Genomic DNA, 115343 nt, shown 5'->3' with positions numbered 1-115343 from the left:
GTGGAGGCCTTGCCGGAGCGTTCACCGGCCCGTACCGCCCCGATGGCCGCGGCGGACCGGCTGCGCGCCGGGTACGGCCTTCCCGGCGGCTCCCCCGGCACACCGCTCACCGCGCGCGTCGCAACGTTCACGCAACCTCCCCGGTCATAGCCTGCGCACAACGCCCGTCGCACGGGAGTGGCGGGCACCGCGCCGAGAGCGATTGGGAGGCCGCCCCATGGCCCGTTACGCCAGCCCGGGTTCCGCCGATGCCGTCATGAGCTATCTGCCCCGCTACGACCACTGGATCGGCGGCGAGTTCGTGGCGCCCGTACTGGGCCGGTACTTCGAGAATCCGACCCCGGTCAACGGGCAGCCGTTCACCGAGGTCGCCCGCGGCACCGCCGAGGACGTCGAGCGCGCGCTGGACGCGGCGCATGCGGCCGCGCCCGGCTGGGCCCGTACGCCCGCCGCCGAACGCGCCGCCGTGCTGAACAGGATCGCCGACCGGATGGAGGCGAACCTGGAGGCGCTGGCGGTCGCCGAGAGCTGGGAGAACGGCAAGCCCGTACGGGAGTCCCTGGCGGCCGACATCCCGCTGGCCATCGACCACTTCCGCTACTTCGCGGGCGCCATCCGCGCCCAGGAGGGCTCCCTCTCGGAGATCGACGAGGACACGATCGCCTACCACTTCCACGAGCCGCTCGGGGTGGTCGCCCAGATCATCCCTTGGAACTTCCCCATCCTGATGGCGACCTGGAAGCTCGCCCCGGCGCTGGCCGCCGGCAACGCCGTGGTCCTCAAGCCGGCCGAACAGACCCCCGCCTCGGTGCACTTCTGGATGAGCCTGATCGCGGATCTGCTGCCGCCCGGCGTGGTCAACATCGTCAACGGCTTCGGCGTCGAGGCCGGCAAACCGCTCGCCTCCAGCCCGCGCGTCGCCAAGGTCGCCTTCACCGGTGAGACCACGACCGGCCGCCTGATCATGCAGTACGCGTCCGAGCACCTGCGGCCGGTGACGCTCGAACTGGGCGGCAAGAGCCCCAACATCTTCTTCGACGATGTCTCGTCCCTGGCGGACGACTTCCAGGACAAGGCGCTGGAAGGCTTCACCATGTTCGCCCTCAACCAGGGCGAGGTGTGCACCTGCCCGTCCCGTGCGCTGATCCAGCGCGGGCACTACCAGGACTTCCTGGCGGCCGGGGTGGCCCGCACCGAGAAGATCGTCCAGGGGCATCCGCTGGACACCGACACCATGATCGGCGCACAGGCCTCCAACGACCAGCTGGAGAAGATCCTCTCCTACCTGGACATCGGCCAGAAGGAGGGCGCCCGCGTCCTGACCGGTGGCTCCCGGGCCGAACTGGGCGGCGAACTGGAGGGCGGCTACTACGTCCGTCCGACGATCTTCGAGGGCAACAACGACATGCGGGTCTTCCAGGAGGAGATCTTCGGCCCGGTGGTCGCCGTGGCACCGTTCAGCGACTTCGACGACGCGATCGGCATCGCCAACGACACCCTGTACGGACTGGGCGCGGGCGTCTGGACCCGCGACGGCTCCACCGCCTACCGCGCGGGCCGCGCCATCCAGGCCGGGCGGGTATGGACCAACTGCTACCACGCCTACCCCGCCCATGCGGCGTTCGGCGGCTACAAGCAGTCCGGGATCGGCCGGGAGACCCACAAGATGATGCTGGACCATTACCAGCAGACGAAGAATCTGCTGGTGTCGTACTCGCCGAAGAAGCTGGGCTTCTTCTAGGTCCACGAAAAAAGGCGCCTGACCTGGGATTTTGCCCGTCAGGCGCCTTTCGCTCGGCCCGCTCGGAGCAGGGACCGGCTTGCGTGGTAACTCCCAGTTTCTCCCACAGCTATCCCGCTCCTGACCGGCGTGCGCCGATGACCGCAGGAGGGCCTACGAGCTGGGGGGCGCGATCCGGCAGGTCGAGCAGCGCGTCGACGGTTGCGTCGAGTGCCGTGTTCAGCTGGGCCAGGTTGCGCAACCGGAACCCCGCGAACCGGGAGTGGGCCGATCTTCGTCCAGACCTCCGCCACCACCGACCAGAACGTCCGGTTCGGCGACACGGTCCACCTCTGGGACCTGACGGCGGCCGAACCTGGATCGTCGAATACATCCACGAGCCGCTGGTGCAAGAGCCGTTGCATCATCAGGGGTACATCAACTTGCTCACCGATCCGGAGTGCGGCCTGCCGATCACAGGCACCAGTCTGCACTGTTCCTGCGATCGGCTACCCGAGTCCTATTCGGAGTGCAGGTTCAACGCCCACAGCACCAACGGAAGGTTGGGCAGACTTCAAGTGCGCTTCACGCGCCGCACCGGAAAGAGGCTCGACTGCTACAAGGAAGATCCGGACGACTACGCGGCGCGACGAAAACTGTATCGCCGAATTCCGGCCCATCTGACAGGCGGTTCCTCCGGGACGAGTCTCTCGCAGTAGCGGCTATACCGTGCCGCGTCCTTATAGCACTGGATCCCCGGTTAGCGAAACCGGGGATCCGCCGCATCATTGGAGATCCACCGCCATTCCCTAACCGTCACGTCGAAAGGCAGCAGCACAACGCGCCAGCCCACAAGTTCACATGCCCTTGCCCATGCCAACACTCGACACGGCACGTGGGGACGGCCCTCAGCTACGCCACGGCATAGCTGAGGCGGAACAGGTCCTGGGCCCGCGCCAGGTCCCGCTCCGTACGAAGCTGCACCTCCAAGTCACCCGTGCCGTGGTGGCCGAGCCCCGTCACGTCCCGGGTGAACCCAGGAACAAGGTCGAGGCCCTTCGGGTCAACCTTGAGGTAGACGAGGAGCTTGGTCTGCTGTGGAGGACAGACGCAGGCGAAGTTCCGCAGTCGCTGGTAGGCCGCGTACTGCTTGCGCTGGACCCGGGTGACGCCGTCCCCCAGGCCGAGCAGCACCTCGTCGACCGCCTCCGCCAGCTGCGCCCTCGCGCCGTCCGGCCTTCGGGCCGGCGGCAGCCCGGCCGTGCGCCGGCGGCCCCGCTTGGTGGCGGCCGACTGGCCGGTGACAGAAGCCACAGTTTCCAGGCCGATGTGCGCGCTACCGAAGTACCGGTAGCGGACCAGGTCGATGCTGCGCCGGTGCTCACGTACAGCGTGCACGTCGTAGCGGGTGAAGTCTCCGGCGACACAAATCAGACGGGGCGCGCTCCACAACACCTGAGCTGCAGCCGAGGCCCCGAGCCGGTCGCGGACGAGGTATCGGAAGGCGTCCTTGTGAGCCATGAGCCACGACATGTAGTAGAGGCCCTGATTGATCACACCGGCATCGGTTCCGCGCTTGTATTCGACGATCACGGGCGCGAAGTTCTCGTCGAGCCCCAGCGAGTCGATCCGCCCACCCTCGACGCAGTCGATGGCGTACTCGCTTGCCAGGAACTTGACCCCCAGCATCGTCTCCATGTGCGACTCGATGAGGTCCTGTACATCCGCCTCGACCTCAGCAAGACGGGCCATGACCTCGGCCACGCCGCCTGTCGTGTTGAACAACTTCAGGCCCACCGCCCCCTCCACGATCACGATGCCGCAGGAGAACGTCGCGGAACTCGGGGATATTTCCGCTATCGAAGCCCTCCAGAAAGGGAAGAAAGAGCAAGAAATTCGCATACAGAACGATGCGATGCAGAGCGCTCAGCACAGCCCCATGCACATCCGCGCCACTGGGGCGGAACGGGAAGCGTGGAGGACGCGTCCAGGGCATTCGGCTTCTCTCGGGCGAAGGGCTACGAGCTGGTTCGCCGCGGCGAGTTCCCGTGCCGAGTGCTGCGCATCGGACGTAGCACACGTGTCGTCACCGCATCCTTGCTCCGTGTCCTCGAAAGCGGAGAGCCGGAGTACAACGGTGCCCACGCCGGATGCTGCACCCCGTCGTAACCCGTCACATACAGAACCCCCGCCGGAGCGAACCGGCGGGGTTTCGCCTTCTCGTGATCAGGGCCGGGGCGTCTTCTGGCCCATCAATGCGATGCTGCAAGGTGCGCGTCGGCGTCTCACTCACGCCCGACACGGTCTCACATCTCACCTCCACACCCTCATCCAGATCTGCCAGTGGTCGAAGCACGCGTCCACCTACGCTCGGATGATCCGCGCCGGATCACGCCCCGCCGAACGCCTGGCCCAGACCTTGACCGATCCGACGCTGCCCAATCCGACCGCCACCACCCTCACCCAAGCCGACACGCTCGGACGGCTCCTGGAGGAACTTCCCAGCCAGTTCACCCCACACCCCGGTTAGCTGCCCCGCACCATGCCACCCGAGGCACCCTCGCGGGACACCCCAAGCCGGTGCAGAACCCCTGACCACTGCCCCAATGGCTCATGTCTCGGTCAGGGCCGACCGCCTTGCTCCGCGCTCGATCGGCGACGTGACCGTGCGGCCCTTACCGGTGACCGGAGATCACGGGTCAGTGCTTCGGAGGGTCCGCACGGGAAGGGCGGGGCCACCAGAGCCCGCCATGGCACACCCTGTCCACATCTGTCCCTAGCGTCCGGCAGACGCGGGTCGCCGGTGTGCCGCCGGGAAGATCTGATTCGGCCGCGGCGCGTGTGGCGAGAGGGTGCTCAACCATGCGCCGGATGGGGGGTGCCAGTTGGTGCGTTCGACGCTGCGCATCTTTCGCACAGGAGCTGGCGGACGGCGTGATTCTTCGTCGCGACGCCCGTTCCGTTCAGACGATGCAGCATCTGCGACCTGGCGTGTGTGTGCTGGGCGCAGATGCCCGCGCCGCAGGCGCGGCACGTGGCGACTGCGGGCGTGGGCTGGTCCAGGGTCTGGCAGTCGTAGCAGTTCATCGCTGGTCTCCGTTCGCGTGAGGGGTTGGTTTCGCCGATCACGTGTGTGGGGCCGGTTTACGTGGATGCGTGGCGTAGCCGGGCCATCGCGACGACTGCTTCGTTGAAACGGGTGCATACCGTCGTGTATTTGGCAGCGTTGGCCTGGTTGGGTTCGTATCGCTCCTTGGCGACGTGTGGCCGTTCGGCTTCATCAAAGCTTGGCCACACACCTGCACCGACGAGGGCTGTGGCTGCCGCACCGAGCGCGGCGGCCTGCTGGTCCACCTTGGTTCTCAGCAGGGGAACGTCGAAAACGTCGGCGTAGATCTGGTTCCAGCCCGGATGGCGGCTTCCGCCGCCGGAGATGAGAACCGCGGAGTCGTCCGTCGCGAACTCTCCGATGATGTCGAGCCCGCGCCGCAACGATGCGGCAATGCCTTCCAGCGCTGCCCTGGTGATGTGCGGTCGGCGGTGCGAGAGGTCCATGCCGTGGAGCACGCCCCTGGCTTCCGTACCTCCTTCCAATGGCGTTCCGCCGCTGAGCATGGGCAGGAACAACAGACCGTCAGCGCCCAGCGGTGCCGTACAGGCTTCGGTGACGAAGTCACTCATGGCCATGCCGGGAGCCAGCAGATCGCGCAGCCACGTCATGGTGGTTCCACTGCTGAAGGTGGACAACGCACTGACGTACAGCCCGGGTACGACGTGCGCGAACACGAAGGGACGGGAGTGCGCGTCCAGGACGGGGGCGCCTGAGGTGACCGTGATCCAGCTCGACGAGCCGAGCGAGGCATACATGCGCCCCGATGTGACCCCACGGGATCCGAGGGCCATGCACGCGTTGTCCACTCCCCCGGCGAACACGGGAGTCGAGCGAGGCAGGCCCAGCTGGTCGGCTGCCTCCGTGGTGAGGGCACCCACCTGGTCCGTGGACTCCACGATGGGTGGCAGCAGTGAGACCTCCAGGCCGGCCGCTGCCAGCAGGGTTTCGTCGTAACGCCGTTCGCGCAGGTCGTAGCAACCACTCCCCGATGCGTAGGAGTGGTCGGTCACCAGGGCGCCGGTCAGTCGCAGGTTGACGTAGTCCTTCGAGCCGACCAGGTGACGTGTCGCGGACCAGTCCGAGGTTCGGTGACGCCGGAACCACATTGCCTTGAAGATGGGGTACAGGGCGGGGGTGAAGCCGTTCCCCGTGGTCGTGTACCACGACTCCTCGTCGACGCGAGCGAAGTACTCGGCCGCCTCCTCGGTTGCCCGCGTGTCCGACCAGATGGGCGTGGTCTCCCCCAGCGGGCGGTGGTGTGTGTCCAGCATGACCGCGCCGAGGCTGTGACCGGACACGGCGATGCCCACGATGCGCTGCTTCCACTCGGGGGATGTCGCCATCAGGGTCCGGGTCGCCCCGACGACGGCGTCCCACCAGTCGTCGGGGCGTTGCTCGTTCCATCCGGCTCTGGGGTGCAGCGTCGGATAGTCGACGACCGACTCGGCGAGGCACTCGCCTTCGGCGCTCCACACGGACGTCTTGCATCCTCCGGTGCCGAGGTCCAGGGCGAGGACGAGCTCAGACACCCTCGGCCTCCGCTGCTTGCTGTGCCAGCTCCTTCGCGACAGTGGCGTTCATTCCGAAGCGGGTGACTCCGAGGTCCGCCATGGCCTGGACCGTCTTGAGGTCGCGGATGCCGCCGGCCGCCTTCATCCGGGCGCGGCCGGCCAGTTGGTCGGCGATGATGCGAATGTGCTCGACCGTGCTGGGCACGCCGGACCAGCCGGTGGCCGTCTTCACCCAGTCGATCCCGGCTTCGACGGCGCAGTCGCACCCAAGGCGGATCTCCTCCTCGGTGAGGTGTCCGACTTCGAGGATGGCCCGGAGCGGTACCGCGCCGTCGACCACGGCGGCGATCTGTGCGAGTTCCGAGGTGACGTAGCCGGTGTCCGCGGAGCGCAGTCGGCCGATGTTGACGACGACGTCCAGTTCCTGGGCTCCGGCGTCCAGCAGTTGCTGGGCTTCGAAGACCTTGGTGGCGGTGGTGGCTCCCCCGGAAGGGAAGCCGACGGGCGAGCCGACAAGTGTCTGTGAGCCTTCGAGGCGATCGCGGAGGTAGGGGACCCAGTTCGGCAGTACGTGGGCGCTGACGAAGTTCGACTCGCGGGCCCGACGGGCCAGTTCGTCGATGTCGGCACGGTTGTGGGATGCCTGCACGCAGCTGATGTCGACGAAGCGCGGGAGTTGGGTAATCGAGAAGGTGGGCTGCTCAGGCACGGTAGCCTCCGTGGCCCGGGTTGGGACGGGTCGTCCAGCGGCCGGCTTCGTCGACGACGAGTTCCTTCATTCCCCCGGCTCGCTCAATGATCTGGTAGTCCTGGCCGGCGTCGGAGGCGTAGCAGAAGAGAGTGACCAACCGCTCGGAGCCGACGTTGACGCTGCGATGGACCCAATGTCCGGGAACGTAGACGGCCTCGCCGGGCTTGATCTCGATGGCCTTGCTCTGGCCGTCGAGTGTCTCCAGCAGCATGACGCCGTGGCCGGCCAGTCCCACGTACAGCTCGGATCGATCGGCCTGGGCATGCAGATGGCCGCGGGTCATGAAGTACTCGTCGCCCACCTTGCCGGGTTCCAGGACGCTGACCCCGGTGATGAGACCGCCCGGGCCGTCCTCGGTCCGGCTGCTCTCCACCCAGTAGACCGGCTTGCCGTCGTCGTCGGCCAGGAGTGCCTCGAACGCTTCGGTGTCGCGGTAGAGGCCCTTGAGGTCGGGCAGGTACTTCTCGTAGCGGCCGTTGTTGCCGGTCAGCGCCCCGTTCTCGGGCACCAGCGTCAGCTTCACCGGCGGTACGGGGACGGGTACGGGCATGACGTCCTGTGTCGACACTGCTGTTCCTTCGCTTTCCTTCGCTCGTGATTGCTCTGTGGGGGTGCCGGCACTGCTGCTACCAGATGGTGTAACCGCCGTCGGCGACGACCGTCGCCCCGGTCATGAAGGACGCGGCATCGGATGCGAGGAACGCCACCACGGACGCCACCTCGTCCGGGGAGCCCATCCGCCCGGTGGGCGTGTGCGCCTTCCACTCGGTGAGCCACTCCTCGGGCACGCCCTCCTTGGTGAGGTCGGTGAGGATGTAGCCGGGTGCGATGGCGTTGATGCGGATGCCGTCGGTGGCGTACTCGGCGGCCAGGCTTGCGGTGAGCGAGTGCACGGCGGCCTTGGAGGCGTTGTACGCCGACTGCATCTGGGGGTGGTTGACGATGAGGCCGGACATGGAGCCGATGGTGACGATCGAGCCACGCGTTCCCTTGGCCTGCATCTGGCGTACGGCCTCTCGCGTGCACCAGAACGACCCGTCGAGGTTGGTGTCCAGGACGTACCGCCAGTCGCTCTCGCTGATGTCGGCGGAGGGTGTGTGGACCACGACACCGGCGGAGGTCACCAGGATGTCGATCCTGCCGTGCTGCTCCGCGATCGAGGCGAACGTCGACGCGACAGTGCCGGCCTCCCTGACGTCGCAGTGGATGTAGTCGACTTCCCGGCCGGTCTTCGAGTGCTCCTCGGCCGTCGCCCGTCCCAGGTCGTCAAGGATGTCGATGATGATGCATCGCGCTCCCATCTCCTGAAGGGCTCCGACGATCGCGCGCCCGATGCCGCGGGCCCCGCCGGTGACGACGGCCACGCGACCGCCGAGTTCGAGCTTTTCCCTGTACATGATGTTCCCTTTCATCAGCCGACCGGGGTGTCGGCTGTGTCGATACGGCCCAGCAGGCGCGCGGGGTTGGTGACCAGCGCGATTTCGGCGAGCTTGTCGTTTCCGCTCCGCACGAGGCGCGGCACGATGCGCTCGCCCAGGTAGGCCAGTCCCGGCATGCCGCCATAGGCGGCGTATCGGGTGCGGCGCGCGACGTCACCACCGAGCAGGAGGCGGCCGGCCGCGCCGAGTTCCGCCGCTCGGACGAAGCAGTCGAGCAGTGCCGAGTCGGGCCAGGTGCGGGTGCGGGCGAACCCGTCGTAACCCAGGTAGGCGCCCGCGTCCGCGAGTTCGGCGTGCAGCACGGGGTCGGGGTTGCGGTCGATGTGCGCCAGGACGACGGCGTCGGGCCTCACCCCATAGGTGGCGAGGAGGTGGAGCAGCTCGAACGTTGCGCTCCCGTGCTCGAGGTGCACCATGACGGGGGCACCGGTCCGGGCGTGGGCCTGGGCGACGGCGGCCAGGACGCGCTGTTCGAAGCGCGAGATGCCCCAGTAGCCGATGCCTGCCTTGAGCACGCCCGCGCGGACCGGTTCAGCGTTCGTCGCCAGCGCGACCGTGCTGTGATCCGGTGTGTCGGCCTCCGGCATCCCCGCCTCGACGTCCGATGTGAACCGCTCGGTGAGCTGCTGCTCGGTGAGGTCGAGCAGCCAGTGCCCGGACCCGTAGTGCGCTTCGCGGTGGGCGCCCGTCGTGGCGACGATGTGGAGCCCGCGGTCGGCGCTGATCCGGGCCAGGGCGGCGGGGTCGCGCCCGAGTCCGGTCGGAGTGGCGTCGACCATCGCGGCGATTCCCGAGTTCCGGAGCAGTCCGGCCTCGGCACCGCTGCGCTGCTCGTCGTCGAGTTCGTCGCCGGGGAGCAGCGGAGTGTCCTGGAAGAGGTGCTCGTGGTAGTCGGTGCGGCCGAGGCCGGCCGGCGCGATGTCACCGAGAACGGTGCGGACCATGGCCATCAGCGCACGCCGGCGGCGACTCGGGCCAGTTCGTCCACGGTCTCCCGCGGCATCGGAATGTCGAAGACATCGGCGATGACCTGGGTCCATCCATGGACGAAGTACCGCCATCCATCCTCGATGAACAGACCGCGCTCGTCCTGCTGGGCACGGGCCTGGTGCAGGAACTCCAGCGTGCCGCGGTAGTTGAACTCCCACACCACGCCCTTGTCGGGGAACCGTCCGGCGTTGCCCACCGGGGAGCCGGGCCGGTCCTTGCCCATGCCGGTCGCGTTGACCACGAGGCTGCTCGGGGGGAGGGAGGCCAGGAGCGCGTCGACGTCGTCGGGGCCGGTGGTCACGACGTACTGCATGAGGGCCGGGTCGATGCCGGCCCGCTCGTGCAGCTGGCGCTGGTGGGTCAGCCGTTCCTGGGACCGCGCGGTGCAGATCACGCGGGAAGGCCGGTCGCCGCGTACGCCGAGCTGGTGGCTCAGCGCGCAGCCGGAGCCGCCGGAGCCGAGGACCACGGCCGCGGCCCCGGTCGTGGTGAAGTGGGCGGCCGGAAGGAAGTCCTCCAGGGCAAGTCGTACGGTCACGGGGTCCTTCGCCGCGCCCGTCAGGCGGGTGCCGCGCTTGGCGATGGATGAGATCTCCCCGAAGGTCCGGGCGAGGTCGTCCAGGTCGTCGAAGAGGTCACGGGCCGCCTCGAACACCGCGATCTTGTGGCTGGTGACAAGCGCTCCGCGGTGGCCGGGATCGTCCGTGATGGAGCCGACCACATCGCGGTAAGTCTCTCGTGGCGCCCCGAGCCCGATGTCGTGCCCGAGCAGGGTGCGCGTGGGGAGTCCGAGCACCTCGGCCCACTTGGGGAACACCTTCATGATCGACGAGCTGCCGGTCGTGACACCGACGAAGCCCATGTGCGTGTCGTGTTCCGTCGTCATCGCCGACCCTCCGTGATGGCCTGGGTGAATGCGTCGGCGAACTGCCGCGCGGCGTACTCGATCTCGTCCCAGCGACCGGCGGCCATCGCGGATGCGGAGCACAGCTCGCTCCCGGCGCCGACCGCGACGGCTCCGGAGCGCAGCCAGTGGCCGATGTTGTCGGCGCGTACGCCCCCGGTGGGCATGAACGGCACGTCCGGGAAGGGACCTCGCAGCGACGCCAGGTATCCGGGTCCGCCCAGGGAAGCCGGGAACACCTTGACGGCGTGTGCGCCGAGCCGCACGGCGGTGATGACCTCGCTGGGCGTCAGTGCGCCGAAGAAGGCGGCGGCTCCCGTGTCAAGCATGGCCTCGGCCAGGGAGGGGTCCGTACCGGGGCTGACCAGGAATCGAGCTCCAGCGGCGACGGCTTCCTTGGCCTGGGACGCGGTGCGGACGGTTCCGGCCCCCAGCTGTACGCCCGCGCCGTACCGTCGGTCGATCTCGCGGATCGCGTCGGCCGCGTCCGGGGTGCTGTAGGTGATCTCGATGCCGGTGATCCCCCCGGCGACGAGGGCGTCGACGGCGCGTACGGCCCGGTCGGCCGAGGGAGCCCGCAGAACGGCGACGACTCCCGCGGCGCGCAAGGCGGCAAGCGCTGATGTCCGGTTCACTCAGATCTTCTCCTTGGTGGCGTCCTCGGTGGCTGCCTTGCTGGAGGGGAGAGGGACGATGTTCGCCGGGGCATCTCCGCGCAGGACGGCGAGCACTGCGCTCACCGTGCCGAGGCTCATGCTGTCGACGGCTTCGACGGTCTGTGCCGCGGAGTGCGGGGTGAAGATCGTCCGGTCGGCCAGGGCCTCGGTGAGCAGGGGGCTGGTCGCCTCGCCGGCTTCCGAGGAGAGCGTGTCCGAGGCGTAGACCCGAACCTTTCCCTCGTCCAGCGCCTTCGCCAGGGCCGCTTCGTCGACGAGGCCGGCGCGTGCCGTGTTCACGAGGATCAGCCCCGGCCGGGCGGCCGCCAGCCAAGCCGCGTCGATCAGAGGCTGCTCGCCGGGGGCGTGCAACGAGACGATGTCGCAGCGGTCCGCTATCCCGTTCAACGACGCGGGCTCGATGCCGGCGGCCCGCAGGTCGGAGTCCAAAACCCAGGGATCGTGCCCGAGGACGGTGCTTCCGAAGCCCGCCAGCCTCGCGGCCACTCCGCGCCCGATGCGGCCTGCTCCGATGATGCCGACCGTGAGGCGACCGAGCTCGCGGGCTCTGTTCACGCTCCAGTCGCCGGCTCGGACCCTCTGATCGCCGCGGGTGACGTTGCGCAGCGCGGCGAGCATCAACGCGAGCGCATGGTCGGCGACGGCACCGCTGTTGGCCCCGGGGGTGTTGGTCACCAAGATGCTGCGTCGGGCCGCCGCGGCAAAGTCGACGGCGTCGACTCCTACGCCGTATCGCGCGATCAGGCGCAGGTGGGGCGCGGCGTCCAGATGGTCGGCGGTAATCGGGCCCGTTCCCGCGATCCACGCCGTGGCGTGCGCCAACAAGGGGCGGAGGGCGTCAACGGCATGGTGGGCGGGGCCGGTTATGACACGGGCTCCGGCCGACTCGAGCGCTCCGCGTGCGTCCAGATCGCCGGAGGAGAAGGAACGGCTCGTCACCAGCACGGTGGGGGGCGGTGTCATGAGCGGCCGCCGTGCTGCCGGTGTCCCGTGACCGCGCCGCCGTCTTCCTCCGCGACAACCAGGATCTTGACCTCGGCGCCGGACCCGATCGCCTCGAACGCCTCGGCCGCGCGGGTCAGCGGGAAGGTGGCGGTGATGAAGTCCGCGGCGTCGATCTCGCCGCTCGCGATGATGTCGATCGCGTCCCGGAAGTCCTCGGCGCGATAGGTGGTCGCGCCCTGGATCCGGACCTGGTACTCCTGCACGACGGGGAGCTCGATGGTGATCGGCCTCCGGGCGCCTCCTACGACGACCACGGTGCCGCCCTTCAGGACCATCTGGATCGCCGACTCGACGGTGGGCTGGATGGACACGCAGTCGAAGACGACGTCCGCGCTCTCTCCCAGTTCCGTTCGGACGGCCTGGGCGAGGTCGGTGCGCGTGGCGTCGACGACCGCGTCGGCACCCAGCCGGAGGGCGAGCTCACGCTTGCCGGCGAGGGTGTCCGTCATCACGATCTTGCGTGCGCCCTGGTGCCGGGCCGCGGCCATGACGAGCAGGCCGATGGTTCCCGCACCGAGGACGGCCACCGCCTTGTCCCGGAGGTCGCCGGCCAGGCGCACGGCATGCACCGGTGTGGCGAGCGGCTCGATGAGGGCGGCCTGGTGGTCGGTGAAGTCTTCGGGGACGACGTGGAGTCGGGTGGCTGGGATGGTGAACACGTCGGCCATACCGCCCTCGCGGTACCCGCACCCGAAGAACTGCAGGTTCTCGCAGAGGTTTTCCCGCTCCGTCGTACACGGTTTGCAGTGCCCGCATACGAGGGTCGGCTCGGCCGTGACCCGGTCGCCGACGCTGACGTTGTCGACGCCTTCGCCGGTCTGTACGACCTCGCCGACGACCTCGTGGCCGGGGTAGTACGGAGGCTTGAAGAAGGCGTGCTCGCCGTGGGCGCCGGCCTTGTCGGAGCCGCAGACGCCGGAGACGTGGAGCTTGACGAGCGCTTCTCCGGGCTCAGGCGTGGGGACGGCTTCGGTGTGGATCTCGATGGTGTCGGGCGCGGTGCAAACCACTCGGCGCCGCGTACGTGCCGCGTACATCAGAGCTTCGTTCCGTTCGGGGGATTCGGAGAGGGGTGGTGGGGCGCGTGAGCGCCGTGCGCGCTAGTTGACGAGGGTGTAGGGCGCGATGTACTTGTCGACGTTCTCCGGTGTGATGAGCTTGCAGTTGAACAGCTGCTTCTCGGTGTCCACCCCGGTCTTGCCGGTCTTGAGAAATCGGTCGGCCTCGACGACTGCCTTCGCGGAGAACCACACCACCGGCTGCAGGACGGTGTAGGACATGTGACCTGCCTTGACCGCCTTCACCGCGTCGGGCGAGCCGTCGAAGCCACCGACCTTGATCTTGCCCGCCTTGCCGGCCTGTTCGAGGGCGGAGGCGGCGCCGACGGCGAAGCCGTCACCGCTTGCCAGGACCGCGTCCACGTCGGGGTGGGCCTGAAGCATCGACTGGGTGGTGTTGCGTCCGACCGCGGTGTCCCACGCGATCGACTGGGTCTGGAGGTTCTTCAACCCCGGGTACTGCGACAGAACACTCTTGTAGCCGTTGGCGCGAGCGACGGCGTTGTTGTCCGACGACGGGCCGTTCAGCTGGACGTAGGTGCCCTTGCCTCCCAGGACCTTGGCGAACCGCTGCGCGCCGAGGGCCGCACCCTGGGCGTTGTCGGAGATCAGCTGGGCCTTGGCCAGACCCTCCTGGTTGATCTCGGCATTGACGATGAAGACCGGTATCTCGGCCTTGACCAGCTTTCGAACGGCGCCGATGGAGCCATCGGCGTTCGCGGGGTCGAGGAGAACGGCGGCCGGCTTGGTGGCGATGGCCGCGTCGACGAGCTCGCTCTCCTTCTTGTTCTCACCATTGTGGCTGGTGACCTTGACGGTGTATCCGAGCTTCTTGGCCTGGGTCTTGACAGCCTTGGCCGAGGCGGCCCAGTACTCCTCACCAAGGTTGTTGGTAATGAGTTCGATCGTCTTGTTGCCCGCCGAGGTTCCGGCCGCCTTGGGGTGTCCGTCGGCGGAGTTACTGCTACATGCGGCCAGGGGAAGCAGCGCTGCCGCGAGAAGGGTGACCACGATCTTTCGACGCATCTCACTGTTCCTTTTGCTGGTATATAGCGAATATGTCGGTTTGTGAATCGGTCGTGCTACCGCGGTGCCGTGGAAGCGGCCGGCTGCCGTTCCGGCGCGGCGCCCTACCGGGCCTGGAAGGTGCGGCCTCCCTTGGCTCGGGGCTTTCTTGCGCGGTACTGGATCGCGTTCAGCACGACGGCGAGGACGATGACTGCGCCCTTGAAGACCATCTGCCAGTACTCGGAGACGCCGACGATGATCAGCCCGTCGGCCAGGAACCCGATCACGAAGGCCCCGAGCAGCGTTCCGCGGATGTTTCCGCGCCCGCCCATGAGACTGGCGCCGCCGATGACGACCGCGGCGATCGCGGTCAGCTCGTAGGAGTTCCCGCTGGTCGGATTCGCGGAGGTCAGCTCCGAGGTGAGGATCAGGCCGACGAGGGACGCGCACAGACCCGAGAACACATAGACCCGGACCTTGACCTGCTTGACCGGGATGCCCGAGAGCTCGGCGGCCCGCTCGTTGCCGCCCGCGGCGTAGAGCCGACGGCCGAAGACGGTCTTGTTGAGGACGAGACTGGCCACCGCGGCCAGCACCACCATCACGAAGACGCCGGTCGGAACACCGAGGATGCCGTCGAATCCGACCCGACTGAAGCCGGTGTTGCCGAACTGCGCGGATCCCTGGAGGTCGGGATAGGTCGAGCCGTTGGTGATGAGCAGCGCCACACCGCGCGCCGCGTAGAGCATGCCCAAGGTGGCCACGAAGGGCGCGACCTTGTACTTCGCGATCAAGAGGCCGTTGATGAGCCCGACGAGGGATCCGACGGCAAGCGTGCAGACAACGATCACCCAGACCGAGGGGTACGCGCGACCGACGCCCGGGAGGTCGACGCCTTGCAGGAGGAATCCCGCGATCACGCCGCTGAGGCCGACGGTGGAGCCGACGGACAGGTCGATGCCGCCGTTGAGGACGACGTAGAGCATCCCGATCGCAAGGATCGCGTAGAGCGCCACGTGCTGCGACATCATCAGGAGGTTGCCGGCCGTGAAGTAGTTCGGCGACAGAAGCGAGAAGAAGACCGTGATGGCGATGAGTGCGAAGAATGCGCGGCCCTCAAGCAGTAGCGCTCTGAGGTCGAGGCCCCCGGACAGCCACGCGGGCTTACGTACAAGTGCAGTGGATGAACTCATTGGACACCTTCCACCGATACCGGCGGCATTTCCTTTTCACCGGATGCGGCCATGATTCTTTCCTTGGTGGCATCGGCGGCATCGAATTCCGCCGCGATCTTTCCCTTGCTCATCACGACGACCCGGTTCGCCACGCCCAGGCACTCAAGGACCTCGGATGTCGAATAGACGACGGCGAGCCCCTGTTTCGCGAGCTCTGCGAGCAGGTGGAAGATCTCGGTCTTCGCGCCGATGTCGATACCGCGACTTGGCTCATCGAGCAGGAGCACCTTCGGGTCGGTGAGCAGCATCTTGCCGATGACGACCTTCTGCTGATTGCCGCCGCTCAGTGATCCGATCGGCGCCCCCGGGCCGGCGGTCTTGACCCGGATGTCGCGGATGCCTCGGGCGATCCGCTGCCGTTCGGCCTGTTTGTTGATCAACAGGCGCTTGACGCAGGAGGACAGGCTGGACAGCGACAGGTTCTGCCCGACGGACAGGGACTGGACCAAGCCGTCCCGCTGACGGTCCTCCGGGACCAGGGCGAGACCCAGTTCGATGCGCTCGTCGATCGGCAAGCCCCTGAGGTCCTGGCCGGACAGCAGGACCCTGCCCCGCGCGAGCGGCGTTCTCCCGGCGAGCGCTTCCAGCAGTTCGGTCCGGCCGGCACCCATCAGCCCGTAGAGACAGACGATCTCGCCGGCGCGCACCTTCAGGGTCAATCCGTCGACGCAGAGGCGCTCGGGGCTGGCAGTGTCCAGAACGCCGACGTCCTCGATGCTCAGCACGGTCTCGGCGAAGTCCTCGTACGCAGGAGGCTCCCCCAGGTCGAAGCTGCGGCCGACCATCCGTGAAACGACCCAGGCCAGGTCGACATCGGCCGCGTCGGCCCGGTCCACGATCTCGCCGTCGCGCAGGACCACGACGCGGTCGGAGACCTGGAGCGCCTCCTCCAGATGGTGCGAGATGTAGACGATCGACACCCCTGCGGCCGTGAGGTCCTCGATCACCCCGAATAGCACCTCGACTTCGGAGGCGCTCAGCGCGGAGGTGGGCTCGTCCATGATGAGCACCCGCGCGTCGAGCGAGAGCGCCCGGGCGATCTCCACGATCTGCTGCTGTCCGACCCGCAGATCGCCGACCAGCGTGTCAGGGGAGATCTCCTCCTGCAGCCGCTCCATGAGAGCGCGCACGACGCGGCTCTCGGCGCCGTAGTCCACGAGGTTCCCGAAGCGGACGGCCTCGCGCCCCATGAACAGGTTGTCGCGCACGCTCAGGTTCGGGCACAGGCTCAGCTCCTGGTGGATGATGCAGATCCCGAGATCCCGCGCGTGTGCCGCCGATTCGAGTTCCAGCGGCTGCCCGTCCATGAGCAGTGATCCCGCGGTCGGCTTCTGGATGCCTGCAAGGATCTTCATCAGGGTGGATTTGCCGGCGCCGTTCTCACCGAACAGCGTCGTCACCTTCCCCCGGGCAACACCGAAGTTCACTCCTTTGAGGGCATAGGTGCCGTCGTACCGCTTCTCGATGTCACGCGCCTCGAGTATGAATTTCCCGTCGGCCATTTCGACGTTCGCGTCGTCCATCACTTCTCCTCCGAGATCTTGACCGGAGTGACGATGAAGGCCGTCGGATTGACGTATTCGAAGACACCCGTGACCGCGACGGTGTGAGCATTCAGGGACGCCCTATCCACCTTGCCGAGTACGATCTTTTTGACCTGCTCATTGAGCTCGGCGCCGACGTTCTGGTACTCGACCTGGTTCTTGAAGTCGCCGAATTTCACCTGCTTGGTGGCATCACGGACAGCCGTGCCATTGATCGCCGGCCCTGTCTGGACGAACACCTTGGTGCCGGGCGGGAGACCTTGCACGGTCACCGGCATCAGACCGGTGTCATCGGCCTTGCCGGCCGTACCGCTGAACGTCACCGAGAAGACCAGGGCCGAGGCGCTCCGCGCGGCCCCATAATTCTTCGCCGCAGCCGATGGCTCCGCCGCGATTGCCTTTGCAACGTCAGCCAGGGGTGCGGCCTTGCGGTCGATTTCCGGAACGACCTTCGAAGCGAAGCGCTGCTCGGCGAATGCGGCAGGGCTGAACGCGCCAGGGGTCGCCTCATGCGCCGCCGAGTCACTGATCACCGTGGTGTTCAGAACCATGCCGACCAGCAGGACTCCACCGGCTGCCGCCTTGAGAGCCCGGCGCCGGGTGAACGCCGTTGCCTTGATGGTGGTCATCTCTCCGTCCCCCACCGAGCTGCCCCGAACCCGAGCGATCCACAGGACATGTGGCGCTCCTTCCTGAAACGAGGCCGTGGCCTTCCGTTAACGAGGTCCTCACAAAGTAATCCTGTACGTACAGGATGGCAAGATCCTGTCTCTACCTTTTGAGGAGTGGATTGACGGGAACCGTCGAGCGCCAGCGGCGGGGACATAGCCGTGCGGGACATCTACGCAGGTCAAGGCAGCCATCGGTGGGTGTGCGCGGGTGCGCTGCAGGCGCTGTTCCACGCATCTCGGCTGTCGGACAGTCCGGCCGGAATCAGACCGGAACAGACGGGCGGCGGCTACGTGGGAATTGCGTACATTCCCGGAGCGAACGTCGCATGGAAGGGATGCGGGGCGCGACTGTCGCACGCCGCTTGGCCTTCGGCGCTACCGCCTCGCGTCGGCTTTGATGCGCCCGTCGGGCTCGGGAGAGCCGCCCGACGACAGCAGCGAGAACGGCTCACCAATGGCGGCGTTCGCCCCACCGTCAGGCTGGACGGACGTGGAAATCGACAGCGTCCCGGCTACGGGATGAACACGCAGCTCGGAGTGGCGAGAGGGCGGCCAAGCCGACGAGAGCAGACACCACACCTACTCCCCTGGAGCGGGCAAGGGGCCAGCCCAACAGCACGGCCCTCCGATTCCGCCGCGGGGTGCGGCCGACAGGGACGGGCCGCGCCGCGCGACGTCGAGGGCACGGAATACACGCGGGACGCATCGCTCGCCCCATACCCGGGGCGAGTCGAGGCGGGGACACCTCAGTCCGTAACGATGACCAGGGGATGCGCGGGGCCTTCGCCGCGTCGAGCCAACTCCACCTCGAAGCGGCTGCGGTCGCCACGATGAAACGCCACGAAACTCTCGACAGGACGCCCGTCCGCCCCGAAGCTCACATTCCGCAGGACGAGTACCGGGGCACCCTGACCGACGCCGAGGCTACGCGCGAGCTCAGCGCTCGCGGTCGCCGCCTCCACCGACCGGCGCCCCTTGACCAACTGCACGCCGTACTTGTCTTCCAGCAGCGCATAGAGGGACTGCCGGGTCAGGTCCTCGTCCAACAGACCGGGCGCGACCTCCTGCGGCACATGGGTCGTAGTCAGAACCCACGGCTCCTCGTTCACAAAGCGCAGTCGCTCAATCACGATGACCGGATGCCCGGGCTCCCGCTGGAGCTCGGCCGCTACCTGTGCATCCGCCGGCACGACTTCGAGCCTGCGCACGTCACTGCGCAGCTCACCTCCACGGGCAGCCACATCTTCATAGAGCCCAGTCAGCGACTGGACGAGCCCCTCGGCCGTCTTCGGCGAGGAGATGAAGGTGCCTCGGCCCTTGATCCGCTCAATGACGCCTTCAGATTCGAGCTCGTTGAGCGCCTGGCGTACGACCGTACGAGAGACCTCGTATGTCCGGCACAGCTCGTGATCGCCGGGCAGCCGGTCGCCCGGCTGAAGCTTCCGCCGCTCGATCTCGCCGAGAAGGATCTGCTTGAGCTGGTGATAAAAGGGCAACAGTGACGAGCGATCAATACTTGTCTGCATGTCATGAGAGGATAACAAAATTCGGCCCCGTCGAGGGCACACCACCCAACCTGGAGCGGGAGCGTCAGCCATCGGCCCGACCCGCTCACAGTGGGCCGCCCAGCCGGCCGCGGGGGAAGACCTATACGACACAGGTTCCAGAACGGTGCAATTTTGACGACCTAGGCTCTTGACATCCTGTAAGTACAGGATGACATTGGCCATGTAACCCGAAGGGGCTGATCAAAATGCTCGTTCTCGCGGATCCGCCACCCGCCACCGTTAGCCCTTCGGCACCGCCGCTGGACAGCCTTCGGAGCACTCCTCATCAGACGCTTATCGCCCTCCCCTCAGAGGACGCCCGCGTGAGCTCGGCACGCCGCTTCACTGCCGACATGCTCCGCCGCTGGGGAATCGCCGAGGACACACGCGACTCCGCAGTACTCATCGTGAGCGAGCTCGTCTCCAACGCCGCCAGACATGGCCACGCCGACACCACACTGTTCCTGACCCTCAACGACTGCATGCTTCAGATCGCGGTAGCCGACTCCGGAGCTCCCGTGGCTCACCAGCACGCCCACGCCGACTCCGACCCCGACGAGCACGGTCGCGGCACGGGAATCGTTGAGTTTCTCGCACAATGGATCGAGATCCACCACAGCGAGTCCGGCCGCCAGGTTCACGTGGGGCTTCGGGTCGCGGATCCGCAGCCCTGTTAGGACTTGTCCGGGTGATCATGTGCGGAGCCAGACTGCACAGACGGACGGCACGGGGAGCGTGGGGAGGCTTCCAGGACGCTCTCGTTCTCGCGGGCGACGGATTACGGCCTGGTTCGTCGCGGGGAGTTCCCGGGCCGGGCGCTACGCATAGGCGTACGACACGTGTCATCACCACGTCCTCGCTCCGCGTATTCGAAAGCGGAGAGGCGGAGTACAACGCCGAACTCTGCGCGCCGCCGCGTCGAACACCACGCACCAGGCCCATCCCCGAACGCAGGCCCCCCCGCCGGAGCCGGCCGACGGGGGCTCCTCACCTCTCACCTGCTATCACACGCGTCTCACCAACAGCGTCGACGCACCTGGACCACAAGGATCTGACCTGCGAAAACGCTGCTGATCTAGACTACCTGGACGGTACAAGACGCCCTTCCGACAACCTGTGCCAGGTGGTTCCCACCATCGACGGCGACGTCGCACCGAGGCACCCGCTGGAGACAGTGCCCGCCCATCCGTTGGCCTGCCAGAACCTTACGGCTTGCGTACGAGTGCTGGGCATGAGCCGGGCACAGGTGGCGGTCGCGTGATGGTGCGCCTTCGAGTCGCACTTCGAGTTCGAGAGCCGGCGCGGAGAGTCATCCCAGGCTCCTCGTGTCCAGCACGCCAGCCTTCCCGACTTCCGGTGGTTGACGGCAAGATCCGGACCACACACGGACCAATGCGCCGCCGACGGCAGTCCTGTCTACCGTTTCAGCAGGTCAGCGCTACCTTGAGCGCTGTACCACCAGCAGACGAAGAATCTGCTGGTGTCGTACTCGCCGAAGAAGCTCGGCTTCTTCTAGACGCAAAAAAGGGCGCCTGACCAGGGCAGATGCCCGGCAGGCGCCCTTGTCGGGATGCGCCTAGGGCGCGAGACGAAAATCGACCCGCCCGGCTCTCCGCGCGCACTCGGCCGGGTCGGCCCCGGAGGCCGGCCAAAAGGAGATGCCCGCATGGCGCAGGTCGTAAGGCCGCTGCGCCGGTTCAAGGGCAAGCTCATCGAGGGTGGGGGCGGCCTCACGTGCTCGGCGCCACGTTATGCCGAGGCATCGATGTACTGAACTTGATTGGGTGATGTCGGGACTGCAGCTCCTGCCGTTGTCCGTGTCCCACTCGAACTCGAACCTCGCCCGTACGGTGATCCCTCGCCGCCACAGCAACCACCGCGTATCCAGCTCGGCCATGCGCACCCACACGTACAAGAAGCTGACGCTCAGCGGCAGCGACGGCCAGGCGATGAGACCCAGGAAGCGGGGCTCCACCGGCAGCCACACAGCCAAGGAAACCCCAGGACGAAATACCAGAGGGCACGCCGCCACCAAGGGCTGCCATGCGGCACCCGATCACGCAGACCCGCCAGCATCCGCAGGGGCCATGAGCGCACCGACTCCCGCCGGGTTGGCTATCGATACCCCGCGGATTCCGCGTCGCTCATGATCGCTTCAATCTCGGTGCGGAGCGCGCGGACCATCGCCGTATTGCGATGCCGGACCGTCATGGCAGTGCCGGGTACGGCCCTTGGTCGGGACAACTCCTGCGGCGGGCTCACTGTTTGATTCGCCCATGGCAGCGCATCCTAGACATATCAAGGAGCAAATACGCCTCCCCCGACAGGAGCGCACTTCACACCGCCGGTGAGGAATCGCGGTAACCCCGGCCCAAGACCACGACCGGGGTTACCGATCATGCCGACCGGCTCAGTACTTCTCGAACAGGTACAAGTCCCAGTGGTAGGGGCTGTTGCCGTAGTACCGCTTGCAGTCCCACGGCACATCGGAGGTCTTGCCTGCTGCCTTGCACTCCGTAAAGGTCTTGTACTTGCCGGCCCAGTGCCATTCGCCCGTCCCGCTGGTTCGCACCTTCGACGCCGTGGTCGCGGCGGCGGCCGTACCCGCCGCCGTGACCACGCCACCGAACAGCAGCGCGGTGGTTATGCCCACGGCGGCGAACTTTTGTTTGACCCGAGACACGAATTCCCCCTGTCGAATAAAGGAAAGCAGTCGGTGGATGCGCTCGTATGCACGAGCGCTGCATCACATCCTCGTAGAGCGGAAACCGATGTGGAAGAGATCACTGATGCGGATGACGACGCGATTGATGCCCTTCCCTACATGGAACTGGAGTAGCCCTACGAGCATCCGCGCCACCTGGGACGGAACGGGGAGCGTGGAGGACGCTTCCAGGGCGTCGGGGTTTCGCGGGCGAAGGGGTACGACCTGGTTCGTCGCGGGGAGTTCCCGCCAGGTCCTGGATCTGCCCGGTCAGCTGCTCGACCCGCGAACCATGCGGTCGGGCGGCGAGGTCCAGAAGCTGTTTGGGGTCATGGCCCGCCACCGTAGCGGCGCGTCCACCGACGGAAATGGGAACACGAAGAGGATCGCCGAAGTTTTGGGCAAGGTCCTGGAGGCCACTGTCGTCGACCCCGAACAGGTCGATATGGCGGAGCTTTCCACCTGCGACCTCGTGGGGTTCGCCTCGGGGATCTTCTCTGGGAAGTTCCATCCACGGCTGCGCCAGTTCGTCCGGTCGCTTCCGAAGGGGGAACGACGCAAGGCGTTTGTGTCCGCCACCAGCGGACTGCCCGAACCGCGTTTTCGGCCCGTCACCCTCCCCTTGTGCGGCTTCTTGAGCAGGGGGGCTTCGAGGTGGGCGACACATTCTCGTGTCGCGGGTTCGACACCTGGCTTCCGTTCAAGTTCGTCGGCGGAATCAACAAGGAACGGCCCAACGCCACCGATCTGGAGGCGGCGCGCGCGTTTGCCGAAGGGCTACGAGCTCAGATCGGTGCGGAGTCCTGAGCGGTCCGGCAGGACCACCGCATGCTCCGATTCACAGATCACGAGTCGCCGGCCGGTCGCACCGGCTCCACCTCGGCCGCAGCCCGCCGGTCATAGGCCCGGCGGGCGGCCAGTACCTCGTCCTGGTGCTCCTCGGACCAGTCCTGGATCGCCGTCAGCAGGCCAGTGAGGCTGTGACCGAGCTCGGTCCGTTCGTAGACGACCTTTGGCGGGATCGTGGGGTAGACGGTGCGGGTTGACCAGGCCGTCGCGTTCCAGGGTGTGGCTTTATCGAGCAGTAGGTGACGTCGCTTGTCGATGAGTTTGGGAGGCGCCCCGTTCCACGGATGGGTGGTGTTGATGAGTTTGGGAGGCACCGGGTCTCTTGCCAGGGCAGCATCGGGATGCTCCTGGTGAAAGGTGCTGGTCATGCCGCAGATGTCGAAGGTCGAGCTGTATGCAGCGATCCGGCGTGACCACCGCGGCGGCATGTCGATGCGGGAACTTGAGCGCAAGCACGGAGTGACGTGGCGGACGGTTCGCAAGGCACTGGATTCGGCCTGGCCTGAACCACGCAAGAGGCTGCCGCCGCGGGCGCCCGCTCTGGATCCGTACAAGCCGGTGATTGACGAGATCCTCCGGGCGGACCTTGATGCTCCACGCAAGCAGCGGCACACCGTCACCCGGATCTTCCATCGGCTGGTCGAGGAACACGGGGCGGACGTCTCCTACGGGATGGTCCGCTACTACGTCGCTGGCCGGAAGCCGGAGATCCTCGTGGAGTCTGGCAAGGCCCCGCTGGAGGCGTTCGTCCCACAGACTCATCAACCCGGGTATGAGGCGGAAGTCGACTTCGGCGACGTGACCGTGCGGCTCGGCGGTGAGCTAGTGACCTGCTACTTGTTCTCCTTCCGGCTCTCGTATTCGGGCAAGGCTGTCCATCGGGTGTTCGCCTCCTGCGGCCAGGAAGCTTTCTTCGAAGGCCATGTCCACGCGCTGCGAACGCTGGGCGGTGTCCCGCGGAGCAAGGTGCGCTATGACAACCCCAAGGCCGCCGTCGCCCGGGTGCTGGGGCTGAGCCGGGCGAGGGTGGAGGCCGACCGGTGGATCGCGTTCAGATCGCACTTCGGCATCGAGAGCTTCTACTGCAGACCCGGCATCGAAGGCGCCCACGAGAAGGGCGGGGTCGAGGGGCAGATCGGTTACTTCCGCCGCAACCACTTCGTTCCCGTCCCCGAGGTCTCCTCTCTCACCGAGCTGAACGAGATGGTCGAGCAGTGGGACCGCCAGGACGACGCGCGCCGCATCGGTGCCCGACCCAAGACCGTCGCCGAGTACTTCGCACTCGAACAGCCGCTGCTGATGCCACTGCCCGAGGAGCCGTTCGAGACGGGACGGTTGTTCACGCCCGGGTCGATCGCTACGGCCAGATCCCGGTCCGCACCAACCGCTACTCGGTGCCGATCCGGCTGATCGGCAAGCGGGTGCGAGTCGTCCTGCGCGCTTCTCACCTGGTGGTTTACGACCAGAACGTGGAAGTGGCACGGCACGAGAGGCTGATCGCCAAGGGTGCCGTTCGCTTGGAGCTGGACCATTACCTGGAGGTCCTGGTCCGCAAGCCCGGCGCCTTTCCCGGGTCCACCGCCCTCGAACAGGCCCGCTCAGCAGGGAAGTTCACCCCTGTCCACGACGCCTGGTGGGCTCAGGCCCAGAAGGTCCACGGCGAACGGGACGGCGCCCGGGCCCTGATCGAGGTCCTGCTGCTTGGCCGGCACCTGCCGCACGAGCACATTGTCGCTGGGCTGGCCACAGCCCTGCGGGCTGGGGCGATGACCGCTGACGCAGCCGCGCTTGAGGCACGCAAGGCTGCCCAGGCCGAGACTGAACCCGCCCCGACGGGCCGGCCGTCGCCCGGCAAGTCGCCGGCGAACGTGACGTCCCTGCACGAGTGGAAGCTGTCTCATCTCCCGCCGGACACCAGGCCGCTGCCTTCGGTGACTCCTTATGACCAGTTGCTCCGACGTCGTCGCCCCAGCGGCGGTGACCACCGAGAGGGAGAAGCACAGTGACTCTGCCCCGCCAGCGAGGCTTGACCGAGCAGGCCGCCGACGCCGCCATCGACACCGCCTGCCGCCTGCTGCGGCTGCCGTCGATCCGCAACGAGTTCACGGAGATCGCCGACCGGGCGATGAAGGACCAGATGACCTACCGCGGCTTCCTCGCCGAGCTGCTGATGGCCGAGTGCGACGACCGGGCCCGACGCCGCTCGGAACGACGGATCAAGGCAGCAGGCTTCCCGCGGGAGAAGTCCCTGCGGGCGTTCGACTTCGAGGCCAACCCGAACATCGACCCGGCCACCATCCACACGCTCGCCAGCTGCGAGTGGATCAAGAAGAGCCAGCCGCTCTGTCTGATCGGCGACTCCGGCACCGGGAAGTCCCACATGCTGATCGCCCTGGGCACCGAGGCCGCTATGAAGGGCTACCGCGTCCGCTACACGCTGGCCACGAAACTGGTGAACGAACTGGTCGAGGCTGCGGACGAGAAGCAGTTGAACAAGACCACCGCCCGCTACGGCCGCGTTGATCTTTTGTGCATCGATGAGCTGGGCTACATGGAACTCGACCGCCACGGCACCGAGCTCCTCTTCCAGGTCCTGACCGAACGTGAGGAGAAGAACAGCGTCGCCATCGCCTCCAACGAGTCCTTCGGCGGCTGGACCAAGACGTTCACCGATCCCCGGCTCTGCGCGGCCATCGTCGACCGCCTCACCTTCAACGGCACCATCATCGAGACCGGCACCGACTCCTACCGCCTCGCCAGCACCCGAGCACGAGCCGAGGAGCCCGCCAAGGTCGGCTGAGTTTGCCGCTACCTGCCGCGACCGCCAGCCGCCCGAACGGGCGGCTGGCGGTCGCGCATTCGGTCGCCGCGGTGTGTCAATGGGCCTCAAGAGTCGAGCACGGCGGCTACGGCCTCGATCTCGACGAGCTGGTCCTTATAGCCGAGCACGGTGACGCCCATCAAGGTGCTGGGGACGTCATGGTCAGCGAACGAGTCCCGGACTACCTCCCAGGCAGCCACCAAATCCTCCCGCCGGGCCGATGCGACGAGAACCCTGGTACTGATGACGTCCTGGAGTGACGCGCCGGAGGCGGTGAGAGCAGCCTGCATGTTCTCGACTGCTTTCAATGCCTGACCCGCGTAGTCCCCGATCGCTGCCGTCGAGCCGTCGTCGTTGAGGGGACACGCCCCTGCGAGGAAGATCAGGCGGGAGTCGGCGGGAGCCGTGGCTGCATAGGCATACTCGGCGATGTCGGACAGGGAGGCGGAGCGGATCAGCGTGATGGCACGAGCCACGGTCGTCGGGTCCTTTCCCATCGGGAGTTGAGCGCGGACATCCTGTCAACAACCCGTTGGCACCCGCCTTCCATTTTTCTCGCCACCCCCTCGGCAATGCCGTCGTTTCTGGTCGACACTCGTGGACCGGGTGATCACCAAATGACTCCGGAACCCGTCGAGAAACGCTGTTGCTAAGGGCTGTCCCGTAATCCCTGGTGGATCAGCGCACGGCGTCAGATGCACTGCGTTCGCTGCGCTCACTCCGTCTCGGCTCTTCATTCGCTGTACGGATGCCGAGCTGCATCGCAAGGCGGAGGGACGTCCGGATACTGGGTGTATCCGGATGTTCCGACAACGCGGCGAGGTGCCGTAGCTGTCGTCGTGCGCCCGCCAGGGATTACGGGACAGCCCTTAGTGATCAACGAAGCCAAGGGTGCGCAGTGCCTGAGTGAGCATCTTTTGCGTCACGCCGTCCAGGCTGCGGCGCAGTGCGTTGAAGCGCAGCGGCCCCTGTTGGAGGGCGCCGACCGTCAGCAGGGCCCACTTGCTGGTGAGCAGTGACAGCACCGGAGGGGACGGGCAGGTCTGCAAGTAGGCGTGGGCGCCGCCGTATTGCCGCAGGTCGTTCAAGGTGTCCATGGGGAACCTGGATGTCAGGAGGGTGCCTTCTTCTCAAGTGTCAGTGCCTGGCACAAGCTGGTGTGCGCCGCGCGGCGATCGTGAGAGATCAGCGAGACGATCAGCAAGATCAGCAAGTGAGGTACGTCACGGGTGTGCGTATGCGCGCCGTCGGTCAGCTTGCCTTCGGCGGCCCCGAGGAGCTGTACGTGTCGGAGGTGGAGCGTCCGGAGCCGGTGGCCGCCGAGGTGCTGGTGCGGGTCAAAGCGGCCGCCGTGAACCCGGTGGACGTGAAGTTCCGGGCAGGCGTGGTCCCTTGGGGGACGCTGCCGTTCATCCCCGGCTGGGATGTCTCGGGGTGGTCGAGGCGGTCGCTCCCGGCGTCACCCGCTTCGCGCCGGGCGACGAGGTGTGCGGGCTGGTGCACTTCCCGTGGCGCGGCGGCGGCTACGCCGAGTACGTCACCGCCCCGCCCCGCCATCTGGCCCACAAGCCCGCCGCCCTCACACACACCGAGGCCGCGGCGCTGCCCATGGCGGCGCTCACAGCCTGGCAGGGAATGGTGGACACGGCGCGGGTGTCGAGCGGGCAGCGGGTGCTGATTCTCGGGGCGGCCGGCGGGACGGGCCACCTGGCCGTACAGGTCGCCAAGGCGCTCGGGGCGTACGTCATCGGCACGGCGCGGGCGGAGAAGCACGCGTTCGTGCGCGGCTTCGGCGCGGACGAGATCGTCAACTACACCACGACCGACGTCGGTGCGGCGGTGCGGGACGTCGACGTGCTCTTCGACTTGGTCGCAGGTGACGACGCGGCGCGGGCGGTGGAGGTGCTGCGGCCCGGCGGGATTCTGGTGAGCGCCACCCGTGCGGCGACCGTGCCGGGCTTGGCCGAGCGGGGGGGGTGCGCTTCGCCAGTCTGGGCGTCGAGCCTGACTACGCCTCGTTGGAGAAGCTCAACGCGCTCATCGAGCAGGGGCGGCTGCGGGTACACGTCGAACGCAGCCTGCCGCTGACGGAGGTGGCCGAGGCTCACCGCCTGATCGAGAGCGGGCGAGTGAAGGGCAAGATCGTCCTCGTTCCTTGACGAGCTCGCGCACGGCGGCCGCACGGCGCTCTCGGGCAGGATCGCCCAGCGGCAGCGCGCGGGCACCCAAATGTGCCCAGGAAGGTGCACAGCTGCGTACCCAGCCTCCGCGCGGGCCCGCGCCCGTGTGTTGACTCATGCTCGCACGGCAGCTGCACCACCTTGCCCGCCCTGGACCGTCCCAGCCATCAGCTGCCCTGCCGCTGAGTCAGGGACGCGTGGCGCGTGGACCTTTGCGGTGGCTCAGACGGTTGCCGAGGAGCCAGCGTGAGACAGAACGTCGGATTGGCGGCACCGCTGGCGGCTCTGGCGCTGCTGACCGCGTGCGGGGGTTCCGCGGGAGACACCCATCCCTGCACCCTGATGGACGCGCCCGCCGGGATCCGGGTAGAGGTCCACCCGCAACTGGCGAACAGAGTGGCCGACGCGACGCTTACGGCCTGCTGGGACGGCACATGCCAAAAGCGCACGCTGCGGCTGCGGGAGACCCGGCCGGAAGAACCGGCGACCCCCGGGAACCCCGTGATGACCACGGAATCCGCTACCGTCGCGGAAAGCCCGGCAGCGAGGACCGCCCAAACCCCCGAGCCCTCTACCTGGCCTGGCTTCGCGGTCGTACGTGACCTCCCAAGAAGGCCGATACGCGTCACGCTGATGTTCAGGAACCAGCGGGGCGCCACCGTGCTCGACCGACAGATCAGTCTCACCCCGCAGCCCACCTATCCCAACGGCCGCAACTGCTCGCCGGGCGGCCGTCAGGCGCGCCTGACGGTCACGGGAGAGGGCTCGCTGATCCCACGCTGACCATGCACTCCACAACGGATTGGGCTGGCGAGGTGCTGGGGCCACCCGCGTCTCCAGGATGTGGGACAAGCAGCCGCTGTCCCGGGGCGGGCTGCCTACGGGCGGGTTCGTTGACCGCGCGGGTCGGGATCATCACCAAGCCGACTGTGTCGCGCATCACATCGACCTCATGTCACGGACGGGGCTGCAACTTCCATCTGGTGGTCGTCAACAGCGACTGGAAGAAGGCGGAGCGATGAGCGCACAGCACGAAGCCGGCAGGTCGACCACCCACCGGGTTCTGATCCTGGGGGCGGGGTACGCGGGTATGTCCGCGGCAATCCAGCTCGCGTCCCGGGCCAAGCGGCGCGAGGACGTGCAGGTGACCCTGGTGAATGCACAGGAGCGGTTCACCGAGCGGCTGCGGCTGCACATGACAGCGACCGGGCAGCAGCTCGCCGAGCTGAGCATCCCGGAACTGCTGGAGGGGACGGGTGCGCAGTTCGTGCGCGGCTGGGTGACGGCGGTGGACGCGGACGCGAAGACGGTGCGGATCGATGACGACCGGGTCCTGCGCTACGACACGCTGGTGTACGGGTTGGGCAGCGTGGCCGACACGGCGGCGGTACCAGGAGCCGAGGGCCACGCGTACTCCCTGAACAGCGCCCAGGACGCCGAGGTGCTGGCCGACCGGCTGACGCGGCTCGGCAGCGGTACGGTGGTGGTCGGTGGCAGCGGGCTGACCGGCGTCGAGTCGGCCGCGGAGATCGCCGAGCGGCACCCCGAGCTGAACGTCGTCCTGCTGGGCCGGGCCGAGCCCGGCGCGGCCATGAATGCGAAGGCCAAGGCGTATCTGCAGGCTGCGCTCGACCGGCTGGGTGTCCAGGTGCGCAGCGGGGTCGAGGTGGCGAAGGTGCTGCCCGATGCGGTCGAGCTGGTGGGTGGGGCGAGCATCGCCGCCGATGCGGTCGTGTGGACCAGCGGTACGCGGGTATCGCCGCTGGCGGCCGCCGCCGGGCTGACCGTCGATGAGCGCGGCCGCATCGTCACCGACGCCGCGCTGCGATCGGTGTCGCACCCGGAGGTGTACGCGGTGGGCGACGCGGCCGCGATCCGCCAGGGCTACGGCGTCATGCACGGCACCTGCCAAGGTGGCATGCCGACCGGTGTGCACGCCGCGGTGTCGGTCGTCCGCGCGCTGAAGGGCAAGCAGCCCAAGCCGTTCCGCTTCGGTTACTACCACACGCCGGTGAGCCTGGGACGGCACGACGCAGTGGTGCAGTTCACCCGCCCCGACGACAGCCCGCGACGAATTCATCTGACCGGACCTATAGCGGCCCGGTATAAGGAGACCGTGACTGCCTCACCCTGGCCGACCTACGGCCGCATGAAGAAGATGCCCGCCTCGGGCGCGCTCTGGCCCCGCGGCGGCCGCTTCACCCGGATCATCCGGGAGGCCCGGTGACCCACCTGTCTGCGGACGCCGGCCAGCAGGTGTTCCACCAGCATCGGAACCTGCTGTTCTCGGTGGCGTACCGCGTCCTCGGCAGCGCGGCCGATGCCGAGGACGCGGTCCAGGACACCTGGATCAAATGGTCGGCCGCCGACCGCTCGCAGGTGACCGACCCCAAGGCGTACCTGACGCGGATCGTGTCGAATCTCGCGCTGGAACGGCTGCGCTCCACCCGGCACAAGCGTGAGACCTATGTGGGGCCGTGGCTTCCGGAGCCCATCCTCACCGGCGGGGATGCCGCCGAGGCCGTCACGGACGCCGAGTCGGTGTCAATGGCGATGCTGGTGGTACTGGAGACGCTGAGCCCGCTCGAGCGCGCCGTGTTCGTACTGAGGGAGGTCTTCGACTTCAGCCATGCCGAAATCGCGGAGGCGGTGGAACGTTCGGAAGCCGCGGTGCGGCAGGCCGCGCACCGTGCTCGCGAGCATGTGCGGGCCCGGCGGCCACGCTTCACCGCGGACCGGTCGCGGCAGCGGGACGTCACCGAGCGGTTCTTCGCCGCCGCGACCGGTGGTGACGTCAACGCCCTGATGGAGCTGCTGTCCCCGGACGTCACCCTGTGGACCGACGGTGGCGGCAAGGTCCGTCAGGCTCTGCGTCCGGTCGTGGGCGCACAAACGGTCGCCGCCTGGTTCGCAGCCATCGGCACCGTCACCTACCAGGGCGTCGAACCCTCCGATATGAACGCCGAACTCGTCGAGATCAACGGCGGGCCGGGGATGGTGTTCAGCGGTCCGGGCCGCGTGATCGCCACCGTCACCTTCGACTTCGACGCCGACGGCCGCATCACCGCCATCCACAACGTGGCCAACCCGGACAAACTCCAGGCCGTCGCCGACGGCACCGCTCACGACATGGGGACTCAGTGAGCACCGAGCGAACCCCGCCCTCGACCAGCAGCGGAAGGGGCGACCCGCGAGGGTCCGCCCGCGAGCGACGCTCGAAGATCGCCCTTGACCGGCTGTGGTGCTCTCACATCCTGGGAACCTGAACGGAGGTTCCACCGCCGACGGCCACGTCGTGCAGAGGCACCTGCTGGAGGCAACTCGCGTTGCCCGTATGGCCTGGCAGGCCATACGGCTCGCGCACGGGGATCGCAGCTGATCGTCGCCGAGTCAACCGAGGGTCACCGCCCCGCCCTTCCTCCACGCCGGAGTCTGCCGCGGGTCGCCCTACCGAGCGGCACCGACAGACCTATCCCAGGCATTCGGATAGCTCACGGCAAGATCCGGACCATGCACGGACCAAAGCTCTCCCGGCGGCAGCAACAGCCACCGTTGTAGCAGGTCAGCACCACTACGAGCGGATACCACCAACAGACGAAGAACTTGTTGGTGTCGTACTCGCCGAAGCCGCTCGGCTTCTTCTAGAAGCACGAAAAAAGGCGCCTGAACTGGTCTTTTACCCGTCAGGCGCCTTTCACTCGACCCGCTCACGGCGAGAGTCGGTTTGCGCCGCACGTCCCGGTTCGGCCCTCTGCTGTCCCACTCCTGGCCAGTGCATCCGGACCAGGCACGGACCAGATCCCCCACTTACCCGGCAGGTCAGGCCGTCAGGGGATCGAGCTCCCGGCGCCGGCGGCTGATCGAATCGGGGTCCCAGCCCGGCCGGGGAACGGATGCCAGCAGCAGCCGGGTATAGGGATGTCCGGGTGCCGTGAGCAGGTCCGCGACGGGCCGGTGTTCCATGGTCCGGCCCCGGTACAGGACGAGCGCCTCGTCGCAGACGTACCGGACGACGGCCAGGTCGTGGCTGACGAACACCAGGCCGATGCCGGTGTCGCGGCGGATGTCCGACAGCAGGTTGAGCACCTGGGCCTGCACCGACACGTCCAGGGCGGACACCGCCTCGTCGAGCACGAGCACGGCGGGTTCGACGGCCAACGCCCGTGCGATGGCCGCACGTTGACGCTGCCCGCCGGAGAGCCTGCGGGGCAGCGCGGCCGCCTCGCGGTCGCCGAGGCCGACCTGGGCCAGCAGCTCCCTGGTGCGGGCCGCCCGGGCCGCTCGGTCGTGGAGCCCGTGCAGGCGCAGCACCCCGTCGAGGGTCGCGCCGATGCTGATCCGCGCGTCCAGCGAGAGGTAGGGGTCCTGGAAGACGATCTGGACCGCCTTGGCCCGGGCCAGCCGGGCCTCCTTCCCGCGTACGGTCGCGGCCAGCGGCTCGCCCTGGACCAGGATCCGTCCCGCGTCCGGGCGTTCGAGGCCGATCAGCATCCGGGCCGTGGTGGTCTTGCCGGAACCCGACTCCCCGACGATGCCGAGCGCCCCGCCGGCCCGTACGGAGAACGACAGGTCGTCGACCGCGACGACCTCCGCCGCTCCCGTCCGGTAGATCTTGCGCAGTCCGCTCACCTGGAGCAGCGGGCGCGCTGCGGGCGTGGGATCGGTGGTCAACTGTCCTCCTTGCTCGGCGAGAGGGAGCCGGCTGCCGCCACGGCGACCGCGCCAGGCATCTCGGTGAGTTCGTCGGTGCGGTGGCAGGCGACCAGGGCCGGACCCTGCCGTTCCAGTGGCGGCGGTGACTGGTCGCAGTGTCCGGGCCGGGCGAAGCGGCAGCGGGCCGCGAAGGAGCAGCCGGGCGCGGAGTCCAGCAGGCCCATCGGAGCCCCGGGGATCGGGGTGAGGCGGGCGACCGGTCCGTCCGGCGCCGACAGGGGTGGGGACGAGCCGAGCAGGCCGGCGGTGTACGGGTGGCGGGGTGCGGCGAAGAGTTCGGCCGTGGTCGCCGTTTCGACGATCCGCCCGGCGTACATCACGTAGATCCGGTCGCAGGCGGCGGCTGCGAGTTCGATGTCGTGGGTGATGAGGAGCAGGCCCAGGTCGCGTTCGCGTTGCAGCCTTCCCAGGATGGCCATGATCTCGGCCTGGGTGCTGACGTCGAGGGCGGTGGTCGGTTCGTCGCACAGCAGCAGCCGGGGTTCGGCGGTGAGCGCGGCGGCGATCATGACACGCTGGAGCATTCCGCCGGAGAGTTCGTGCGGGTACTGGTTCAGGTGCCGGACGGGGTCCGGCAGGCCGACCGCGGTGAGCAGTTCGACGGCCCGGGCGTTCGCGCGGTCCTTGGACCAGCCGCGGCCCAGGCGCAGCGACTCGGTGAGGAAGTCCCCGATGCGGCGCACCGGGTTGATGCCGGCCCGGGGGTCCTGGAAGATCATCGACGCCTTGGTCGTGCGCACTGCGCGCAGACTCGCGGCGTCGGCGCCGACCAGGTCGGTCCCGTCGACACGGACCCGGCCGTCGATCCCGGCGCCGGCCGGGAACAGACCGAGGGCGGCCCGGGCGGTGACCGACTTCCCGGAGCCGGATTCACCGACCAGGGCGACGACCTCACCTGCGGAGACGCTCAGGCTGATGCCGTCCAGCACCGGGCGGGCCATCCCTGGCAGGGCGATGCTCAGGGACTCGTACTCGAGCAATGTCATCAGGAGTCCCTCCCTGCGAGCCGATCGCCGAGGCTCTCCCCGACGACATTGAAGGCGACGACGACCAGGACGACCGCGACAGCCGGCACGATCGCGGACAGCGGCTCGCCCTGCAGAACGGCGGACTGACCCTGGTTGATCATCGCGCCCCAGTCGGGTGTCGGCGGCTGTACGCCAAAGCCCAGGAACGACAGGGCGGCGAGGTCCAGCAGCGCGTATCCGAAGTTCACCGTCGACTGCGCGAGCACGGTCGGGCCGATGTTCGGCAGCAGTCTGCGGACCGCGACGAACATCGCGGAGTGCCCCTGCACGCGGTAGGCGGCTATATAGGGCCGGGCCTTCTCCTGCGCGGCCAGGCCGCGCACCAGGCGGGCGGTGTACGGCATGTAGGCGATCGCCATGGCGAGCACCGGCGCCGTCATCCCCTTGCCGAAGAGGGCCACCGCGAGGATCGCGAGGAGCAGTGCAGGGAAAGCGAACACGATGTCGAGCATCCGGCCGACCACGGTGTCGATCCACCCGCCCCGCCAGGCGGTGAACAGGCCGACGGCGATGCCCGTCACGGTGGAGAACAGCACCACCGCGAGCGGCCCGGCGAGGCTGGTACGAGTTCCCTCGATCAAGGCCGAGAAGGTGTCGTGCCCGCCCTGGTCGGTCCCCAGCCAGTGGTCGGCGCTGGGGCCCGCGAGGCCGGCGCCCAGACCGCCGAAGGTCGGATCCTGGGGCGCCAGCCAGGGGGCGAACAGCGAGACCAGGACGAACAGGACCAGGAGGAGCAGGCACAGGCGCTGGAGCCAACCGCCGCCCAGGGCCCGGAGCCGGGTGAGCGGGCCGCGCACCACACCTGCGATCTGTGCGCTCATCGTGCACTCCCCGCTGCCGCCACACGCGGATCGATCAGCGGATGCACCAGGTCCACCAGGGCGTTGACCACGACGAACGCGGCCACCACGAGCAGGACGATCGCCTGCACCACCTGGAAGTCCAGCTGGTTCACCGACTGCACCAGCAGGGACCCCACGCCCGACATGCCGAACGCGGTCTCCACGATCGCGGTGCTCACCAGCATCCCCGAGACCAGCAGTGCGGAGACCGTGACGATCGGTCCGAGCGCGTTGCGCAGTACATGACGCCGGATCACGGTCCGGCGCGGTGTGCCCCGGCTCAGCGCGACCTCGACGTGCTCGCGGCGCAGCTCGTCCAGCATCGCCGAGCGGGTCACGCGGGTCACCAGCGCCATGAAGGTCACGGACAGGGCCACCGCGGGAAGTACGACATGGTGCAGTCTGTCGAGTACGCCGCTGCCGTTCCCGATGGTGGGGAACCAGCCAAGCCGTACCCCGAACACCGACCTCAGCAGCAGTGCGGCGACGAAGGCGGGGGCGGCGGCCCCCACCGTCACCAGCAGCATCAGCGTCGCGTCGGTACGCGTGCCCCGTCGCAGCGCCCCGACCATGCCGGCCGCGACGCCCACCACGGCGATCATCAGCGCCGACACCCCGACCAGCAGCAGGGAGGCCGGCAGGCGCGACCAGATGACCGAGCTGACGTCCTGGTGGAAGAGGTAGGACCGGCCGAAGTCGCCGTGGAGCACGCCCTCCAGCCACTGCCCGTAGCGGACCAGGAACGGCTCGTCGAACCCGTACTGCCGCCGGATTTCGGCGAGTTCCTGCGGGCTCGCGCTGCGTCCCCGCACCAGGAAGCTCGCCGGGTCGCCCGGCGCCAGGTACAGCGAGGAGAACACCAGGAACGAGGTGACCAGGAGGGTCGCGGCCATCCCGGCCAGTCTGCGCAGGACCCGTAGCGCCCGCGTCATCGCGCCTCTCATCTCTTCGCCCCGATCTCGGCCGCCCACGGGTAGTACAGGTAGGCGATCGACGGCTGGACGCCGGTGATCCGCTTGCCGAGGAAGACGCTCACGGGCTGTGTGTACAGGGGCAGCCAGGGCAGTTCCTTCATGGCGATCTGCTGGGCCTCCGCGCTGGCGGCGGCGTGCGCGGCCGGGTCGTAGGTGCCGACGGCCCGGTCGACGGCCGCGTCGAAGCGGGGGTCGGACCAGCTGCCGTAGTTGGTGAACGCGCCGGTCTGCAGGGAGCCGTACATGTCCAGGGGGTCGGTGATCGACGTGTACCAGAAGGTGAGGAAGAGGTCGATGCCCTTGCGGGCGGCCGGGTCGGTGAAGAGCGTCGAGTACTTCTCCGCGGAGATGGTGTCGATCCGGGGCTTCAGCCCGATGGCCGTGGCCGCCTGGGCGACGGCCTGGGTGATGATCGTCGTCTGGGAGTCCAGCGGACTGGTCGCGATCACGATCTGCTGGCCGTTCACTCCGGCCTTCGCGGCGAGCTTCTTGGCCTTGGCCGGGTCGTACGGGTAGCTCGGCAGGTCCTTCAGGAGGCCCTTGCGGGTCGCGGCGGGCGCGTCGCTCCAGAGGTTCTCGGTGACCAGCGAGTCGGCGACCTCGCCGACCCCGCCGGCTCCGGCCTTGATGATGCCCTTGCGGTCGATGGCCATGAGCAGGGCCTGGCGCACCTTGGCGTCGCCCAGCGGGCTCTTGAGGTTGCTGACCACCTCGTCGGCGACGGTGGTGTTCCGGCCGAAGTAGAGCGTTCCGGCCTGGGACGACCGCAGTTGGGCGTACGCGCCGGGCGGGACCATCCAGCCGCCGTCGACCTCACCGCTCTGGAAGGCGTTGACACGGGTCGTCGGGTCGCCCAGGAACACGAACTTCGCCTGGCGCGCCTTGGCCTTGAGCTTGGGGTTCCAGTAGCCGTCGAACCTCTTGAGCACGAGCGACTGGCCCGGGGTCCAGGAGGAGAACGAGAAGGGGCCGGTGCAGTTCACGCCGCCCTTGGGGCTGCCGTAGTCCTTGCCGGCCTTGGCCAGGGTGGCGGCGGACTCGACCGTGCCGGGACTGGCGGCCAGGTACTTGTTGAAGGTGGAGTCCGGCTTCGCCAGCGTGACGGTGACCTCCAGCGGGCCGCTCTTGGCGACCGACTTCACGTTCCGGAACGGATAGGCCCAGACGCTGGCCGTGGCGGGGTCGAGGTTGCGGCGCAGCGAGGCGACGACGTCGTCCGCGGTGAGCACCGTCCCGTCGTGGAAGCGCACGCCGGGCCTGATCTTGTAGACCCAGGTGGTGGGCGTCGGATTGGCGTACGAGGCCGCCAGGTTCGGCGAGGTCGTCAGGTCGGGGTTCCAACGGAGCAGGCTCTCACAGACGTTGGCGAGAATCTGGTTGGGCGGGTAGTCGAACGCGTAGGCGTAGTCGATCGAGGTCGGCTCGGCGAAGAGCGACCAGGTGAAGGAGTCCAGCTCGCCGGTGGCGGCGGGCGTACGGTCCGTGAGCCGGTACGCGGCGGTTCCGCCGTCGCCCTGGTCGGGGTGCGCGGTGCCGCTGCAGGCGCTCGTGATGAGCACCGCGGCCGCCGCGAGGAAGGTCCGTACGGTGTGACGGAACGGTCGTGGCTGTCGCCGCGAACTCGCTCTGGCTGAGGGCATCGTCTACCTCCGTCTGGGGTGGGCTTGGTGAAGTGCGTGGTCACTCGGTCGCGGCGAAGACGAGCTGCCCGTCGATGTAGGTACGGCTCACCCGGGTGTCGGCGATCTCCAGAGAGGGGTGCGCGAAGGGGTCGCGGTCGAGGACGACGAGATCCGCGTACTTGCCCGCCTCGACGGTGCCGGTCACCTCGTCGAGGTGGTTCACCCAGGCGCTGCCCGCGGTGTAGGCGGTCAGCGCCTGGGCCAGGGTCAGGGCCTGCTCGGGGAAGAACGGGGCACAGGGCTCCGGTGTCCCGGGCGCGTTCGGCGCCTCGACGGGTACGGCGCGGTTGACGGCGACATGGATGCCCCACAGCGGGTTGGGGCTGCTCACCGACCAGTCGCTGCCGGCGACCAGCCGGGCTCCGGCGCGCCGCAGGTCCCCGAACGGGTACTGCAGGGCGGCGCGTTCGGGCCCCAGGAACGGGATCGTCAGCTCGTCCATCTGCGGTTCGTGCGCGGCCCACAGTGCCTGGATGTTCGCGGCGACGTCCAGGCTCGCGAAGCGTCCGATGTCGTCGGGGTGGACGAGCTGGAGGTGGGCCATGTGGTGACGGTTGTCGTTGACGCCGTTGGCGGTGCGGGCCGCGGCGAGTGCGTCGAGGGCCTCGCGGACGGCGCGGTCCCCGAGCGCGTGGAAGTGGACCTGGAAGCCCGAGCGGTCGAGCGCGCACACCGCCTCGGCGAGCAGGCCGGGTTCGATGAAGCTCAGCCCGGAGTTGGCGGTGGCGCAGCCGCAGCCGTCGAGGTAGGGCTCAAGCATTCCGGCGGTGAAGTTCTCGGCGATGCCGTCCTGCATGATCTTCACGCTGGTGGCGTTGAAGCGGCCCACCTGGCCGGTGCGCCGGCGCTCCTCCAGTTCGGGAAGCTGTTCCAGGCCGCGTTCGCGGTCCCACCAGAGAGCGCCGACGACGCGTGCGCGCAGCGAGCCTTCACGCGCCGCGCGCAGGTAGACGTCGAAGTTGTCGGGGTTGCCGGGGAAGACGCCGATCATGGCGTCCTGCCAGCCGGTCACCCCGAGGGAGAACAGGTGCTCCTGCGCGGCGAGCAGGCCGGCGTGTGCCTCGTCCGGGGTCGCCAGGGGCATGTGCCGGCCGACCAGGTCCATGGCGCCCTCCTGGAGGGTGCCGGCCGGAGCGCCGTCCGGCTCCCGCTCGATCCGGCCGTCCACCGGGTCGGGGGTGTGGCGGTCGATGCCCGCGAGCTCCAACGCGCGGGTGTTGGCCCAGGCGCCGTGGCCGTCCCGATTGGTGAGCATGACGGGCCGGTCCGGCACCACCGCGTCGAGCATGCCGCGCGTCGGCGTGCCACCGGGGAAGATGTCCATCGACCAGCCGCCACCGCGGATCCAGGCCGCGTCCGGGTGGTCCTTGGCGTACTGGGCCACCACCGCCAGATAGCCGTCGACGGAACGCTGATCGCTCAGGTCGCAGCCGAGCATCTGGACCCCGGCCACCGCGGGGTGGACATGGGCGTCCTGGAACCCGGGGACGAGCAGGCCGCCCGCGAGGTCGACGACCTCCGTGGCCGCGTCCGCGAGCGACCACACCGTGGTCGCGTCGGCGACGGCGAGGATCCGGCCGCCCCCCACGGCGACGGCGGCGTCCACCGGGGCCGGCCCGGTCCCGGTGAAGACCCGGCCTCCCACGAAAACGGTGTCGGCCCGCTGGCTGGTGTTCGCCATCAACGCATCCTCCGGCTCGGCGGGCGGACCCGCTGGCTTGTTGTTGAGGAGGAGTGAAACGGCAGCGCAACGTTGTTGTCAACGGTGTTGCGCCGTCTCGGTTTCCGATCGATACACTGGCCGCACCATGCCGAAATCACCCACAACCACCGCCCGGAGCAAGCGCGCGGGCAGCCAGCTCACGCCCGACGCCATCATCGAGGCGAGCCTGCGCATCGCGGCTCGCGGAAGCGAGGACGCCTTCACCGTCCGGCGCCTCGGCGAGGAGCTCGGCGCCGACCCGACCGCGATCTACCGGCACTTCCGCGACAAGGACGAGCTGCTGCTGTCCGTCGCGGATCGCACGCTCGGCGAGGTGCTCGACAGCATTCCCGAGGGCCTCGACTGGAAGGGGCGCATCCGGGCGCTCGCCGCCGGCTCGCTGGAGGTGGCCCTCAGATATCCGGTGGTGGGCTCGACCATGGCCAGCCGGACCACCCGGCGGCCCAACGAGTTCCGGGTCGTGGAACTCATCCTCGGAGCCGTCATGGAGGCCGGGCTCCAGGGTGCCGAGGCGGCCGTCCACTACCGCATGGTCGGCGAGTCGCTCCTCGCCTTCGTCGGCCAGCGCGCCGCCCACCTGCTGTTCGACGCGGACATCCGGGCGGCCGACGAGTCCGCCTGGAGCCGCGAGTACCGCCTGGTCGACGCGCAGGCATTCCCGAACATCACCCACCTGAGCACCGAGCTCGCCGAGGTGACGGACGAGCAGATCTTCCTGGTCAGGGTCGAGGCCCTGATCTCCGCGATCGAGAAGCGGGTCGAGACCCTGCGCGGGGCGTAGCCCCCCCCGCGACCGCCACCGCACCCGACACCGCGCCCTTCTCCGGCTTCCCCAGCAATCGGCGCAACACCGTTGACAACGGTGTTGCGCCGCCTGTTCACTCCCCTTCAGCCCGCGTGCCGCGCTCTTCGGATCGTCCGAGCGAAGAGCTGCCACCAGGATTCCGAGAAGAGGGATCACATGCACAAGGAAGCTGCCCCACCGTCCCGCCCCGCCACCGTCGCCCCGCCCAGGTCGGTCGACCGGTCCGGCATCCCCGATCCACTGCGCCTCGCCTTCTCGATGCACGCCGAAGCACGCCGCCGCCGTATGCCCGTCGCGGAGGTCGTCGGCGAGAGCATCGAGAACACGCGCCGGGAGCAGGCGCGCCGCGCCGACGGACAGGCCGCCGAATCCGGCCGTACGATCAGCCGCCGCCGGATCCTCGGCGCGGCGGCCGCCACGGCCGCCACCGCGGCGCTGCCCGGCGGACTGCTAGCCCCGCACCGGGCATCGGCGGCGACCGGACCGCGCATCGTGATCATCGGCGCGGGTCTCGCGGGACTCCGCTGCGCGCACCGGCTGTGGACCCAGGGCAGCCCGGTCGCCACCACCGTCTACGAGGCGAACACCACCCGCATCGGCGGCCGTTGCTGGTCCCTGCGCGGCTTCTTCGACGACGGCCTCGTCAGTGAGCACGGCGGGTCGTTCATCAGCTCGACCGACACCGCGACCCTCGACCTGGCCCGCGGCCTCGGCCTCAGACTTGAGCGTGCGAACGGCGGCGAGCTGGGCGGCGGGGACTACGCCGCCTGGGTCGACAACACCTCCTACCCCGGAGTCCAGCAGCAGGACGACTGGGTCGCCGCGGCGTACGACGCCTTCAGCGCCTCGTACACCGCGGCCGGCACCGCGCGCTACAACAGCTACACCCCGGAGGCCCACCGTCTGGACCAGCTGTCCTGTCTGGACTACCTCGACGAGATCGGCCTGGCCTCCGACTCCCGGCTCGGCCAGGTGATCCAGGCCCTGCAGCTCCAGTCGGGCGGTGAGCCCGCCGAGGCTTCCGCGCTGGGGATGATCGGCTTCCTCGGGGCTTCGTCCGTCTTCGCCGGCGGGCGCGGCTTCGATGAGAAGTACCACCTCGTCGGCGGCAACGACCAGCTCGTCAGCGGGATGGCGGCACAGCTTCCGCCCGGAACCGTCCGCCAGGGATACGAACTGATCGCCCTGCGCCAAAACAGCGACAACACGTACACCTGCACGTTCGACCAGGGCGGCAGCACGGTCTCCGTTCCCGCCGACCATGTGGTGCTGGCCCTGCCGTTCAGCACCCTGCGCGCTGTCGATCTCTCCGGGGCGAACCTGTCCTCACTCAAGCTGACCGCCATCCAGCAGCAGGGAATGGGCCAGAACGCCAAGCTCGTGACCCAGCTGTCGGCGAAGACCTGGCCGCAGCTGGGCTACAACGGTGTCAGCAACACGGGCCCGCTCGGCTACCAGACGGCCTGGGACGGCTCGGTCGACCGCGGACCCAACGGATCGCCCACGCTGCTGGTCAACTTCCCGGGCGGGAACACGGCCCGCGACACGCTCACGGGAGCAGCCCACGGCCCGGCCCCCGCCGCGGACGTGAACTGGTTCCTGTCCCAGATCGAGCACCTGTTCCCCGGCACCACGGCGGCCTTCACCGGCAAGGCGTACGAGGACCACTGGTCGCGCGATCCCTGGTCCCTGGGCGCCTACCACTACTACAAGGTCGGCCAGTACACCTCGATCGCAGGCTGCGAAGGCCTGCGGGAAGGCCGCATCCACTTCGCGGGCGAGCACACCGATGTCGACAACTCCACCCTGAACGCGGCCGTGGCCTCCGGCGAACGCGTCGCGACGGAGATCGCCGCCCAGATCTGACGACCAGTCGACGCCTGCCGTGAGGGAGGGGGCCGTGCCCGGCGTTCGTTCTCGGGCAAGGCCCCGTGCGCTGAGGGGCACGACCCGGTGCCCCACCGCCTCTAGCCTCCTCACGGACGTCTGAGGAACGGCAAGGAGAGCCATGAGCGTGAGCGAGCAGGTCGATGTGGTCGTCCTGGGTCTGGGTCCCGGCGGCGAGTATGTCGCGGGCACGCTGGCCGAGGCCGGACTGGATGTGGTGGGGATCGAGAAGGAGCTCGTCGGAGGCGAGTGCCCGTACTGGGGGTGCATACCCAGCAAGATGATGATCCGGGCCGGGAACCTGCTCGCCGAGGCGGGCCGCGTGTCCTCCCTCGCCGGTGGAGCGGAGGTGACCCCCGACTGGGGCCGGGTCGCCGGACGTATCCGGAGCGAGGCCACCGACGACTGGAACGACCAGGTCGCTGCCGACCGCCTCACGGCGAAGGGCGGCCGACTCGTACGCGGAACGGGACGGCTCACCGGGCCACGCCAGGTGACGGTCGGACCGCGCACGTTCCAGGCCCGACGCGGTGTCGTACTGGCCACCGGCTCCCGGCCGCGGATTCCCGCGATTCCGGGCCTTGCGGCCACCCCGTACTGGACCAACCGGGACGCCATGGCGACCAGGGAGTTGCCGACCTCGATGCTCGTACTCGGAGGGGGCGCCATCGGCGTGGAACTCGCCCAGGTCTTCGCCCGCTTCCGCTGTGCGGTCACCATCGTCGAGGGACAGGACCGGCTGCTGTCGCAGGAGGAGCCGGAAGCCGGGGAGCTCGCCGAGAAGGTCCTGCGCGCCGACGGCGTCACCGTGCTCACCTCGGCCCGGGCGCGAGAGGTCGGCCATGACGGCACCGGATTCGTCGTCCACCTGGAAGGCGAAGGAGAGCCTCTGCGAGCCGAACGGCTGCTCGTCGCCACCGGGCGCTACGCCGACCTCGCCGCGCTGTCCGTCGAGGCGGCGGGTCTCGACCCTTCGGCTCGAACCGTGCGCACGGACGGACAGATGCGGGCCGCGGAAGGGCTCTGGGCCATCGGTGACATCACCGGCGACGGCAGCTTCACGCATGTCTCGATGTATCAGGCGGAGATCGCCGTACGGGACATCCTCGGACGTCCCGGTCCCGACGCCGACTACCGGGCACTGCCCCGGGTCACCTTCACCGACCCCGAGATCGCGGCCGTGGGACTCACGGAGCGGCAGGCGCGCGAGCAGCGCCTGCGCGTGCGCACCAGCCTGCTGCCGATCGCCTCCTCCACTCGCGGCTGGATCCACGGGCGCGGCAACGAGGGGTTCATCAAGCTGATCGAGGATGCCGACCGGGGCGTGCTGATCGGGGCGACCTCGGCGGGACCGGCGGGAGGCGAGGTGTTGTACGGGCTGAACGTCGCCGTCCACGCAGAGATACCGATCGAGCGTCTCCAGCACATGATCTACGCCTATCCCACCTTCCACCGGACCGTGGAAGCCGCTCTGGGAGCCCTGCGCTGAGCACGATGTTCGGTCGGGATCCGGGTCAACCGCACCGGACCACCACCTCGTTGGAGCTCCTCTTCGACCTGTGCTTCGTCATCGCGGTGGCGCAGGCGTCCGAAAGCCTGAGCGCAGCGGTGTCCGGCGGGCACTACGCCACCGGTGCCCTGCGCTTCGCGCTGGTCTTCTTCACGCTCTGGTGGGCGTGGATGAATTTCACGTGGTTCGCTTCCGCCTACGACCCGGACGACGTGCCCTACCGGTTGGCGGTGCTGCTCCAGATCACGGGGTCCCTCATTCTCGCCGCCGGTGTCCGCCGGGCGTTCGAGGACGGCGATCTACGCGTCATCACGCTGGGGTATGTCGTTCTGCGCACGACGCTGGCCGCCCTGTGGCTGCGTGCCGCGCGATCGAATCCCGACCGGCGGCGGACCGCGCTCCGCTTCGCCACCGGGGTGACGGCCTGTCAGATCGGCTGGGTCGGGCTGCTCTTCCTTCCGGCTCCGGCGCAGCTGCCGGCCATCATGGTGATGATCATCGCCGAGATCTCCGTCCCGGTGTGGGCGCAGTCCGCCGGAATGACGCCGTGGCATCCGCGCCACATCGCCGAGCGCTACGAGCTGTTCACCCTGATCGTGCTCGGTGAGTCCGTCGCAGCCGCCACCGCAGCGGTCCGCAACGCCTTCGATCGGCACCACGCCGCCGGGGCGCTGTATCTGCTGGCGGCAGGTGGCCTGCTCATGGTCTTCGCCATGTGGTGGCTGTACTTCGCCCGGCCGGCGCACACCCTGCTCGCCACGACGCACCAGGCCCACCGCAAGAGGTTCGTCTGGGCGTACGGCCACTACCTGATCTTCGCCTCGGCCGCCGCGGAGGGAGCCGGCCTGGTGGCGTACGCCGAGGTGATCACGCGGCGCACCGATGTCTCGCCGTCGGCAGCAGGTGCTGCGGTCACCCTCCCGGTGGCGGTCTTCCTGATCACCGTGTGGGCCGTGCACGTCCGGCCACATCGACGGAGCAGGGTCGAACAGCTTGCGTTTCCCGCCGTCGCGGTCGCCGTTGTGCCGGCCGCCTGCTCCCCGGCACCGTCACTCGTCGCCGGTCTGCTGCTGGCGGCCCTTGTCGTCGTGGTCACGGTGGCCGACCGGAGGGGGCGAACGAGGGAAGAGCGCTGAGGACGCGACACCGCCGTGCGGACGAAACCCCTTCGTCCGCACGGCTGTTCCGGCATCTGGTCAGCTCGTCGCGTGCACCGCGTCGCGGATCCGACGGCGAGTTCACGCACCAGGCGGTCGTGGGTGTGGGCGTTACCGAAGACCCAGCCCGCACCGTGGATGTGGAGGATCAACGCCAGAGTGCCCTGGGCACCGGCCGGCTTGACGATGCGGGCCCGGACGCTGCCCGTCGGGCCACCCGGGACGGTGAACCACTCCTCGTCGATCGCCGGCTTCTCGACGTCGCCGGACTGCACCTCGTTGTCCCGTTCCCGGGCGGGGCGTTCCGGTGCCGCTGTTCGCCACGCTGATGTCACGACGAAGAGGCGCATTGCCCACGAGCGCACCACCGCTGTCCTCGCCGCGCACGGCAGAATTCCGGCCTCTCCGGTGCCATTCGGAGAATGGATGAGGGCACTGTGGGACCAAGGCACGTGCACTGGCAGGAAATCGCGGCGACATCGGTCCGCCTAACATGATGGCGAAGCAATCGCGGCCCCTGACGCACAGGGCCTGCCCTCGTCATTGAGGGCACGACAAGTGCCGATGGAATTCACTCGGTTCGACTCAAGCACACAGGCATTCGCGCATGAACTGAATCACCCTCGTCCACCACTGCCGACCATGACGTGAATCGAATTCGTTCGTCCCGGAGGGGTTTTCAAAGGATGTCAACAATGCCGATGGGTGGGCTGGTTCCGTGGCGGGTGATCCCCGGCCTCAACGACACCCATCTGCAGGTGATCCGCGAGTGCCTCACTTACGTACCGGAGCTGCGCCGGGACGGCGTGCGCAGCCTGCGGGCGGTCAAGGCGACGGCCGCAAGAAGCCCGACCCTGTGCGCTGCCCCTCGGCGGCCCACGGGCGAGGGGCGCTACGCCTGCTGGTCCGGGCGTCAGCTGTTCAGCAGTTCCTCCGCTTCGGCCGCCTTGGCCACGTTTCCCGCGGCGGCGAAGAGGTCGCGGGCCTCCGCGAGCACCGTGCGAGCCTGCGCGAAGTCCTGCTGATGGAGGAGAGCTTGGGCAAGTCCGAGGAGGGTCAGGCCCTGGAGATTCGGTATCGGGACTCCCGGACCGGCCGCCAGGGCTCTTCTGTAGGCCGAGGTGGCTTGCGCCCAGTCGCCGAGACGCGCGTGGGTCATGCCGAGGGCGCGCAAGGTGTTCGCCTCGATGTAGTCCGCGAGGTGCCGGTCCGGTGCCGAGTGGGGATCGGTCACGAGCGCGAGGACGTGACGCAGCCGGTCCAGCGCTTCGTGGGGCCGATCGAGCGCCAGCAGATCATGTGCGGTGCCGAGCAGCGCTTGCAGGCGGCCCGCCCTGTCGTCCACGTCCTCGAACAGCTCGGCTGCCTGATCGGCGTAGGACAGCGCTTCCTCGAGCCGTCCCCCGGTTGCGACGGCATGGGCCGCGTGGACCAGCGCCCATCCCTGCTGGGACTTGTTCCCTGTCTGCCGGGCCAGTGTCTCGGCCTGCAGCGCTCGCAGTTCGGAGCCTGCAGAGTCTCCCAGACACAGCTGGAGGGAACTGGCCAGATGGTTCAGTTGCGCGGCCTGCATGTGCGGGTCACCGAGCTCTTGGGCCGCGGCGTACGCCAGAGCGAAGACCTCCGGCCAGTGCCCCCAGAAGAGCCACCAGTGGGAGAACCAGTACAGGGAATCGGCGACGTCCACGACCGTACGGTGCCGGCCTTCCCGTGCCGCCTGCCGGAACGCGGTGAACCAGTTCTCCGCTTCGTCCTCCAGCCACTCGCGTGCCGCCTGTCGGCTGTCCGGCCCGGCCGAAGCACCGGAGGTGTCGGACGACCCGCCACGGGCCGGTTCGAACCACTGGCCGGCGACACGGGCCGTGTCCAGAAGCCAATCGTTCATACGACACCGGGCGGACCGTATGTCCTCGGCAGACTCTTCGTCGTGCAGCCGCTTGGTCGCGTACAGACGGATCAGGTCATGGAAGGCCGCCCGGTCACCCATGGCAGGAATGAGCAGACCGAGTTCGACGAGCTCATCCAGCAACCGCTCCGTCCGGTGGAGCGGAAGGCCGGTCAGGGCGGCCCCCAGAGCGCTGCCGAAGTCGGGACCCGGCACCAGCGCCAACCGTCGGAACAGCAGTTTCAGCTCGGGGGTGAGCTGGGCGTGGGACAGCGTGAACGCCGATTGGATGTGCAGGTCTCCGGCGGTGAGCCGGTCGAGCCGCAGCTCTTCGGCGGCGAGCCGGTCAGCCAGCTCACGAGCGCTCCACGCAGGGCGGCTGAGCAGCCGGTTGCCGGCGATGCGCAGGGCCAGCGGGAGGTGACCGCACTGCTCGGCGATCTCGCTCAGGGCCGTGTCGTCGACGTGGGTGGGAACGCCCTCGTCCCGGGTTCCGATGATCGCGCCGAGCATGCCGGTGGCGGAGGCGGCGGACAGCGGCTCGAGTTGGAGCCTTCTGGCGTGCTCGATCCCTGTGAGGGCGCGGCGACTGGTGACCCAGACGGTGCCCGCGCCCGCTCCGGGCAGGAGCGGGCGCACCTGCGCCTCGTGGGCGGCGTTGTCCAGAACGACGAGGGCCCGCTTGTCCCGCATCAACGTGCGGTACAGGGATTGACGCTCGTCGGTGTCGGCGGGGATGTCTCTCGTGCGTACGCCCAGTGCCTTCAGCAGCCGCAGAAGAACGTAGTGCGACGGGGCCGGTTCTGCGTCCAGGCCACGCAGGTCGATGAAGAAGCACCCATCGACGCACCGCTCGGTCATCTGCCAGGCGGCATGAACGGCCAGGGCGCTCTTGCCCAGGCCGGGCGCGCCGGAGACGACGGCGATCTGCCGCCGGTCCACGGAATCGGCAGTCCGGGTGAGCCACCTGGTTTCCGGTAGACGGCCCACGAAGTCGGGGATGTCGGGAGGCAGGCCGCACAGCCCGGGGGCCGGGTCCTTGAGACGGCGACGACCTGCACGAGCCGCCGCGAGCAACTCCGTTCTTTCGGCCTCTGCGAGGCCGAGCGCGGCTGCGATGGCTTCCATGGTGCCGGCCTGAGGGCCACGGCTGCGGCCGCGCTCGATGTCGCCGATCGCGCGGGCACTGACACCGGCACCGTCGGCGAGTTCCTCCAGGGTCATTCCGGCAGCGTGCCGCTGGCCACGCAACAGCGCTCCGAGGGACGGCCCCAGCGTTGTCACCCCAGCTCCTTGCTTCTCTGAACCGTCGGGGTATCGATCCTACGCACACCCGTTCGCCGTCGATCCCATGGTGCGGTACTGGCCGGGCCGAAGTTCTTCCCGTTGTTCTTCCTGGACTCCCGCCGGCGGCTCCGGTGTGATCGTTTCGCCACGTAGTACATCGGATCCCCTTACCGAGAGTGATCCGCTGAGGTCCCGCAGGAGGCCCCGTGCCTGTCGTTCTCTCCACCACGTCACTGTCCCCGGCCCAGCGCGCGGAGTGCTGGCACGAGGTGGTTTCGAGCTCCTTCATACCGCTCCGCGTCACTCTTCTCGAGCGTGAGCCTTCCGCGGGGACGATCACGAGCGCGCAGCTCGGAACCCCGCAGATATCCGTGGTGCGGGCCGGCCCGCAGGTGGTCACCCGCAGTCCACGTTTGATCGCCGAGGACGGCAAGGAGTGGATCACCGTGGCATTGCAGCAACGAGGGACCGCCGCGCTGGAACAGGACGGCAGAAACGTGGTACTGCGGCCCGGCGAGTTCGCCATCTCCGACTCCGGCCGGCCCTTCAGAAAGGAGCTGGTGGACGACTTCGTTTTCACGGCCTTTCATCTGCCTCGCGCCGAACTACGAGTGTCCGAGAAAGACCTGCGGACGCTCACCGCCACCGCCTTCTCCAGCAACAGCGGCAGCAGCGGTGTGGTGGCAACGTATTTGACGTCCCTGGCTCAGGGCATGGGGACGTTCGACGCATCCGTCAGACGCAGACTCGGCTTCATCGCCACGGACCTGTTGGCGATGCTCATCCAGGAGCGGTCCGGAAAACTGAACCCGCAGGCGCCGGAATCGGCTCACGCCATGCTGGTGCTCATCAAGGAATACATCGTGCGGAACCTATCCGATCCCGGTCTGTCACCGGAGGCGATCGCGGCCGCGCACCACGTGTCGGTCCGGTATCTCCACAAGCTCTTCGAGCATGAGGAGACCACCGTGAGCCGCTGGATCCTGCAGCAACGTCTGGAGAAGTGCAGGCGGGATCTGTCGCGGGCGACGAGGGTGGCTCCGACCATGGCGGCGGTCGCCCGGCACTGGGGTTTCGTGAGCCCCAGCCACTTCAGCCGCGCCTTCCGCACCGCGTACGGAATGTCGCCCCGCGAATGGCAGATGGCCCAGCGGACGCCCCACCCGCCTGTCGAAGATCAACCGGCATCCCGTGCGCTGGTGATCGGCGGGCGGACGCCCGACGCGGCCCATGCCTGCCACTCGCCGGGGGACATACCGTAGGCGTCCCGGAAGGCGCGGCTGAAGTGCGACGGGCTGCGTCTCCTCTGCCGTTTCCGCCTGAAGGAGTTCCATGACGAGCACGCAGAGGAGATCCACGGCGCTGCGGGCGAGCCGGTGACCGATCACCGATGGGTGGAATTCCGTCTCGGCGGCGAGCGCGGACAGAACGTCGGACACCAGCGCGCCCATGCCCTCGCCGCCCCGCACTGGCACACCCACGACACGGTCCAGGTCCGCCTCCGTAACGCCCACATAGCAGCGAGGTACACGGAAGAACGTCATCCGGCAGTCGTCGCCGAACTGCAGGAAATGACGTCGAGCCGGATCACAGAAAACCAGATCGTTCGACTCCAGGAAGACCTTGGTGCCACCAGCGACACGAGATGTCCGGGCGCATGTGTCATCACCGAGTCGGTCATGAGAACACCGACCGTGCCGTTCTTCGCTCTGGATGTCCGACCGAAATCCGGGGGAATCCGGGGGAATCCGGGGGAATCCGGGGTGTCGGACATCCTCGGCACGTTCCGCGACCGGACCGACTCAGTCGAAACGCAGGTCGGAGAGCTGCCGTTCGAGCGCGGTGACATCGTCGTCGGGCGCTGCGGCTGCCGGGCGGGCAGCCATGTGGGCGGCCATTTCGCGGCCCGCCCGCTGTATGCGCGCAGGCAAGCCCTCCGTGTACGCGTCGCCGCCGGATCCCCAGTCCTCGGACGCCGCGTACACCGCGGTGGGGACGACGACGGCCCGCAGGTAGGCGAAGAGCGGGCGCAGGGCATGCTCCAGGACCAGCGAGTGGCGGGCCGTGCCTCCCGTCGCCGCGACGAGGACCGGCTTCCCGGTGAGGGCATCCGGGTCGATCAGGTCGAAGAAGGACTTGAACAGTCCGCTGTAGGAGGCGGTGAACACAGGTGTCACGGCGATCAGACCGTCGGCGCCCGTCACCGCGTCGATCGCGGCGGCCAGTTGGGGCGGCGGGAATCCGGTCACGAGGTTGTTGGCGACGGCGACGGCCAGTGCACGCAGCTCGATGACGTCGATCTCCACGTCGTGGCCCTGAGCGTCGAGCTCACCGCGGACCGACTCGGCGAGACGGTCCGCGAGCAGGCGTGTGGAGGAGGGGCTGCTCAGCCCCGCGGACACGGCGACCAGCTTCATGCGGCCGTCACTCCCTTCGAGGACGCCTCGTCGGCGATCCGCGTCGCGTGCGTCGGGGCGTCCGGCACGTCGGCCGGCCGGCCGATCGCGAACTCCTTGCGCAGCACGGGCACGACCTCCTCACCGAGGATGTCGAGCTGTTCCAAGACGGTCTTCAGGGGCAGGCCCGCGTGATCCATCAGGAAGAGCTGGCGCTGGTAGTCGCCGACGGTCTCTCGGAAGGACAGCGTCCGCTCGATGACCTGCTGGGGAGAGCCCACCGTCAGCGGGGTCTGCTCGGTGAATTCCTCCAGCGACGGTCCGTGCCCGTAAACGGGCGCGTTGTCGAAGTAGGGGCGGAATTCGCGTACGGCGTCCTGCGAGTTCTTGCGCATGAAGACCTGCCCGCCGAGACCCACGATGGCCTGCTCGGGCCCGCCGTGACCGTGGTGGGCGTACCTCCGCCGGTACAGCTGGACCATGCGCCTCGTGTGCTCGGCCGGCCAGAAGATGTTGTTGTGGAAGAAGCCGTCACCGTAGAAGGCCGCCTGCTCGGCGATCTCCGGGGACCGGATGGATCCGTGCCAGACGAACGGCGGTACGCCGTCCAGCGGCCGGGGCGTGGAGGTGAAGCCTTGCAGCGGCGTGCGGAACGTGCCCTCCCAGTCGACGACGTCCTCGCGCCACAGTCGGCGCAGCAGGGCGTAGTTCTCCTTGGCGATGTTGAGGCCCTGCCGGATGTCCTGGCCGAACCACGGGTACACCGGACCGGTGTTGCCGCGCCCCATCATCAGATCGACCCGGCCGTCGGCCAGGTGCTGGAGCATCGCGTAATCCTCGGCGATCTTCACCGGGTCGTTGGTGGTGATCAGCGTCGTGGCGGTGGAAAGGATCAGCTTCTCGGTACGTGCGGCGATGTAGCCGAGCATGGTGGTGGGAGACGACGGTACGAACGGCGGGTTGTGGTGCTCGCCGGTCGCGAAGACGTCCAGGCCGACCTCCTCGGCCTTCAGCGCGATGGCGACCATCGCCTTGATGCGCTCGCGCTCCGACGGAGTACTGCCACTGGTCGGATCGCTCGTGACGTCGCCGACCGTGAAGATACCGAATTGCATGGGTTACTCATTTTCGCTCAGGCGTACGGGTCCCGGAACGCTAAGCGCCGAGCGCGCGGTCATGATGACTGTGAGTGCACAGGACTGTGCCCACCAGCGCCCGCCGGCATACGCGACCCCGGCGCCACCCACCGGTGGGCCGGGGAGGCATCAGGAAATGCCGCGTTCGTTCACCGTCACGCCCCAGTTCTTGAGGCTGCGCGCCGCCGGCCTCCGCACGTCATGTCGTCGGCCTCCACGAGGCAGTCGACGAGGGGCAGGAACTCCGTTCGATCTGCTTGCCATCGACGTGGGTACGGCTGCCGTCCGGGTCCTGACCGACGATGACGGCACAGCCCCCTCGAACACGGTCAGGCCCCACCAGCCGCAGCCACCGGTGGCGTGGCGCACCACAACCCATGCTCGTCCAGGACGTGCTCGACGGACTCGGAGCACGCCTGCTCCACCAGCGCGAACGTGGTCGGCCGGGACGGTGGCGCCGAGGTGCGGCCGACCCGGCCCTGACCGGGGGCCGGATACCGGCTCCCCGGCGCCTGCCGCCCTCAGCAGCAGCCACGGACAGCTGCCACCGCTGTCACTTCTCGTCGTCCTCCACTCGGCGCTCGCCCTCCGCCTGTGACGGCTGGGTGCGCGTCGCCTCGGGGTGCCGCTGCTCGGACGGATCCATGTCCTCTTCCAGCCGCTCGCCCTCGGCCTGCGACGGAGTGGGGTACTCCTCGTACTGCCTCATGGCCGCCTCCACAAGATCGGAACGAGTGCATACAATCGGAACGAGTGCATACAAAACGAGCGTAACGCTTCGGCCGGTCGGCGGCCCGGGCTGCGGGTGCCGCCCGGGCCGCCGGTCAGACCGGCTGCGCGTACCTCGTGGCGGGCCGCCGCAGAGCGAGCATGCCGCCGTTGCCGGGGACGACCGAGAGTGCGGTGGCCGTCCGATCCGGGCCGGCCTCGCGGGCCGCCGCGATGAGGACGATCAGATAGGCGCAGCCGTGCAGGGGCCGATCGCCGAGGCAACGGCCTGCGGGTGCAGCACGCTGACATTGATCAGCAGGGCCGCCAGGGAGACGAGTTCGACGGGTGCGGTGACCCGCAGGAGTCTGCTCGGTCGGTTCATGGCGAGGCTCCTGTGGTGGATCCGGGGCGGACGATCATCAGAACCGTCACGGTGGCCCACAGCAGGTTGAACACCCCTGTGTACATTGCCAGTTGGCCCGCGACCCGGCGGACGGCCGTGGCATCGTGGGCCGCGTCCGTGCCCTCGAGGGCGGAGGCTGTCGGGGGTGCAGGGTCCGCACCGTGGCGAGAGCCGCCGTCACCGGCAGTGTGTGACCGGGGCCCTCCACAGTCCGACGATCGCGTCGATCAGGCCGGTGGCGGCCTCATGCCAACTGGAGCGTGGGGTGGGGGTGTCCTCGGCAAGGGCGCGTTCACGCTCGGCGCAGGTGTGCACGATCAGCTGGCGGGCCATCGCGCCCCGCTCGACGTGGACGTCGGCCGGAAGTTCGGGCAGGCACCGGTTCAGCCCTTCCAGCGTCTGCCGCAGCGCCGGGGAGGTGAGCGACTCTTCGGCCATGATGTCCTGCAGCGCCGGGTCGGTCATCACCTGAGCACAGAACCGTGCGAACCAGGTGGGGCTGCCCACCGATGCCAGGTGTTCGGTGGTGGGCCGCACCAGGCAGGCCACCCAGTCCCCCAACTCCGACGAGTCACCGATCTCGGCGAGCATCCGCACACGTGCCTGCTCGATCTGCTCGGTGTGTTTCCGGGTGATCGCACGCACCAGGTCGGTTTTGGTGCCGAAGTGGTAGCCGACCGCGGCGTTGTTGCCCTGCTCCGCCGCTTCGCTGACCTGGCGGTTGGACACCGCATAGACACCGCGCTCGGCGAACAGCCGCTCCGCGGCCTGAAGGATCCGCTCTCTGGTCCCGCTGACCTGCTCGGCCCGCGCCGTCCTGCCTGCCATGATCACCACCTGACCGGGACTTCACTCAACCCTCCGACGACCAGTCCCTCGAGCCGACGCAGGTCTTCCGCCGCGACGGCGAGTTCCAGCGAGGGAAGCCGGCGCAGGAGCACCTCCAGAACGACCTGCAGTTCGGTGCGGGCCAGCGCCTGCCCCAGGCAGGAATGAGCCCCCGCACCGAACGCCAGATGAGCATTCGGACTGCGTCCGAGGTCCATCTCGTCGGCGCCGCCGAAAGCATTCCCGTCCCGGTTGGCCGCAGCCATGCTGCACACCACGGTGGTTCCGCGCGGCAGCACGGTTCCGGCCACCTCGGCATCTTCGCCGATGTAGCGCGGCATACCGAATCCCGGGTTGGCGTCAAAGCGCAGTGCCTCCTCCACCGCCGAACGCACCAGCGACCGGTCCTGCACCAGCTGCTCCCAGCGGCGCCGGTCGGCCAGCAGCATGGCCACCATCTTGCCGATCATGTTGGCCGTCGTCTCGTGCCCGGCGATCAGCAGCGCCTGACCGGTGGCCACCAGTTCCCGATCGGACAGTCCGCCGCCCTGGGCATCCGCGGAGTCCAGAAGGGAACTGAGCAGATCGTCGCTGGGCCGGGTCCGCTTCGCGGCGATGTGGCCGCTCATGTAGTCGGCGAACTCGGTCTGTGCCGCTGTGACTTCTTCCTGCGTGTAGCGGGTCAGGTTGAGCATGGTGTCGGACCAGTAGGCGAACTTGTCCCGGTCCGAGTCCGGGACGCCCAGCAGGTCGCAGATCACCCACACCGGCAGCGGGAACGCCAGCGCGGCCTTGAGGTCGGCGGGATGTCCGCGGTCGAGCATGTCGTCGATGAGCTGCTCGGTCATCACTTCGATTCCGGGGCGCAGGGCGCCCATGCGCTTGGCGGTGAACCACTTCACCACTGCCCGGCGCCACCGCTGATGTTCTTCGCCCGCCTGGGGGATGGCCGTGGCCAGGGAGTCGTTGAACACTCCCCCGGAGTCGCTGTCCGAGATCCGGGCCGCGTCGTCGGCGTTCAGGAGCCGGGTGAAGCGGGGGTCGGACAGTACCTGCTTGACGTCGTCGTACCGCGTCAGCAGGGACGCGCTGTCGCCGCTGGGCAGTGTCACCGTCGCCACCGGGCACTGCTGCCGGAGCCGCGCCCACTCTGCCGGCGGCTCCAAGGCCGTCGTGCTGGGAATCGGGTAGTTCAGCGCCTGCGGCCCGTCGCTCTGCTCCATCGCTGCCTCCTCGGTTCGGCCGTCTCCGAAGATCAGGCAACCTCGTCCGCCAACTTAAGTCAAGCACCTGATTTAATTTTGGCCGAGATGGTCACCCCCTGCCGGACGGAGGCTTTGCCGTGCCCGAAACCCCTTCCCGCCCGCCAGGGGCCTCGCTTACGGCGCCATGCCCTCACTTGATCACGGGGCCGTTCCCGTCTCCGAGACGGCCGCCGCGAACAGCCTCAACACCGTGATACGCGCCATCGGCACCCCGGCCTCGGCCACCGGCACCGCCGGCCCCACCGGCCACGGCATCTGATCCGCGCGAAATTGATGTCATTCACCGGTCACATTCCTGCGACGCGGCACGTCAAGGCAGTGAGGAACGCAAGACACCGGCCGGAGCAGGCCCGCACCGGCAGCCGCGTGGTCGGAGCACTACTGATGTCCACCACCTACGTCGTCGTCACCGTCCTGGCCGCCGCCATGGCGGGCTTCTCGGCCGCCTCCCTCTTCTTCCGCGCCAAGTGGGTCGTGCAGCCCTTGGCCGACTACGGCATCCCCCGCTCGTGGTGGTTCTGGCTCGGTACCGCCAAAGCCGCGGGGGCGGCGGGCCTGCTGGTCGGCCTGATCCTGCCGGTTGTCGGCGTGATGGCCGGGATCAGCCTGGTGCTGTATTTCGCCGGTGCTGTCGTCACCGTCGCCCGGGCGCGCTGGTACTCGCACATCCCGTTCCCGCTGCTGTACGCGGCGCCGGTGGTCGGCGCCCTGGTGCTCGGGTTCACCGCCTGAGCACCGTCCCGGCCCCGTAAACCGGAGCGAAGAACCTGCCGGTGAGCTACTCCCCGAAGAAGCTCGGGTTCTTCCCGGATCCCGAAAGTAAGGGCTGTCCCGTAATCCCTGGTGGATCAGCGCACGGCGTCAGATGCACTGCGTTCGCTGCGCTCACTCCGTCTCGGCTCTTCATTCGCTGTACGGATGCCGAGCTGCATCGCAAGGCGGAGGGACGTCCGGATACTGGGTGTATCCGGATGTTCCGACAACGCGGCGTGGGGGCACCTCCCAGCGTTAGCTGGGGGAGTGCCGTAGCTGTCGTCGTGCGCCCGCCAGGGATTACGGGACAGCCCTTAGGCGCCTGAATCGGGCTTTGCCCGTCAGGCGCCCTTCGCGTCGTTCACGCGCGCTTCCTCCGGATTCCCACGTATTCGACGAACAGTGGAACTCACTCCCTCCCTCCTGAAACTTCTCGCTGCGCGGTTCCGTGCACCGTGACCGACGCGTACTCACCGGTGCGAGTGACCTTGTGCTCCGGTTGGCGTCGGTGCTTCTGCGGGGCGGCCGAATCGGTGCTGGGCTGGCGTCACAAGCCGTGCACCGGCTGACTTTGGTGTGCCCTTGTGCCTCTTCCGCATCAACTTCCGCCTCGGCGTGCCAGGAGCCGAATTCGCCTGCGTGCGAAGCCGTCCGACGCTCCTCAAGCACTCGAAGCTCCCGTGAAGGAGAGAAGTGACCACTATCTCAGCGCGCCCTACGGCCGCCCCGGATATCGAGCAGCTTCCGGAGCCGCCACTGCGCAGATCCAGGGAAATCCAGGGCAACATCCTGGCCGCGTTCAACAAGGACTACATGGCGTTCCGCTATGTGCGCTTCCCCGACGACAAGGGCGCGGGTGGCCGCGGCTGGCTGTCCGTCATGCTGAACACCGTCTCGGTGACCGCCGCGGTCGAGGACTTCAATGAGGAGTTCTCGCTTTCCCGCCGAGCCTATGGCCAGGATCCGTCCATCACTGCCACCTGGGTCGGGGTGTCCTTGACTTTCGAGGGCCTGCTCCAGGTCGCCCGCGAGCCCGACAAGGTGAAACAGGATCTGACGCCGTTCGGATCGTTCGTGAAGGGCGCGGCCGGAATGGCCGCAAGCCTCGCCGACGACGGTACGAGCGCCCCCGAGAACTGGCTTTTCGGCTCGGACCGGACCGGCGTACACGCCGTACTGCTCGTCGCCGCGGACACGGAGGAGGCGCTCAACGAAAAGCTCCAGAACATCACCGCGGCGGATTCGGCGCACGGTGTGACGCTGGTCCATCAGGATGACGGCCGTACCCTGACCGGCGACCTGCGCGGGCACGAGCACTTCGGGTACAAGGACGGCATCTCCCAGCCGGGAGTCAAGGAATTCCACCGCGAGGACCGGGACAACCCCGGTTTCCGGGAGAACCGCGCGGGGGCCGTCTTGGTCGAGCCCGGTGAATTCGTCTTCGGTCACAAGAGTGAGAGCGGAAACCCGCCCGAGGGACCCAAGTGGCTGGACAACGGCTCTCTTCAGGTGGTGCGCCGGCTGCGGCAGGACGTCGCCGGCTGGAATGACGCAGTGGTACGCGAGGCGGGCAAGTTCCGGCCGAACGGCATCTCCCCCGAGCTGCTGGGCGCGTGTCTGGTCGGTCGGATGAAAGACGGCACGCCCCTCGCGCAGGGCGAAAACCCGGTGACCGGGGTCGGTCCCGGGCGCAATGACTTCACCTACGAGAACGACGGGCAGGGGAAACTGACCCCGTGCGCCGCGCATATCCGCAGAACGACTCCTCGCCACTTCGAGCCCACCCAGCGTCACCGCATCATGCGCCGCGGCATTCCGTACGGTCCCGCGTACACGGGGGGCAATGACGACACGGACCGCGGCCTGATGTTTGTGTGCTACGGCACCTCGCTCGAGCGACAGTTCGAGTTCGTACAGCGGATCTGGTCGAACAACCCCAATTTCGTGCCCGGAACGAGTGGTGCGCCCAACGGCATCGACAAGGTGACCGGCACCATCAAACAGGGCGATCCCGGCAGCCCGGACGCCCGCATCGTGCTGGCCGACGGGAGGGCACCGTGTCGATGGACCGGTTCGTGCAGACCACCGGTGCGGTGTACGCCTTCACGCCCTCGATCACCACGCTGCGGCGGCTCGCCGCGAACCAGTCCCTGCACGAGGAGGCCTGAGCCGCCATGGACGACACCCGCCATGACATCCGCGGTGAGCACACCGGAGTCGAGCGCGCCAACGAGAAGACCTATCAGCAGCTCGCCCGTGAACTCCTGCTGGTCGGCCCCGAGCCGGCCAATGAGGACCTCAAGCTGCGCTACCTCGACGTTCTGATCGACAAGGGGCTGGAGCGCCCCGTCGCACCCAAGCGCATCCTGATCGTCGGAGCGGGCATCGCCGGCCTGGTCGCCGGCGATCTGCTGACCCGCGCCGGGCACGATGTGACGATCCTGGAGGCCAACGCCAACCGGGTCGGCGGCCGGATCAAGACCTTCCACGCCAAGAAGGGCGAGCCGCCGCCCTTCACCGACCCCGCGCAGTACGCGGAAGCCGGGGCGATGCGCCTGCCCAGCTTCCATCCGCTGACCCTGGCGCTGATCGACAAACTCGGCCTGAAGCGGCGGCTGTTCTTCAACGTCGACATCGATCCGGCGACGGGTAATCAGACTGTTCCCGTACCGCCGGTGGTCTACAAGTCGTTCAAGGACGGCAAGATCTGGACGAACGGCGACCCCAGTCCCGAGTTCCGGGAGCCGGACAAGCGCAACCACGCCTGGATCCGTACCAATCGCGCGCAGGCACGGCGCGGCCAGTACGCCAAGGACCCGTCCCAGCTCAACGAGGGCTTCCACCTCACCGGCTGCGAGTCGCGGCTGACCGTCGCCGAAATGGTCAACCAGGCCCTGGAGCCGGTGCGCGACTACTACTCCGTACTCCAGAGCAACGGGAAGCGGATCAACAAGCCCTTCAAGGAGTGGCTGGACGGCTGGGCCGGGGTCGTCCGCGACTTCGACGGCTATTCGATGGGCCGCTTCCTGCGCGAGTACGCCGGGTTCAGCGATGAGGCCATCGAGGCGATCGGCACGATCGAGAACATGACCTCGCGGCTGCACCTCGCGTTCTTCCACAGCTTCCTGGGCCGCAGCGACATCGACCCCACCGCCACGTACTGGGAGATCGAGGGCGGCAGCCGGAAGCTTCCGGAGACGCTCGCCAAGGATCTGCGGGACCAGATCGTGATGGGCCAGCGGATGGTCCGGCTGGAGTACTACGACCCGGGCCGCGACGGCCATCAGGGCGGGCTCGCCGGACCGGGTGGCCCCGCCGTCGCCATCCAGACCGTGCCCGAGGGCGACCCGTACGGAGAGGTGCAGACCTGGACCGGTGACCTGGCGATCGTCACCATCCCCTTCTCCAGCCTGCGGTTCACGACCGTGACCCCGCCGTTCTCGTACAAGAAGCGCCGCGCCATCATCGAAACGCACTACGACCAGGCCACCAAGGTGCTCCTGGAATTCTCGCGCCGCTGGTGGGAGTTCACCGAGGAGGACTGGAAGCGGGAGCTCGACGCCATCGCGCCCGGTCTGTACGAGTACTACCAGCAGTGGGGCGAGGACGACGCCGAGGCCGCGGTGGCCATGCCGCAGAGCCTGCGGAGCCTGCCCACCGGACTGCTCGGCGCCCATCCGAGCGTGGACGAGAAGGAGATCAGCCAGAAGCAGGTGGAGTACTACCGCAACTCCTCGCTGCGCGGCGGTGTGCGGCCGGCTACCAACGCCTACGGCGGCGGTTCCGCCACCGACAACCCCAACCGCTTCATGTACTACCCCTCCCACCCCGTCCCCGGCAGCCCCGGAGGCGTGGTGCTGGCCGGCTACTCCTGGTCGGACGACGCCGCGCGCTGGGACTCCTTCGAGGACGCCGAGCGCTACGGCTACGCGCTGCGCAACCTCCAGTCGGTGCACGGCCGCCGTATCGAGGTCTTCTACACCGGTGCCGGCCAGACCCAGAGCTGGCTGCGCGACCCGTACGCCTGCGGTGAGGCCGCCGTCTACACCCCGCATCAGATGACCAGCTTCCACCTTGATGTGGTGCGGGCCGAGGGGCCGGTGCACTTCGCCGGTGAGCATGTGTCGCTCAAGCACGCCTGGATCGAAGGAGCGGTGGAGACGGCCGTACGTGCCGCCATCGCCGTCAACGAGGCTCCCGCGGTGGACGAGAGCGCCATTGCCGCGCGGGCCGCGGCGCCCCGCGAGCGCCGGTTCGCCGCCGCATCGTCGGACCAGCCGCGAGAGGACGTGCTGACGTCATGACCACATCCCAGACCTGCACCGTCGCCGAGTACCTTGCGCTCAGGCTGGAAGAGCTCGGCATCACCCATCTGTTCGGCGTTCCGGGCGACCACCTGGGCCCGTTCCTGTCGACCCTGCACGAGAAGACCAAGGTGCGCTGGGTGGGCACCCCCACCGAGGGAGGCGCCGGCCAGGCCGCGGACGCGTATGCGCGGGTGAAGGTCGCCGACGCGGAGATCGCGCTCGGCGAGCAGGGCATCGGCGCGGTCGCGGTCACCTACAGCGTGGGCGCGTTCAACCTGCTCAATGCGATCGGCGGCGCCTTCGCCGAGTACGTACCGCTGATCGCCATCAACGCCGCTCCCTCGTACGAGCAGTGGCTCAACCAGCAGGCGATCGGCCTGCTCACCTCGCACATGTCCCAGCGCCCGACCAGCAACCTGGACGTCTACCGCCAGGTGACGGTGGACGCCCAGGCCATCTCCAACCCGGGCCTGGCCCCCATCCAGATCGACAGCGCGATCATCGCGTGCCTCTCCCACCGCCGGCCGGTCTATCTGGAGGTCATGGAGGACGTCTGGGGGGCGCGGTGTCCGGCACCGCGCGGTCGTCTGACGCGGCGGGAGCGGCCCGTAACGGAGCGGAACAAGCGCCTGCTCGAGGAGGCGGTCACCGCGACCGTGGACCTCGTCCGGAGCTACGGCAACCCGATCCTGTGGGCCGGCGAGGAGATCGACCGCTTCCGGCTGTCCGACGAGTTCGAGAAGCTGGTACGCGACACCCGCATCCCGTTCTGCACCACCGTCGGTGCCAAATCCGTCGTCTCGGAGTACACCCCAGGCTTCTCCGGGGTCTACAACGGCAAGGCCAGCAATCCGGATGTGGCCGAGGTCTTCCACAACGCAGGCTGCCGCATCGGGCTGGGATCGTGGGCGACCTCGAAGAACCTCGGCGGCAAGCGGTCGATCGGCGACGACTGGGCGGTCGCCGCCCATGAAGGCGTGCGTGTCGGCGCCTCGTACTTCCCCGATGTACAGCTCGCCGAGTTCATCCCCGCGCTACGGGAACGCCTGGTCACCGAGTTCGGAAGCGGTGCCTTCGCCGCGGACTACTTCGCCCGTGCGCACGACGAGGGCCTCGACGTCCCTGACAGCACCGCCGCCTACCTGGACTCCCAGAGCGGCGGGCCGTACCCGGAGAGCATGACGTACGACAGCTTCTTCCGGCACATCAACGCCTTCCTCGAATCGCAGACCAGCGAGCCCCCGGGCGAGCCCGGCAACCCGTTCACCGTGGTGTGCGACGCCGCGTTCGCGCTGATCGGCTCGATGAATCTGCGGATGGCGGAGCGCGCCTCGTACGTGGCGCAGAACAGCTGGCTGTCCATCGGCTACTCGGTCGGCGCGGCCACCGGGGTGGCGCTCGGCCGGCGCCATGCGGGAAAGCGCCCGATGGTCTTCGTCGGCGACGGCTCGTTCCAGGAGACGTGCCAGGAGATGTCCACCCATGTACGGCACGGTCTGCGCCCGGTGGTGTTCGTCCTGGACAACGAGGCCTTCTACGGCATCGAGCAGATGCTCGTCCACCCCTGCTACTACCAGGACGGGAGACCCCGCTCCGACGGCGCCGAGTTCTACAACGAACTGCACCCCTGGCGGTACGAGAAGCTCGCGGAGGTCTTCGGCTCCACCAAGCACCCGATGAACGGCTTCGCCGTCCGAAAGCACGACGAACTCGCCGCCCTGCTCAAGCGGATCGCCGAGCCCACCGACGCGATCAACCAGGGCCCGATCGTCGTACGGACGCAGTTCAAGCGGCACGACTATCCCGAGGCGCTCAAGTACAAGATCGCCGAGAACTGTCCGCCGCCCGGTGGCGCACCGTCGGAAGGGAACGTGGGATGACCAGCGCGAACAAAAAGCGGTCCGCGGCGACGGGCACCACCGTCGACGGCTCCGCGAAGGCGCTCCGGCACGCCATGAGCGGTCTGTCCGGGCCGGAGGCCACCGGCTGGACCGGCACCGTACGGCCCGCGGGAACCCCGGGCGAGGGCGCGAAGGTGCTGATCCTGGGCGCCGGCGTCGCGGGCCTGACGGCCGCCTACGAACTGAGCATGCTCGGCTACCGGGTCACCGTCCTGGAAGCACAGGATCGCGTGGGCGGGCGCAACCGCACCGCGCGCAGGGGCGACAAGCTCCACGAGATCGATGATCACGGTGCCGTCACCCACACGCACACCTGCGCATTCGACGACGGCCTGTACCTCAACCTCGGGCCCGGCCGGATCCCGTACCACCATCGCCGGGTGCTCAAGTACTGCCGTGACTTCGGGGTGGAGCTGGAGCCGTACGTCATGGAGACCACGGCGAACCGCGTCCGCCCGCCGCATGCCGAGGTGACCTGGGCCAACCGGCGGGTGGCGAACGACACCCGCGGCCACCTCGCGGCCAAGCTCGCCGAGACGCTGGTCAGCACGGACACCTTCACCGGTGAACTCCGCGATCTGCTGCGGGTGTTCGGCGCGCTCGACGCGAACGGCAAGTACCGCGGCTCCACCCGCTCCGGTTATCTGGACAGACCCGAGATCGAGGAGTGGCCCGTACCGGCCCCGGCGCTGTCCTTCGAGGACCTGGTGAACTCGGGCTTCTGGAAAGCCCGTTTCTACCAGCCGGTCGACTATCTGTGGCAGGCCACGATGTTCCAGCCGGTCGGCGGCATGGACCACATCGTCAAGGCGCTGGCACGCGAGGCCAAACGGGCCGGCGCGAAATTCGTGCTGGGCGCCGAGGTCCGTGAGATCGAGATCGATCCGCGCGGCCTCGGGGTCACCCTCACGTACCGCAAGGGCGACGACGAGTTCCATGACGACGCCCGCTACTGCGTCAGCAACATCCCGGTCCCGGTGCTCCGCAAGATCAAACTGAACCGCTTCTCGGACCCCTTCGAGCAGGCGATCCGCCTCGTGGAGTTCGAGAAGACCTGCAAGGTCGGCTGGCAGGCGAACCGCCGCTTCTGGGAGGGCGACCTCGGCGGAGTGGACGACACCGAGGGGATCTACGGCGGCATCAGCTGGACCGGCCACAACATCACCCAGCTGTGGTACCCGTCCAACGACTACTTCTCCGACAAGGGCACCCTGACCGGCGCCTACAACTTCGAGGGCGCGGCCGACACCCTCGGGAAGCTCTCTCCGGACAAGCGCCTGCGGCTGGCCCGCGACGGCGCCATCGAGCTGCACCCGGAATTCGCGGACAGAAAGCTCGTACCCGATGAGAAGGGCGTCTCCATCGCCTGGCACAAAGTGCCCTACCAACTGGGTGGATGGGCAGCGTGGAAGCCGGAGAAAGAAAGCCACAAGAGCGCGTACAAGCAACTGCTCCAGCCCGAGGGCACCGACGCGTTCTTCGTCACCGGCGACCAGATCTCGCCACTGCCCGGCTGGCAGGAGGGCGCCATGATGTCGGCCCACTACGTCGTCCAGCAGATCCTGGGCATCATGCCCCTGAGTGCGCCCGAGGAGATCGCCGTACCCGACTCGGTCGCGCTGACGCAGGGTCTGTTCTGAGGGGTTCCGACGGCTCCGACGAGTTCCGACGCGGTCTGACGGGCTCCGACGAGTTCTGACGGGCCGGGGGGCGATCCCCCGGCAGGGGGCCGGTTCGGCGGCACCTTCGGCGGCATCCAGGATTTCGGCGGTAATCAGGATGCGGTCATGGCCGACCCGGCCCCTCCTCCGGCTTCCGTACGATCACCCCTCACCAGCAGTTCCGGGCCATGGAAAGCGGTCACCACGCGCGGTCTCAAAACCCGTGGGTCAAGACGGCGTTGGGGTAACTGTCCGCTTGAGCTGCACCGCCCAGACGAGAAGTGCCGCGGCCGCGACGGAGACGACTGCCGTAGACATTCCGGCGCGGATGGAGAAATGCGTGGTCACCGTGCTCGACAGCAAGGCGCCCAGGGGAACACCGAGACCGGAGGAAAACGTTCTTCTGGTCGTGTTCACCCGGCTCTGCATTTCCGGAGGAGTGACCTCCTGGGAATAGTTCATGGTGTTCACCAGGACCATGAGATAGACGGTTCCCCACAAGGTGATGGCCACGAGAGCGATACGCCAGTCCGTCGTCAACACGACCAACAGACCGAGCAGGGACCCGAGCGGCAGCGCGACGAGCAGCAACTGGAAGGCGCCGATGCGTCGCCGCACCCTCGGCAGCACGAGGGATCCCCCGATTCCGCCGGCGCTCCAGGCCGTATAGAGCAGACCGATCCGTGGATCCGAGTCGTGGAGCCCCAGACCGCTGCCCGCGAAGACGACGAGTTGCCCGACGATGGCCCCGCCGGAGATCGACTGCAAGGTGCCGACGACCGTCATGGTGCGCAGCGTCGGGAGCCCCCAGAGGAAGCGGAGACCCTCCTTGATCGACTTTCGGTAGCCGGGCCACTTGGCCGCCGGCCTGCCGCTCTGCGGCGTGCGAGGGCCGATGCCCCTGATGAAGAAGGCGGAGGCGAGGAAGGTCACGGCGTCGAGGGCGATGGTGCCGGCCGGCTGCACGGTGGCGATCAGTGCGCCGGCGGCCGCCGTGCCGGCGATGCGCACGGCCGTCGAGGACCCGTAGAGCAGGCTGTTGGCCCTGGCGATATTTTCCTTCCCGACGACCGCCGGAACGAGTCCGTAGACGCCTGCCTCGAAGAACAGGGCACCGCTGGACGACAGCAGCGCGGCCGCGACGATATGCCAGGGGGTGAGGAATCCCAAGGCGGAAGCCAGCACGATGCTCGCCATGGAGAACGCACAGACCAGATCCGAAAGGGTCATAAGGAGGCGGCGATCGAATCGGTCCGCCACCGCACCCGCGATAAGCCCGAAAAGTACATAGGGGATGGTTTCCGCCGCCGCCACCAGCGAGACCACTACCGGCGACTTCGTGACCTGATACGCCAGCACCGGCAATGCCACCATCGACATCGCCGAGCCCAGTCCTGAAATGGTGCGGGAGAGCCAGAAGAATCGAAATCCGGATAAGTTACGGAGTGAAGTCGTAGGAACCGCGGGGGATTCATCGACGGTGGCCTGTTCAGAGGGTTCAGCCATAAGGGTTTATAGGCAGATCTCTGAGCACGCGTCAACCCGCTACCGGCCCCGCTCGCCCCAGGGACTCATTGCACAGTTCGCAGAGCCGCGGAGAAGGAGTCGGTGATGCCGGCGAGGTTCTCCGTCACCCGGGGAGGCGGTGCCGCGTCCGGCTCCACCGTGCAGTGCAGGAACACGGGGGCCGAGCAGCCGGTGACAGCAGCCTTCAGCACCTTGGACAGCTCGCCCCGGTCCGCCACGGAACGGGCCCGGGAGAAGCCGCAGGCGCGGGCCCAGGCAGTGAGATCTGCCGAGTCTCCCGGTGTCGGCTGACCGCCCGTTGAGTCGTAGCGCCCGTCGTCCAGGACGATATGGATCAGCGGCAGCGTTTTCGCCGCACCCGCCGCGAGCAGGCCCGCGGGGTTCATCAGCAGGCTGCCGTCACCGTCCACCACGACCGTGGTCCGGCCGGTGGCCAGCGCGACGCCGGTACCGAGCGGAAGCGCCAGGCCCATCGAACCGGTCATGTAGAAGTGGTGCGGCGGGTCGGCGACCGAGGCCGCGATGCGCGAGATGAAGCCCGTACTGAAGATCTTCGGGAGATCGGGGGCGGTCGCGATGATTTCGGACACCGCGGCCGTCTTGGTCATGGCCACCGCGCTATGCCTTCCACGAGAACTCGTCCGGGCGGACCAGGAGCGCGTAGGCGCGCCGCTCATGAACCAGGACATCTTTGGCCACGGCAAGTTGCTTGCCCACCCGAGACCCTGACAGGTAGTCATACGCGATGCCCAGCCCGTCCAGGATCGGCACGGTGAGCCGGCCCATCGCGAGGTTCTCCGGCGTCGGGTCGGGCGGTACGCCGCGCATGCTGACGACGAGCAGCATGGGGATGCGGTAGGGCACCACGAGCGAGGCGAGGGCGTTGACCGACTGACCGAAGCCGGAATTCTGCATCAGCACGGTCGGAGTGCGTCCGGCCAGCGCCGTCCCGGCCGCCATGCCAACGGCGTTGTCCTCCCGGGTGACCACGTGATAGTCGTCGCGCGCCGCCAGCAGCCCGAGGAGCGGCGAGAGGATGCCGCACGGGGTGCCGAAGTACGGTCCCAGTTCATGCTCGACGAGCGCGCGGTAGGTGGCGTGTGCCGAGCTCACGCCTTCTCCCTCGCCAACGGGGTGAATCGCCATGTCGCATGCTCCCCTCGACTGTGTATGCGGGTCGTGTGTGCCGGAACCCGAGGCCGCAGGCACCTCCGTCACCGGCGGGCGAACGCCACGGACGACAGGGCCCGGTGCCCGTGGACGCTGACGACGCCTTCCTGCCCGGGTGCCAGATAGCGCACCATGCAGCCGGCGGGGCGGTTGTCGAAGACGAACGGGCTGTAAACCGGAAGCACCTCTGCCTCATAGGTGCCGGTGCCCTCGCCGTCGGCGAACTCCATGACGTACGGCGCCGGTTCCACGTACTCCTGGACGATGTAGCTCTCGGTCGCCGCCGCCTCGTTCACCGTCGCGCGCCACAGAACGGGATCGCAGGCGCGCCCGACGAGGACGTTCTGCCCGCTCATGCCGATGGCGGGCTTGAGGACGAATTCCTCGGGGTGCTGGATCAGCAGCTCGGGAAGGCTTCGCGAGACGCCTCGCCACCGCGTCGGGCGGTCACTGACCACCCGCGTCCACGGCAGATACCGCTCAACCGTCTCGCGGTCCTTGTCCGTCATCCAGGAGCGGCCTTCGGAGACCCATCCCAGCACCTTCTTGTTGGCGATCAGATAGGCGGTCTGGGTGGCGATGAGCCTGCACCCCGCGTCCAGCGCCGTACGCAGGGGAGAGAGGTCGATGCCGAGCGCGCGCCACTCGGGGATGGTGAAGTGCCGCAGGCCGAGCTGGTAGCGCGGGCTTCCCGGGAGCCCCAGCCCGTCGAGCAGGTCCTCAGGCTCGAAGAACTCCGCGTCAACGCCCCGCTTTCGCAGGTGGGCGAGTTGAACGTCGTAGTAGCGGGTGGGCTGATGACCTTTCAGATCCCGGGTGGTGCCGACGATGGCGACCGCCGGCTTGAGGTCGAGCGCCTTCACCGCGCGCACGAGCGAATCGGCGCGGACGGCCAGGGGGTCGGCACCCCTGAAAGGCGCGCGGTCGGCACCGCCGAACCCCGCGATCCACGCCGCGGAGTGCAGGGAGGTGTCGACCACGCCGCCGATGCCGGAGCCGATGTTGAACTCCACGAACTTCGGGCCCGTGGCGTCGACCACGACATCGGGACGGGTGCTGCACGCCGCGTAGTCCTCCTCGATCGCCCCGTCCATGAAGAGCGGATACATCCGCTCATCGGCGCCCAGCGCGGCGATACGGCCGGCCGCGGTGGGCGCCGCCTCCAGAAGCGTTCTGCGCAGCAGACCGAGCAGGGCGACGGTGGCTCGGAAGATCTCGTCGTAGGACGCACCGGGAAGTACGAAGGGACGCACCGCGGTCGGTGACATCGGCACCACATGGATGTACTCACCGGCGTCGACGCCTTGGACGAGGGTGTCGACCAAGTCCGGTACGGGAAGCCGCGATTGCACAGGGAGGGGGCCGGATGTGTGCCATTGGCCCTTCATCGGCGCGGACTCCCGTCGGCCAGCCGATAGACCACGACCCGGTTGTCGCTGTCCTCACACAAAGGGCGCTCTGCCCAGTCCGCGTATTCGGACTCCCGCACCAGCCCCGCCGCCTCGGCCATGGCATCGAGCTGCGCGGGAAAGAGGTACTGGAAACGAATCGATCGGAGACCGACCTTTCCCGGGGCCTCCACGATCATCCGCTGAACCCACAGCACCTGCTCCGGCACGTCCCACTTTCGCGTGATGAATTCCAGCCGGTCACCGGAGAGATGTGACGCCTCGGGCCCCAGCAGCGCCGACGAGGCAGGCGGATGCGGCACGAAGGTCTCCACCACGAACCGTCCACCGGGGACGAGATGGCGGGCCACGCCGGCGAGCATCGATTCCTGAGCGGCGTTGTCGTCCAGCTGGAAGAGGGAATTGAAGGTGACGTAGGCCAGGGAGAATGTGCGCCCTATGTCAATCTTCGCGCAATCGTCGAGGACCGTATCGACCGGGAGGGACTGGCCTCGCTCCGCCATGACCCGGAGCATGGCCGGCGCATTGTCCACTCCGGTTACATGAACTGCGCGGGAGGCAAGCGGTATCGCAATCCTGCCAACTCCGGAGCAGAGGTCGAGGTATGTACCCTCGTCGCCTCCGCGCTTCAGCAGAAATTCGACAACCTCATCGAGGTCGTCCCGGTCGGCGTACCGGCGGGCGTATTGCTCGGCCCAGTCGTCATCGAAATCACTGGGCCGGTCATCACCAGTGGAATGGTCGGACGGAAAAGCTAACATTGCTTCTGTCCCAGCCTTCTGGATAACCGTGCAACGTCAATGCAGGCAGAAGGCTCCCACAGTCGAACAGCCGGAGGCAATGTGGCGCAGATCACATCGATCATGGTGCAACTTATCCGTTGCCTCACTCAAGGAGATGTGATCTCCTGACTGGGACATGCAAGCTTTCAACATTAGACGTGAAGTGGAGTCAATGTTGAGTATCGCTAAGCATACGGTTATCAACGGCGGCCCGAACCCGGAGAAAGAAGACGGCGAGGCCACGCCCGAGCAGGTCGGTGACGACCTATCGGCAGGCTTAGCCGGCTGGACGTTCTCCGGCGGTGTCTACCGGACATTTGACGAGCATATCGGGCGCAGCGTCCCCATGTACGCAGAGTGCCACGATCTGATCCTGGGTCTGTCCGACTTCTTTGTTCGGCAGGACAGTTTGATCTACGAGCTCGGAAGCGCAACAGGCACTTTGGCCAGTCAGCTGGCAAACCGGCACGGCAGCAAGATCCGGCGCATCATCGGAATCGACATCGAACAGTCGATGGTCGCTGAATCCGAGCGCAAATACGGCGGGCAGCCCGGACTTGAATTCGTCGAGGCCGACCTGCTGGCCTACAGATTCGACCCCTGCGACTTCGTGATCTCCTACTACACGCTGCAGTTCTTGCGGCTCGAGGAACGACACGACGTCATAAAGTCCGTCTACGACCGCATGGTTCGCGGCGGAGCATTCGTGCTCTTCGAAAAGGTCCGCGAGCCGAATGGGCATCTACAGGATCTCATGGGGCAGCTCTACGCGGACTACAAGCTGCGCAACGGCTTCACCCCGGGCGAGATCATGGCGAAGACGCGAAGCATCCGTTCGGCGCTGGAGCCCTCGACCTCCGAAGACAACATCGACGCGCTCCGCCAGGCAGGCTTCCGGTCAGTGGGACTGGTGCACAAGAGCCTGTGCTTTGAGGGATACCTGGCCGTCAAGTGACCGAGACTCTCACGGGCGAACGGAGACGCGGCGCGCAATGAACACCACCATCACATGGATCTACCAGTCGGGCGACTATACGGCGGCAGCCGCTGAGAAATTCGAGAAGGGCCTCGTCGAGAGATATTCCGGTGTCGCCGCTCCACGCGGTTTCGATTTCCGCGTGATCGGTGCGGCCGAGATCATTCCCTCCTGTCTCGGGAAACCGGTACTGCGTTATCGCGGCGAGGACCTGCTCAGTCAGCGGCAGTGCTTCATCGTGGGGGACAAGAGCCTGGAGCCCCAGGGCATGGAGGCCATGCGGGCCATCTACCGCACGATTCAGGCCAGCGACTCCACTCTCTTGAACCGGTCGATATCCGGACCCGACTATCTCGAGAGGGACAAGCTCGCCCTGTTGCAGCATGCCGCGGGTCTGGGAGTGCCGACCGCCGGCACCATCGCCGTTCCCTTCGGGAAATACGCCCGCCTCGTGGTCGACGAGGTGAAGCGCGAACTGGGCGCCGGCCCCTACATCATCAAGCCTCGGGAACTGTCCATGGGAATCGGCGTGCTGCGCGTCGATTCTCACCAGCAGCTCGTCGCGGCCCTCGACATCGTGGCGCAGACCGGATTCCCCTACATCGTGCAGCCGTATCTCCCACACTCCGCGGACATGCGCGTGTATGTCGCCGACGGGGAGGTGATCACCTCGCTGTCGCGACGGCCGAAGCCGGGTGGCTACTTGGCGAACATCAGCCTGGGCGGATCGGCTGACGTCAACAAGGACCACCTTCAGGTGGAAGACCACTGCCGGAGCATCGCAAAGAGCCTGGATGCGGAGTATCTGTGCATCGATTGGCTGATGACCGATACCGGTCCGGTGCTGAACGAATGGAGCACGGCGCACGGGGGATTCATGGTGCTGCCGGAGCCCGAGCGCTCCATGGTCGCCGACGCCTTCTTCGGCTGGATCGAGCGGAAGTTCAACCGCGATCGCCGAGACTGAGCACGTTCTCCCGATCCACGCCGACTCCGTCAGTTCATCGCCGACTCCGTCATTTCATCCAGCAGGGAGCGTTGATTGTTAGAGATCTGGCACAACCGGGATTGCCCGACAAGCGTCCGGATCCTGGAGAATCTGGGGAAGAAGCAGCTCCCCCATCAGGGCCGGGAATACATGGTGGATTCTCCGGATTCCGCCGACATCGACATCCTTCTCGACAAGCTGGGCGCGCAGCCCTGGGCCGTGGTGCGCATGCATGACCCCATCGCGCAGCAGCTGGGGCTCGAAGAGTGGCCTCACGACCGACAGCGCTGGATCGATGCGCTGGTGGACCACCCCATCCTGCTGCAACGTCCGATCGTCATCCGTGATGACGGGCGGGCAGCGATCGTGCGGTCGGTCGAAGCGCTCGATGAATTCCTGGCAGCGGAGGAGTGAGCATGGACACGGTTACTGCCGACCAGATACGCATAACCCCTGTGACGGGCACCTTCGGCGCGAAGATCGAGGGGCTGGACATCGCCGGGGAGCTCACCCCCGAGACGGTGGAACTGCTCAGGCGGGCGCTCCAGGAACACCGACTGATCTTCTTTCCCCGTCAGCTGGTGGACACCGGCCAACTGGTGGAATTCGCCCGCCGATTCGGCACGCTGCTCCCCGGCCACCCGATCAAGCCCTGTCTGCCCGGGTACCCGGAAGTATGGGGAAACCCCTCCGGAAATCTGACGGAGTGGGACTCCACGCCACGCGATCGGTACAACCGGTTCGAGACCGCCTGGCACTCCGACGGCACCTTCCTGCCGGAGCCGCCATCGACCACCATGCTGTACGCGAAGCAGGTGCCCGCCGCCGGTGGCGACACCATGTGGACGGACCTCGCCAACGCTTATGACAGGCTTTCGGCGCCGCTGCGGAAAATGGTGGACGAACTGCGCGCCGTACACGACCCGTTCAAGCAGTTCGCACCTCTGCTGAACGGCGATACCGACGAACGGATCAAGGAAGGCATCCGTAAGCTGAGCCCGACCGTGCACCCTCTCGTGCGGGTCGACCCCGTGACGAAGCGGCGTTCCCTGCTGCTCAACCCCACATGCGTCACCCATATCGAGGGCTTGACCCAGTTGGAGAGCGATCTCCTGATCGACCTTCTCCTCGCGCACACGCTCATTCCCGAGCGAACGGTGCGGTGGAAGTGGCACGAAGGTGATATCGCCCTCTGGGACAACCAGTCGATCACCCACAACGTCGTACTGGACTATGGCGAGCAGGAGCGACTTCTGTACCGGCTCACCTATGTCGGCAAGCCGATCGAAGGCCACGCCGGAGCGTAGACAGCCGCGGGCATCGACCACGTCAGCACGTCCCGAGAGCTTGCAGGTTCCCGTCACGTGGCGCACAGGCCACCGAAGCCGGGCATGGCTCTGGGCAATCCACGGCTGATGACGTGCGGGGCTCCTGTCGCGAGGAGCCCCGCACGGGCCCGTACGCCGCGCCCGTCCGCGGGGCTGCTCGCCGTAGGCCGGCCGCACGCCGCCCTGCGCCTGCCCTCATTTTTTATCGCGAAGCAGTGACGGAAAACTTCGGAAAAGGATGGGACATGCTTCTCGAGAGCGCTCTCGCTCACTATTACGACCAGGTCCAGGCGGCACTGCGGGAATTACTGCCGGTGCGGCCGAACGACGGAAGCAGGAGCGAGTTCACTCCGGGCGTCGAGCTGCCCGAGCTGACCGACGCGATGCGCGATTATCTGTCGGTGTCGACGGTGGCGCACAGCCCGTTGCGGACCTACCGGGGAAAGAACCTGGCGCTGCTGGACCTGACGCGGAATCCCGCCACGATGACCACCAAGACTTTCGCCTCACTCATCATCGTGGCCCGCGCCGTCAAATTCATCCAGGAGACCGGCCAACGCGTCTCGATCATCACGCCCTCGTCGGCCAACAAGGCCATCGCCATGCGCGATGCGGTGCTGCGCGCCATCGACACGGGGCTGGTCGGCGCCGACCAGCTCAACGTCACCGTGATCGTCCCGGCCGGCTCCGTCCCCAAGCTGCGCAGCTCGAAATTGTTCACCGACCCCGAGCTACGCGCGCGCAATCCGATCGCGGTCCATCACGGCACCGCGCCGAGCGAGGTCAAGACGATCGCCCGCGGAATCATGGAGGACCACCGCGAGTTCCTGGAGAACAGCGGGAAGACCAACCTCTGGTACACACTGCAGTTGGAGAATTACCTGGCCGCGGACGTGGTCCGCGCGCTGTCGGAGGCGGAGTTCTTCCCCCCGGCGGCCGACGAGCCGCGCTTGCACGTCCACGCCGTCTCCAGCGCGTACGGCCTGCTGGGGCATGCGCACGGTTGGGAGACGCTCCCCCACCCGGGCCGCGCACAGAAGCCTCCGCACTACTTCCTCGTGCAGCACCTCGGTGCGCCGGACATGGTGCTCAGCCTGTACCACAACGGGTCGAGCGACCCCCGCAACGCGCCTCGATACGCCTACCAGGCCGACTCCGGACTCTATGCCCAGCAGGAGAACCAGCGGTTCCCCACGGTCACCTTCGACCCGCAGGAAGTACTGGATGCCACCTTCTACACCAGGAATCCACCGACTTCCCCCCGGATGAATGAGCTGATCAACCGCCAGGGCGGAGGCGGCATCGTGGTCTCGCTCGCCGAATGCCTGGAGCGATACGGCCAGGTGCGGTCCCTGTTGGGCGACGCAGGCCTACGACTGCCCGCCAATCCGATGGAGGTCCGGGAATGGTCGCTCGTCATGGCCATGGTGGGCCTTCTCAACGCCGTCGACCGCGAGCTCGTGCCGGAACGGGACATCCTCGTGCACGGCTCGGGCAGTTACGCCGCGGGGGACTTCGACGCTCTCCCCGCCGGGGACCTGCACCGCGTGGACGACGCCGACTCGCTGCGAAGCGTGGTGCTCAAGGCCAACGCGCTGTGACGACAGGACGAGGATCCAGCCCCGTGGACACATCAACTCCCCCGCCCCGCTCTCCGGTCCAGCAACGCCTGCGCATGCAGACGCGCTACCGCTGGCGCAACAGCGCCAACCCGCTGCTCACCCGCTCGCGCACCACCTGGGACACCAGAGACCGGGCCGTCTTCCCGTCCATACGCTCGGAGTTGGGCGGCTTGTCGGTCTCCTACTCCGGGCTGGCCGAAGGACTGGCGTACACCCTGGAGTTCACCGAGCTGCGCCGTGAGGACGGGCAGGAGACCGCGAAGCGCAGTTCGTCAGAAGTGACCGGGCGGGACCTCAGCGCCCCGGGGCGGCTGCCCGACACGGACATCGTGATCGTGGGCACCAGCGCGGCCAGGGCCCGGGGGCTGCCCACGGCGGCCTCGCTCGTGATGCCCATGCGGGTGCACTTCGTGGTCGACATCGACGGCGACTCCGAGGCCATGCGCCGGCGGATCTCCAAGCGGGAGCGCGAGCAGCACAACCGCAATATGCGTGAGCACAACTGGAGTTGGAGCGTTGTCCGGGACCCGGTCTGGTTCGACGACTTCTACGACCGGCACTACCGCCCCACCATGCACCGACGCCACGGGGAACGGGAACGGACCGAGACGAAGGAGACGTCCTACGAGTGCCTTTTCCGCACCGGATGCCTGTTCGCGCTCAGCCAGGACGGTGAGCGCATCGGCGGGGCACTGTGCCACTGGGATCGCCACTCCCGCGTGCTCACCCTGAGGCTGCTCGGCGTGCGCGACGGCTCACAGGAGCATTTCGCCAGCGGTGCGTTCAAGGCGATCTACCACTTCCTTATCGGTTGGGCGGCGGACCACGGCGTCCGCCGACTCGATTTCCAGGGCACCGAGCCCTTCCTCAGCAAGGGCACGTACCAGTGGAAGCGCCGTTTCGGAACCCGCGTCATCCTGCCGCCCAACCACTTCGGCGAAAAGCGCCTGTGGCTCCAGGTACCCCGGGACACTCCCGCGGTCCGGGACTTCCTCGTCGCCAACCCCCTCCTGGCCGAGCCTGAGGGTGGGGGGCTGGAAGCGGTCTACTTCCACGACTCCGCGCGGCCCGCCCGACTGGACTATTCGTCGAAGTCACCGGGCGTGGAGCGGGTCCGCCACATCGATCTCGACATGTTCCTGGCGTCGGCGACGTCACACACGCCCTCGTGAAGATGCCGATGGCCGGCACCCACTTTCCGGAGGTACTCCATGGCCGTGCAAGACATAGCGTATGTCGAGTTGTACACCAAAAATAAAGTGACGGCCGTCGATTATTTCGTCTCCGCCATGGGCTTTACGCGGGTCGCCGACTCCGTGGAGGTCGACAGGAGTTCTGTACTGCTTCGGCAGGGCGATGTACAACTGGTCATCACCTCTGGTCAGGGCATTGGGAAGTTCCTGGACGAATTCGGCGACGGGGTCGCGGATATCGCCATGACCTGTGACGACGTGGCCGCGACCCGCGAGGCGGCGGTGAAGGCCGGCGCCCGGCCGGTCGGCTTCGCGGAGGACAGGTCGGCCGTCTCGGCGTTCGGCGGTGTCCGCCACAGCCTCCTCCCCTCGACCGGCACCGCTGAGCACCGGCTGCCGCCGGGCCGTCGGTGGGTGGCCACGCCGTCGGAACCGGTCGGGCCGGCCGGGCCGGCCGCCCGGATCCGGCTCCTCGACCACATCGCGGTCTGCCTCGAAGGAGGCAGCCTGGCGGAATGCGCCGACTTCTACCAAAACGCCTTCGCATTCTCCCGCTACTCATCCGAATACGTCGCCCTCGGCGGACAGGCGATGGATTCGATCGTCGTCCGCAGCGCTTCCGGCCGTGTCACCTTCACCCTGGTCGCTCCGGACCCCACGAAGAACCCCGGGCAGCTCGACGCGTTCCTGGAAAGGAACGGCGGTGCCGGTGTGCAGCATCTCGCTTTCCTCGTCGACGACATCATTCCCGCGGTGCACGAGTTCCGGGAGCGCGGGGTGGAATTCCTGAGCACCCCGGGCACGTACTACGACCTGCTTCTGGAGCGGTTCCCCGAAATGTGGGACCAGATCACGGAACTGCTGGCCGCGCAGGTGCTGGCCGACCGCGATGAGTGGGGCCATCTCCTGCAGTTGTTCAGCCGTTCGCCCTACGAGCGCAACACGCTCTTCTTTGAACTCATCCAGCGCCAGGGCTCCCGGGGATTCGGCAGCGCCAACATCCGGGCCCTGTACGAGGCGGTGGAGCGCGACCGGCTGACGGCCCGGTGAGCCTGCCTGGACGCAGAGCCACGGAGAACGCTCGGCCGGGAAACCCCTCCCGGCCGAGCGTCGGCACGAACTGTTCGCGGCCACGCACCAGTGTTCTCGTCACCACACATCGGCGATCACATGGTGCGCGAGCGCTCAGGCGGGAGGCAGCTTCCCGTGTCCGAAGAGCTTGCGTTCGTCGTGCAGGGCGAACGGCGTGGTCCTGAGGTCGACGATCTGGATGCCGAAGATCTTCAGTTGCAGCATCAGCTGGGTCTTCAGGTCGTAGCCCGCACTGAGCGCCCACGCCGGGGTGCCGCCACCGGTGGCCGCCGCGGCCCGTCCGGTGAGGTGGACGGACAGATCGCCGCCCACGCCCGCCGTGTCGTAGAGGAACACCTGGGCGTGCACGCCGACGCGGGCCGTCGCGGTGGCCGCGCCCTCGACCCGGGGAGCGGCGCCCTTGGTCTGCTGCTGCGCCTTGTGCAGCGGCTGCCACCCGTGCGCGCGGTCGTACTGCGCGCCGACGGCGAACGCACCGGAGGTGCGCTGATCGGCGTCGAGCACGATGCGCCCGCCCGCGGTGAAGCGGTAGGTGAAGGTGACCTCGGTGCTGACCACGACGGGGACGGGGCCCACCCAGAACACGTGCCGGCCGGTGACCGCCGCCAGCGGCACCGCGACCTGCCCGGTGTCGGCGGTGCCACGCACCTTGCCGTGCACCTGCCAGCCGTAGGCGTAGGAGCCGCCGAGGCCGATGGCCGCGCGCTGCGGCAGCAGGTTCAGCCCGCCGCGCTTCTCGTACTGGAAGATCAGCTCGGGTCGGAACGTCACATCGCCGGACAGCCGGGCCGGAGACTTACCGGTCGCCTCCACGCCCTTGGGCAGCGGCACATTGACGCCAAGCCGCAGGGTGGTGAGCGCCTTCGCCGCACCGGGCGTCAGCGCGCCGCGCGCAGAGGTGTGGGCCGCGCGCGTCCCGGTGTGGGTGAGCTGGGTACGCATCTCCCCGGAAGCGGAGGCGGAGGCCGACGGGCTCGGCGAGACCGTGTCCTGGCCGTCACCGGCGGGAGCGCTCGCCCCGTCGGACGGCGTGCTCGCCCCGTCGGACGGCTCGGCCGGGCCGCCGGTGGACGGGTTCCGCACGGTGACGCCGGGCGAGAGCGGCTTGACGGTGAGTTCACCGGTCCGCAACGCCGCGCGCTGGTCCACCTTCTGCTCGCCGAGCAGCTCCGAGAGTGTCGCGGGGACGGTGGTCACCCGGACCTCGCCGCCACGGGACCCGGTGACCTTGCCCACCTTGAACAGCGCACCCGAGGGGGCCTGCCGGCTGGGCGCGGCGGCGACGACATCTCCCGTGCGCACGGTCTTGCCGGCGGACGGTTTGAGCACCGCCCGCTTGCTGGGGGCGTCGTACGACGAGAGCCGCACGGAGACCGAACGATGGGAGCCGGCGGGCGCGTCGGAGGGCTTGGCGACGACGGCGCCGCCCTCGGGGCCGGCGGCTCCGTCACTGCCGTCCGGCATGGCGTCCGGGCTCGCGGACCCAGCGGCCCGTATACCGGCCGGGGGCGTGCCGGCGCCGTCGGAGTCCGAGAGCAGTGCGTGGGTGCCAAGGGCGGCGGGGATGAGTACGCCGACCGCAGCGGCGGGCACCGCGATACGGCGCCAGGAAACAGCCATGGGATTCCTTGGTGATGGGGGGTGGCAGGGGGAGGAAAAGCAGGGCCGCGTACCGAAGCGCGGACGAATCCTGACGACTGCTCAAAAGTCGTCCAAGATCGAACATCTGTAGGGGTTCGGGCGGCTTCCTCGTAGCATGGCGATGAATGATCGCTTTCGCCATGGGGAAAGACACCGAGTCGGGAGGGGACGGGTGGAGACTTCCACAACGGTGCCGGAGGCCGTCGCCGCGTTGCACGCCGGAATCGACCTCCTCACCGACGAGGTCGTGCACGACCTCAGGGCCCAACTCCCCTCCTACGCGGCGGTGTCGGCGGACGAGCTCCGGCCGCGGGTGGCGGCGTCCCTGCGGAACGGCCTGGCGCTGGTGCAGCGCTGGTCCGCCGAGGACCACCGGTCACCGCGGGGAGCCGGACGCGGCGGCCGGACGTACGACATCCCGGCCACGCATCTCGATGAAGTAACGGCCCTGACCCGCTCGTTGCCGGTCGAGGACATCATCACGGCCTACCGGATCGGAACGGACATCGTCTGGCGGCGGTTCGGCGAGGAGATGGCGGTCCGGCACGGCACCGCCGAGGACCTGCTGCCGATCGCCGAGACGCTCCGCGCCTGGGCCGACGCCAATACCCTGCACATCGTCCGCAGCTGCCGCACCGGCCTCCAGCCGAGAGCGGTGACGGCGACGGACCACCGGCGGGCAGCGCTGGTCCGCGCGCTGCTGCTCGGCGAGGCGCGGTGGGACGACCCCTCGTTCAGCGGCGTTGCGAGGGACACCGGGCAGCACGATGGCCGCCCGGCCGACGACTGCCGGGCGGACGATCACCCCGATGACGGGGCGACGGACTGCGCATACGACCGGAACGTCCTGCGCCTCCCCTTCCGCGCGCGGCTGCCCGGCGTTCCCGGCCCCGCCCCCGCACCACGCACCCCCGGCGATTCCCACCCCGGCTCCGACTCCGATGACCGCGCCCTCGCCCGCACCATCGATCTGCTGCGCCCCTGGCTCGCCCTGGACACCGCGGGGAAGCCCCTGGTCACGACCGTGGAAGGGGATGTGGCGGGGCTGCTGGTCGGGCGTCCGGGCGGGCTGTGCCACAGCCTGGTCGTGGGGCTGGGCGCCCCGGCGCCCGCGTCCGGGCTCGCCAGGGAATTCACCCGGGCCACCCAGGCGCTCCGCGCCGCCGTCGGCTCCGGGCTCGTCGGAGCGTTCACCCGCGACGAACTGGGGCTGCGGGCCACGGTCGTGGCCATGCCGGACGTCGGCGAACAGCTGGTACGTCTGCGCCTGGCGCCGCTGGCCGAACGGGGCGAGGACGGCGCCCAGTTGGAGGAGGCCGCGGCCGCCTACCTACGGCAGGGGCTGCGCCTGGAGGCCGCCGCGCGGACGCTCTACGTCCACCCCAACACCCTGCGCAACCGGCTCCGGCGCTTCGAGGAGATCACCGGAAGCAGCCTGCGCGACCCGGCCGATCTCGCGGAGATCTGGTGGGCGCTGACCCACCGTCTGATCCACGGTCCGACGAGCTGAGGCACACGCCCACCCGCTGCCGGCAGTCGCAGCCGACCCCCACGGATGTCGGCTGCGCCTGCCGGTCCCGGCCCGCGGACCGTTGTTACGGCGCCATCTCGTACGCCCCGGCCAGTGCCTCGACGCGCTCCCAGACACGCTGGGAGCGGGCGTCGTCGACGACCGGGCGCCGGACCGCGTCCAGGGCCCAGCGCTGCTGTTCCGCGGTGGCGGAGTCCTTGCCGTGCAGCTCGACGGCGTGCGCGGAGAAGTCGCGTACGAGGACGGCGAACAGTTCGTCCAGCACGTCCTCCTCCAGGCCGGTCAGACGCGCCTGCTCCAGGATCAGCTGGCCGTGCACGACCAGCGCGAACAGCTGGCCGACGGCGAGCAGAAGGTCGAGGTCACGGCTCTGCTCCTCGCCGGGGGCGGCGGTGGTGACGAACTCGCACAGGGCGTCCGCCTGCTCCCGGAAGCGGCCGACGTTGGGCACCTCGGCATAGGCGTCGTAGGCGGTGCGCCAGTCGTGGAAGCGTACGGAGCCCAGACCGCGGGCGGGTCCCTGCCGGAAGAGGAACGCATCGTCGGCCGCGTCGAGACGGGTCGGCACGGGCGCGTACTCGGCCGGGTCCAGCAGGTGGTTGCGCATGAACTTGAGGATCAGCGCGAGGTTGACGTGGACCGTGCCCTCCAGCTTCGGCAGCCCGCGGATCTCGGATGCGGCCTGGGCGAAGTAGGTGTCCTTCTCGAAGCCCTTGGCCGCGATGACGTCCCACATCAGGTCGATGACCTTCTCGCCCTCGGTGGTCACCTTCATCTTCGTCATCGGATTGAAGAGAAGGTAGCGGCGGTCGTCGGGGCCGGCGGAGCGGAAGTAGTCGACGGCGCGGTCGCTGAACAGCTTCATCCCGACGAGGCGGACATATGCGTCGGTCAGCTCGCGGCGCACGTGCGGGAAGGCGGTAACGGGACGGCCGTAGAGGATGCGGGTGTGCGCGTGGGTGACGGCCTCGTACATCGCGTGCTCGCAGATGCCGATCGAGGCGGTGCAGAGGTTGAACTTGCCGACGTTGACGGTGTTGAGGGCGGCGTCGAAGGCGGCGCGGCCGGTGTGCAGTACGTCGTCGGGGCCGACCGGGTAGTCGTCGAGTCGGAACTCGCTGACGTACTTCGAGGAGTCGACGACGTTCTTCACGAGGTGGTACGCCGGGTGGCGGCTGTCGGCGGCGAAGAAGACATAGCCGTCCGGGCCCTCGATGTCGGTGCGGCGGCCGAAGACGGAGACGAGCCCGGCGGCGTTGCCGTTGCCGATGTAGTACTTGGAGCCGCTGGCCCGGAAGCCGCCGTCGCCGTCGGGCTCCAGCAGCATGTCGGTGGAGTAGATGTCGGCGCCGTGGGCCTTCTCGGACAGTCCGAAGGCGAACACCTCACCCTGGGAGAGGAGTTCGGCCGCACGGGTGCGAGCGGCGGCGTTGTCGCTCTGCCAGACCGGGCCGAGGCCGAGAATGGTGACCTGCCATGCGTACCAGTAGTCGAGCCCGTAGAAGCCGAAGATCTCGTTGAGGGCGGCTATCCGGGCGGTGTCCCAGCGCTTGTCCTGCTGCCCGTCGGCGGCGGAGGACGGGGTGAGGAAGGTCGCGAACAGCCCTTCCTTGGCAGAGAACGCGAGGAAGTCCGCCAGCCAGGCGCGGGAGCGGTAGTCCTCGATCAGCTTGCGCTTGCCGCGGTCCTCGAACCAGTCGACGGTGGCGCGCAGCAGCCTGCGGGTCTCGGGGTCGAAGTGCGCCGGGTCGTAGGTGCGCGGGTTGAACAGCAGCGGGTCGGCCATGGAGGTTCGCCTTTCCGGCTTGGAGGTTGAGGGTTGGTGGGCGGAAAGCTGCAGATGCGTGACGGTGAACAGCGGGATCCGGCCGGGCGGATGGCGCGTCGACGCCGCGTCAGCGCTCGGAACCGAGTCGGCGGAGGGTGTCGAGTACGTCGTCGAGCCAGGCGAGCGTCATCCGCTCGTACGCGATGCCGCCGCGCAGCACCACATGCTGGAGCTGCTGCCCGGCGTCGGGCGCTGCGGGGGCTTCGGGCCCGGTGAAGTCGCGCCGCTCCCCCGCGAGATAGTGCGCGAGCCGGTCGGTGTGCGCCTGGTGGTGCCGCTCGACCTCGCGGATCAGCGCGGCGGGATCGTCGAAGGCCGCGCCGCGGATCTTCACGGCGAGCTCGTGCCGGACGCTCTCGGGTTCGATCGGCTCATGTAGCCACTGGGAGAGGGCGTCCCGGCCGAGGGCGGCGACGGAGTACTCCTTCTTGTCCGGCCGGGCCTGCTGCGGCACCTCGCGGACGTCGATCCAGCCGTCGCTCTCCATGCGCTTGAGGACGCGGTAGATCTGCTGATGGGTGGCGGTCCAGAAGTACCCGATGGACCGCTCGAACCGCCGGGACAGCTCATAGCCGGAGCCCGGCTTCTCCAGCAGGGAGACGAGGATCGCGTGTTCGAGCGCCATACCCCGATCCTTCTATGCAACTCGTTGCATAGACAAGTGGCACCGCCGGGGTGAGACACGGCTCACCCGGCCGGCCCGCACGTGGCGATGCCGTCGGTGCGGCTACTCGAACCGCGAGCTGTCGCCCGCCCCTCGGCGTACGATCTCGACCGCGCCGCCGGAGAAGTCGATGACGGTGGTCGGCTCGGTGCCGCAGTCGCCCGAGTCGACGACGGCGTCCACCACATGGTCGAGCCGTTCCTTGATCTCCCAGCCCTGAGTCATCGGCTCCTCCTCGTCGGGCAGGAGCAGGGTGCTGGAGAGCAGCGGCTCGCCGAGCTCGGCGACCAGGGCCTGAGCGACGACATGGTCGGGGATCCGGACTCCGACCGTCTTCTTCTTCGGGTGCAGCAGCTGGCGCGGCACCTCCTTCGTCGCGGGGAGGATGAAGGTGTAACTGCCGGGCGTCGCCGCCTTGATCGCACGGAACACATCGTTGTCGATCTGCACGAACTGCCCCAGTTGTGCGAAGTTCTGGCACACGAGGGTGAAGTGGTGACGGTCGTCGAGGTTCCGGATCGACCGGATCCGGTCGATCCCGTCGCGGCTGCCCAGCTGGCACCCCAATGCGAAGCAGGAGTCCGTCGGGTACGCGACGAGCGCGCCGGAGCGGATACTGTCGGCCACCGTGCTGATGGTGCGCCGCTGAGGATTCTCGGGGTGTACGTCAAAATACTTCGCCATCCGCCGAGCCTACGTGATCAGGGCACCCGCGCCCCGGCCCGCGGATACTGTCGCCGCGCCGGGTCCGCCCCCACGCCCTCATCAAGTGAATCTTTGAGTACCCATAAGTGTCACTTATGAGGTCATAGATCCGAGCCAGGTACCTGACCAGGCAATTCGTTGCGAGGCTGGCGACCAAGACAGCCGTCGCCGTTCGAAGGGAACCAGTCATGCCCCGCCCCCTGCGGGTAGCCATCGTCGGAGCCGGACCCGCCGGGATCTACGCCGCCGACGCGCTGCTGAAGTCCGAGGCCGCTGCCGAGCCGGGAGTGTCCATCGACATCTTCGAGCGGCTGCCCGCCCCGTTCGGGCTGATCCGGTACGGCGTCGCCCCCGACCACCCGCGCATCAAGGGCATCGTCACAGCGCTGCATCAGGTGCTCGACAAGCCGCAGATCCGCCTGTTCGGAAACGTCGACTACCCCAACGACATCGGCCTCGACGATCTGCGCGCGTTCTACGACGCGGTGATCTTCTCCACCGGCGCGAGCGCCGACCGCGCGCTCGGCATACCCGGCATCGACCTCGACGGCTCGTACGGCGCGGCGGACTTCGTGTCCTGGTACGACGGGCATCCGGACGTCGCCCGCACCTGGCCGCTGGAGGCCGAGAAGGTGGCCGTACTCGGCGTCGGCAATGTGGCGCTCGACGTGGCCCGGATACTCGCCAAGACCGCGGACGAGCTGCTGCCGACGGAGATCCCGCCGAACGTCTACGACGGACTCGCCGCGAACAAGGCCGTCGAGGTGCATGTCTTCGGACGGCGCGGGCCCGCACAGGCCAAGTTCAGCCCCATGGAGCTGCGCGAGCTCGACCACTCCCCCACCATCGAGGTCATCGTCAACCCCGAGGACATCGACTACGACGAGGGCTCGATCGCCACCCGCCGCGCCAACAAGCAGGCCGACATGGTCGCCAAGACGCTGGAGAACTGGGCGATCAGGGACATCGGCGGCCGGCCGCACAAGCTGTTCCTGCACTTCTTCGAGTCCCCCGTCGAGGTCGTCGGCGAGGACGGCAAGGTCGTGGGGCTGCGCACCGAGCGTACGCGGCTCGACGGCACCGGCGAGGTGACCGGCACCGGCGAGATGCACACCTGGGACGTGCAGGCGGTGTACCGGGCGGTCGGCTATCTGTCCGAGGAACTGCCCAAGGTCCCCTTCGACTTCGGCACCGGCACCGTGCCGCACGAGGGCGGCCGGGTCATCGAGGGCGGAGAGCATCTGCGGTCGACGTATGTCACCGGCTGGATCAAGCGTGGCCCGGTCGGCCTCATCGGCCACACCAAGGGCGATGCCAACGAGACGGTGGCCCATCTCCTGGACGACCACAGCAACGGCCGGCTGCACACGCCTGCCGCGCCCGACCCCGAGGCGGTCGTCGCGTTCCTCGACAGCGGGAACGTGCGCTATACGACCTGGGAGGGCTGGCACCACCTGGACGAGGCGGAGCGCGCGCTGGGCGCTGCGGAGGGCCGGGAGCGCGTGAAGATCGTCGACCGCGAGGGGATGCTGCGCGCGAGCGAGGCGTAACGCCCTGGGTCGGCGCCCGTCGGGACGCGCCGTCGGATGCAACCACCTCGCAACGTTGCCGGGAGTTAACTGAGTCACCGGCACCGTGGCGATTCGGCGACCGTGATCCGGGACGGTTCCGGGCCGGCTCACCGTCGCCCGGGGCAACTGGACACATGGGGGCCGGTCAAGGGAGGAACGACAGGTGTACCGAGATGAGACCGAGAACCTGCTGGTCAGCCGCTGCGCGAAGAAGCTGGGCCGCTTCTGATGGGCGGCGACGGACGGGGCGCGACCGCTCAGGACGCCACAGCCCCGGAGGGCGCCTCGCGTATCGCGCTCACCGCGGCCGCGACCGAACTGCTGCGCCTGCTGCGTGATCAGCACGGTCCGCTGATGTTCCACCAGTCCGGCGGCTGCTGTGACGGCAGCGCCCCCATGTGCTACCCGGCCGGGGAATTCCGTACGGGATCGTCGGATGTGCTGCTGGCCCGGCTGGCTGTGGAGGGCGTGCCGGAGCCGGTGGGGTTCTGGATGTCGGCGGACCAGTTCGCACGCTGGCGGCATACGCATCTGACGGTGGACGTCGTACCGGGGCGCGGCAGCGGCTTCTCCCTGGAGGCGCCGGAGGGTGTCCGCTTTCTGATCCGCTCGCGGTTGTTCACCGACGAGGAGCGGGCCCGGCTCGGGGACTGAGCGGCGGCCCCTGCGCAGCAGTGAGGCCCCACGCACGGGGGAGAGCGTGGGGCCTCACTTATAAGAACGGGCGGACGGTGGCGCGGGTTCCCTCGTCGTGAAGATTCCGCACGAAAATCTTGCGCGGCCTGTGAGCGGTGCCCGCGGGCCTCGCCCACGCGGATTTCGGGGCCCTCCGGCTGTCAGGCCCCGTCCCGCACCAACCGCTCCAGCATCTCCTGGAAGTCCCCGTCCACCACGACCCGCAGCCCGTCGCCGTCGCGCTCACTCAGCGGGGTCATCACGCCCCGGCGCCACCAGAACACATTGGGGCTGATGGCGCCCGCGGCATCCTCGTGGCCGGCCGCCGCGAACTGCGCCATGGCCTGCAACGCCGGGATGACCTGGGCATCGTGGATCCGGTGGAACGCCAGCTGATGCCGGAAGGGCATGGCGACCAGCGCACCGTCCGGGGTGAGCCCGGTCCCCATGATCCGCTGCACCAGCTCGTCCAGCACCAGCACCCGGCTCGCGGTGAAGAAGGAGTCGCCGAGCAGCACCTCGAACGCCGAACCGTCGCCGCGGCGCACCGTCTCATGCCCTTCGACGGGCAGTGCGCGCAGATTGTTCATCGCCCGGATCCGCAGCTCGGCCACGTTCCCGAGGTCGGTCAGGGAGTCCTCGCTCAGCATCTGCACCGCCTCGGGCAGATCGAGCGCGAGTACCTCCCGCAGCCCGGGCGCCGGCTCGTGGCCGTAGCGGAAGGAGTCCGAGGCGGGCAGCGTCTCCTGGGCGACGACGCGGGGGTAGAGGCAGGCCCGGATCTCGTCCTCGCTGAGGATGTCGAGCGGCTGCGGGCCGTCCATCGTGCGCAGCACCTTGCCGACGTGATCCCTGATCAGGCCGGGCCAGCTTCGTTCGCCGCGCCGGTCGCGGTGGCACACCGCGGCGAGGTTGCCGAGGCCGAACTGGCGGCCCGCGGAGTCGGTGACCACCCCCGCGTACGCGGTGACCTCCAGGCCCTGTTCCGCGAAGGCCTGCCGGACCTGTGATCTGAAGACGCCGCCTTCCCGCTCGGAGAAGAAGCTGAACTCCCCATCGCGTGCCAGGTCGCGGGAATCCCGCTTCGGTCCTCGGCGGAACAGGCCCATCTCTTCCTCCTGGCAGCGGCCACGAACAACGGCCATGAATGGGCCGATCGTAACGGGTGCGCCCGCCGACCTCGCCGCTCTGCTGCCGTGACCGGCTCAGGGCGGCGAGGTCGTGGGGACGGGAGGGACGAGGCGGAACGGATGGGGAGGGGCGGGTCAGGACCGACCCTGGCCGCCGATGTTGACGTCGATGCAGGCATAGAAGGCATTGGCGGTATCGGCGATGTTCCAGACCGCGAGGATCTTCTGCTTGCCGGTGATGCCGCCGAAGTTGACGGTGTGGGTGACGGTCTCGGGCGGCCGTGCACCGCCGTCGTTGAACTCGGCGGCCTTCTTTCCGCCGACGAAGTACTGCCAGGTGCTGGTGGCGTGACGTGCCGTCAGCTTCCAGCTGAAGGTCTGGGAGCTGCCGATCGGGGTGACCCGCCACCCCTTGGAGTCGTCGTCGAGGTCGGCGAACTGACTGTTGCCACCGCTACAGCTGGTCAGCCCCTTGGGGCCTTCGACGCTCTGCGGCTCCCACTTGATCGGACCGCACTCGATGGTGCCGGCGGCACACTGCGCCTGCCTGCTGGGCGGCGAGGACACATAGCCGTGCGCACCGGCCGGACCGACCGGCATGGTGACGACGAGCAGTGGGGCGATTCCCGCACCGATGGCGAGGGCCAGCCTTCTCTTCCTGTCCATGTCAACCCTTTCGCGAGGGGGGAGGCCGCCGCACGAGAACAGGGGACCCGACGCCGCCGCGGCGTCGAAAGTCCGCCCCGGCAGGCCTCGTTGAGTGGGGGGTGGATGACGCGAGGGTGTGTGCCAATTGGTCTAGACTTTACTCGCTGACCGCGTACGGTCAAGGGGCGCGACGGCTTCCCGGCCCACCCCCACGAGGCGTCGGGGCGAAGCGGTGAGCCGGGCACCGCACCCTCAAGGCTCCCTGGACAGCGGCTTCCTGACGATCCGGACGAAGAGGCGACGGATGGCGATCAGGCGTCGCTGGAGGCCCGTACCACGAGCTCGGGGGCGAGGCGGACCGTGCGGCGCGGTCCCGGCACTCCCCCGGCCGGCCGTCGGGCCAGCAACCGGGCGGCCTCGGCGGCGAGTTCGCCGACGGGCTGGCGGACGGTGGTCAGCGCGGGATCGGCGAGACCGGCGAGCGGGATGTCGTCGAAGCCGGTGACGGCGACCTCGCCCGGTACGTCCGCGCCCAGCTGCCGCAGCCGCTGCAGCGCTCCGGCCGCGATCAGGTCATTGGCGCAGATCACGGCGTCCGGCCTCGACGGCCAGAGGAGGTCCACGGCGGCCCGCCCCCACTCCACCGAGAAGTCACCGAGTTCGATGCGTCCGGGGGCCACCGGGTCCAGCGCCGCCGCTCCCGCCTCGTACGCGGCGCGCCGCTCGACCGCCGCGGAGGCGGTCCCGGCCGCTCCGATGAAGCAGGGGCGACGGCGGCCCGTGGCGGCCAGATGGTCAAGGACGAGGGTCATACCGGCCGCGTTGTCGACGGCGACGGAGTCGGCCACGCCGGGGCCGCAGCCACGGTCGAGCAGCACCAGCGGCACCTGGGCGGCCGCGCTCGCCACCGCCTCCCGGCTGCGCCGCTCATCGACCGGTATCAGCAGCAGGGCGTCGACCTGCCGCCCCAGGAACGCGCCGATCCGGGCCGCCTCGATGACCGGGTCGTCGTCGCAGTCGGCGAGGAGGACCGCCCGCCCCTCGGCGTGCAGCGCGTGCTCCAGCTCCCTCACCAGGGAGGGGAAGAAAGGGTTGGTGATCTGCGGCAGAACGAGTCCGACGGTGCCGGTGGAGCGGCTGCGCAGGGCGCGGGCCACATGGTTGGGCCGGTAGCCCAGCCGCTCGGCCGCCGCGCGTACGGTGCGCGCGGTCTCGGCGCCGACCGGGCGGGTGCCGGCCAGCACACGGGAGACCGTGGCAATGGAGCAGCCCGACGCCAGCGCGACCTCTTTCAACGTGACTTCGGCCACCGTCTCCCGGTTCCCTTCGCTCGGCACGCCCGAACCGGAGGGAGCATACGCCCCGTTTCCCACGCGGCAAACGTTGTCCCGTCACAGCCGGATTGCCGGGCCGTCATCCGTACCCATCGTCCCGATATCGTCGGAAAGATCAGCTATTGAACCATTGACAACCGGCAGGTCCATGGGTCAAGTTTCCGGAGAACGTTTTCCCATGCTGCTCGCTCGCCGCTGACTCCCCGCCCGGGCTCGCCATGGGTGACCGCCGGGCGCGGCTGTGCGCCGGAGCCCATATCGGCCCGCACACACCACCACGTTCATCACCGCTTCACCGAGCAGCAGAGCGAAGGGGCTCTTCCGTTGGCCAGAAAGATCATCCTCGACTGCGACCCGGGGCACGACGATGCGATCGCCATGCTCCTGGCGCACGGCAATCCCGACGTCGAGCTGGTCGCCGTCACGACCGTGGTCGGGAACCAGACGCTGGAGAAGGTGACCCGTAACGCCCTGTCCGTGGCGCGCATCGCCGGGATCACCGGCGTGCCCTTCGCCGCCGGCTGCCCGCGTCCGCTGGTGCGGGCTATCGAGACGGCACCGGACATCCACGGCGAGACCGGGCTGGACGGCCCCGACCTGCCCGAGCCGACCATCGAGCTGGACCGCCGGCACGCCGTCGACCTGATCATCGACACGGTCATGTCGCACGAGCCCGGCGAGATCACCATCGTCCCCACGGCCGGGCTGACCAACATCGCGCTGGCCGCGCGCAAGGAGCCGCGCATCGTCGAGCGGGTGCGCGAGGTCGTCCTGATGGGCGGCGGCTACCACGAGGGCAACTGGAGCGCGGTCGCCGAGTTCAACATCATCATCGACCCCGAGGCCGCGCACATCGTCTTCAACGAGAAGTGGCCGGTCACCATGGTCGGCCTGGACCTCACGCACCAGGCGCTCGCGACGCCCGCGGTCGAGGAGAAGATCGCCGCGGTCGGCACCAAGCCCGCGACGTTCGTCCTGGAGCTGCTGGACTTCTTCCGCGAGGCCTACCGCGAGAACCAGGGCTTCGAGCACCCGCCGGTGCACGACCCGTGCGCGGTCGCCTATGTGATCGACCCGGACGTGATGACCGTTCGCAAGGCCCCCGTGGACATCGAGCTGCGCGGCGCGCTGACGCTCGGGATGACCGTGACGGACTTCCGTGCGCCCGCTCCGGCCGACTGCACCACCCAGGTCGCGGTCACCCTCGACCACGAGCGGTTCTGGAACCTCGTCGTGGACGCGCTCGAGCGGATCGGCGACATCACGGCATGAACATCTCCACCACACAGCGCCCCGTCGAGGTGACGGACGGCGGCGGGTCCGGCGTCCGGATAGGCGTGCTGGTCGCCGCGCTGCTCGCGGCGTGCTTCGCCTTCCAGCTCAACGCCAGCATGCTCAGCCCCGCGCTGAAGAACATCGAGGACACCCTCGGCGCCAGCTCCGCCGAGATAGGCCTGACCCAGACCGCGTTCTTCACCTCGGCGGCCCTGTTCTCGCTCTTCCTCCCGCGGCTGGGCGATGTCATCGGCCGCCGCCGGGTGCTGGCCGGCATGCTCGGCCTGATGGTCGTCGGATGTGTGATCGCCGCGCTGGCGACCAGCGTGCCGATGCTGTTCGCCGGCCGGATCATCCAGGGTGTGTGCGGTCCGGTCGTCCCGCTGTGCCTGATCATGCTGCGGGTGGAGGTGCAGGAACCGAAGCGGTACGGCACCCTGCTCGGCGTGATCACCGCCGTCAACGGCGGTATCGCCGGTGTCGACTCCCTCGCGGGCGGCTACCTTGCCGACAACCACGGCTTCGGATCGGTCTTCTGGGCGATGGCGGTCGTCGCGGCCCTGGCCACCGTCCTGGTCGCCACCCTGACCCCCGAGTCCAAGGCGGCCGCGGCGAGCCGTATGGACTGGCCAGGTGTCGCCCTGCTCGTCGTCTCGGTCGGCTCGCTGCTCACCGCGCTCAACGAGGCGGGCAAGCTCGCCGCCGCCGACCGGCCGCTGATCGCCGTCCTCGTGGTGCTGGCCGCGGCCGCCTTCGCACTCTTCTGGCGCACCGAGAACCGCAGCGCGCACCCGCTGGTCGCGACGCGGCACCTCAAGCAGCGCGCGACCTGGGCCACCCTGCTGACCACCGTGCTCACCATGACCGGTGTGTTCGCCGTCATGAACGGGCTGATCCCGGCCTTCGCCCAGGACGCCCAGGCCGGTCTCGGCATGAGCGCCGAGCAGTCCGCGTGGTGGACGCTGTCCCCGTACGCGCTCGCCGGACTCGCGATGGGTCCGCTGGCCGGCCGTCTCGCCGCCACCTTCGGGTACGGGCGCATCCTGCGGTTCGGTCTGGTCGGCTCGGTGGCGACGGTCGCCCTGATGCTGTTCACGATGGGCAGCCACTCGCACGTTCTGCTGCTGGTGACCTCCATCCTGGTGGGCATCGCCTACGCGGGTGTGGCGAACATCGTCCTCAACGGGCTCGGCATCGTCCTCTCCCCCGGCGACAACCCGGGCTTCCTGCCGGGCCTGAACGCGGGCGCGTTCAATCTCGGTGCGGGCCTGAGCTTCGCGCTGCTCTACGCGGTCAAGACCGCCGCCTCGCCGGCCGACCCGGCGTCTGCCGGTGGCTACACCGCCGGCATGATCGCGGGCGTGGTCATCCTCGCCGCGGCCATCGCGACGTCCTTCCTGATCCCGAAGCCGGTGGCGGCCGAAGCACAGAGCTGAGGCACCCGCCGCGCGCAACAGGGGCCGCCCGCCAACCGGATCCGCCGGTCGGCGGGCGGCCCCGTGCAGCGTTCATGCTCGGTGGTGCGCCTGCTCGGTGCTGCTTCTGCTCAGTGGTGCGCCTGCTCAGTGGTGCCCGCGTGCCGTGTCCGAGCCCCCGCCGAAGAGCCGGGCCGCGGCCCGGAACGGCAGGGTGACGACGGTGGCGAGGGCACCACCGATCGCCCGGAGCACATCGTCTGCGATCGCCTTCAACCTGACTGAACCCCCGTCAGCTTTCGTCCGTCCAGCGCAGAATGGCGCCCAGCCCGCCGGCCGGCGCCCGGTCGGGGTCGCGGACGACCACGATGTCGGCGCCGCTCGCGGCCGCCGCCCGCACCAGGGCGTCATCCGCGCGCGCCGTGGCCGGATGCGTCTCGCCCAGGGACGTCAACTCCGTGCCGCGCACGGCCAGTTGGTCGACGCCGGAGCCCACCCAGATGTGCCGTGCGATGTCCGCGCCGTGCGGGCTGACCAGCAGGGTGTCGATCCGGTGTTCGCGCGCCGCCTCGACCAGGGCGGGTATGCCGGCCGCGGCGTGCGGGGTGCTCGTGCCGCCGGGCTCGGCACCGGTACGGAAGCGGTCCGCCACCTCCGCGATGTGGTCGCGCTCCTGGACGGCCCTGACCTGGGCGATGTCCCGCTCCACCAGGTCGGTCTCGGCGCTGGGCGCGCGCCCGCCGTGCTCGCTCTCGTAGGTGAGGGCGCGCAGCGGTTCGGGCAGCTTGTCGTGCACCGTCCGGCGTTCGCGCGCCTCACCGATCAGCACGATGGCCTCGGCGCCGCAGCTCTCGAACGCCTCGCGTACCGCGTCGGCGAGCTCCCCGGCGTTGCGTTCCCAGGTGTTCTCCGCCTTGGCCTGGAAGTGCCGTTCGGACGCCTCCGCCGAGGCGCTGCGACGGATGGGCCGGTCGCCGCCGGCCTGGCCGGCGTCCTCGGTGCCCGTTTCACCGCGTACGGCGAAGTCCGCTCCGTTCCGGTCCAGACGGACCACGAGGCAGACCGGGTCGTCGCCGACCGCAGCCAGCAAGGGGGTGACCCGGGGCACCGGTTCCCAGGCCGCGAAGGGAGTCGCCGGAGGCCCGGGCAGCGGCGTATCGAGCACGATCACGCCGTCGGCGGCGAACAGCACGCGCCCGGTGTGCACCCCCGGCTCGCCCCCGCGTCGTGTGACCAGGGCTTCGTGCACGGCGCCGCAGGTGGCCTCGTCGGCGCCGAGGGCGAAGAGCTGCGCACAGGTGGCGCTCGCCGTCAACTCTTGTTGTTTTTCGGCGTCCTCGGTGTCGTACGAGATATCGGCATAGACGGTTGCCCATGGTCCCGGCCGTTCGATGACCGGTTGAAGGAGCGAGAGTCGCATGGCGCTGCCTCCTTGGATTCCTGAGATTCCTCGGATTCTTCCGGTATGCGGTTGGCTGTCGTCGGGAAGCGGTTGGCTGTCATACGAATTCCCGTTCCGTAAAGGCGTATGCATGGTGGGCATATGCATCTGCGGTTACGTTCCGTGCCCATCCGCACAATTTCTGTGTGCAGGGTTGAAACAGCGCCGCCGGGTTGTTAGGGCGGAGGGACCAGGGAAACTGGGAGAAACGCGTCGGGCCTGTCCGACACGTAGAGCCGGAGGCAGCCATGGTCATGGAACACGGAACGGACAAGACCGGCCCCGCCCGGGACGACGTGATGAAGCGGCAACTGCGGGGGCAATTGACGGCGGAGCGCTCCCTGCGGACGGACGAGCAGCGCGAACTCCAGCCGGCCGGGGAGGACCAGCCGGTGGCCGCGTGGTCGCCCGAGAGTGACTTCCGGGGCGGTACACCCAGCGGTATGACCGAGCAGGATGTCGGGTTGCGCTCCGAACTAGCCCAGCATCTCGGCCGGAGCCTGTACCCGGCCGACAAGAACACGATCATCGAGACACTGCGCCGCAACAACGCGCCGGACCGGCTGGTCACCATGGCCGAGCGGCTGCCCGCGCACGAGCGCTTCGGCAATGTCCAGAGCATCGCCGAGGCCGTCGGAATCCACACGGAACACCGCCGCGCCTGAGGTCAGGGCCGCTTCGCGCGTGCTGGCGCTGCCGCGCGGCACCAGGAGGCGGACAATTGGTCCTAGAGGCACCTGCCGCACTCGGCGGTGGGGCGAGCGGATGGGAAGAGGGAGGGCGGTCATGTCCGACGACGTAATGGGCGACGAGGTCTATCAGCCGCCCAAAACCGACCCCCAGGACAACCCCAACGATCTCGACATGGAGGACGCCCTGGACGAGCCGGGCCTCGACGAGACGCTGGACACGGGTTACTCGCCCCCCGAGCGGCCGTTCGTGGTGAATCACGACGGGGTCACCGCGCGGGAGCTGCACGACCGCGAGACGCTCGACCACCGGCTGGCGATCGAGGTGCCGGAGGTCTGCCCGCCCGACGGTGACGACATCGGCGATCTCCCGGGCGGGGTGGGTGAACCGGTCGACATCGAGTGCGGCGACGAGCGCGCCGGCCGGCTGGTGGGCTCCGACGAGGGCTTCTGGCGCGGCGGCAGCAACGATGTCTCCGCCCGGGACGTCGGAATCGACGGTGGGGCCGCTTCGGCGGAGGAAGCGGCGGTGCATATCGCCCGGGACGAGGACCTCCCCGGGTAGTTCAGAAGACCTCGGTGTGCAGAAACCTCGGTGTTCAGAAGACGCCCGCGTCGCTCGCATGCGCAACATGGGTCTGCATATGGATACGGGGTTGCATATGAATACGGGGTTGCATATTGCGCTCCATCATCGCCCACCCACCCGCACCCCATCGAGCTTGCGTTCGAATATTCAGCCGTCGCCGCATTCCCGCCGGCCGCTGAGCACGGCGAGCATCGGGCGCACGGCCCCGCTCATCAGCCGTCTCCCCGCTCCGCGGCCTCCTCGGCGGCCACCCGCTTCAGGGTCCGCCCGCTGCGTACGGAGCGGGCCCGCCGGGCGTCGGGGGTACCGCGCCGCTCGGCCCGGTCGTCGTTCTCCTTCACCAGCAGCCAGAACTCCCGTTTCCCGGGGCCCTCGCCGGTACGGAACCGGGTGAGCGCATAGCCGCCGTGGAGCTTGCTGCCGTCTAGCCAGAAGGAGGCATGGCCGTCCGCCAAGGACTCGCTGAACGAGCGGGTGCGGCCCTTCTTCTTCCGGGTCAGGGGGTGATAGCTGCCCTGGTCCCAGACGATCACGGTGCCCGCGCCGTACTCCCCCGCCGGGATGACGCCCTCGAATTCCCGGTACTCCAGCGGATGGTCCTCGGTGGGCATCGCCAGCCGCTTGTCGTGCGGGTCGGCGGACGGGCCCCTGGGCACGGACCAGGACTTCAGTACGCCGTCGACCTCCAGCCGGAAGTCGAAGTGCAGGGTGCTCGCGTCATGGATCTGCACCACGAAGCAGGGCGTTTCGCCGGCGGGCGGCCGCTCGCCCGGCGGTTCGGCGGTCCGGTCGAAGTGCCGTTTGCCGCGGTAGGCCGTCAGTGCGTTCCTGCCGCTCACCTCACCCGCCTGCCCTTCGTGCCGACGGCCGCATCTCTCACTGTGGCGCGCGGCGGCCGGTGCCGCATGTGCGCATGTGCCACCGGGGCCCGCGGCCCTTCACGTGCCCGGTTGGGTGAGTGACACGCCCACCAAGGGGCACGCGAGGCCCGCGGGAGCGAGCTTGGAGGGGTACCGCAGAGTCGACACGCTGGAGGAACCATGGGCGTACGCAGGCTGCTACGCGACTGGCCCGCGTACCGGCAGCTCACCGGCGGGGACCCCCTGGGGCGCGGACGTGCCGCGATGTCCCGGAGCCCGGTATGGCCGGCGACGCCGGCCATACCGATGCCCCGCCACGGGTGGGGTTCTTCACCGACACCTCCGTGTGTATCGGCTGCAAGGCGTGCGAGGTGGCGTGCAAGGAGTGGAACGCCCTCCCGGAGGACGGGCTGTCGCTCACCGGCATGTCGTACGACAACACCGGGGGCCTCGGCGCGTCCTCATGGCGGCATGTGGCCTTCATCGAGCAGTCGGCCCCACAGCCCACGGACCGGGTGCCCGCAGCCCTCGTGCCCGCGCCCGAGGGCCGTACGGAACTCCCCCTCGCCGACGCGGCCCCGAACGGGGGCGCCGCACACCCACCGGCACCGGGCGGCGACCTGCGCTGGCTGATGTCGTCGGACGTCTGCAAGCACTGCACCCATGCGGCCTGCCTCGACGTCTGCCCGACCGGCTCGCTCTTCCGTACCGAGTTCGGGACCGTCGTGGTCCAGGAGGACATCTGCAACGGCTGCGGCTACTGCGTTCCCGCCTGCCCCTACGGCGTCATCGAGCAACGCCCGTCCGACGGCCGCGCCTTCAAGTGCACGCTGTGCTACGACCGGCTCGGCGCCGGACAGGAGCCGGCCTGCGCCAAGGCGTCCCCGACCGAGTCGATCCGGTTCGGCCCGCTGGACGAGCTGCGCGAGCGCGCGGCACTACGGGTGGATCAGCTGCACGCGGCGGGAGTGCACGACGCCCGGCTGTACGGACACGATCCCGAGGACGGGGTCGGCGGCGACGGGGCGTTCTTCCTGCTGCTCGACGAGCCCGAGGTGTACGGGCTGCCGCCCGACCCGGTGGTCACCACCCGGGACCTGCCCGCCATGTGGAAGCACGCGGGGGCGGCGGCGCTGTCGTTGGCGGGCAGCGTCGCGCTGTCGTTCGCGCTGCCGTTCGCGCTGCCGTTCGCGCTGCCCGCGATCCTGCGAAGGAAGGTACGACGATGACACACCGCACGCCCCCGAACGGGGGCCGGCGCTCGCGACGCGCCCGCAAAGGCGAGGAACTCATGGTCCCGGGGGCGGAGTTCCGCTCCTACTACGGCAAGCCGATCATCAAGGCCCCCTCCTGGGCGGCCCGGGACATCGCCGGATGCTTCTTTCTCGGCGGCCTGGCGGGCGCGGGTTCGGTGCTCGCCGCGGGCGCCCGGCTGACCGGCCGCGCCTCCCTGGCGACGACGATGAAGGTCTCCTCGCTCGCGGCGGTGTCGCTGTCCGCCGCCGCGCTCATCAAGGACCTCGGGCGCCCCGGCCGGTTCGCCCACATGCTGCGGGTGCTGAAGCCGACCTCACCGATGAGCGTCGGCTCATGGCTGCTGGGCGGATACGGGTTGGCGGCCGGCGCAGCGGCCGTATGCGCGGTCACCGGCCGGCTGCCGCGGGCCGGTGCCGCCGCCACCGCGGCCGCCGCGGTGCTGGGACCGGCCGTGGCCACGTACACCGCGGTCCTCGCGGCGGACACCGCCGTACCGGCCTGGCACGGCGCGCACCGCGAGCTGCCGTACCTCTTCGCCGCCTCCGCGACCGCCGCTGCCGCGGGCATGGCGCTCCTTCTCGCGCCGGCCCGCGAGAACGCCCCCGCCCGCTGTGCCGCCGTGCTGGCCGCCGCGACCGACGCGGTGGCGACCCGGGCGGCCGAGCGGCGCCTGGGGATGGTGGCGGAGACCTACCGGAAGGGGCGGGCGGGCCGGCTGCTGCGCTGCGCGGAGGTCCTCATCGGCGGCGCCGCGGCGACCGTGGCGATCGGCGGAGGCCGGTACCGCGCGGCGGCTGTGGCCGGCGGTCTGGCGCTGCTCGCGGGCTCGGCGTGCACCCGTTTCGGCATCTTCGCGGCCGGAATCGCCTCCGCCCAGGACCCCGCCTACACGGTCGTCCCGCAACGAGCCGCCAGGGAGCTTTCGCCGCCGGACTGAAGAACGATGAGCCATAACGACCAGGCGCAACGAGGCACCACAGGGAGCAACCGGCAACAACCGCAGGCCCCGCGTTTGAGCACCACCCTCGACCGCAGGAGTCCACCCACTCCCACGACTGCTTTCTGTAGGTACCGCTGCTGCCGGAAGTAGCGGCCGGAATTCTGGAACCACGCGGCTCTCATCCGGCTGTCCCTGTCGCTAGATGACCCGTTCCTGGGTCCCCTCGCCTTCCTCCTCCTCGGGAAGCTTCACATCACTCACCGCGATATTGACTTCCACGACCTCGAGGCCGGTCATCCGCTCCACCGAGGAAATCACGTTCTCGCGCACGGCTCTCCCGACCTCGGGGATGACTTCGCCGTACTCGACGACGATGTCCAGATCAACCGCCGTCTGCTTCTCGCCGACCTCGACCTTGACGCCGTGCGTGGTGGTCGTACCGCCACCGGGTACGCGCTTGCGCAGCGCTCCCACCGATCGCGAGAGTCCGCTGCCCAGGGCATGAACCCCCTCCACCTCCCCGGCCGCCAGGTAGGCGATCTTCGCGACCACCCCGTCGGCAATGGTCGTCCGCCCGAGGTCCCCGGCGTTCCGCGGCCCGTGCTCTGCGAACTCGGTCATCGCGCATCACCCCTTTACTCCGCTGAGGCTTGCTCCCGTACGGGACATCTTTGGCCCATCTCTTCACGCTATGGCGCGATGGATGAAGCTGCCTCTCTTCGTTTGCCGACACGGCAAGGGCCTTTGCGGCTGCGCGATCCGGGATTCTCGCGGACGGCGCCGTCCGCTGCTGCGCTTCCTGGCCCGCTTCCGGCCGTAATCGCCAAGTACTCGACGGATAAGGGGTGTTGCGTGCTGTGTGGAAGGGTGGCGCGGTATGTCCCCACGCCCGGCGCCGCCTTGGGTCCGCAGGGGTTACGGATGCCAGGGACATCTTTCCAAAAGGGTGCCACCGGCAGTGACGGATCCGTATCGTCGGCTCGCGCCGGGGCCTTCTTGTCCCGGGATGTTCTCGTGGGATTTCCCCCAGGGGCCCGCACTACTTGGCAGCGCCTGCACCGAGGGAGCAGTGGTGACACTCCTGATCGTACCGGTCATGATCACATTTGGGATATTTCTGCTCACCATGGTGGCGGTGGGCATCTGGACGTATCAGGACACCGTGACGTTCTCCGATTTCGCTCTGGGCGGGCGCCGGCTGAGTGCACCGCTGGCGGCCCTGTCCGCCGGCGCCAGTGATATGTCCGGTTGGCTGTTCCTGGGGCTGCCCGGAGCTGTTTACGCGGCGGGGATCGGCGCCACGTGGATTGCCGTCGGGCTGGCCATCGGCACCTATCTCAACTGGCTTCTGGTCGCGCCGCGTCTGCGTACGTACACCGAGCTGGCCGGCGACGCCAAGACGCTGTCGGCATATCTGGAGGAGCGGTTCGAGGACGGCAGCAGGATGCTGCGTCTGGTCTCTGCGACCGTCACCGTCGTGTTCTTCACCGTCTACGTCGCCAGCGGCCTCCTGGCCGGGGGCGTGCTGTTCGAGGGGATCTTCGGAGGCGGCTTCGAGTTCGCGCTCACCGTCTTCGCCGTGGTGATCGTCGTCTACACCGTCCTGGGCGGTTTCCGTGCCGTGAGTGTGACGCACTCGGTGCAGGCCACGCTGATGTTCTGCGCGGCCGTGGCACTCCCGGCGATCGGTATCGGGCTGCTGGGGGGATTCCATGCGATGCACTCTGTGCTCACCCACAAGAGCCCGTCGCTGCTGGACATGGGGGCCAAGGCCGGCTTCGACGGCAGCCGGTGGACGTCCGGTGGGCCGCTCAGCGCGGTGGCGGTGATTTCCCTGCTCGCCTGGGGGCTGGGCTACTTCGGCCAGCCTCACATCCTGGTCCGTTTCATGAGTATCCGCAGCACACGCGAGATCCCCTTGGCCCGGCGTATCGGTGTGGGCTGGGTGGTCGTCTGCCTGGCGGGTGCTTCGCTCGTGGGGCTGGTGGGGATCGCCGCGCTGGACCATCCGCTGGACAATCCGGAGACCGTCTTCATCGCGCTCTGCGCCCAGTTGGTCAATCCCTGGATCGCCGGCATCCTGCTGGTCGCCGTACTGGCCGCGATCAAGTCCACCGCGGACAGCCAGCTGTTGGTCTCGGCGATGGCCCTCACCGAGGACTTCTACCGGGCGTTCGTCAAGCGGCGGGCCTCGGATGCGTCGATGGTGCTGGCGGCGCGCGCGACGGTGGTGGTCGTCGCGCTGGTGGCCTACGTCATCGCCCTCAGCGGCGGCGCCGTACTGGACATCGTCGCGTACGCCTGGGCGGGCTTCGGCGCCGCCTTCGGCCCGGTGATCCTGCTGTCGCTGTACTGGCCGCGGATGACGCGGGCCGGGGCGATGGCCGGCATCGTGACGGGCGCGGTCACCGTCGTCGCGTGGAAGCACATCGACCCGCTCCTCGGGCCGCTCCAGTCGGGCATCTACGAGATGGTGCCCGGCGTGCTCGCGGCCACAGCGGCGGCGCTGCTCTTCGGAAAGTTCGTCGGCCGCCCTCCGCGACGCACCTGGTCGGGCCCCATGGCAAAGAAGGAGACCGCCACCGTGCCGGTCGGCTGAGCCCGCGGGGCATGGGGGCACCGCCGAAGAGCGGTACGGGAAGCGGATCCGCCAGGGCGCGACGATGTGCCGCATCAGGTCGAACCGGCCGACCCCGACCCCGGCCCCTCGACGACTTCCGCCACCATGCGGCTGAGCGCCTCGTCCGAGGCGTAACGTGTGACGCCCTTGACCGGGCGCGCGTGCCGGAGCGGGCCGCGCGCCGGTTCTCCTCGGACGCCGTTCGCCTCGCCGTCCGAAGCCCCCGAGTCCGGGTAGCTCAGTGGCCCGTGGCGGATCCGGTACGGGGTCCGGTCGACGGCGTCGGCCGTCCGGAGGCGTACATGGCAGTGAGTTCGCGCTTGAGTATCTTTCCGCTGGGGCCGAGCGGGAAAGCGTCGACGAACTCCACCGACCGTGGGCATTTGAAGGCGGCAAGGCGCTCCATGCTCCAGGTGATGATCTCCCGGGCGAGCGCGGGCCCCGGTGTGGTGCCCGACTTTGGCACCACGACGGCGCACACCACCTCGCCGTAGACCTCGTGCGGGAGACCGATGACCGCGACCTGGGCAATGGCCGGATGCCCCGTCAGTACCTCCTCCACCTCCCGCGGGTACACATTGAACCCGCCGTGCAGCACCAGGTCCTTCTTCCGGTCGAGGATGGTCAGATAGCCGTCGGCGTCCTTGACCCCGAGGTCGCCCGAGCGGAACCAGCCGTCCACCACGACCTCGGCCGTCGCCTCGGGCCGGTTGAGATATCCGGCCATCACATTGTGGCCCCGTACGACGACTTCGCCCAGCTCGCCGGTGGGCAGCAATGCGATACCGCCCTCCACATCGGCCCGGGCGATCTCCACCTCCACTCCCCAGATCGGCCGCCCCACGGTGCCCGGCCGGCAGGGCCATGCCTTCTGGTTGTACGTCACCACGGGAGAGGTTTCCGTGAGCCCGTACCCTTCGTAGATCTGGCAGCCGAAGGTCGCCTGGAATTCCTGAAGTGTCTTTACGGGCAGCGCCGACCCACCGGAGAACGCCCGGTCCAGTTGCGGGCGGCGGCCGTCCAGTTCGGCCGCGTCAAGAAGTGCCGAGTACATGGTCGGGACGCCCATGAACACCGTGCATCGATGCTTTTCCATGACTTCCAGAGTTTCTTCGGCATCGAATCTCTCCATCAGCACCAAGGACGCTCCGGCTCGGAAGCAGGCGTTCATCGCGCACATCTGGCCAAAGGAATGGTGCAGCGGCAGACAGCCGAGCAGGAGGTCGTCCGGCTGGAAATCGAAGGGGGAGAGCATCGTCGTGTCGACGTTCATCACGACGTTGAGCTGGGTGAGCATGGCGCCCTTGGCCTGACCGGTGGTGCCGGAGGTGTAGAGGATCAGCGCGATGTCGGCGGGTTCGCACGGTACGTAGTGGTCGATCGGCCGGGCACGTGCGGCGAGTTCGTCGAGGCGCGGGATGTCCGCATCGCCCCCCGGCAGCACCGCGAGGACAGGCACCGCGGCCGCCCCGGCGCTCTTGGCCCCTTCCCCGAGCAACGGTCCGGCGCACACCAGCACCTTCGCGCCGGAATCTCTCAGCACATGCTCGATCTCGCCGGATTTCAGCAGGGTGTTCACCGGAACCACGACCGCACCGAGCGCCAGCACGCCGAAATACGCCGCCGGAAATTCCGGAATGTTGGGCAGAAGCAGCGCGACTTTGTCCCCCGGGCCGATTCCACGGTCACGCAGCACCGCCGCGTACTTGCGGGCGCTGTACCAGAGCTCGCGGTACGAAACACTTTCCGTGCCGTATAAGACCGCCGGATGTTCGGGCCGACGCGCCGCGGACTCCGCGAGTATGGCCGCTGCCGAAAGAGACATGGCGTCTCCGTCCTTGTTGTGTTTTTGACAGGAGTTCACGCTGTTCTTGCTGGTGGGACCGCTGAGGGAGCACGGCACAACCATGACCTCCACAGGCGCGGCAAAGCCGCCAATCTTGTTACCCCAGGGGGAAGTTGACTGTCCACCAACTGTCCTCGTGCGTTAACTGCCTCGATACCACGAGGGTCCTGAGCCCACCATGGTCACCACCATCACCGGAGCGAGGCGACCTCATGTCACAGCACGTGGACTTCTTTTCGCGGGAACTGGCGGAACTGGGGAACGGGAGGCGGGACTTCATGGAAGTGGGGCGACACGCAGGACGATTCCCCAAGGCCCTCGCCCGCGGAATCCGACCAGGAAGTACGGTTTCCGAGATCAGCGTCTGGTGCAGCAACGATTATCTCGGCATGGGCGAGCATCCGGTTGTCCTGGAGGCGATGAAGCGCGCCATCGACGAATACGGGGCCGGTTCAGGGGGATCGCGGAACATCAGCGGGACCAATCACTGTCACGTCCTGCTCGAAAAGGAACTGGCCACTCTCCACGGCAAGGATTCCGCGCTGCTGTTCAGCTCCGGATATGCCGCGAACGACGGAGCGCTGACGGTTCTCGCCGGACGCATGGACGACTGCATCGTCTTCTCCGACGAGCTCAACCATGCCTCCATCATCGACGGACTCCGGCACAGCGGCGCCGAAAAGCGCATCTTCCGCCACAACGACACCGCGCACCTGGAAGAACTGATCGCGGCCTCCGACCCGGACCGTCCCAAGCTGATCGTTCTGGAGTCCGTCTACTCGATGTCCGGCGATATCGCTCCCCTCGCCGAGATCGCGGAGATCGCCCGCCGTCATCAGGCCACCACGTTCCTCGACGAAGTCCACGCCGTCGGTCTGTACGGTCCCCAAGGGGCCGGTATCGCCGCCCGCGAGGGGCTCCGTGACGACTTCACCGTCATCATGGGGACTCTCGGCAAGGGATTCGGCACCGCCGGCGGTTACCTCGCGGGCCCGGCTCCGCTCATCGACGCCGTCAGGAACTTTTCGCGTCCCTTCATCTTCACGACGTCACTGCCTCCGGCCGTCGCCGCCGGCGCACTCGCCGCCGTCCGGTACCTGCGCGGCTCCGACCGCGAACGCGAACGGCTCCACGAGAATGCCCGCCATCTGCAGCGCCTCCTCGGAAAACACGGCATCCCCCATGTCTCCGACGACTCCCATATCGTGTCCGTCCTCATCGGCGACGACACCACCTGCAAAGAAGCCGCCGCCCGGCTCCTCCATCAGCACGGTATCTACGCCCAGGCGATCAATGCGCCGAGCGTCCGCACCGGCGAGGAGATCCTGCGCATCGCACCGTCCGCCGTCCACACCCATGACGATGTCGAAGAATTCGCCGCGGCGCTGAACGAGGTCTGGAGTGAAATCGGCACCACCGCTCCTTCGCCGCCGCGGACCGCGGCTGCCCCTTCGAACACCGGGGCACCGCGCTACGGCGCGAAGCAGGCAGACGGCGCCTGAGGAGGCCCGCCGGCCGGCCATGAGTGGTCCCGCAGCGCGTCTTCTGCCCGGCCGGGCCGACTGACCTGCAAAAACGCAGGTCAGCGAGTCCAGCCGGGCAGCTCCTGCGCCCGATTCGGGCGATCCCCCGCGTCGCCCGAATCAGGCAGCTTGACCGGATTCCGGCCCTCCCCGGGCAAGGGGACGGACATCCGGAGTCGGGCTGAGTATATTGGCTCTCAGCCAGTCAACGCAGGAGTTACAGGATGTCCCCCCGCAGCGCATCGGTCAATGAAGAATTGCGGCGGCGCTCCCGCGAGCGGCTGCTGCAGGCGACGGTCGACCTGGTGGGAGAGCGCGGCTTCGAAGCGACGACCCTCGGGGACATCGCCGAGCGGGCGGGGGCGGCGCGCGGGCTGATCTCGTACTACTTCCCCGGCAAGCGTCAGCTGCTGCAGTCCGCCGTGCACCGGCTGATGCATCGCACCCTGCAGGCGGCGCTGGAACGCGAGCCGCGGCCGACCGGGCCGGACGCCGGGCGGGAGCTGCTGGCCCGCGCCATCGACGCCATTCTGGGCCTTGCGCATGATCATCCATTGCTGATGCGTACGCATATGGCGGGAATTCTGACGGCCGAGGGATTTATTCAATGCCCCGAGCAGCAACGGCTGGCCCAATTGCTGCGCGAGACGGTCGTGGCGTACGGATCACCGGATCCCGATGCCGACTATCCGCTGCTGCGGGCGCTGCTGATGGGTTCGGTGGTGCCGATGCTGCTGCCGGGGGCACCGATGCCGCGGGCCCGGCTGCGCGCCGAATTGTTCCAACGGTACGGGCTGGACTGGGAGTTGGGGGTCCCGCCGGACGAGGAACCGCCCGACGGGACGCGGACACAGGGCCCGGAACGTCAGCGGTAGTCGGGCTGGGTCTGCACGTTGAGCTCCCTCATCCGAACCGACTCGGCGCTGTCGGTGCGGCGGTCGTCGATCGCGAGGACGTCGAAGCCCTTGGCGATGTCGTTGGAGTAGATGTGGCCGTTGTAGTAGTACGCGGACCACGCGCCGCCGGTGACAAGTGAGTCCGTGGAGATCGGGCCGCGTTCGAAGTAGCCGATCTCCTTGGGGTGCGCGGAGTCGGTGAAGTCCCAGATGGAGACGCCGCCTTGGTACCACGCCTGGACCATGATGTCGCGGTTCTTGGCCGGGATCAGCGAGCCGTTGTGGGCGACGCAATTCTCGGTGTCGGCCTGGTGGCGCGGGATCTTGTAGTAGCTCTTGAAGACGAGCTTGCGGTGGGTGCCCTTGCCGACGATGTCGTAGATCCCGTCGGCGCCGCGGTTCGGCCCGGTCTTCTCGTTGCAGGTGGCCGCTCCGCCGCCGCCCAGCTCGTCGGTGAACACCACCTTGTTTCCCCGCTCGTTGAAGGTCGCGGAGTGCCAGAAGGCGAAGTTGACGTTGTCCTGGACCCGGTCGATGACCTTGGGCGCGGCCGGGTTCGCGATGTCCAGGAGGATGCCGTCGCCCATGCAGGCGCCCGCGGCCAGCTTCAGCTTCGGGAAGGTGGTGATGTCGTGGCAGCCGGTGGTCTGTGAAACGCCCGGGTTGGTGGTGCCGCCGGGGTTGCCGCCGTCCGGGAAGAGAACGGGAAAGTCGATGACGGCGGCCTTTTCCGGCGCGGAGCGCGGCACCTTGATGACGGAGATGCCGTCGTGCGGCGGCCGGCAGTCGGGGAAGCTCTCGCTGGGCGAGTACGACGAGACATAGATGTAGACGTCGCGGCGCTCGGGGACCAGCGTGTGGGTGTGCGAACCACAGGCGGTTTCGACGGCGGCGACGTACTTGGGGTGCGCCTTGTCGCTGATGTCGAAGACCTTCATGCCCTCCCAGGAGGACTTCTCGGTCGCGGGCTGTGTAGCGCTGTTACAGGAGTTGTCGGTGCGCGAGGAGTCCGTGGACAGGAACAGCAGATTCCCGGAGACCGAGACATCGTTCTGCGAGCCGGGGCAGAGCACCTGGCTCACGGTCCGGGGCGCTTCGGGCCGGGAGATGTCGTAGATCACAAAGCCGTCGTAGTTGCCGGCGAACGCGTACTTCCCCTGGAAGGCGAGGTCGGAGTTGGTGCCCAGGAGCGCCTGCTTGGGGATGTTGGTCAGATGGCGGACGTTGTCGCTGTGCACGACCTCGTCCACGCCGGGTATCTCGCCGTTCTTGATCGCGGCCCTGGTGTCCGCCTCCTGGCCGCGGCTCACCTCCTTGGCCGTGGAGGGATGGTCGCCCGGGTCGGGGGTCGCGGCCGCGGGTCCGGCCACGAGGAGGGCGGCCGCGAGCCCGAAGGCCGCGGTCACCGCTCCGAGGGATCTGCGCCGCACGCGAGGTCTGTGCAACGACGTCACAAGGTCCTCCCTGAGGTCCGTTCCGATGTGAACGGTTCTTGGCCCCGGTAGTATCGCGCTCTTCATGTACATATCAATAGAAGGCAATGAAGATGTAACGCCCGTACGGGGTAGGTAATGCCCCGGCAAGGGCGCCCCAGGCCCGATGGATGGTCCGACGGACAGGAGTGTGTGCGTTGACGCGTCCCAGAAGAGCGATCGCCCTCGCCACGGCCGGCTTCTCGCTGGCCATCTCCCTTGCGCTGAGCGGCTGTTCGTCCGATGACGACACCAAGAAGGCGAGCGAGGCGGGCGGCCCGAAGGTGGTGGCACCGGGAAAGCCGGGCGAACCGGCGAAGACCCTCACCGCCGATGAGGCCAGGAAGGCACGCAGCGCCGACTCCCCCAACTCCGCCGACTTCAGCTACATCCGGATGATGATTCCGCACCATCAGCAGGCGCTGGTGATGACGGAGCTGGCCGCGCGGCATGCGGACGGCGAGCAGGTCGGGCGGCTGGCGGAGCGGATCGCCGCGGCCCAGGGACCCGAAATCGACGCGATGAAGGGCTGGTTGAGCGGTCACGGCGGACCGCACACGGAGGGCGGCCACCACCATCACGGGGCGATGCCCGGGATGGCCACCGCCGCGCAGCTCGATCAGTTGCGGGCGGCGCGCGGCGAGAGGTTCGACGCGCTGTTCCTGAAGTTGATGATCGCGCACCACCAGGGCGCGATCTCCATGGCCACCGAGGTGCTCTCCGAGGGCAACAACGCGCTCGTGGAGGACATGGCGAACGACGTCATCGCGCAGCAGAGCGCCGAGATCGGACGGATGACACGGATCCGGGCGAAGCTGCGGCAGGCGTCGTAACGCCGCCCCGTCACCGTTTGTTGTGGCGTGGCGTCAGCAGACCTTCGTCGCGGGCGCCGGCGATCAGTCGCAGCGATCGTCGGCGATTGCGGCCGGTGGCGAGCATGACGGCCAGCACCGGATCGCGCCCTTCCCGCTGGGCCTGGCGGTACGCGTCCGCGGCGATCTTGCGACGCTCACCGGCCCGCGACCGGGCGAGGACGGTGGAGCGGGCGCGCTCGGCCGGGGCGGAGGGCGAGGTGGGCGTGGGCGGCGCGGACGGATCGGACGGGTCGGCCGGAGCGGATGGATCGGACGGCTCGGACGGAGTGACCGCTCCCGAGGCCGCCTCGGCGGGCGACCCGGACGACGGTTCCGCGGACGGATCAGCCGACGGATGAGCAGACGGTTCCGCTGACGGCTCGGCGGACGTCACGGCAAGGTGGCCGATCCCGGCGCCCGTTGTCGTGGCGTGGGGCGCACCCTCGCCAGGAACGGCACCCACCGCCCCCGTTGCCGCCTCCTCCACCCCGGCGTCCGCCGCAGCCGGCGCGGCCGTCGGCCCGGGCTGCCGCTCCGGCCCGGCCGTCGCCCCACCGCCCCGTTGTGGTGACATGCCCGCCGGGCCGAGCTGCCGGGGCGCGGGCCGAGTCTTCCGCGGCCTCCCGGTGGCCGCCCGGAAGGCGTCGTCCAGCGGCCCCTCGATCCAGCGGGCCAGGTCGGCGAGGCTGTCCAGGGCCAGCGGCGGGTCGGCACGTACGTCCTCGACGGTGATGTGGTCGTCGGAGACCGTCACAAGGACATCGATCCGGGCGCCGTCGGCGAAGGTCAGCCGGGCGCTGCACCAGGGGCCCAGCGGGTCGAGCCGGGGCAGCGGGCAGCCAGGACCGTCGGATCCGGCAGGATCCTCCGGGGCGGCCGGCTCCGGGGCGGGCGCGGCCGAGCCATGTGCCTGCAGCTCCCACGTGGGCCACTTCCGTGGCGCGCCCTGGGCCTCATATCGGTGATTAACGGTATAAAAGTCACTTTCCGACACATTGAAAACCTAGCCTCCAGCTCACCCGGCCCAGTAGCGCGGCACGCTCATCCCACCGGGAGCAACCCCGATAGCGCATCTCCCGTCGCGCGCCTGCCGGTGCGATCCTGGGGGTATCCCGCGAAAGGGGCCACTCGTGCTTCGTGTCGCAGTGATCGGTTCCGGGCCCAGCGGTGTCTACACCGCCCAGTCCCTGATCGAGCAGCAGGCCGTACCGGACATCGAGGTGTACGTCCTGGATCGGCTGCCCTGCCCGTACGGTCTGGTGCGCTACGGCGTCGCGCCGGACCACGAGAAGATCAAATCGCTGCAGAACAATCTGCGTACGGTGCTGGAGCACCCCAGGGCGCACTTCCTGGGCAATGTGGAGGTCGGGGCACCGGGGCTGGGCGTGGCGGAGCTGCGGGAGATCTTCCATGCGGTGGTGTTCTGCGTGGGCGCCGCCACTGACCGGCATCTGGGCATCCCCGGCGAGGAGCTGCCCGGCAGCCATCCGGCCACCGAGTTCGTCGCCTGGTACAGCGCGCATCCGGATGCGGCCGCGGTCCGTTTCACCCTCGCGGCGCGGTCCGCGATCGTGATCGGCGTGGGGAATGTCGCGGTGGATGTGGCGCGGATGCTGTCCCGTGGTGCCGCCGAGCTCGCCACCACCGATATGCCGCAGGGACCGCTCGGCGCGCTCGCGGACAGCCGCGTCGAGGATGTCTGGATGGTCGGCCGACGCGGGCCCTCGCAGGCCAAGTTCACCACCAAGGAGCTACGGGAGCTGGGATCCCTTCCGGGTACGGAGGTGCGCGTACAGCCCGAGGAGCTGGCGCTGGATCCGGCGTACCTGGATCCGGGCGAGCTGCCGGCGGTGGGGCGGCGGAACGTCGAGGTGCTGCGCGGCTGGGCGGAGCGGCCGACGGCCGCCACCAGTCCGGTGGGGCGGCGGATCCATCTGCGGTTCTTCCTGCGTCCGGTCGAGGTGCTCGGGGACGCCACGGGGGTGCGCGCGGTCCGCTTCGAGCGGACGGCGCCCGATGGGCAGGGCGGAGTCCGGGGCACGGGCGAATTCGAGGACATCGAGGGGCAGTTGGTGCTGCGTTCGGTCGGCTATCGGGGCACGCCGCAGCCGGGGCTGCCGTTCGACGAGGCGACCGGCACGGTGCCGCATCTGGCGGGCCGGGTGCTGCGGGACGGTGCGCCGCTTCCCGGTGTGTACGTGGCGGGCTGGATCAAGCGGGGCCCCACGGGGGTGATCGGAACCAACCGGCCGTGCGCGAAGGAGACCGCACACTCGCTGCTGGCGGACGCCGGCACGCTGGCGGATCGCGACACCGCCGAGGACCCGGTGGCCGCGCTGACCCGGGCCGGGCAGCGGCCGGTCCTGTGGCCGGGCTGGCTGGCCATCGAAGCCGCCGAGGCGGAGTGGGGCCACGGATTGGGGCGCGGCACCGTCAAGCTGGCCGACTGGGAGGGACTGTTGGACGCGGCCCGCTCGGCGGGGGTGAACGGCTGATCCCCCGGGCTGTCCGCCGGCGGGCAGCCCTTGGCCCTCCCTGCGGCGGCCTGCCGTGCCATGGAGCCTGTCCGACCCTGACCCATCGGACAGGCCCTAATCCTCCCCGAGGCGGCGGGCCTGCAGGTCCGCCGCCCGCAGGACGCCGTCGATCAGGCCGGGGAAGAGCTCGTCCAGATCGGCCCGGCGCAGCCGGTTCATCTTCGCCGTGCCCCGGTAGAGCTGCTGGATGACACCGTGCTCGCGCAGCACCCGGAAGTGGTGGGTACACGTCGACTTGCTGACCGGGAGGGGGATGTCCGCGCAGTTCAACTCGTCCTCGGCGGCGGCCAGTGTGCGCACGATCCGCAGTCGCATCGGGTCGGCGAGGGCATGCAGGACGTCGGTCAGCAGGATGTCCGCACGGGCCGGGTGTTCCAGCGCCCGGGAGCCCGACGAGGCGCCCGTTGATGTCGTATCGGTCGGCATGACGGCTCCTGACTGAATCTGCGGGCCCGGTATGGCCTGGCGCGCCGCCCGCAGGCTCATTGTACGAGAAGCATCGTAGTTTGACATCCACCGTAGTACGACGCTTATCGTATGAGTGCGGGGCCAACCGGAACCCGTTCCTCTCCAGGTACAGGAGCCTGCCGTGAGCGCACTGTTCGAGCCGATCACCCTTCGCTCGCTGACCGTCCCGAACCGCCTCTGGATGGCGCCCATGTGCCAGTACTCCGCGGCGCCCGAGGGGCCGGCAGAGGGCGCGCCCGGCGACTGGCACTTCCAGCACCTGGCCGCGCGGGCGGTGGGCGGGACCGGCCTCATCCTCACGGAGGCGACCGCGGTGAGCCCCGAGGGGCGCATCAGCCCCTACGACCTCGGGCTGTGGAACGACACCCAGACCGAGGCGTTCCGCCGCATCACCGCATTCCTCAAGGCCCAGGGGACCGTGCCGGGAATCCAGATCGCTCATGCCGGCCGCAAGGCGTCCACCGAGCGTGCATGGGTCAACCGCGGTGGGCCGATCCTCCCCGGTCAGCGGTACGGATGGGAGCCGGTGGGCCCGAGCCCGGTGCCGTTCGGCGAAGGGTTCGCCACCCCCGCGGAGCTGTCCGTGGCGCAGATTGGTGAGATCGTCGCGCAGTTCGCGGCGACGGCTCGCCGGGCGCTGGCGGCCGGCTTCGAGGTGGCCGAGATCCACGGTGCACACGGCTACCTGATCAACGAGTTCCTCTCCCCGTTCACCAACCGGCGCACCGACGAGTACGGCGGCTCGTACGAGAACCGGACGCGGTTCGCGCTGCAGATCGTGGACGCCGTACGGGAGGTCTGGCCCGAGGAACTGCCGGTCTTCTTCCGGATCTCGGCGACCGACTGGCTGACCGAGGACGAGAGCGACGAGCGCGAGGGCTGGACGGCCGACGACACGGTGCGCTTCGCCCGCGATCTCAAGGAGCACGGCATCGACCTGCTGGACACCTCCACGGGCGGCAATGCGCCGGACGCCAAGATCGCTACGGGGCCCGGCTACCAGGTGCCGTTCGCCGAGCGGGTCAAGAAGGAAGCGGGCCTCGCGGTGGGCGCCGTCGGTCTGATCACCGAGGCGCGACAGGCCGAGAAGATCATCACGGACGGTCAGGCCGACGCCGTACTGCTCGGCCGTGAACTCCTGCGCTCCCCCAGCTTCGCGCAGCACGCGGCGCGGGAACTGGGTGCCGAGACCGCCCTGCCGTCGCAGTACCACCGGGCCGTCTGAGGCCGCACGCGAGGTGCGGCAGACCGCGTCAGCAGCCGCACCGCACCGTCCCACCTGCGCGGATACGCTCCGGGACGCCGTTGTCAGTGGTCGGGTGCAAACTGGCCACTGTCTGAGACAACGGCGTCCCGGAGGTGTTCCGGCATGACTGACGTACTACTCGCGGTGGGGACCCGCAAAGGCCTCTTCATCGGCCGGCGGCGGCACGGCGACTGGGAATTGAGCGGACCGCATTTCCCCGCGCAGGCGGTGTACTCCCTCGGGATCGACACCCGCCGCGCGACACCCCGGCTGCTGGCCGGCGCCGACAGCGCCCACTGGGGCCCGTCGGTTTTCCACTCCGACGACCTGGGCGAGAGCTGGCACGAGCCCTCCCGCCCCGCGGTCAAGTACCCGAAGGACACCGGGACTTCGCTGGAGCGGGTCTGGCAGCTGCATCCCGCGGGCCCGGCCGCGCCCGATGTGGTCTACGCGGGCACCGAGCCCGGCGGCCTGTTCCGCTCCGAGGACGGCGGCGAGACCTTTGAGCTCGTACGTGCGCTGTGGGACCACCCGAGCCGCGAGAAGTGGGTGCCGGGCGGCGGTGGTCTGGCGGTCCATACGGTGATCACCGACCCGCGGGACGCCGATGCGGTCACCGTCGCCGTCTCCGCGGCCGGGGTCTTCCGCACGCGGGACGGAGGCGCGAGTTGGACACCGTCGAACAAGGGCGTGAAGGCGGTCTTTCTGCCGGATCAGCATCCGGAGTTCGGCCAGTGCGTCCACAAGATCGCGCAGGACCCGGTGAACCGCGACCGCTTGTATCTGCAGAATCACTGGGGCGTCTACCGCAGCGATGACGCGGGCGCGCAGTGGACGGACATCGGCAGCGGCCTGCCCTCGGACTTCGGCTTCGCCACGGCCGCGCATCCGCGCAAGGGGGATGTCGCGTATCTCTTCCCGATCACCGCGGACATCGACCGGGTGCCCGCCGAGCACCGCTGCCGGGTCTACCGCACGACCGACGCCGGCGGAAGCTGGGAGGCGCTGACCGACGGACTGCCGGCGGAGGACCACTACGGCACGGTGCTCAGGGACGCGCTGTCCGTCGACGACACCGATCCCGCCGGGGTGTATTTCGGCAACCGCAACGGCGAGGTGTACGCCAGCGCGGACGACGGGGACAGCTGGCAGCAGCTCGCCTCCCATCTGCCGGATGTGCTGTGCGTACGGGCGGCCGCCGTTGCGTGAGCGGAAGCGGAAGCGGGGGGATGGTGTGGGGATGGTGTGGGGAGGGCGAGGGCGATGACTCGAATACCGGGGTAACGCGGCGAAGGGACAGGGCGGTTGGGCTCATCCGAGTAGTACTGCGCCCCTCCGGCTCCGTTCCGCGGCTTCCGGCGTCTTCGGCGGTTCCGGACGGCCAGGGCTCGGGCCATCGATTGAAGGGGAACGGGCCTGGGCCAGTAGGGTGATCCCGTGGCTGCACGACCTCTCCAAGACATTGTCGAACCAGGCTGGGCCAAGGCACTTGAGCCCGTTGCCGGACAGATCGCCGCGATGGGCGACTTCCTGCGGGCGGAGATCGCCGCGGGACGTACCTATCTGCCGGCCGGCAACAATGTGCTGCGCGCCTTCCAACAGCCCTTCGACGAGGTGCGGGTGCTCATCGTCGGGCAGGACCCCTACCCCACACCGGGGCATGCGGTCGGGCTCAGTTTCTCCGTGGCGCCGGACGTCCGTCCGTTGCCCGGGAGCCTGGAGAACATCTTCCGCGAACTGCACTCCGACCTCGGACTGCCCCGGCCGTCGAACGGCGACCTGACCCCGTGGACCCGCCAGGGCGTGCTGCTGCTGAACAGAGCGCTGACGACGGCGCCCCGCAAGCCTGCCGCACACCGCGGCAAGGGCTGGGAAGAGGTCACCGAGCAGGCCATCCGTGCGCTGGTGGCGCGTGGGCGTCCGCTGGTGTCGGTGCTGTGGGGGCGCGATGCGCGCAATCTGCGGCCGCTGCTCGGCGATCTGCCGGCCGTCGAGTCGGCGCACCCCTCCCCCATGTCCGCCGACCGGGGCTTCTTCGGCTCGCGGCCCTTCAGCCGGGTGAACGACCTGCTGGTGCGACAGGGCGCGCAGCCCGTCGACTGGAGGCTGCCCTGACCCCGGGCGATAGTGTTCGCCGCATGACGAATGCGAACATCCCTGCGGGTTGGTATGCCGACCCTCAGGGCACCCCCCACCAACTTCGCTGGTGGGACGGGTCCCAGTGGACTGAGCACACCCACCCGGGACAGCAGGCCGCGGCGCCGGCCCAGGCCCCGGCGCCCCAGCCGGGCCCCCACCAGGTCCAACAGCAGCCGGCACAACAGCAGGCTCCGCAGCATCAGCACCAGGCTCCTCAGCAGCAGGCCACCCAGCAGCCCCCGCAGCAGCAGATGCCGCAGCAGTTCGCGCCGCAGCAGCAGCCGGCGCAGGGCCAGGCCCCGTACCCGGGCCAGCAGCAGGGCGGCGCACCGTACGGGCAGCAGGGCTACGGCCACCCCCAGCAGGCGCCCGGCCAGCAGGCGCCCGGCCAGCCGATGCAGCAGCCCTACGGACAGCAGCAGATGCCGGGGCAGCCGGGCGTGCACCCGGGCGCCGTGCAGCAGCAGGTACAACAGCAGGCCGGGGTGGCGGCCGGTGGGCCGGGCGGTGGGACCCTGTTCACCGAGCCGGTGCTGGTGGTCAACCAGAAGGCCAAGCTGATCGAGGTCACCAACGAGTACAGCGTCTTCGACCAGCACGGCAACACCCTCGGCGCGGTCGTCCAGGTCGGCCAGAGCACGGCCAAGAAGGTGCTGCGGGTCGTCTCCAGCCTGGATCAGTACATGACCCACAAGCTGGAGATCCGGGACGCGTACGGCCAGCCGCAGCTGGTGCTGACCCGCCCCGCGAAGATCATCAAGTCCAAGGTGATCGTGCAGCGTCCGGACGGCTCGCCGGTCGGCGAGATCGTGCAGCAGAACGCCATCGGGAAGATCAACTTCGCGATGATGGTCAACGGCCAACAGATCGGCGCCATCAAGGCCGAGAACTGGCGCGCCTGGGACTTCGCGATCGTGGACCACGCCGACACCGAGGTCGCCCGGATCACCAAGACCTGGGAAGGCCTCGCCAAGACGATGTTCACGACCGCGGACAACTACGTCCTGCAGATCCACCACCAGCTGCCCGACCCGCTGCTGAGCCTCGTCGTCGCCACGGCTCTGACCGTCGACACCGCCCTCAAGCAGGACGCCCGCGGCTTTGGGTGAGCCCACCGGGCGCGGCCCGGACACCGGGGGCGGGACGGTCCCGGCCGGCGACCATGTCCTCGGGGTCGACTCGGGCGGTTCGGGGCTGCGGATCGCGGTGGCGCGCGCGGACGACCCCGCGGCGCGGCCGCTGGCGACATACGCCTCGAACGAGCCGGTGCGCACCGGCCCCCACGGGATCGACGCCGGGCACCTGCTGTCCCAACTCCTGCCCGCCGCCGAGGAGTTGCGGCGCGAGGTGGGCGCGGTCCGGTTCACGGCGGGATGCGTGGGCGCCGCCGGCATGGCCACGCTCGGCGACGAGCTGCGCGCCCGGCTGCCCGCCGAGCTGGCCACCGCGTTCGGGGTGCGGCGTCTCGCCCTCGCGGCGGACGCCGTGACCGCGTACGCCGGAGCGCTGGGCCAGCGGCCCGGTGCGGTGGTCGCCGCGGGCACCGGCATGATCGCCCTGGGCACGGACCTGACCGGCGCGGGCGGTTGGCGCCGCGCGGACGGCTGGGGCCATCTGCTGGGCGACTGCGGCAGCGGCGCCTGGATCGGCCGCGCCGGCCTGGAGGCCGCGATGCGCGCGTACGACGGCCGGCCCGGCGGTTCGGCCGCCCTGCTGGCCCGCGCGACAGCGATGTTCGGTCCGGTGACCGAGCTGCCCGGCGCGCTCTATCCGCGGCCCGACCGGCCCGCCGTACTGGCCTCGTTCGCCCCGGAGGTCGGCCGCTGCGCCGCCGACGACGACGCCGTAGCGGACGGCATTGTGCGCGCCGCGGCGGGGCATATCGCCGACGCCGCGGCCGCGGTCTGTCCCCCGGGCGCCGGCAGCGCGGTGGCGTGCACCGGCGGGCTGTTCGGGATGGGCGAACCACTGCTGGCTCCGCTGCGTACGGCGCTCGCCGAGCGGCTGCCGGACGCCCGCGTGACTGCCGCTGCCGGGAGCCCGCTCGACGGGGCGCTGACCATCGCCGCGGCGCTCGCCGGCGACCGCCTGACGCTGCCCGCGGATCTGAAGTTGTTGCAGATCACACGGCCTGCGCCAGGTTAGTGCCGCCATGACGCGCGGGATAAAACGGGACGGATACCTCTCCACCGAACCCTCCCTCCGCGCGGGGGTGGTCCAAGGCGTTAGCATGCGGCGCCATGAGTTCCCCCACTGGGCCCGCACCTGGCTCGCCCCATTTTGACGCCGCACCCCCGAGCCCGGGAGCCGCACCCGGCCTGCCTGTACGCATGCCGCGTGCGCGGCAGTCCGGCCGCCACCGCAGGCCGGAGCCGCTCGCCGCACCCGAGGGCGCACCCGCCCTGGTGCTGGCCGTGCCCGGCACCCCCACCTCCGCCTCGCGCAGCCTGGCGGAGGAGGTCTCCAGCATCGCCCGCTCCGAACTGCCCGGCCTCGATGCCCGGATCGGCTATCTGGACGGCGGCGACGACGAGTTCCCGTCCCTGGAGGCCGTGCTGGCGCACGCCGCCGCCGAGCACAAGGCCCGGGCGGAGGCCGCGGGTCAGTCCGACCCCGGTCCCGCCGCGGTGGTCGTGCCACTGCTGGCCGGCCCGGACAGCGCGCTGCTGCGCCGGATACGCCAGGCGATCATGAACAGCGGCTCCGCCGCCGAGCTGACCGATGTCCTCGGCCCGCACCCGCTGCTCGCCGAAGCACTGCACGTCCGGCTCTCCGAGGCCGGTCTGGCGCGCGCCGACCGTGCGCGGCTGTTCACCGTCGCCACGGCCGCTGACGGCATCATCCTCGCCACCGTGGGCGGCGACGAAGCCGTGCAGGCCGCCGGGATCACCGGCATGCTGCTCTCCGCGCGCCTCGCGGTGCCCGTGCTGGCCGCCGCGCTGGACGAGGAGGGCGCCATCTCCCGTACGGCCGAGCAGCTGCGCGGCTCCGGTTCGCAGCAGCTGGCGCTGGCCCCGTACCTGATCGGCCCGGAGATCGCCGACGGCCTTCTGGGGGCGGCCGCGGCGGAGGCGGGCTGCGCCTCCGCCGAGGCGCTGGGCGCCTACGGCACGGTGGGCCGGCTGGTGCTGTCGAACTACGCGGCGTCGGTGGGCATCACCCTGCCGACGCAGGCGCAGGGGGTACCCGTCCGCTAGGACACTCCCCGAGGCCGCAGCAGATCTTCGAAGGGCCGTCTTCGCGCAGCGCGCGGGGCGGCCCTTCGCGTCGTCCGGGCGGAGGCGATACGTCCGATTCCCGCCTGAGCGGCGCAGATGCCCCTCAGGCGGCCCGGCAGGACAGCGTCCGCGGTCCGGTCGACGAGGTGGCCGTGCGCCTGCGAGAGGGCCCCTCAGGGCGCTTGTCGCACCTCTGACGCGCCGACCGATGAGTCCGGGCACCGGGCAGCGTCCACCGTCCTGCAGAGCCCCTCCCCGAACCGCTCGCTCCTGAGGGCGCGAGCGCCCCGCCCACGGAAGGAAGTTCATGTCGAACGTCGAAGTGGTCCGTGCCGCTTTCGCGGCCTACCTCGCCCAGGACCGCGCCGCCATCGACCGGCTGCTCGCCGAGGACTTCGTCTTCACCGGCCCGCAGGACGACCACATCGACAAGGCCGCCTTCCTGGAGATCTGCTTCCCCACGGCGGACCGCCTGCGCCGGCAGGAGATCCTCGATGCCGTGGCCATCGACGACGAGCAGGTCTACGTCCGGTACGCGTACGAGCTGACGACCGGCGAACGCCATCGCAATGTCGAAGTGCAAACGGTGCGGGACGGCCGGATCACCGAGGCCCAGGTGTACTTCGGCGGGCGCTTTCCCGAGGGGTGAGCGGCCCGCACGCCGGATCAGACGAAGACCACGCAGGAGGCGGCCGGCGCCCGGACGGATCCGGTCCGGGCCGGAATGCCGCTCTCCGGGTCGATGGTGAACCAGGTGACCTCACCGGAGCGTTCGTTGGCGGCGTAGAGGTGCCGGCCGTCGGGGTGCAGCGCGAGGTCGCGGGGCCACTGGCCGCCGCAGTGGACGGTGGTCACGAGGGTTGCGGTGTCGCCCGACGCGTCGAGGGCGAGGACCGAGAGGCTGTCGTGGCCCCGGTTGGCGGCCCAGGCGAACCGGCCGTCGTGGGAGAGGACCAGTTCGGAGGGGAAGGTTTCGGCCGGTGCGGCGCCGTCCGGGAGGAGGCGGGTCTCCCCCAGGGGCGTCAGCGCGCCACGGTCGGCGTCCCACCGGCAGACCGTCACCGTCGGATCGAGTTCATTGATGACGTAGGCGCGGTCGCCGCGCGGGTGGAAGGCGAGGTGGCGGGGGCCGCTGCCGGGCCGCAGCCGGACCTCCTCGCGTACGGTCAGCGCCCCGTCGGTGGCGCCGAGGGCGCAGACGCGGACCGAGTCGGTGCCCAGGTCGACGCTGAGCAGCCAGCGGCCGCTGGGGTCGGGCAGTACCGCGTGGGCGTGCGGGCCTTCCTGACGGTCCGTCCGCGGACCGCTGCCCTGGTGCGCGAGCACGGTGGCGGGGCCGCCGAGCGAGCCATCGGCCCGTATGGGGAGCGTACTGAGGCTGCCGGAGCTGTAGTTGGCGGTGACGAGGTGGCCGGCGGTCAGGGTGAGGTGGGTGGGGTCGGCGCCGTCCACGGGCACGGCGGGTGCGAGCGGTGCGGGTCCATCGGGCGTGAGGGCGAAGGCGGCCGCGGCGCCGTCCGGGGTCTCGCTGACCGCGTAGAGGTACCGGCCGTCGGGGCTCGGGGCCAGGTAGGAGGGGTTGGGGACCGCGTCGGTGGAGTGCAGCGGGGTGAGTGCGCCGGACTCCGGGTCGACGGCCGCGGTGGTGATCCCGGCGCCGCCGG

At 68.9% G+C, this 115343-nt stretch carries 101 protein-coding genes and 6 pseudogenes (2 of these 107 running past the window's edge); 51 read left to right on the top strand and 56 right to left on the bottom strand.

Annotated elements, in window-relative coordinates; genetic code table 11:
* Both KI385_RS38790 and adh read left to right on the top strand, forming a co-directional pair.
* Positions 1 to 150, top strand: partial view of a GAF domain-containing protein gene (locus tag KI385_RS38790; protein WP_238576704.1) — the end only. 1164 nt of this gene lie to the left of the window's left edge; the window shows 150 of its 1314 coding nt (coding positions 1165-1314); its start codon lies off the left edge, out of view; it ends in the stop codon at positions 148 to 150.
* 67 nt (positions 151 to 217) lie between these two features.
* Positions 218 to 1741 carry an aldehyde dehydrogenase gene (gene adh, locus KI385_RS38785; protein WP_238576703.1) on the top strand — a complete coding sequence of 508 codons (1524 nt, stop codon included), beginning with the start codon at positions 218 to 220 and terminating at the stop codon, positions 1739 to 1741.
* An 891-nt stretch (positions 1742 to 2632) separates the two neighbouring features.
* Here the strand turns inward: adh and KI385_RS38780 are convergent.
* Entirely contained in the window at positions 2633 to 3472 is an 840-nt protein-coding gene (locus KI385_RS38780) for a DUF5655 domain-containing protein (RefSeq protein WP_238578030.1), read from the bottom strand.
* Between the two features lie 622 nt (positions 3473 to 4094).
* Here KI385_RS38780 and KI385_RS38775 point away from each other — a divergent pair.
* Positions 4095 to 4250: a hypothetical protein gene (locus tag KI385_RS38775; RefSeq protein WP_238576702.1), complete on the top strand. Its 156-nt coding sequence runs from the start codon at positions 4095 to 4097 to the stop codon at positions 4248 to 4250.
* Between the two features lie 326 nt (positions 4251 to 4576).
* Here KI385_RS38775 and KI385_RS38770 read toward each other — a convergent pair whose 3' ends face one another.
* The 15 genes from KI385_RS38770 to KI385_RS38700 all read right to left on the bottom strand — a co-directional run bounded on the left by KI385_RS38770 (position 4577) and on the right by KI385_RS38700 (position 19151).
* Positions 4577 to 4807: a DUF2180 family protein gene (locus KI385_RS38770; RefSeq protein WP_238576701.1), complete on the bottom strand. Its 231-nt coding sequence runs from the start codon at positions 4805 to 4807 to the stop codon at positions 4577 to 4579.
* A 57-nt stretch (positions 4808 to 4864) separates the two neighbouring features.
* On the bottom strand, positions 4865 to 6361 hold the full coding sequence (locus KI385_RS38765; RefSeq protein ID WP_238576700.1) for a xylulokinase: 1497 nt from the start codon (positions 6359 to 6361) through the stop codon (positions 4865 to 4867).
* Positions 6354 to 7052, bottom strand: coding sequence for a deoxyribose-phosphate aldolase (gene deoC / locus KI385_RS38760; protein WP_238576699.1), 699 nt, complete (start codon positions 7050 to 7052; stop codon positions 6354 to 6356). The genes KI385_RS38765 and deoC overlap by 8 nt, the downstream gene beginning before the upstream one ends.
* Positions 7045 to 7662 (bottom strand): glucose-6-phosphate isomerase family protein, encoded by a 618-nt coding sequence (locus tag KI385_RS38755; RefSeq protein WP_238576698.1) that lies wholly within the window; start codon positions 7660 to 7662, stop codon positions 7045 to 7047. The genes deoC and KI385_RS38755 overlap by 8 nt, the downstream gene beginning before the upstream one ends.
* Positions 7663 to 7720: 58 nt before the next feature.
* Positions 7721 to 8491, bottom strand: a complete 771-nt coding sequence (locus KI385_RS38750; protein ID WP_238576697.1) for an SDR family NAD(P)-dependent oxidoreductase — start codon at positions 8489 to 8491, stop codon at positions 7721 to 7723.
* A 14-nt stretch (positions 8492 to 8505) separates the two neighbouring features.
* Positions 8506 to 9477: a phosphotriesterase family protein gene (locus KI385_RS38745; RefSeq protein ID WP_238576696.1), complete on the bottom strand. Its 972-nt coding sequence runs from the start codon at positions 9475 to 9477 to the stop codon at positions 8506 to 8508.
* Positions 9478 to 9482: 5 nt separating this feature from the next.
* On the bottom strand, positions 9483 to 10409 hold the full coding sequence (locus KI385_RS38740) for a shikimate dehydrogenase family protein (RefSeq protein ID WP_238576695.1): 927 nt from the start codon (positions 10407 to 10409) through the stop codon (positions 9483 to 9485).
* Positions 10406 to 11062 carry a bifunctional 4-hydroxy-2-oxoglutarate aldolase/2-dehydro-3-deoxy-phosphogluconate aldolase gene (locus KI385_RS38735; protein ID WP_238576694.1) on the bottom strand — a complete coding sequence of 219 codons (657 nt, stop codon included), beginning with the start codon at positions 11060 to 11062 and terminating at the stop codon, positions 10406 to 10408. Before KI385_RS38735 ends, KI385_RS38740 begins: the two co-directional genes overlap by 4 nt.
* Positions 11063 to 12067: an NAD(P)-dependent oxidoreductase gene (locus KI385_RS38730; RefSeq protein ID WP_238576693.1), complete on the bottom strand. Its 1005-nt coding sequence runs from the start codon at positions 12065 to 12067 to the stop codon at positions 11063 to 11065. It abuts the gene before it with no gap.
* Positions 12064 to 13119 (bottom strand): zinc-dependent alcohol dehydrogenase, encoded by a 1056-nt coding sequence (locus tag KI385_RS38725; protein ID WP_238576692.1) that lies wholly within the window; start codon positions 13117 to 13119, stop codon positions 12064 to 12066. The genes KI385_RS38730 and KI385_RS38725 overlap by 4 nt, the downstream gene beginning before the upstream one ends.
* 90 nt (positions 13120 to 13209) lie before the next feature.
* Positions 13210 to 14193 carry a D-ribose ABC transporter substrate-binding protein gene (locus KI385_RS38720; RefSeq protein ID WP_238576691.1) on the bottom strand — a complete coding sequence of 328 codons (984 nt, stop codon included), beginning with the start codon at positions 14191 to 14193 and terminating at the stop codon, positions 13210 to 13212.
* 104 nt (positions 14194 to 14297) lie between these two features.
* A complete protein-coding gene (locus tag KI385_RS38715) occupies positions 14298 to 15368 on the bottom strand; it encodes an ABC transporter permease (protein ID WP_238576690.1) in 1071 nt (356 codons plus the stop codon).
* Positions 15365 to 16933 carry a sugar ABC transporter ATP-binding protein gene (locus KI385_RS38710; protein ID WP_238576689.1) on the bottom strand — a complete coding sequence of 523 codons (1569 nt, stop codon included), beginning with the start codon at positions 16931 to 16933 and terminating at the stop codon, positions 15365 to 15367. Before KI385_RS38710 ends, KI385_RS38715 begins: the two co-directional genes overlap by 4 nt.
* Positions 16933 to 17583 carry a DUF2291 family protein gene (locus KI385_RS38705; RefSeq protein ID WP_238576688.1) on the bottom strand — a complete coding sequence of 217 codons (651 nt, stop codon included), beginning with the start codon at positions 17581 to 17583 and terminating at the stop codon, positions 16933 to 16935. The genes KI385_RS38710 and KI385_RS38705 overlap by 1 nt, the downstream gene beginning before the upstream one ends.
* Before the next feature lie 788 nt (positions 17584 to 18371).
* Positions 18372 to 19151 (bottom strand): GntR family transcriptional regulator, encoded by a 780-nt coding sequence (locus KI385_RS38700; protein ID WP_238576687.1) that lies wholly within the window; start codon positions 19149 to 19151, stop codon positions 18372 to 18374.
* A gap of 227 nt (positions 19152 to 19378) precedes the next feature.
* Between KI385_RS38700 and KI385_RS38695 the strand changes: the two genes are divergently transcribed.
* Positions 19379 to 19849: an ATP-binding protein gene (locus tag KI385_RS38695; protein ID WP_281066947.1), complete on the top strand. Its 471-nt coding sequence runs from the start codon at positions 19379 to 19381 to the stop codon at positions 19847 to 19849.
* Positions 19850 to 21582: 1733 nt separating this feature from the next.
* Here the strand turns inward: KI385_RS38695 and KI385_RS38685 are convergent.
* Positions 21583 to 21825 carry a hypothetical protein gene (locus KI385_RS38685; RefSeq protein ID WP_238576685.1) on the bottom strand — a complete coding sequence of 81 codons (243 nt, stop codon included), beginning with the start codon at positions 21823 to 21825 and terminating at the stop codon, positions 21583 to 21585.
* Between KI385_RS38685 and KI385_RS44315 the strand changes: the two are divergent.
* Together KI385_RS44315 and KI385_RS38675 are read left to right on the top strand one after the other, a co-directional pair.
* Positions 21818 to 22354 (top strand): annotated as a pseudogene (locus KI385_RS44315) (hypothetical protein); the annotation flags it as partial. The gene KI385_RS38685 and the pseudogene KI385_RS44315 overlap by 8 nt on opposite strands.
* A 146-nt stretch (positions 22355 to 22500) precedes the next feature.
* Complete coding sequence (locus tag KI385_RS38675; protein ID WP_238578111.1) at positions 22501 to 22683, top strand: NADPH-dependent FMN reductase family protein; 183 nt, start codon at positions 22501 to 22503, stop codon at positions 22681 to 22683.
* 38 nt (positions 22684 to 22721) lie between these two features.
* On the opposite strand, the gene KI385_RS38670 is transcribed toward KI385_RS38675, so the two are convergent.
* Positions 22722 to 23093, bottom strand: coding sequence for a winged helix-turn-helix transcriptional regulator (locus tag KI385_RS38670; protein WP_238576684.1), 372 nt, complete (start codon positions 23091 to 23093; stop codon positions 22722 to 22724).
* Between the two features lie 7 nt (positions 23094 to 23100).
* Here KI385_RS38670 and istA point away from each other — a divergent pair.
* Together istA and istB are read left to right on the top strand one after the other, a co-directional pair.
* Positions 23101 to 24731 (top strand): annotated as a pseudogene (gene istA, locus KI385_RS38665) (IS21 family transposase).
* Positions 24728 to 25525 carry an IS21-like element helper ATPase IstB gene (gene istB, locus KI385_RS38660; protein WP_238576683.1) on the top strand — a complete coding sequence of 266 codons (798 nt, stop codon included), beginning with the start codon at positions 24728 to 24730 and terminating at the stop codon, positions 25523 to 25525. The pseudogene istA and the gene istB overlap by 4 nt, the downstream one beginning before the upstream one ends.
* A gap of 86 nt (positions 25526 to 25611) precedes the next feature.
* On the opposite strand, the gene KI385_RS38655 is transcribed toward istB, so the two are convergent.
* Complete coding sequence (locus KI385_RS38655) at positions 25612 to 26022, bottom strand: RidA family protein (RefSeq protein WP_030721195.1); 411 nt, start codon at positions 26020 to 26022, stop codon at positions 25612 to 25614.
* Between the two features lie 393 nt (positions 26023 to 26415).
* Positions 26416 to 26643, bottom strand: coding sequence for a winged helix-turn-helix transcriptional regulator (locus KI385_RS38650; protein WP_238576682.1), 228 nt, complete (start codon positions 26641 to 26643; stop codon positions 26416 to 26418).
* A 140-nt stretch (positions 26644 to 26783) separates the two neighbouring features.
* On the opposite strand from KI385_RS38650, the pseudogene KI385_RS38645 reads away from it, so the two are divergent.
* The 4 genes and pseudogenes from KI385_RS38645 to KI385_RS38630 all read left to right on the top strand — a co-directional run bounded on the left by KI385_RS38645 (position 26784) and on the right by KI385_RS38630 (position 30870).
* Positions 26784 to 27705: pseudogene (locus tag KI385_RS38645) on the top strand (NADP-dependent oxidoreductase).
* A 267-nt stretch (positions 27706 to 27972) separates the two neighbouring features.
* The gene (locus tag KI385_RS38640) at positions 27973 to 28509 is read left to right on the top strand and encodes a hypothetical protein (RefSeq protein WP_238576681.1); all 537 of its coding nucleotides are present in this window, start codon (positions 27973 to 27975) and stop codon (positions 28507 to 28509) included.
* A gap of 235 nt (positions 28510 to 28744) precedes the next feature.
* Positions 28745 to 29953, top strand: coding sequence for an NAD(P)/FAD-dependent oxidoreductase (locus tag KI385_RS38635; protein WP_238576680.1), 1209 nt, complete (start codon positions 28745 to 28747; stop codon positions 29951 to 29953).
* On the top strand, positions 29950 to 30870 hold the full coding sequence (locus KI385_RS38630; RefSeq protein WP_238576679.1) for an RNA polymerase sigma-70 factor: 921 nt from the start codon (positions 29950 to 29952) through the stop codon (positions 30868 to 30870). Before KI385_RS38635 ends, KI385_RS38630 begins: the two co-directional genes overlap by 4 nt.
* Before the next feature lie 675 nt (positions 30871 to 31545).
* Here the strand turns inward: KI385_RS38630 and KI385_RS38625 are convergent.
* From KI385_RS38625 to KI385_RS38600, 6 genes are read right to left on the bottom strand one after another with little or no spacing between them, the layout of a single operon-like run.
* Positions 31546 to 32397: an ABC transporter ATP-binding protein gene (locus KI385_RS38625; protein WP_238576678.1), complete on the bottom strand. Its 852-nt coding sequence runs from the start codon at positions 32395 to 32397 to the stop codon at positions 31546 to 31548.
* Complete coding sequence (locus tag KI385_RS38620) at positions 32394 to 33425, bottom strand: ABC transporter ATP-binding protein (RefSeq protein WP_238576677.1); 1032 nt, start codon at positions 33423 to 33425, stop codon at positions 32394 to 32396. Before KI385_RS38620 ends, KI385_RS38625 begins: the two co-directional genes overlap by 4 nt.
* Entirely contained in the window at positions 33425 to 34288 is an 864-nt protein-coding gene (locus tag KI385_RS38615; RefSeq protein ID WP_238576676.1) for an ABC transporter permease, read from the bottom strand. Before KI385_RS38615 ends, KI385_RS38620 begins: the two co-directional genes overlap by 1 nt.
* Positions 34285 to 35241, bottom strand: a complete 957-nt coding sequence (locus KI385_RS38610) for an ABC transporter permease (RefSeq protein ID WP_238576675.1) — start codon at positions 35239 to 35241, stop codon at positions 34285 to 34287. The genes KI385_RS38615 and KI385_RS38610 overlap by 4 nt, the downstream gene beginning before the upstream one ends.
* Before the next feature lie 8 nt (positions 35242 to 35249).
* Positions 35250 to 36923 carry an ABC transporter substrate-binding protein gene (locus KI385_RS38605; RefSeq protein ID WP_238576674.1) on the bottom strand — a complete coding sequence of 558 codons (1674 nt, stop codon included), beginning with the start codon at positions 36921 to 36923 and terminating at the stop codon, positions 35250 to 35252.
* Between the two features lie 40 nt (positions 36924 to 36963).
* Complete coding sequence (locus tag KI385_RS38600) at positions 36964 to 38646, bottom strand: amidohydrolase (RefSeq protein ID WP_238576673.1); 1683 nt, start codon at positions 38644 to 38646, stop codon at positions 36964 to 36966.
* 127 nt (positions 38647 to 38773) lie between these two features.
* Between KI385_RS38600 and KI385_RS38595 the strand changes: the two genes are divergently transcribed.
* From KI385_RS38595 to KI385_RS38580, 4 genes are all read left to right on the top strand, one after another.
* Positions 38774 to 39469 carry a TetR/AcrR family transcriptional regulator gene (locus KI385_RS38595; protein ID WP_238576672.1) on the top strand — a complete coding sequence of 232 codons (696 nt, stop codon included), beginning with the start codon at positions 38774 to 38776 and terminating at the stop codon, positions 39467 to 39469.
* Between the two features lie 180 nt (positions 39470 to 39649).
* Positions 39650 to 41359 carry a flavin monoamine oxidase family protein gene (locus tag KI385_RS38590; protein ID WP_238576671.1) on the top strand — a complete coding sequence of 570 codons (1710 nt, stop codon included), beginning with the start codon at positions 39650 to 39652 and terminating at the stop codon, positions 41357 to 41359.
* Positions 41360 to 41501: 142 nt separating this feature from the next.
* Positions 41502 to 42869: a dihydrolipoyl dehydrogenase family protein gene (locus tag KI385_RS38585; RefSeq protein WP_342593496.1), complete on the top strand. Its 1368-nt coding sequence runs from the start codon at positions 41502 to 41504 to the stop codon at positions 42867 to 42869.
* 5 nt (positions 42870 to 42874) lie between these two features.
* Complete coding sequence (locus KI385_RS38580; protein WP_238576670.1) at positions 42875 to 44026, top strand: low temperature requirement protein A; 1152 nt, start codon at positions 42875 to 42877, stop codon at positions 44024 to 44026.
* Positions 44027 to 44112: 86 nt separating this feature from the next.
* On the opposite strand, the pseudogene KI385_RS38575 reads toward KI385_RS38580, so the two are convergent.
* Together KI385_RS38575 and KI385_RS38570 are read right to left on the bottom strand one after the other, a co-directional pair.
* Positions 44113 to 44397: pseudogene (locus tag KI385_RS38575) on the bottom strand (hypothetical protein); the annotation flags it as partial.
* 563 nt (positions 44398 to 44960) lie between these two features.
* Positions 44961 to 47216, bottom strand: a complete 2256-nt coding sequence (locus tag KI385_RS38570; protein ID WP_238576669.1) for a helix-turn-helix domain-containing protein — start codon at positions 47214 to 47216, stop codon at positions 44961 to 44963.
* 209 nt (positions 47217 to 47425) lie between these two features.
* On the opposite strand from KI385_RS38570, the gene KI385_RS38565 reads away from it, so the two are divergent.
* Positions 47426 to 48481: an AraC-like ligand-binding domain-containing protein gene (locus KI385_RS38565; RefSeq protein WP_238576668.1), complete on the top strand. Its 1056-nt coding sequence runs from the start codon at positions 47426 to 47428 to the stop codon at positions 48479 to 48481.
* A 96-nt stretch (positions 48482 to 48577) separates the two neighbouring features.
* On the opposite strand, the pseudogene KI385_RS44740 reads toward KI385_RS38565, so the two are convergent.
* The 7 genes and pseudogenes from KI385_RS44740 to KI385_RS38530 all read right to left on the bottom strand — a co-directional run.
* A pseudogene (locus KI385_RS44740) lies at positions 48578 to 48934 on the bottom strand (AraC-like ligand-binding domain-containing protein); the annotation flags it as partial.
* Between the two features lie 87 nt (positions 48935 to 49021).
* Positions 49022 to 49636 carry an FMN reductase gene (locus KI385_RS38555; protein ID WP_238576667.1) on the bottom strand — a complete coding sequence of 205 codons (615 nt, stop codon included), beginning with the start codon at positions 49634 to 49636 and terminating at the stop codon, positions 49022 to 49024.
* Positions 49633 to 50730 carry an LLM class flavin-dependent oxidoreductase gene (locus KI385_RS38550; protein ID WP_238576666.1) on the bottom strand — a complete coding sequence of 366 codons (1098 nt, stop codon included), beginning with the start codon at positions 50728 to 50730 and terminating at the stop codon, positions 49633 to 49635. The genes KI385_RS38555 and KI385_RS38550 overlap by 4 nt, the downstream gene beginning before the upstream one ends.
* A 574-nt stretch (positions 50731 to 51304) precedes the next feature.
* Positions 51305 to 51460 carry a hypothetical protein gene (locus tag KI385_RS38545; RefSeq protein ID WP_238576665.1) on the bottom strand — a complete coding sequence of 52 codons (156 nt, stop codon included), beginning with the start codon at positions 51458 to 51460 and terminating at the stop codon, positions 51305 to 51307.
* 243 nt (positions 51461 to 51703) lie between these two features.
* A complete protein-coding gene (locus KI385_RS38540; protein ID WP_238576664.1) occupies positions 51704 to 51844 on the bottom strand; it encodes a hypothetical protein in 141 nt (46 codons plus the stop codon).
* A gap of 198 nt (positions 51845 to 52042) precedes the next feature.
* Positions 52043 to 52693 (bottom strand): TetR/AcrR family transcriptional regulator, encoded by a 651-nt coding sequence (locus tag KI385_RS38535; protein ID WP_238576663.1) that lies wholly within the window; start codon positions 52691 to 52693, stop codon positions 52043 to 52045.
* Positions 52694 to 52695: 2 nt separating this feature from the next.
* On the bottom strand, positions 52696 to 53916 hold the full coding sequence (locus KI385_RS38530) for a cytochrome P450 (protein WP_238576662.1): 1221 nt from the start codon (positions 53914 to 53916) through the stop codon (positions 52696 to 52698).
* A gap of 166 nt (positions 53917 to 54082) precedes the next feature.
* Between KI385_RS38530 and KI385_RS44045 the strand changes: the two genes are divergently transcribed.
* The 6 genes and pseudogenes from KI385_RS44045 (at position 54083) to KI385_RS38505 (ending at position 62559) form a co-directional block, all read left to right on the top strand.
* The gene (locus KI385_RS44045) at positions 54083 to 54217 is read left to right on the top strand and encodes a hypothetical protein (RefSeq protein WP_281066946.1); all 135 of its coding nucleotides are present in this window, start codon (positions 54083 to 54085) and stop codon (positions 54215 to 54217) included.
* Positions 54218 to 54342: 125 nt separating this feature from the next.
* Complete coding sequence (locus KI385_RS38525; RefSeq protein ID WP_238576661.1) at positions 54343 to 54690, top strand: DoxX family protein; 348 nt, start codon at positions 54343 to 54345, stop codon at positions 54688 to 54690.
* Positions 54691 to 55404: 714 nt separating this feature from the next.
* A pseudogene (locus KI385_RS38520) lies at positions 55405 to 56685 on the top strand (Dyp-type peroxidase); the annotation flags it as partial.
* 200 nt (positions 56686 to 56885) lie between these two features.
* Complete coding sequence (locus KI385_RS38515; RefSeq protein ID WP_238576660.1) at positions 56886 to 59015, top strand: flavin monoamine oxidase family protein; 2130 nt, start codon at positions 56886 to 56888, stop codon at positions 59013 to 59015.
* A complete protein-coding gene (locus tag KI385_RS38510; protein ID WP_238576659.1) occupies positions 59012 to 60898 on the top strand; it encodes an alpha-keto acid decarboxylase family protein in 1887 nt (628 codons plus the stop codon). Before KI385_RS38515 ends, KI385_RS38510 begins: the two co-directional genes overlap by 4 nt.
* Entirely contained in the window at positions 60895 to 62559 is a 1665-nt protein-coding gene (locus KI385_RS38505) for a flavin monoamine oxidase family protein (RefSeq protein ID WP_238576658.1), read from the top strand. The genes KI385_RS38510 and KI385_RS38505 overlap by 4 nt, the downstream gene beginning before the upstream one ends.
* 249 nt (positions 62560 to 62808) lie before the next feature.
* Here the strand turns inward: KI385_RS38505 and KI385_RS38500 are convergent, their stop codons facing one another.
* The 5 genes from KI385_RS38500 to KI385_RS38480 form a co-directional block, all read right to left on the bottom strand.
* On the bottom strand, positions 62809 to 64086 hold the full coding sequence (locus KI385_RS38500; RefSeq protein WP_281066945.1) for an MFS transporter: 1278 nt from the start codon (positions 64084 to 64086) through the stop codon (positions 62809 to 62811).
* 65 nt (positions 64087 to 64151) lie between these two features.
* Complete coding sequence (locus KI385_RS38495) at positions 64152 to 64715, bottom strand: thiamine pyrophosphate-dependent enzyme (protein WP_238576656.1); 564 nt, start codon at positions 64713 to 64715, stop codon at positions 64152 to 64154.
* A 10-nt stretch (positions 64716 to 64725) separates the two neighbouring features.
* Positions 64726 to 65220 carry a thiamine pyrophosphate-binding protein gene (locus KI385_RS38490; RefSeq protein ID WP_238576655.1) on the bottom strand — a complete coding sequence of 165 codons (495 nt, stop codon included), beginning with the start codon at positions 65218 to 65220 and terminating at the stop codon, positions 64726 to 64728.
* A 101-nt stretch (positions 65221 to 65321) separates the two neighbouring features.
* On the bottom strand, positions 65322 to 66602 hold the full coding sequence (locus KI385_RS38485) for a hypothetical protein (RefSeq protein ID WP_238576654.1): 1281 nt from the start codon (positions 66600 to 66602) through the stop codon (positions 65322 to 65324).
* 59 nt (positions 66603 to 66661) lie between these two features.
* On the bottom strand, positions 66662 to 67447 hold the full coding sequence (locus tag KI385_RS38480) for a class I SAM-dependent methyltransferase (protein ID WP_238576653.1): 786 nt from the start codon (positions 67445 to 67447) through the stop codon (positions 66662 to 66664).
* Between the two features lie 193 nt (positions 67448 to 67640).
* On the opposite strand from KI385_RS38480, the gene KI385_RS38475 reads away from it, so the two are divergent.
* From KI385_RS38475 to hppD, 7 genes are all read left to right on the top strand, one after another.
* On the top strand, positions 67641 to 68423 hold the full coding sequence (locus tag KI385_RS38475) for a methyltransferase domain-containing protein (RefSeq protein ID WP_238576652.1): 783 nt from the start codon (positions 67641 to 67643) through the stop codon (positions 68421 to 68423).
* Positions 68424 to 68460: 37 nt separating this feature from the next.
* Positions 68461 to 69411 carry an ATP-grasp domain-containing protein gene (locus tag KI385_RS38470; protein ID WP_238576651.1) on the top strand — a complete coding sequence of 317 codons (951 nt, stop codon included), beginning with the start codon at positions 68461 to 68463 and terminating at the stop codon, positions 69409 to 69411.
* A gap of 75 nt (positions 69412 to 69486) precedes the next feature.
* On the top strand, positions 69487 to 69846 hold the full coding sequence (locus tag KI385_RS38465) for an ArsC/Spx/MgsR family protein (RefSeq protein ID WP_238576650.1): 360 nt from the start codon (positions 69487 to 69489) through the stop codon (positions 69844 to 69846).
* 2 nt (positions 69847 to 69848) lie between these two features.
* The gene (locus tag KI385_RS38460; RefSeq protein WP_238576649.1) at positions 69849 to 70739 is read left to right on the top strand and encodes a TauD/TfdA dioxygenase family protein; all 891 of its coding nucleotides are present in this window, start codon (positions 69849 to 69851) and stop codon (positions 70737 to 70739) included.
* Between the two features lie 266 nt (positions 70740 to 71005).
* Positions 71006 to 72361, top strand: coding sequence for a DUF6002 family protein (locus tag KI385_RS38455; protein ID WP_238576648.1), 1356 nt, complete (start codon positions 71006 to 71008; stop codon positions 72359 to 72361).
* Between the two features lie 23 nt (positions 72362 to 72384).
* Entirely contained in the window at positions 72385 to 73554 is a 1170-nt protein-coding gene (locus tag KI385_RS38450; protein WP_238576647.1) for a GNAT family N-acetyltransferase, read from the top strand.
* 39 nt (positions 73555 to 73593) lie between these two features.
* Entirely contained in the window at positions 73594 to 74625 is a 1032-nt protein-coding gene (gene hppD, locus KI385_RS38445; protein ID WP_238576646.1) for a 4-hydroxyphenylpyruvate dioxygenase, read from the top strand.
* A gap of 135 nt (positions 74626 to 74760) precedes the next feature.
* Here hppD and KI385_RS38440 read toward each other — a convergent pair whose 3' ends face one another.
* Positions 74761 to 76287 carry a hypothetical protein gene (locus tag KI385_RS38440; RefSeq protein ID WP_238576645.1) on the bottom strand — a complete coding sequence of 509 codons (1527 nt, stop codon included), beginning with the start codon at positions 76285 to 76287 and terminating at the stop codon, positions 74761 to 74763.
* 193 nt (positions 76288 to 76480) lie between these two features.
* Between KI385_RS38440 and KI385_RS38435 the strand changes: the two genes are divergently transcribed.
* On the top strand, positions 76481 to 77818 hold the full coding sequence (locus KI385_RS38435) for a PucR family transcriptional regulator (RefSeq protein WP_238576644.1): 1338 nt from the start codon (positions 76481 to 76483) through the stop codon (positions 77816 to 77818).
* Between the two features lie 85 nt (positions 77819 to 77903).
* Here KI385_RS38435 and KI385_RS38430 read toward each other — a convergent pair whose 3' ends face one another.
* From KI385_RS38430 to KI385_RS38420, 3 genes are all read right to left on the bottom strand, one after another.
* Positions 77904 to 79625 (bottom strand): acyl-CoA dehydrogenase family protein, encoded by a 1722-nt coding sequence (locus tag KI385_RS38430; RefSeq protein ID WP_238576643.1) that lies wholly within the window; start codon positions 79623 to 79625, stop codon positions 77904 to 77906.
* 109 nt (positions 79626 to 79734) lie between these two features.
* Entirely contained in the window at positions 79735 to 80292 is a 558-nt protein-coding gene (locus KI385_RS38425) for a PadR family transcriptional regulator (protein ID WP_238576642.1), read from the bottom strand.
* A 102-nt stretch (positions 80293 to 80394) separates the two neighbouring features.
* Positions 80395 to 81015, bottom strand: a complete 621-nt coding sequence (locus KI385_RS38420; protein WP_238576641.1) for an L-threonylcarbamoyladenylate synthase — start codon at positions 81013 to 81015, stop codon at positions 80395 to 80397.
* A gap of 209 nt (positions 81016 to 81224) precedes the next feature.
* On the opposite strand from KI385_RS38420, the gene KI385_RS38415 reads away from it, so the two are divergent.
* Both KI385_RS38415 and KI385_RS38410 read left to right on the top strand, forming a co-directional pair.
* Positions 81225 to 82586, top strand: a complete 1362-nt coding sequence (locus tag KI385_RS38415) for an FAD-dependent oxidoreductase (protein WP_238576640.1) — start codon at positions 81225 to 81227, stop codon at positions 82584 to 82586.
* Between the two features lie 249 nt (positions 82587 to 82835).
* A complete protein-coding gene (locus KI385_RS38410; protein ID WP_238576639.1) occupies positions 82836 to 83261 on the top strand; it encodes a DUF779 domain-containing protein in 426 nt (141 codons plus the stop codon).
* Positions 83262 to 83443: 182 nt separating this feature from the next.
* Here KI385_RS38410 and KI385_RS38405 read toward each other — a convergent pair whose 3' ends face one another.
* The 3 genes from KI385_RS38405 to KI385_RS38395 form a co-directional block, all read right to left on the bottom strand.
* Positions 83444 to 84391 carry a DUF1444 domain-containing protein gene (locus tag KI385_RS38405; RefSeq protein WP_238578028.1) on the bottom strand — a complete coding sequence of 316 codons (948 nt, stop codon included), beginning with the start codon at positions 84389 to 84391 and terminating at the stop codon, positions 83444 to 83446.
* 156 nt (positions 84392 to 84547) lie between these two features.
* On the bottom strand, positions 84548 to 85078 hold the full coding sequence (locus KI385_RS38400) for a lytic polysaccharide monooxygenase auxiliary activity family 9 protein (RefSeq protein WP_238576638.1): 531 nt from the start codon (positions 85076 to 85078) through the stop codon (positions 84548 to 84550).
* 293 nt (positions 85079 to 85371) lie between these two features.
* Positions 85372 to 86397: a LacI family DNA-binding transcriptional regulator gene (locus tag KI385_RS38395; protein ID WP_238576637.1), complete on the bottom strand. Its 1026-nt coding sequence runs from the start codon at positions 86395 to 86397 to the stop codon at positions 85372 to 85374.
* Between the two features lie 321 nt (positions 86398 to 86718).
* On the opposite strand from KI385_RS38395, the gene uriH reads away from it, so the two are divergent.
* Together uriH and uriT are read left to right on the top strand one after the other, a co-directional pair.
* Complete coding sequence (gene uriH / locus KI385_RS38390) at positions 86719 to 87666, top strand: uridine-preferring nucleoside hydrolase UriH (RefSeq protein ID WP_238576636.1); 948 nt, start codon at positions 86719 to 86721, stop codon at positions 87664 to 87666.
* Positions 87663 to 89105: a uridine transporter UriT gene (gene uriT, locus KI385_RS38385; protein ID WP_238576635.1), complete on the top strand. Its 1443-nt coding sequence runs from the start codon at positions 87663 to 87665 to the stop codon at positions 89103 to 89105. Before uriH ends, uriT begins: the two co-directional genes overlap by 4 nt.
* A gap of 126 nt (positions 89106 to 89231) precedes the next feature.
* Here the strand turns inward: uriT and KI385_RS44040 are convergent, their stop codons facing one another.
* Positions 89232 to 89360, bottom strand: coding sequence for an LPFR motif small protein (locus tag KI385_RS44040; protein ID WP_281066944.1), 129 nt, complete (start codon positions 89358 to 89360; stop codon positions 89232 to 89234).
* A 16-nt stretch (positions 89361 to 89376) separates the two neighbouring features.
* Complete coding sequence (locus KI385_RS38380; protein ID WP_238576634.1) at positions 89377 to 90504, bottom strand: baeRF2 domain-containing protein; 1128 nt, start codon at positions 90502 to 90504, stop codon at positions 89377 to 89379.
* 269 nt (positions 90505 to 90773) lie between these two features.
* On the opposite strand from KI385_RS38380, the gene KI385_RS38375 reads away from it, so the two are divergent.
* Positions 90774 to 91190: a DUF2795 domain-containing protein gene (locus KI385_RS38375; RefSeq protein WP_238576633.1), complete on the top strand. Its 417-nt coding sequence runs from the start codon at positions 90774 to 90776 to the stop codon at positions 91188 to 91190.
* 121 nt (positions 91191 to 91311) lie between these two features.
* Positions 91312 to 91779 (top strand): DUF5709 domain-containing protein, encoded by a 468-nt coding sequence (locus tag KI385_RS38370; protein ID WP_238576632.1) that lies wholly within the window; start codon positions 91312 to 91314, stop codon positions 91777 to 91779.
* A 236-nt stretch (positions 91780 to 92015) separates the two neighbouring features.
* Here the strand turns inward: KI385_RS38370 and KI385_RS38365 are convergent, their stop codons facing one another.
* The gene (locus tag KI385_RS38365) at positions 92016 to 92642 is read right to left on the bottom strand and encodes a DNA polymerase ligase N-terminal domain-containing protein (RefSeq protein ID WP_238576631.1); all 627 of its coding nucleotides are present in this window, start codon (positions 92640 to 92642) and stop codon (positions 92016 to 92018) included.
* 302 nt (positions 92643 to 92944) lie between these two features.
* On the opposite strand from KI385_RS38365, the gene KI385_RS38360 reads away from it, so the two are divergent.
* Together KI385_RS38360 and nrfD are read left to right on the top strand one after the other, a co-directional pair.
* Positions 92945 to 93892, top strand: coding sequence for a 4Fe-4S dicluster domain-containing protein (locus KI385_RS38360; RefSeq protein WP_238576630.1), 948 nt, complete (start codon positions 92945 to 92947; stop codon positions 93890 to 93892).
* Positions 93893 to 93954: 62 nt separating this feature from the next.
* On the top strand, positions 93955 to 94857 hold the full coding sequence (nrfD, locus tag KI385_RS38355) for an NrfD/PsrC family molybdoenzyme membrane anchor subunit (RefSeq protein ID WP_425357114.1): 903 nt from the start codon (positions 93955 to 93957) through the stop codon (positions 94855 to 94857).
* A gap of 201 nt (positions 94858 to 95058) precedes the next feature.
* Here the strand turns inward: nrfD and KI385_RS38350 are convergent, their stop codons facing one another.
* Positions 95059 to 95481: an Asp23/Gls24 family envelope stress response protein gene (locus KI385_RS38350; RefSeq protein WP_238576628.1), complete on the bottom strand. Its 423-nt coding sequence runs from the start codon at positions 95479 to 95481 to the stop codon at positions 95059 to 95061.
* A 475-nt stretch (positions 95482 to 95956) separates the two neighbouring features.
* Here KI385_RS38350 and putP point away from each other — a divergent pair, with 475 nt between their 5' ends.
* Positions 95957 to 97459 (top strand): sodium/proline symporter PutP, encoded by a 1503-nt coding sequence (putP, locus tag KI385_RS38345; RefSeq protein ID WP_238576627.1) that lies wholly within the window; start codon positions 95957 to 95959, stop codon positions 97457 to 97459.
* 259 nt (positions 97460 to 97718) lie between these two features.
* Here putP and KI385_RS38340 read toward each other — a convergent pair whose 3' ends face one another.
* Positions 97719 to 99305: a long-chain-fatty-acid--CoA ligase gene (locus KI385_RS38340; RefSeq protein WP_238576626.1), complete on the bottom strand. Its 1587-nt coding sequence runs from the start codon at positions 99303 to 99305 to the stop codon at positions 97719 to 97721.
* Positions 99306 to 99538: 233 nt separating this feature from the next.
* Between KI385_RS38340 and hemA the strand changes: the two genes are divergently transcribed.
* Positions 99539 to 100828, top strand: coding sequence for a 5-aminolevulinate synthase (hemA, locus tag KI385_RS38335; RefSeq protein ID WP_238576625.1), 1290 nt, complete (start codon positions 99539 to 99541; stop codon positions 100826 to 100828).
* A 245-nt stretch (positions 100829 to 101073) separates the two neighbouring features.
* Positions 101074 to 101724: a TetR/AcrR family transcriptional regulator gene (locus tag KI385_RS38330; RefSeq protein ID WP_238576624.1), complete on the top strand. Its 651-nt coding sequence runs from the start codon at positions 101074 to 101076 to the stop codon at positions 101722 to 101724.
* Here KI385_RS38330 and KI385_RS38325 read toward each other — a convergent pair.
* Positions 101715 to 103199 (bottom strand): LVIVD repeat-containing protein, encoded by a 1485-nt coding sequence (locus tag KI385_RS38325; protein ID WP_238576623.1) that lies wholly within the window; start codon positions 103197 to 103199, stop codon positions 101715 to 101717. The two genes, KI385_RS38330 and KI385_RS38325, sit on opposite strands and share 10 nt — an antisense overlap.
* Positions 103200 to 103348: 149 nt before the next feature.
* Here KI385_RS38325 and KI385_RS38320 point away from each other — a divergent pair, with 149 nt between their 5' ends.
* Positions 103349 to 104050 carry a DUF305 domain-containing protein gene (locus KI385_RS38320; protein WP_238576622.1) on the top strand — a complete coding sequence of 234 codons (702 nt, stop codon included), beginning with the start codon at positions 103349 to 103351 and terminating at the stop codon, positions 104048 to 104050.
* Positions 104051 to 104060: 10 nt separating this feature from the next.
* Here KI385_RS38320 and KI385_RS44735 read toward each other — a convergent pair whose 3' ends face one another.
* Positions 104061 to 105065 (bottom strand): DUF6214 family protein, encoded by a 1005-nt coding sequence (locus tag KI385_RS44735; protein WP_281066943.1) that lies wholly within the window; start codon positions 105063 to 105065, stop codon positions 104061 to 104063.
* Between the two features lie 136 nt (positions 105066 to 105201).
* Here KI385_RS44735 and KI385_RS38310 point away from each other — a divergent pair, with 136 nt between their 5' ends.
* Positions 105202 to 106566, top strand: coding sequence for an FAD-dependent oxidoreductase (locus tag KI385_RS38310; protein WP_238576621.1), 1365 nt, complete (start codon positions 105202 to 105204; stop codon positions 106564 to 106566).
* Between the two features lie 96 nt (positions 106567 to 106662).
* On the opposite strand, the gene KI385_RS38305 is transcribed toward KI385_RS38310, so the two are convergent.
* Positions 106663 to 107034: an ArsR/SmtB family transcription factor gene (locus KI385_RS38305; protein WP_238576620.1), complete on the bottom strand. Its 372-nt coding sequence runs from the start codon at positions 107032 to 107034 to the stop codon at positions 106663 to 106665.
* A gap of 163 nt (positions 107035 to 107197) precedes the next feature.
* On the opposite strand from KI385_RS38305, the gene KI385_RS38300 reads away from it, so the two are divergent.
* The 7 genes from KI385_RS38300 to KI385_RS38270 all read left to right on the top strand — a co-directional run bounded on the left by KI385_RS38300 (position 107198) and on the right by KI385_RS38270 (position 114328).
* Positions 107198 to 108301 (top strand): NADH:flavin oxidoreductase/NADH oxidase, encoded by a 1104-nt coding sequence (locus KI385_RS38300; protein WP_238576619.1) that lies wholly within the window; start codon positions 107198 to 107200, stop codon positions 108299 to 108301.
* Positions 108302 to 108445: 144 nt separating this feature from the next.
* On the top strand, positions 108446 to 109531 hold the full coding sequence (locus tag KI385_RS38295) for a WD40/YVTN/BNR-like repeat-containing protein (protein WP_238576618.1): 1086 nt from the start codon (positions 108446 to 108448) through the stop codon (positions 109529 to 109531).
* 228 nt (positions 109532 to 109759) lie between these two features.
* Positions 109760 to 110437 (top strand): uracil-DNA glycosylase, encoded by a 678-nt coding sequence (locus KI385_RS38290; protein ID WP_238576617.1) that lies wholly within the window; start codon positions 109760 to 109762, stop codon positions 110435 to 110437.
* A gap of 23 nt (positions 110438 to 110460) precedes the next feature.
* A complete protein-coding gene (locus KI385_RS38285) occupies positions 110461 to 111570 on the top strand; it encodes an LURP-one-related family protein (RefSeq protein WP_238576616.1) in 1110 nt (369 codons plus the stop codon).
* Entirely contained in the window at positions 111563 to 112606 is a 1044-nt protein-coding gene (locus KI385_RS38280) for an N-acetylglucosamine kinase (protein ID WP_238576615.1), read from the top strand. Before KI385_RS38285 ends, KI385_RS38280 begins: the two co-directional genes overlap by 8 nt.
* A gap of 95 nt (positions 112607 to 112701) precedes the next feature.
* Positions 112702 to 113658 carry a sirohydrochlorin chelatase gene (locus tag KI385_RS38275; RefSeq protein ID WP_425357026.1) on the top strand — a complete coding sequence of 319 codons (957 nt, stop codon included), beginning with the start codon at positions 112702 to 112704 and terminating at the stop codon, positions 113656 to 113658.
* A gap of 328 nt (positions 113659 to 113986) precedes the next feature.
* Positions 113987 to 114328 carry a nuclear transport factor 2 family protein gene (locus KI385_RS38270; protein ID WP_238576613.1) on the top strand — a complete coding sequence of 114 codons (342 nt, stop codon included), beginning with the start codon at positions 113987 to 113989 and terminating at the stop codon, positions 114326 to 114328.
* Between the two features lie 17 nt (positions 114329 to 114345).
* Here KI385_RS38270 and KI385_RS38265 read toward each other — a convergent pair whose 3' ends face one another.
* On the bottom strand, positions 114346 to 115343 hold the 3' portion of the coding sequence (locus KI385_RS38265; RefSeq protein ID WP_238576612.1) for a lactonase family protein. 52 nt of this gene lie beyond the right edge of the window; the window shows 998 of its 1050 coding nt (coding positions 53-1050); its start codon lies off the right edge, out of view — the gene reads right to left on this strand; the stop codon is at positions 114346 to 114348.

The sequence above is a fragment of the Streptomyces inhibens genome, from assembly GCF_022221585.1.
Lineage (GTDB): Bacteria > Actinomycetota > Actinomycetes > Streptomycetales > Streptomycetaceae > Streptomyces > Streptomyces inhibens.
The sequence above is the reverse complement of the archived record's forward strand: the minus strand, read 5'-3'. Positions and strand labels throughout refer to the sequence as shown.

Coding starts and splice junctions, on each gene's coding strand:
- KI385_RS38295 (WP_238576618.1), top strand. CDS start 108,446: ATGACTGACGTACTACTCGCGGTGGGGACCCGCAAAGGCCTCTTCATC.
- KI385_RS38330 (WP_238576624.1), top strand. CDS start 101,074: ATGTCCCCCCGCAGCGCATCGGTCAATGAAGAATTGCGGCGGCGCTCC.
- KI385_RS38400 (WP_238576638.1), bottom strand. CDS start 85,078: ATGGACAGGAAGAGAAGGCTGGCCCTCGCCATCGGTGCGGGAATCGCC.
- KI385_RS38695 (WP_281066947.1), top strand. CDS start 19,379: ATGCTCGTTCTCGCGGATCCGCCACCCGCCACCGTTAGCCCTTCGGCA.
- KI385_RS38470 (WP_238576651.1), top strand. CDS start 68,461: ATGAACACCACCATCACATGGATCTACCAGTCGGGCGACTATACGGCG.
- KI385_RS38320 (WP_238576622.1), top strand. CDS start 103,349: ATGGTCCGACGGACAGGAGTGTGTGCGTTGACGCGTCCCAGAAGAGCG.
- KI385_RS38440 (WP_238576645.1), bottom strand. CDS start 76,287: ATGGCTGTTTCCTGGCGCCGTATCGCGGTGCCCGCCGCTGCGGTCGGC.
- KI385_RS38600 (WP_238576673.1), bottom strand. CDS start 38,646: ATGGCGAACACCAGCCAGCGGGCCGACACCGTTTTCGTGGGAGGCCGG.
- hppD (WP_238576646.1), top strand. CDS start 73,594: ATGGCCGTGCAAGACATAGCGTATGTCGAGTTGTACACCAAAAATAAA.
- KI385_RS38425 (WP_238576642.1), bottom strand. CDS start 80,292: ATGGCGCTCGAACACGCGATCCTCGTCTCCCTGCTGGAGAAGCCGGGC.
- KI385_RS38580 (WP_238576670.1), top strand. CDS start 42,875: ATGTTCGGTCGGGATCCGGGTCAACCGCACCGGACCACCACCTCGTTG.
- hemA (WP_238576625.1), top strand. CDS start 99,539: ATGTCACAGCACGTGGACTTCTTTTCGCGGGAACTGGCGGAACTGGGG.
- KI385_RS38590 (WP_238576671.1), top strand. CDS start 39,650: ATGCACAAGGAAGCTGCCCCACCGTCCCGCCCCGCCACCGTCGCCCCG.
- KI385_RS38585 (WP_342593496.1), top strand. CDS start 41,502: ATGAGCGTGAGCGAGCAGGTCGATGTGGTCGTCCTGGGTCTGGGTCCC.
- KI385_RS38775 (WP_238576702.1), top strand. CDS start 4,095: ATGATCCGCGCCGGATCACGCCCCGCCGAACGCCTGGCCCAGACCTTG.
- KI385_RS38420 (WP_238576641.1), bottom strand. CDS start 81,015: ATGGCGAAGTATTTTGACGTACACCCCGAGAATCCTCAGCGGCGCACC.
- KI385_RS38705 (WP_238576688.1), bottom strand. CDS start 17,583: ATGACCACCATCAAGGCAACGGCGTTCACCCGGCGCCGGGCTCTCAAG.
- KI385_RS38780 (WP_238578030.1), bottom strand. CDS start 3,472: ATGGCCCGTCTTGCTGAGGTCGAGGCGGATGTACAGGACCTCATCGAG.
- KI385_RS38740 (WP_238576695.1), bottom strand. CDS start 10,409: ATGACGACGGAACACGACACGCACATGGGCTTCGTCGGTGTCACGACC.
- KI385_RS38510 (WP_238576659.1), top strand. CDS start 59,012: ATGACCACATCCCAGACCTGCACCGTCGCCGAGTACCTTGCGCTCAGG.
- KI385_RS38605 (WP_238576674.1), bottom strand. CDS start 36,923: ATGCCCTCAGCCAGAGCGAGTTCGCGGCGACAGCCACGACCGTTCCGT.
- KI385_RS38410 (WP_238576639.1), top strand. CDS start 82,836: ATGGGCGGCGACGGACGGGGCGCGACCGCTCAGGACGCCACAGCCCCG.
- KI385_RS38495 (WP_238576656.1), bottom strand. CDS start 64,715: ATGACCAAGACGGCCGCGGTGTCCGAAATCATCGCGACCGCCCCCGAT.
- KI385_RS38500 (WP_281066945.1), bottom strand. CDS start 64,086: ATGGCTGAACCCTCTGAACAGGCCACCGTCGATGAATCCCCCGCGGTT.
- KI385_RS38750 (WP_238576697.1), bottom strand. CDS start 8,491: ATGTACAGGGAAAAGCTCGAACTCGGCGGTCGCGTGGCCGTCGTCACC.
- uriT (WP_238576635.1), top strand. CDS start 87,663: ATGAACATCTCCACCACACAGCGCCCCGTCGAGGTGACGGACGGCGGC.
- nrfD (WP_425357114.1), top strand. CDS start 93,955: ATGGTCCCGGGGGCGGAGTTCCGCTCCTACTACGGCAAGCCGATCATC.
- KI385_RS38480 (WP_238576653.1), bottom strand. CDS start 67,447: ATGTTAGCTTTTCCGTCCGACCATTCCACTGGTGATGACCGGCCCAGT.
- KI385_RS38555 (WP_238576667.1), bottom strand. CDS start 49,636: ATGAAGCTGGTCGCCGTGTCCGCGGGGCTGAGCAGCCCCTCCTCCACA.
- KI385_RS38515 (WP_238576660.1), top strand. CDS start 56,886: ATGGACGACACCCGCCATGACATCCGCGGTGAGCACACCGGAGTCGAG.
- KI385_RS38525 (WP_238576661.1), top strand. CDS start 54,343: ATGTCCACCACCTACGTCGTCGTCACCGTCCTGGCCGCCGCCATGGCG.
- KI385_RS38530 (WP_238576662.1), bottom strand. CDS start 53,916: ATGGAGCAGAGCGACGGGCCGCAGGCGCTGAACTACCCGATTCCCAGC.
- KI385_RS38340 (WP_238576626.1), bottom strand. CDS start 99,305: ATGTCTCTTTCGGCAGCGGCCATACTCGCGGAGTCCGCGGCGCGTCGG.
- KI385_RS38650 (WP_238576682.1), bottom strand. CDS start 26,643: ATGGACACCTTGAACGACCTGCGGCAATACGGCGGCGCCCACGCCTAC.
- KI385_RS38770 (WP_238576701.1), bottom strand. CDS start 4,807: ATGAACTGCTACGACTGCCAGACCCTGGACCAGCCCACGCCCGCAGTC.
- KI385_RS38475 (WP_238576652.1), top strand. CDS start 67,641: ATGTTGAGTATCGCTAAGCATACGGTTATCAACGGCGGCCCGAACCCG.
- putP (WP_238576627.1), top strand. CDS start 95,957: ATGATCACATTTGGGATATTTCTGCTCACCATGGTGGCGGTGGGCATC.
- KI385_RS38460 (WP_238576649.1), top strand. CDS start 69,849: ATGGACACGGTTACTGCCGACCAGATACGCATAACCCCTGTGACGGGC.
- KI385_RS38745 (WP_238576696.1), bottom strand. CDS start 9,477: ATGGTCCGCACCGTTCTCGGTGACATCGCGCCGGCCGGCCTCGGCCGC.
- KI385_RS38350 (WP_238576628.1), bottom strand. CDS start 95,481: ATGACCGAGTTCGCAGAGCACGGGCCGCGGAACGCCGGGGACCTCGGG.
- KI385_RS38670 (WP_238576684.1), bottom strand. CDS start 23,093: ATGACCAGCACCTTTCACCAGGAGCATCCCGATGCTGCCCTGGCAAGA.
- KI385_RS38275 (WP_425357026.1), top strand. CDS start 112,702: ATGAGTTCCCCCACTGGGCCCGCACCTGGCTCGCCCCATTTTGACGCC.
- KI385_RS38620 (WP_238576677.1), bottom strand. CDS start 33,425: ATGACATTGCTCGAGTACGAGTCCCTGAGCATCGCCCTGCCAGGGATG.
- KI385_RS44045 (WP_281066946.1), top strand. CDS start 54,083: ATGCCCTCACTTGATCACGGGGCCGTTCCCGTCTCCGAGACGGCCGCC.
- adh (WP_238576703.1), top strand. CDS start 218: ATGGCCCGTTACGCCAGCCCGGGTTCCGCCGATGCCGTCATGAGCTAT.
- KI385_RS38430 (WP_238576643.1), bottom strand. CDS start 79,625: ATGGCCGACCCGCTGCTGTTCAACCCGCGCACCTACGACCCGGCGCAC.
- KI385_RS38710 (WP_238576689.1), bottom strand. CDS start 16,933: ATGGACGACGCGAACGTCGAAATGGCCGACGGGAAATTCATACTCGAG.
- KI385_RS38635 (WP_238576680.1), top strand. CDS start 28,745: ATGAGCGCACAGCACGAAGCCGGCAGGTCGACCACCCACCGGGTTCTG.
- KI385_RS38550 (WP_238576666.1), bottom strand. CDS start 50,730: ATGCAATTCGGTATCTTCACGGTCGGCGACGTCACGAGCGATCCGACC.
- KI385_RS38375 (WP_238576633.1), top strand. CDS start 90,774: ATGGTCATGGAACACGGAACGGACAAGACCGGCCCCGCCCGGGACGAC.
- KI385_RS38360 (WP_238576630.1), top strand. CDS start 92,945: ATGGCCGGCGACGCCGGCCATACCGATGCCCCGCCACGGGTGGGGTTC.
- KI385_RS38545 (WP_238576665.1), bottom strand. CDS start 51,460: ATGAGGCAGTACGAGGAGTACCCCACTCCGTCGCAGGCCGAGGGCGAG.
- KI385_RS38540 (WP_238576664.1), bottom strand. CDS start 51,844: ATGAACCGACCGAGCAGACTCCTGCGGGTCACCGCACCCGTCGAACTC.
- KI385_RS38285 (WP_238576616.1), top strand. CDS start 110,461: ATGACGAATGCGAACATCCCTGCGGGTTGGTATGCCGACCCTCAGGGC.
- KI385_RS38720 (WP_238576691.1), bottom strand. CDS start 14,193: ATGCGTCGAAAGATCGTGGTCACCCTTCTCGCGGCAGCGCTGCTTCCC.
- KI385_RS38535 (WP_238576663.1), bottom strand. CDS start 52,693: ATGGCAGGCAGGACGGCGCGGGCCGAGCAGGTCAGCGGGACCAGAGAG.
- KI385_RS38715 (WP_238576690.1), bottom strand. CDS start 15,368: ATGAGTTCATCCACTGCACTTGTACGTAAGCCCGCGTGGCTGTCCGGG.
- KI385_RS38700 (WP_238576687.1), bottom strand. CDS start 19,151: ATGCAGACAAGTATTGATCGCTCGTCACTGTTGCCCTTTTATCACCAG.
- KI385_RS38455 (WP_238576648.1), top strand. CDS start 71,006: ATGCTTCTCGAGAGCGCTCTCGCTCACTATTACGACCAGGTCCAGGCG.
- KI385_RS38415 (WP_238576640.1), top strand. CDS start 81,225: ATGCCCCGCCCCCTGCGGGTAGCCATCGTCGGAGCCGGACCCGCCGGG.
- KI385_RS38305 (WP_238576620.1), bottom strand. CDS start 107,034: ATGCCGACCGATACGACATCAACGGGCGCCTCGTCGGGCTCCCGGGCG.
- KI385_RS38610 (WP_238576675.1), bottom strand. CDS start 35,241: ATGACGCGGGCGCTACGGGTCCTGCGCAGACTGGCCGGGATGGCCGCG.
- KI385_RS38615 (WP_238576676.1), bottom strand. CDS start 34,288: ATGAGCGCACAGATCGCAGGTGTGGTGCGCGGCCCGCTCACCCGGCTC.
- KI385_RS38270 (WP_238576613.1), top strand. CDS start 113,987: ATGTCGAACGTCGAAGTGGTCCGTGCCGCTTTCGCGGCCTACCTCGCC.
- KI385_RS38505 (WP_238576658.1), top strand. CDS start 60,895: ATGACCAGCGCGAACAAAAAGCGGTCCGCGGCGACGGGCACCACCGTC.
- KI385_RS38380 (WP_238576634.1), bottom strand. CDS start 90,504: ATGCGACTCTCGCTCCTTCAACCGGTCATCGAACGGCCGGGACCATGG.
- KI385_RS38730 (WP_238576693.1), bottom strand. CDS start 12,067: ATGACACCGCCCCCCACCGTGCTGGTGACGAGCCGTTCCTTCTCCTCC.
- KI385_RS38405 (WP_238578028.1), bottom strand. CDS start 84,391: ATGGGCCTGTTCCGCCGAGGACCGAAGCGGGATTCCCGCGACCTGGCA.
- KI385_RS38370 (WP_238576632.1), top strand. CDS start 91,312: ATGTCCGACGACGTAATGGGCGACGAGGTCTATCAGCCGCCCAAAACC.
- KI385_RS38595 (WP_238576672.1), top strand. CDS start 38,774: ATGCCGAAATCACCCACAACCACCGCCCGGAGCAAGCGCGCGGGCAGC.